Source organism: Qipengyuania soli (assembly GCF_015529805.1).
GTDB lineage: Bacteria > Pseudomonadota > Alphaproteobacteria > Sphingomonadales > Sphingomonadaceae > Qipengyuania > Qipengyuania soli.
Genome location: NZ_CP064654.1, coordinates 2,641,828 through 2,755,467, shown reverse-complemented (window position 1 = coordinate 2,755,467; position 113,640 = coordinate 2,641,828). Strand labels below are relative to the sequence as shown.

Sequence of the window (113,640 nt, the reverse complement as noted above, 5' to 3'; positions counted from 1 at the left end):
TGGAGGTCGACAGTCGCAACCCGCTGCTGATCCAGACCGTGCGCGGCGGCGGATACCGCCTCGCCGCCGATGTGACCCGTATCGCCAAGGACCCTGTGTGATGCGCGTCGCCCCTCGTAGCCTGCTCGGCCAGGTGTTGCTGGCCACCGCCGTCGCGCTGCTCGTGGCGCAGGCGATATCCTCCGCCCTCCTTTACCGCGCAGCCGAACAGCGGCGCGAGCTGGGTCTTCTGCATGCGGTCGCCTTCCAGCTGCTGACCGGGCCTGCCCGGATGGACCGCGAGGAAGCCCGTGACCGGCGTGGTCGTGGCGCACGCGAAGAGGCCTTCCGCCGCGGCCCGCGCGAGGACGATCCGCTTTCTCCCAGGCTCCCCCGGCGCCTGCGCTACAGCGAGGGCGGATCCAATCCCCTCGCCGCCAACGACAACCGCTCGACGCAGCGTGAGGATACGCTGCAGGCCATGCTTGAATCGCAAGGCATCGAAGTTGCCGACCTCGTCGTGGTCGAGCGCACATTCATGTCCGACCCCGAGGTGAAACAGGCAGCCGAAAACTACCCGCTGATCCACCGCCGCCTGCGCGACCTGCCGCACGCGCTGCTGGTAGTGGGCCTGCGCCAGCAAGGCAGCGACACTTGGCAGGTCGCGCGCATTCCCGTGCCGCAACAGGAACGGGCCATGGTTCGCACGCTGATACTCCAGACGGTGATCATGTTCGTCGTGCTCGTCGGCTTGTTGTACCTGGTCCTGCGGCGCATTACCGGGCCGCTTGCCGCGCTTGCCGAGAGTACTCGCCGGTTCGCCGGGTCCGGCTCACCCGAGCCTGCCCTGGAGCCAACCGGCCCCGATGACGTTCGCCACCTGATCGAAGCTCACAATGCGATGCAGAGCCGCATCGGCTCGATGCTCGACGAGAAGGACGTCATGCTCGGCGCTATCGGCCACGACCTCAAGACCCCTCTCGCAGCCCTGCGCGTGCGTATCGAAGGCGTCGAGGACGAGGGCGCCCGGACGAAGATGGCGCAGACTATCGAGGAGATCACTCTCACGCTCGACGAGATCCTTTCGCTCGCCCGCATCGGCCGCAATCACTCGGAAGCCGAAAGCGTCGAGCTTGGCGCTCTCGCGGCCTCGGTGGTTGAAGAATTCGAGGACATGGGCGAGCCCGTGACCCTCGAAACCGGCGGTCGGATCGTTGCGCCGGTGCACCTCACATGGCTGAAGCGCGGCCTGCGCAACCTCGTTACCAATGCCCTGCGCTACGCAGGCACAGCGCGGGTTTCCGTCACGCGTGATGCAGGACAGGTGATACTGCGCGTCGACGATGACGGTCCCGGCATACCCGGAGACCGCATCTCATCAATGCTGGAGCCATTCACCCGTGGCGAGACCAGCCGGAACCGAGAGACCGGCGGGGCCGGCCTTGGCCTGACCATCGCCCGCGCGGTGGCCGAGCAGCATGGTGGCACTCTGGTCCTGACCAACCGCCCGGAAGGCGGGCTGAGGGCAGAGTTCCGACTGCCGGGCTAACGCATCAATCCGCCCACGATATTCCGGACGAACGCATTTAGCCCGGTGCGAACTGGGTCGGCGCTCGACTTCTTGCCCAGCACCGCCGCGACAGCGATCGAACTGAGCGACCCGGCAGCCGCAGTGGCGGCAGCCTTGCCCGCCTTGCCCCACATGGAGGTGGTCGTACGGCTGCGCTTGCCGACTTCCTCGCGCCCTTTCTCCTCGACCTCGGCTGCGGTCGCCGCGGCATCGGCGGCCTTGGCGGCGAGCACTTCCTCGGCGGACTCCCGGTCGACCCGCGTGTCGTACTTTCCGTCGAGATTGCTCACCGAATTGATGATCGCCAGTTCCTTGTCGGTCACCGTGCCGAGGCGCGAATGCGGCGGCTTTATCAGCGTGCGCTGGACCAATGTCGGCGCGCCATCCTCGTCGAGCGTGGAGACCAGCGCCTCGCCCACTTTCAGTTCCGTAATGGCCTGCGCGACGTCGAGGTCGGGATTGATGCGGAAAGTTTCGGCCGCCGCCTTGATCGCCCTCTGGTCGCGCGGGGTGAAGGCGCGCAGTGCGTGCTGGATGCGATTACCCAGCTGGCCGGCGATCTTTTCCGGGATGTCGATCGGGTTCTGGGTGACGAAATAGACGCCGACGCCCTTGGAGCGGATGAGGCGCACCACCTGTTCGACCTTGTCCTGCAGCGCATCGGGCGCTTCGTCGAACAACAGGTGGGCTTCATCGAAGAAGAAAACCAGCTTCGGTTTCTCGGGGTCGCCCACTTCGGGCAAGGTCTCGAAAAGCTCCGAAAGCAACCACAGCAGGAAGGTCGCGTAGAGCTTCGGTCCCTGCATCAGCTTCTGCGCCGAGAGGATGTTGATCACCCCGCGACCCTGATCGTCGACCTGCAGGAAATCGTCGATCTCCAGCGCGGGCTCGCCGAAGAACAGGTCCGCGCCTTGCGATTCGAAGCTCAGCAGCTGGCGCTGGATCGTGCCGACACTTGCCTTGGTGACATTGCCGTACTTGGCCGAGAGCTCGGAGGCGTTTTCTGCCGTATAGGCGAGCATCGATTGCAGGTCGCCAAGGTCGAGGAGCAGCAGGTTCTGTTCGTCGGCAAAGCGGAAGACGATGTTGAGCACACCTTCCTGCGTCTCGTTCAGATCGAGCAGGCGGGCGAGCAGCAGCGGGCCCATTTCCGAAACCGTAGTGCGGATCGGGAAACCCTTCTCGCCATACAGGTCCCAGAACACCGCTGCGTTGTCGGCATAGACATAATCGGTCATGCCGAGCTGCTTGGCGCGTCCTTCCAGCTTGTCGGCATGTTTGAACTGCGGCGATCCCGACATGGAGATGCCCGACAGGTCGCCCTTCACATCGGCAAGGAACACCGGAACGCCATTGGCAGAGAAGCTCTCGGCAAGTCCCTGGAGCGTGACGGTCTTGCCTGTACCTGTCGCCCCCGCGACGAGCCCGTGCCGGTTGGCCTGGCCGAGCAGCAATACCTGCCGTTCGCCGCTTTCGGTTGCTCCGAGGAAAATCTCGCTCATATTTGCGCCCGCTCCCGTGAAAATGAGGCTGCGGTTTGGCGCAGGCGTGCGCTCCGGGTCAAGCTATCCCTCGACAGGCGCGTCGCATCGGCTAAAGGCAGTGGGACCGATGGCCGACCGGCATCCCTTCGTACTCCTCGATGATGCGCGCGAAAGCGGTGCGGCAGACGCGCTGCTGTTTGCAAACCCGCGCGAGACCTTTGTCGCGCGCCACGCTGACGAGGTCGAGGATGTACTCGCGCGCGCAGAAGAAGCGCGGATAGGCGGCGGGCACCTTGCCGGTTACATCGCCTACGAGGCGGGGCTGGCACTCGAACCCAGGCTCAAGTCGCTGGCCGACAGCCGCACGGGCGGGGCAGGGCCACTCGTCTGGCTCGGCCTGTTCGACGAACCCGAGCATATCGCTGCCGACGCGATGCCCGAATGGCTCTCTACCCATGCGCAGGGTGGCGGCAGTGTCGGGCCGCTCGATCCGCAGCTTTCGCCCGGCGGTCACGAGCAATCCTTCGCGCGGCTTCAGGAGGCGATCCGCGCCGGCGACATCTACCAGGCGAACCTGACCTTCCCGCTTGCGGGCAATTTCACCGGCGATCCATTGGGCCTCTATGCGGCGCTGCGCCCTGCCGCGCAGGCAGGCTATGGCGGGGTCATCTTCGACGGATCGCACTGGCTGCTCAGCCTCAGTCCCGAACTGTTTGTGTCCTTGAAAGGCCGCGAGGCCAAAGCCAAGCCGATGAAGGGCACGCGCCCGCGCGGGGCGGACGAGGCCAGCGACCGCGCGCTCGCCGAGGAGCTCGCCGGATCGGTCAAGGACAAGGCCGAGAATTTGATGATCGTCGACCTGATGCGCAACGACCTCAGCCGGGTGGCCGAGGCGGGCAGCGTCCGGGTGGACGATCCCTTCGCCATCGAAAGCTATCCCACCGTCCACCAGATGGTCAGCGTCGTGCGGGCCAGGCTGAAAGAGGGTGAAGGCGCCATCGACCTCGTCCGCGCGCTCTTCCCCTGCGGCTCGATAACGGGGGCACCGAAGATTCGCGCGATGGAACTGATCGGCGAAGTCGAGCGCGAACCGCGCGGGCCCTATTGCGGGGCGATCGGCAGGATCGATGCCGACGGGGATGCGGCTTTCAACGTCGCCATCCGCACCCTGCGCCTGACCGAGATCGAGAACGGACGCGGCAAGGCCGTGCTTGGCGTTGGCGGTGCCATCGTCGCCGACAGCGAGCCACGGGCAGAGTGGCGCGAGGCGCTGCTGAAGGGTGCCTTCGTCCGCAAGTCCTCGTCCGACCACCGCGCCGCGCAATTCGACCTCATCGAAACGATGCGTTTTACGCCGGAGGCGGGAATCCCATTCCTCGAGACACATCTCGAACGGATGAAGGCGAGCGCTGCCGAACTTGGCATCTCCTTCGACCGGCACGAGGCGCGCAACCAGCTTCATGCACTGTGTTTCGTCCTTGAGGCACCAAGCCGCGTGCGCCTGCTCGCCGGGCGATCGGGCGCGATTGCACTCGAGGCGCAGGACATGCCCGAGGCCTGGCCAGAGCCGGCCAGCGCGATCATCATGCCCCTTCCGGTCGATCCGGGCGACTGGCGCCTGCGCCACAAGACCACCGACCGCGGCTTCTACGAGGATGCCCAGGCCATTGCGCGTGCCAATGGGGCGCAGGAGACCATTTTCGTGCGCGAAGACGGGCTCCTTACCGAAGGCTGCGTCACCAATATCTTCGTGCGCGGCGCCGATGGCGTGCTGCTGACTCCGCCCGCCAGCCTCGGCCTCCTGCCCGGCGTGTTGCGCCGCACGCTGATCGACAATGGCGAAGCGCGCGAGGCCGAATTGCGGGTCGAGGACCTCGATGAAGGTTTCTTCCTCGGCAATGCACTACGGCTGATGATGCCAGCGAAACTCAAGACATGAGCAACATCCCCATTCTCTTCGAAGACGGCGAGGCGCTTGTCATCGACAAGCCCGGCGGCCTTCCCATCGAACGTCCACGCAAGGGCGGACCGAGCCTAGAGGATCATCTTGAGCAGCTGCGCCTCGGCTTCCAGCGCGATCCCGTGCCGGTCCATCGTATCGACACCGACACCAGCGGTTGCCTGCTGCTGGCGCGCAATCCCAAGGCGCTGAAGCGCTTCGCCAAGGCCTTCGAGGACCGGCTGGTGGGCAAGCGCTACCTCGGCATCCTCGCAGGGGTTCCGGCAGAGCAGGAAGGCACGATCGAACTGTCGCTGTCGAAGATCAGCAGCGCCGAGAAGGGCTGGCGGATGATTGCCGCGAAGAAGGGCAAGCCGTCGATTACCCACTGGCGCGTGCTGGCCGAGACCGAGGGGCTGGCACTCGTCGAGTTCCGGCCCGAGACCGGCCGCACCCACCAGATCCGCGTGCATTGCCAGGCAGGCCTCGGCATCCCCTTGCTCGGCGACCCCGTCTATGGGGAGGGGAAGGGTGCAAGGCGCACCATGCTCCACGCAGCCGCGATCGTCATTCCGCGCGATGGCAAGCCGCCGGTCGAGGCGAGCGCGCCACTGCCAGCCGATTTCGCCGCGCTCGGCTTCGGCGATGGGTAAAATCGCCGACAAGGCGCTCGAAATCGCGGAGGAGAAGTTCATCGCCTCCTCCGGCCCGGGCGGGCAGAACGTCAACAAGGTCGCCACCGCCGTCCAGCTGCGCGTCAATGTCTTCGAACTCGGCCTTTCTCCCGACACCTTCGAGCGGCTGAAGGAGATTGCCGGCAGCCGCTTGACCAAGGGTGGGGAGATCGTCCTCACCGCCAACGAATACCGCACGCAGGAAGCCAATCGCGAGGCCGCGCGCGAACGCCTTCTGGCATTGCTGGCGGAGGCACTCACGCCGCCCAAGAAACGCGCCAAGAGCCGCGTCAACCGCGTCGGCAAGGCGCAGCGGCTGAAGGCCAAGAAAGTGCGCGGCGAGGTCAAGGCCAACCGCGGCAAGGTCGACTGGTAGGCGGCCCCTGCGCACCGCTTGACTTTTCCCCCGGAATCACCCAATGGGCGCGCCGGAACGGCGGTGCTGCTCGCGCCGCCCTTATTTTTTCGGCCCCGTTTCCCGTTTCGGGCGGGCCTCACAGGATCTTTAGGAACACGCCATGGCGAAGCCCGCAACCGTCAAGATCAAGCTCGTCTCGACCGCCGACACGGGCTTCTACTACGTGACGAAGAAGAACCCCCGGAACCACACCGAGAAGTTCACCTTCCGCAAGTACGACCCGATCGCGCGCAAGCACGTCGAGTTCAAGGAAGCGAAGATCAAGTAAGCCGGTCCAAGCTGAACATCGGGAACGAGCCGGGTTCAGTGAGGGTTCAATGCTCCGAACCTAGTTCCAGGAGCATGAGCAACTTGTCTTTCAAAGCAAAACCGATCCGCGCCGCGCTGGCCCTCTCGCTGGCCGCGGCGCTTCCTGCGTCCGCCATGTTCGCCACACCGCCGGCCGAAGCCGCCGCGGGCGATCTCGACAAGGCGGTTGGCGCGCTGCGCGCCATCTCCACCATGAAGGCGGATTTCATCCAGACCGACCGCAACGGCCAGTCCGTCGCAGGCGTGATGACGCTGAAGCGCCCCGGCAAGATCCGCTTCGAATACGACAAGAGCGTGCCCATGCTCGTCGTGTCGAACGGCAAGTCGATGTACCTCGTCGATTACGAGGTGAAGCAGGTCCAGCGCTGGCCGATTTCGAACTCGCCGCTCGGTGCGCTGCTCGACCCCAGCCGCGACGTGAAGAAGTACGGTAAACTGCTGCCCACCAGTCACCCCGATGTGATCAGCGTGGAAGTGCGCGACACCAAGCATCCCGAGTATGGCGTGATCACGCTGATCTTCAGCCGCGACGGTGCCGCGCCGGGCGGTTTGCAGCTCACGCACTGGGTGGCGCTCGATTCACAGAACAATCGCACCACGGTGCGCCTGCGCAACCAGCGTTATGGTGTCGCGGTTGCCGACAGCGCGTTCACCTTCAAGGATCCGCGCAAAACGTCTCGTCGCCCACGGTAAACGGATGGACGGCGGGCGGTTGTAAATTTGCGACATCCCGCCGCCGTTTGTTCATTGAAGAGCAAGCGGGCGAGGCCTAGTTTGTAATTCACGAGACGAAGCGAGCGGGTTTTCCCCCCTGTTGAACCCCTCGCCCTGGTTCGCCTCGTTCCAAGCGTGACGAACGCTCACAAGGAACCCTCGTGCCAATGCCCCCGGCACGAGGGTTTTTTGCATCCTGCCTACATCGACATCCAGCCGAAGGCGGCGCGGATCACGTTGTAGATCAGGTTCTGTTCCATGACCCCCTTCACCCGTTCCGCACCCGGCCCGTTGGCATAAAGCGCGACGTCCTCGCCGCCATGCGTCTCGGCGCCCGTCGGAACCAGCGATTGCTGGTGCGCATGGACGCCGGTCTCGGGCATCGGGCGGCCACCCTCGGTATTCATCGGCACGGCACCGGGCCCATTGGCATAGCCTAGCGTGGTGTAAGGCTTGCCGTCCGAGGCCAGCGTCGGGCCGTCGCCCGAACCGCCGTCCTCGCCCCCGCCCTCGGGCGGGACGACCATGCCGAGGATGTCGTTGCCGCGCCGGGGATAGCCCGACATGGTGAAGACATGGCTGTGATCCGCAGTGACCAGGATCAGCGTCTCTTCAGGGTCGGTATTGTCGATGGCCCACTCGATCGCATGGGCGAATTCGACCGCTTCCTCCAGCGCATAGCCGGCCTGGCCGGCATGGTGGCCGTGATCGATGCGGCCGCTTTCGACCATGAGGTAATACCCGTCCGGGTCTGTGCCGAGGCGCGAAACCGCCGCCTGCGTCATCTCGGTCAGCGTCGGCTCGCTGGTCGTCGCGGTCCGATCGACTGTGTACGTCATGTGGCTGGGCGAGAAGAGGCCGAAGACCGGCTTGCCCTTGGGCGCGGCGGCAAGCGCGGCAGTGCTCTCCACATAGGTGCCGCCCGTGGCCTTGACCCATGCCGCGGGCAGGTTTGCCGCCGGATCGAGGCGCTGACCGCCACCAGCCTTGCCATAGAATGCCGCACGCCCCCCGCCCAGCGCCACGTCGAAGGGTGTCGCCATGAGCTGTTCGGCGATGTCGCGACAGCCAAGGCCACGCTGTGCCTCGGGGATGGCAGCATCGGCTTCCCAGTCGCGGTTGACGCTGCGGGCATAGACGGCAGCGGGGGTCGCATGGGTAATGCGCGCCGTGGAAACGATGCCAAGCGCCAGACCGTGCTTCCTCGCCTCTTCGCTCACCAGCGGGAGTTCATGACCCGCGCCCGAGCGGCAATCGCCATTCTTCGTTTCGGGGCCGTAGCCTAGCATGCCGATGTTGGTCTTTACGCCCGTGTTCATCGCAGAAGCCGTGCCGGCGCTATCGGGCACCTGCGCGTTGCTGTTGTAGGTCTTTACCAGCGCGACGTGATCGAAGGTTTCAAAGGGCAGGACGTATTCTTCGCCCGTGTGGCCTAGTTTCTGTCCCGCATAGATGCGCGCAGCGGTGACCGTGGAAATACCCATGCCGTCGCCGATGAAGAGAATGACGTTCTTGGCCTTCTTGGGCGCCGGTGCGGTCATCGCCGCCTGCGGTGCCTCGCGCGCCACGGTGGCGGTGCAGCCACCCAACGCCAGCGCGGCGACGGTGGTGGTGGCGAGGAAAATCGTGCGAATGCTCATCAATGCTCTCCCGGGGCAATCCGTGACCCGCCCTATATCAGCCGGTCGTAAGACGGAAGCGTGACCGGTTTGCTGGGTGCGCCATCGACATTCATCGATAACTTGCCTCACCAACCCACTCCCCCGCCCGGCCACCCATAGAATACCGTGCCGTGGGTGGCCGGGCGGGGGAGTGGGCTGGTACCGTGCGAGGAGGCAGCTTGCTGCCTCCGATCAACGCACCTAAAGCCCCTGCATGGTCACTGTCGCTACCTGGAATATCAATTCGGTCCGCCTGCGGATGCCGATCGTCCAACGCTTCCTGACGGAGCAGTCACCCGACGTGCTCTGCCTGCAGGAGATCAAGTGCCAGGAGGACCAGTTCCCCTACGAGGCGTTCCACGCTCTGGGCTACGAGCATTTCGCCGTGCACGGGCAGAAGGGCTATCACGGCGTCGCCACGGTCAGCCGCGTGCCGATCCGCGAATTCTCGCGCCACGACTGGCAGGACAATGGCGAGGCGCGCCACGTCGGCGTCGAGTTGCCCGATCACCAGGGGATGATTGTCGAGAACGTCTACGTTCCCGCTGGCGGCGACGAGCCCGACCGCGAGATCAACGTGAAGTTCGGCCAGAAGCTCGACTTCCTCGAACGCATGACCCGCTGGGCCGACAAGGTCGACCGTCCAACGCTGATCGTGGGTGATTTCAACATCGCCCCGCTCGAAAGCGACGTGTGGAACCACAAGCAGCTGCTCAAGGTCGTCAGCCATACGCCGATCGAGGTCGAGAGCCTGCAGCGTTTCATGGACGCGCATGGCTGGGCCGACATCGGACGCCAGCACATTCCCGATCCCCAGCGCTACTACAGTTGGTGGAGCTATCGCGCGAAGGACTGGCAGGCGAACGACCGCGGGCGGCGGCTCGACCACATGTGGGCCAGCCCCGAGCTCGCGAAACAGGCAACCGGCCATCGGGTGCACGAGGATGCACGCGGCTGGACCCAGCCTTCCGACCACGTGCCGCTGGTGACGGAGTTCACCCTCTGAGCGAGAGTTCGCCCTCTCGCCGGGCGGCGCAGGCGGTCGACGCGCTGCGCCACGGCTGGCCGCTGGCAATCGCCGGCGCGCCCCTGCTCCAGCCGGTGGAAACGGCATTCGGAGACATCACCGGTGAGGCCATGTTGTTGTCGGCGAGCCGCGCCGCGACATTGAAGCTCGCCAACCAGATCGAGGCCGCGGTGCCACGCCAGCCGGTGCTGATGCGCGCTGCCGATCCCTTCGACCTGCCGCACGCCCTTGCGGTGGCCGATCCCGCGCTGGACCTCAATGCGCCGCTGAAAGGTCCGTTCAAGGCGCTGCATTGCGAGTGGGAGGAGCAGGCGAAGGCCGCGCTCGAACTCGCGCGCATGGCTGGCGTGCTGCCCGCTTTCCTCGTCGATCCGCAGGGTGCGGGCGAGCCGGTGAGCCTCGAGGCATCCGACGTCGCTGCCTACGCCGATGCCTCGCGCCTCCAGATCGCTACCCGCGCCAAACTTCCCGTGGCTGCAGCCGAGGGTGCACGCATCGTCGCCTTCCGCAGCCCCGACGACACGCGCGAACATGTCGCGCTGGTCATCGGGCAGCAGCGCAGCGATGTCGCGCCGCTGGTCCGTCTCCATTCCGAATGCCTGACCGGCGATATTCTCGGTAGCCTCAAATGCGATTGCGGACCGCAACTCGACGCGGCGCTCCATGCCATCGCGGACGAGGCCGACAAGGGTGGTTGGGGTGTATTGCTCTACATGCGCCAAGAAGGGCGCGGCATTGGCCTCGTCAACAAGCTGCGCGCCTATCGCCTGCAGGACCAGGGCTTCGACACGGTCGATGCGAACACGCGGCTGGGCCTGCCCGACGAGGCGCGCGACTTCCCGACCGCCGCGCGCATGCTCGACCTTCTCGGCGTCGGTGAAATCCGGCTGATGACGAACAATCCGGCCAAGGTCGCCGCGCTCGAGGCTGAGGGGGTCAAGGTCGCCGAACGCGTGCCGCACTCGCTCCCCGACAATCCGCACAACGCCCGCTACCTTGCGACCAAGCGTGACCGCGCGGGCCACATCCTCCCGTGAGCGCCATCATCATCCGCCCCGAGCAGCCGGGCGATGAGGCTACCATCCACGCCCTGACCGAAGCCGCCTTCCGCGACATGCCCTTCAGCGACGGTGACGAGCAGGACCTAGTCGACCGGTTGCGAGCGGACGGCGATCTGACGCTTTCGCTGGTTGCGGAAGATGCCGGGAAAATTCTCGGCCATATCGCTTTCTCACCCGTGTCGATCTCCGATGGGAGCGAGGACTGGTTCGGGCTCGGCCCGGTGAGCGTGTGCCCCGAACTGCATGGACAGGGCATCGGATCATTGCTCATTCGGCGAGGCATTGCCGACCTCTCGGACATTGGCGCAAGAGGTATCGTCCTTCTCGGAAGCCCGGAATACTACGGCCGCTTCGGCTTCGGACACGATCCGCTGCTTGCCTATCCCGGACCCCCGCCCGAATATTTCCAGCGCCTTGTTCTAAACGGACCGCCGCCCGCAGGCGTTGTCACCTACGCCCCGGCTTTCGGCTAGCGCGCCTCGAAAGGCTTGAGGCCGGGTCCCAGCGTGTTGCGACCGATGGCGAGTTTGTCGCCGGTCCAGTCGCCGATGAAGGCGGGCTTGCGCGAAAGGCCGGGGACGAGGCGTGCATCGTTCCCCTCGATCACCAACCCGTCGGAACTGTACTGCGCATTCTCCGCACCGATGGCGATGAAGGTGCCCCAATTTTCCTTGTCCGCGCCCTGCACGAACCAGTTGCCCCGGATCGCGCCGCTGCCGCCATTGGGCAGGTCGATCATGTAATTGGTGCCGTGGCCGTGCGAATCGTCGAAGCTGCTGTTCTCGACCACGGTTCGCGCCGCGCGCGACTTGACGTAGTGCCCGCCGCGGCCCTGTTCGAAGCGGCTGCGGGTCACGACCACCCGGCCATAGTCCCCGGCATATATCGAATGCGCGCATCCGGCCGCGTTCTCGCATGTGCCGAGGCGGGTGAAGGTCGACTTGTCGATCATCATCTCGCTCGCGGTATCGTTGCCGGTGAGGATTCCCTGCTGGCTGTCGCGGAACCATGCCTGCGAGACGTTCAGCGTTCCCTGCTCCAGCCGGATGCCCGCGCCATTGCCGTCGGGCACGTTGACGTCGGCGAGGATGAGTCCCTCAACCCGAGCGGCCCGACCGCGCAGGACAAGCAAGGCCTTGCCCTCGCACGCTGTGCCCCCGAGCAGCGACTTGCCGGGGGTCGCCGCGCGGTAGGTGATGGTACCCGCGCTCTGCACGGCGCATTGGCGCCAGTTGCCCTCGGCGATTTCGATCGTCGCCTGCCGGTCGCCGATCGCATCGACGGCCTGCTGGAGAGTGGGATAGCCGCGGCCCGTTTCGACCACGGTGAAGGGAGCGGGCCGGACATCCTGCGCCAGAACGGCAGCCATGGGGATCGCGGCGAGGGCGAAGCCGACAACGACACCGAGCACCCATGTCGGCATGCGCGACGGAGGAAAGGGGGGCGGTGAAACCATGCCTCAATCCTAGGGTGTAATGGTTAATTCCGCGATAACCGGCACACCGGGGCGAACGCGGTCAGTCGTCCTTTCCGCCCCAGCGCCAGCGGATTCCCCCACGGGTCTTTGCCCCGGCAATGAGGATCAGGCCCAGCGTGGCGAACAGCATCATCGGAATGGCGAAAACCGCACCTTCTTCCTGGTACGATTCGATCAGGAGGCCGGCGAAGAGCATTGTCGCGAGATAGCCGCCCAGCACCGCCCAGCCCTGCCATGCCACCGGAAGACCCGCACCATAGCCATAGGTCTTGGCCGAAAACCACGCGCCGTCGTCTTGCTTGTCGGTCATCTCAATCCTCCTTCGCCGGTCGCCCGCGCTTTGGCGGCATGCTTGCCTGCACCTCGATTCCGCGCTTCGACAGCGCCTCGCGCAGGAGCATCTCGATCTGCGCATTGGCACTGCGCAATTCGGCCGCCGCCAACCGTTCGATCGCGGCATGGACTGCCGGATCGAGACGGAGAGCGAAGGCCTTTTTCTGCATGGTCGCGAACCCGTATTCTTTGCCTCAGTAGAGCGAACCGGCGTTGACCACGGGGCTCGCCTCGCGGTCGCCGCAGAGCACGACCATGAGGTTCGAGACCATCGCGGCCTTGCGCTCGTCGTCGAGCTCGACAATGCCGTCCGCGGCCAGCTTGGCAAGCGCGTCCTCGACCATGCCGACGGCCCCGATAACTACCTTCTGCCGCGCGGCAATGACCGCATCGGCCTGCTGGCGGCGGAGCATCGCACCGGCAATTTCCGGAGCATAGGCGAGGTGGGTCAGGCCCGCCTCGTCTACGATGATGCCGGCGACCTTCAGCCGGTCGTTGAGTTCGACCAGCAGCTCGTGATTCACCACTTCGCCGCTGCCGCGCAGCGTGACTTCCTCGTTCTCGAAGTCGTCATAGGGGTGGCGCGAACCCACGGTGCGCAGACCCGCTTCGATCTGGATTTCGACGAACTTCTTGTAGTCATCGACGTCGAAGCTCGCCTGCGCGCTGTCGGCGACACGCCACACGACGTTGCAGGCGATCTCGATCGGGTTGCCGCGCTTGTCGTTGATTTTCACGCGTTCGGAATGGATGTTGTGCGCGCGGACCGAGACCTTGTTCTTGCCCATCCACGGCCACACCCAGCGCAGCCCCTCGCGCCGTTCCGTTCCGCGGTATTCGCCAAACAGTGTCAGCACTGCGGCCTGGTTCGGCTGGATCATGAAGAAGCCGGCCGACAAGAAAGCAAGGACGAGAATGGGCAGGACAAGGAGGCCGACGAATGTCAGCTTTGCCGCCTTGGCCGCATCACCCGGGGGCAGGCCGCCGATGACGTTCCATGCACTCAGAACCAGCAGGAGCAGGATGGCGATCAGGATCGGATAACCGCTGAAGCTGGCTCCCGCCTGCTCTGTGCTGGTCTTCATCCCCTTGAGTTCAACCGACATGACGAATCACTCCTTCGATATAATTATGATATCATATTTATATCGCCTAACGGCGGAGTCAATGACGATCGATCACGCGCAGGAACTGCTCGCCATAGGCTTCCAACTTCTTCGCCCCTACACCGGGCAAGCGACCCAGTTCGGCAAGGCTGCCAGGGCGTCGCGCAGTCATCTCGCGCAACGTGGCATCGTGGAAGATGACGTAGGGCGGGACCTGTCCTTCGATGGCCAGTTCGCGACGCAGTTCGCGCAGGGCGTCGAACAGCGGGTCGCCGACGGGGTTGGGTGCCGCATCCCCGCGCCTGCGCCCCTTCTCGCGCCTGGGCGGCACCACGATGGCGACTGCGCGCTCGCCCTTGAGGATGGCGCGCGCACCCTCGCCCAGCGCCAGGCCGCCGTGCTCGGTGGTCAACAGGTCGCCGCGCGCCTGCAGCGCACGGGCGAGCGGCTGGATCATCGCCGCTTCCTCTCCGTCGACGATACCGAACACCGAGAGGGCGTCATGACCCCGCTGGCGCACGCGGTCATCCTCCACCCCTGTCAGGACCTTCTGCAGGTGGCCGAGGCCGAAGCTCTGGCCGGTGCGATAGACTGCGGAGAGCAGCTTCTGCGCCAGTTCGGTCGTGTCGCTGACTTTGGGCGGGCTGAGGCAATTGTCGCAATTCCCGCAGGTCGGCGCGGGGTCCTCGCCGAAATGGCGCAGCAGGACCGCGCGGCGGCAGGCGGCGGTTTCCACCAGCCCCGCAAGCGCATCGAGCCGCGCGCGCTCCGCATTGCGGCGGACGTCATCGATTTCGGCCAAACGCTGGCGAGCCGTGGCGAAATCGCCAGCACCCCAGAACATTACCGCCTGCGAGGGATCGCCGTCGCGCCCGGCGCGTCCGGTTTCCTGGTAATAGGCCTCGATCGACTTGGGCACGCCGACATGCGCGACAAAGCGAACGTCGGGCTTGTCGATGCCCATGCCGAAGGCGATCGTGGCGACGATCACCATGTCCTCGCTCGCGACGAAGGCGGACTGGTTCGCGGCGCGCGCCTCCGCATCGAGCCCTGCGTGGTAGGGCAGAACTTTCCGTCCGCTCGCGGCGGCCAGCTTGGCAGCCAGTTCCTCGACCTTCTTGCGGGTCGGGGCATAGACGATGCCGGGCCCCGGCTCCTCAGCCATCAGCGTCTCTATCTGGCGCACCGGGTTGTCGCGGTGGCGGATGGCGTAGCGGATGTTGGGCCGGTCGAACCCGGCAAGCACCAGCCCGTCGTCCGGAATACCCAGCTGCGCCATGACATCCGCCCGCGTCTGACGGTCGGCAGTCGCCGTCAGCGCAAGGCGCGGGACATCCGGAAAAGCGTCCATGAGCGGTCGCAGAAGGCGGTAGTCGGGGCGGAAATCATGGCCCCATTCGGACACGCAATGCGCCTCGTCTACGGCGAAGAGGCAGATTGGGGACGAGGCGAGGAAGTCGCGGAAGGCGGGCTGGCTAGCCCGCTCGGGCGCGACATAGAGAAGTTCGAGCTGACCGCTGCGATAGGCATCCTGCGTCTCGCGCCAGTCGGCATCGGCGCTGGTCAGAGTGGCGGCCCGGATCCCGTTCGCCCGCGCGCTGCGCAGCTGATCGTGCATCAGCGCGATCAGCGGGCTGATGACGACGCAGGTCCCCTCCAGCATGTTCGCTGGAAGCTGGTAGGTCAGCGACTTGCCCGCCCCCGTCGGCATGACCGCCAGCGTCGAGAGCCCGTCGAGCACGCGCGCGACCACGTCGGCCTGACGTCCGCGAAATGCGTCGAAGCCGAAGACGGACTTCAGCTGCGCGCGGGCGCGGTCGGGAAGTGGGGTGGCGATGTCGGGCATTGGCCCCTGATCGCGGGCGCAGGGCCTGCTGGCAACCAGCTGCGGCGCATTTTCCCCTTGCCCCTTGCCCGTCACTCGCGCTTTAGAACGCCAGCACGTCGCGGCATGCTGTCGCGCACATCACAGGAGAGTTCGCAATGAAGTTCCGTATCGCCCTCGCCATCGCCGCAACCGTTGCGCTCGCCGCCTGCGGCAGCACCGAGGACGCCTCGACCGCAGCCGAAGCCGACACTGTCGAGATCCCGGCCGACGAAGCCCTGACCGGCGTCGATGCGACCCCGGTGGCCGACGAGGCCGCCACCGCCACGGAAGAAGCCGACGATGCAGCGACCACCGAAGAAGCCGCCATCCAGGAAGCCGGCGACAAGGCCGCCGACACCGCTGCCGAGGCGATGGACGCCATGGCCGAAGACACCGAAAACTAAGCATTCCGGGGCCGGCGCATGACGCGCCGGCCCCATTCCCCCTTGCGTTCCGTAGCGTCCTTCCCGTTGCGGCCTACCAGCGATAGCTTGCCCGCATGAAGCGACTCGCAATCCCCCTCGCCGCGCTTGCCGCGCTCGCCGCCTGCTCCAGTGAAGAGGAGCCGGTCGACGCCGTTTCGCCCTCCGAGGCGAAGGCCCTCGACGAGGCGGCCGAGATGCTCGAGGAACAGCGCCTGCCGGCGGATGCGGTCGAACAGGATACGAGCAAAACCCAAGCGGTCGAGGGAGAGGACCAGCAATGAGCAGCGCGCCCAACCCGGGCATGGACCCGGAAATTTTCGACCAGTTCCTCGAACAGCTCGAACGCTACGTCCGGGAACGGCTGATCCCGGCCGAGAAGCAGGTCATCGCCGACGATCGCATCCCGGACGAGATTGTCACCGAGATGAAGGACATGGGCCTGTTCGGCCTGACCGTGCCCGAAGAATACGGCGGCGCGGGCCTCAACACCTCGCAATACGCCAAGGTCGTGAAGACCATGGCCTATGCCGCACCGGCCTTCCGCTCGATCTTCTCCATCAACGTCGGCATGTTCAATTCCGCGATCAAGAACGGCGGCACCGAGGCGCAGAAGGCCGAATGGTGGCCGAAAGTCGCAGCGGGGTCGATCACCTGCTTCGGCCTGACTGAACCGGGTTCAGGCAGCGATAGCGCCGCGATGGCGACAACTGCGCGCCCCGACCCCGACGGCAATGGCTGGATCCTCAACGGGACCAAGCGCTACATCACCAATGCCCCCCATGCCGAGGTCGGCCTGATCATGGCCCGTACCGAGAAGGAAGCGCTGCCCAAGAACGCGCATGTCTCCGCCTTCATCGTGCCGATGGACACGCCCGGTATCACTGTCGGCAGCCCGGACCACAAGATGGGCCAGTCGGGCAGCCATATCGCCGACATCATCCTGGAGGACGTGCACGTGCCGGGCGAGGCATTGCTTGGCGGAGAAACCGGCAAGGGTTTCCGTTTCGCCATGATGAGCCTCGACAATGGCCGCATCTCGGTCGGTGCGGCCTCGACCGGCTATGCCCGCCGCGCGCTCGACAGCGCGCTGCGTTACGCCACCGAGCGCAAGGCCTTCGGTGAGCCAATTGCGAACTTCCAGCTGATCCAGCAGATGCTCGCCGAGAGCGAGACCGAGATCTACGCCGCAGAGGCGATGATGGCCGATGTCACCGCGCGCGCCGACCGGGGCGAGAACATCCTCAGGAAGGCCGCTGCCTTCAAGGTCTTCGCCTCCGAAATGTGCGGCCGCGTGGTCGACCGGGTGGTGCAGATCTACGGCGGTGCGGGCTACCTCGCCGAATACGATGCGGAGCGCTTCTTCCGCGATGCGCGCATCTATCGCATCTACGAAGGCACGACGCAGATCCTCCAGCTCCAGATCGCAAAGCACATGCTGCGCGAATTTGCCGAGCAGGCCTGAGGTGTACGATTTCCTCTCCGGGCTGAGCATCCTCGAAGTTTCGAGCTTCGTCGCTTCGCCTACCGTCGGCCTCTATTGCGGCCAGTTCGGGGCCGAGGTTATCCGCGTCGACGACAAGCGCGGGGGGCTCGACTACGACCGTTTCATGCTGGCGGACAACGGCCGCTCGCTCTCGTGGGAGAACCTCAACCGCACCAAGAAGTCGGTCGCGCTAGACCTGCGCAGCGGCGAAGGGCGCGAACTGTGCGTCGAACTCGCCGGCCGGATCGGCCAGTGCGTGACCAATTTGCCGGAAAAGAGCTTCCTCAGCCACGCGGCCATGGCCAGGGGGCGCGAGGACATGGTCTCGGTCCGCATCATGGGCTGGCACGACGGCAGGCAGGCGATGGACTTCACTGTCAATGCCGCCGCCGGATACCCGATGATGACCGGCCCTGCCGACTGGGACCCGGCGACAGCCCCTCCGGTCAACCAGCTGATGCCCGCCTGGGACTTCCTCACAGGCGCCTATTGCGCCTTCAGCCTGCTTGCGGCGCTGCGCCACCGTGACGCCACCGGCGAGGGTGCCGAAATCCGCGTGCCGCTGGGCGATGTCGCGATCGGAACGCTGGCGAACTCGGGCACGATGGCCGAAATGCTGTTCCGCGGCGCCGACCGCGAGCGGCTCGGCAATGCCATCTGGGGCGCATTCGGCAGCGACATGATCACCCGCGATGGCGTGCGCTTCATGGTCGCAGCGCTGACGCCGAAGCAGTGGGACGGCATTGTCGAGGCTTTCGGCCTGTCAGGCAAAATCGCCGCGCTCGAAAGCGAACTCGGCGTTCGTTTCGCCGACGGCGACACACCGCGCTTCCAGCATCGCGACCGACTGCTCGGCCTGTTCCAGTCGGTCGCCAGCCAGCACGATTATGCCGAGCTTGAAAGGCGCATGGCCGCGGCGGGTACGACATACGAACGCTATCGCACGCCTTACCAAGCATCGAAGGATCCCGCCTTGGTGGGCACCAACCCCATGTTCGGGCGCACGCCCGACAACCCCAGCGGGGTCGACTATCCTGTGGCGCGCAGCTTTGCCAACATGCCCGACAAGCCGCGCGGCGAGCCGCGCCGCGCACCCTATCTCGGCGAACACACCGAGGAAGTGCTGGCCGAAAAGCTCGGCCTGTCCTCGGGCCAGATCGGCAAGCTCGTCGATAGCGGCATCGCCGCCCCGAGCGACCAGGGCCACGACTACTCCAAGACCAGGATCATGCCATGACGTCACTTCGTCGAGTAGCCATCTGCAAGCCCCTGAGGACGCCGGTCGGCAAATACCTCGGCAGCCTCGCCTCGCTCGAGGCAGGGCAGCTTGGCGCCATCATCATCAAGGCGCTGGTCGAACGCAGCGGGATCGATCCGGCCCGCGTCGACGACGTTGTCTTCAGCCAGGGCTATGGCAGCGGGGAGGCCCCTGCAATCGGACACTGGAGCTGGCTTGCCGCCGGCTACCCCGAGGAAGTCCCCGGCTTCCAGCTCGACCGGCGCTGCGGTTCGGGCCTCCAGGCCGTCGCGACGGCAGCGATGATGGTCCAGACCGGCGTTGCCGACTGCGTGGTCGCGGGCGGCGTCGAGAGCATGTCGAATGTCGAACATTACACCACTGCCGTGCGCAACGGCGTGCGCATGGGCGACATGCAATTGTGGGACCGCCTGACGCGCGGCCGCCTGATGAGCCAACCGATCGCACGCTACGGCATCATCACCGGCATGATCGAGACGGCGGAGAACCTCGCCAAGGATTACGGCATCAGCCGCGAAGAGGCCGACGCCTTTGCCGTGCGCAGCCACCAAAACGCGACGCGCGCCTGGGACCAGGGCAAGTTCGATGAACAGCTTGTCCCTGTCGAGATCCCCACGCGCAAGGGTGATCCGGTCGTCTTCGCAAAGGATGAGGGTTTTCGCCCCGATGCAAGCATGGAGACGCTCGGGGCATTGCGCGCCATCGACCTGAAGCGCGATCCACAAGCCATCGTGACGGCAGGCAATGCCAGCCAGCAGAACGACGCCGCGGCGGCCTGCCTCGTCGTTGCCGAGGACAAGGTCGCCGAACTTGGTCTCGAACCGATGCTGTGGTTCCATTCGTGGAGTGCCGCCGGCTGCGATCCCAGCCGAATGGGCATCGGCCCGGTCCCGGCGGTCGAGCGCCTGCTCGCGAGGAATGGCCTCGGCTGGGACGACATCGATCTTATCGAACTGAACGAGGCCTTCGCCCCGCAGGCGCTCGCCGTGCTCAAGGGCTGGGGCTTCTCCGGTGACGACAGCCGCCGCGACATCGTCAACGTCAACGGCTCGGGCATCTCGCTCGGCCATCCCATCGGCGCGACTGGCATCCGCATTCTCGCTGACATGGCGCACGAAATGCACCGGCGCGGCTCGCGCTACGGGCTCGAGACCATGTGCATCGGCGGCGGGCAAGGCATGGCCGCCGTGTTCGAGCGCGCCGCTTGATGGGCGAGTGGGACAGTTGGCTCGGGCGCAATGAAATGCGCGAGGACCGGCTGGACGAGGCACTGGCAAAGCGCTGGCTCGCCACCTTTGACCTGCAGGCAGGAGCGGACACCACGATGCCGCAGGGCATCCATTTCTGCCTCTGCACGCCCGACGCTGCGACAAGTGCCTTGGGTGAAGACGGCCATCCCGCCCGCTCGGACAATCGCGACAGCTTCATGCCGCCCATCCCCATGCCGCGCCGGATGTGGGCGAGCAGCGACATTACCTTCCTCTCGCCGATCCGGACCGGCGCACGCATCGACCGGATCAGCCGGATCGCCTCGATTTCGGAAAAGGACGGTTCGAGCGGCAAGCTCGCCTTCGTCGAGGTCGAGCACGTCACGACTTGCGAGAATGTCGAGGCAGTCCACGAGAAACAGACCCTCGTTTATCGCGACGCCGCGCCGGCCGATGCGGCGCTGGTCCCGCCGGAGACTGGCGAGAGCACCTTCGATCCTGCCGGTTGGGACGCCCACGGGGAGGTCGCGCCCGATCCGCGGCTGCTGTTCCGCTATTCCGCACTCACCTTCAACACGCACCGCATCCACTACGACACGCCCTATGCGCGCGATATCGAGCGTTATCGCGGCCTGGTGGTCCACGGTCCGCTGACCGCGAGCCTCTTGCTGCAACTTGCCGCATCGCGCTTCGGCGACAATCGTCTGGCGAGCTTCTCCTTTCGCGGAGTCAGCCCGGCCATAGCGGGCGAACCGCTCCACCTCGTCATTCGGGGCGACGGCGATGCCATCGAACTCGGCGCATTTGCTGCCGACGGACGGCAGGTCACGAAGGCAAAAGCCGCCCTCGCCTAGCTTTCGGGATAGGACTGGATCGGGCGGAGCGCCCCATAGGTTTCGACCGCAGGTACGCGCCCGAGCGGACCGAACTCGATCTCCGCCGGGTCGACTTTCGTATCCGGCAGTCTGTCGAGAAGGTCGCGTACCAGCGTCAGACGCCCGAGTTTCTGGTCATTGAAGTCGACCACCGTCCACGGAGCAGACGCGGTATGCGTCGCGGCGAACATCGCCTCGCGAGCCTCCGTGTAGGCGTCATACTTGTCGCGCGCAGCGAGGTCGACGGGCGACAACTTCCACCGCTTCATCGGATCTTCGAGCCGCTCACGCAAGCGCTCTTCCTGCTCGGCCTGGTCGGTCGCCAGCCAGTATTTGAAGAGCAGGATCCCGTCATCGACCAGCATCTTCTCGAACACCGGGACCTGTTCGAGAAAGGCCGCCACCTGTTCGCCCGTGGCATAGCCCATGACCTTTTCGACGCCTGCGCGATTGTACCAGCTGCGGTCGAAGAGGACGATTTCGCCCGCGGTCGGCAGGTGCTCGACATAGCGCTGGAAATACCATTGGCCCTGCTCCGCCTCGGTCGGCTTGGAGAGGGCGACGGTGCGGCATTGGCGCGGGTTGAGGCTTTCACGCACGGCACCGATCGCGCCGCCCTTGCCCGCCGTGTCGCGACCCTCGAAGATCACCAGGATGCGCTGCCCGGTGGCCTTGGCCCAACGTGCCATGCCGACCAGTTCGGCCTGCATAGGCTCCATCGCAGCCTCGTATTCCTCGCGTTTCATGCCAGGCTTCTCCCCGTTTGTGCCGCGCGGCCAATAGTAGTATCATCGGCAACGATATGGCCAGCATCGCAGAACCCGAACAGGACTTTAGCCGCCTTCCGGACCTTCCGGCAGAGGTTTTCACCGCGCCGCTCAAGAAACCGGCTCATGTCGGCGACGATTGGCTGGAACCTGCGCAGACCGTCTATTCGTCCGACGACGATGCAATCTGGAACGACCTCTTCGCCCGCCAGATGGACGTCCTTCCGGGTCGCGCGGCAAGTGCCTTCATGGCCGGACTGCAAAAGCTCAATCTCAATCGCGGTGGCGTGCCGGAGTTCGGCAAGCTATCCGAAGACCTGAACGCGCTCACGGGATGGAGCGTGGTGCCGGTGCCCATGCTGATCCCGGACCACGTATTCTTCTGGCACCTTGCGAACCGGCGCTTCCCGGCGGGCAATTTCATCCGCACGCGCGAAACCTTCGACTACATCCAGGAACCCGACGTATTCCACGATGTCTTCGGCCACGTCCCCATGCTGACCGATCCGGTCTATGCCGACTACATGCAGGAATACGGCCGCGCCGGGTGGAAGGCGATGCGCTATAACCGGCTGAAGGCGCTTGGCGCGCTCTACTGGTACACGGTGGAATTCGGGCTGATTCAGGAGAAAGACGGGATCAAGGCCTATGGTGCGGGCATTCTTTCCGGACCGACCGAAGTGGTCTATGCGACGGAAGCAAAGAGCCCCAACCGCATCATGCTGAACGTCGATCGCGTCATGCGCACCGATTACGTCATCAGTGATCTGCAGCCGACCTATTTCGTGATCGAGAGTTTCGAAGACCTCTACCGCCAGACGGTCGAGCGCGATTTCGACAAGCTGTATCGCCACCTCGGGCCAGGCTTCACCTACGCCAACACAGCGGTAATCGACGTCGATTACGTCGTGAACGAGGGCACGCTCGAATACACCTTGCGCGGCGGGCGTGGGAGCGGCGCCACCCCGGTCTAGCGCAAACAAAAACCGGCCCGGGATCGCTCCCGGACCGGCTTTCGATTGCCTTGCGGCTAAGGCTTAGTTGCCGTCGGCGTTGTCGGCTGCTTCGCCGGCTTCTTCCATCGCGTCGGCCTTGTCTTCGGCGGCGTCGGTGATGGCGTCTTCCTGGGCGTCGGTGATCTGGCCGGCGTCTTCCATGGCTTCTGCCTGCTCGTTCACGACTTCAGCCTGCTGCTCGCCGGCGTCTTCAGCAGCGTTTTCCTTCGGGCCGTCGCAAGCGACAACGCCGAGGCTGAGGGCTGCGGCCGAAAAAGCGATCATGGCTTTGTTGAACTTCATTTGTCTTCCCCTTGGTTGGCGGGGCGCCCCAGGAATTGAAGGCTAACCCCAAGTGATTGTGATTAAAGCTTAAATCTGTCTAGCGGAAAGCGCGCTGCTTGGCCACATTGAATGCGGCAAGGGCAAGGATTGCTCCAAGCACCGACCACATGAGTGCGGAACCGGTCAGGGCGCCGAGAAACAGGCCATTACCGGCCACGAACCCAGCAACCAGCGCACCAAAGATGCCCACCAGGGCATTTGTCAAAATGCCGCGGCCATCCTCGATCCGGAGGACGATAGTCGCAAGCCATCCAAGAATGGCTCCGACGACGACGAGAATGAGAAGGCCCATAGGCTCCTTCCGCTATTGCACATTAGCCTCAATAAAGCCGCAATTCGGAAAAGGTTCCGATCGGTTCGTCGCTTTTTCAAGTTGCTCAGGCGAGGCCGAGCCAGAGGATAGCCGCTACGCCGGCAACGATGCGGTACCAGGCAAACGGAGCGAAGCCGCTACGACTGACGAACGCAACGAAAGCCCTGATGACAACCAGCGCGACGATGAAGCTGACCACGAATCCGACAGCGATGTCACCCCAACCTACCCTGGTCGCTCCGCTCATAAGGCTGTCGTACTTACCCAGAACTTCCAGCGTAGATGCGCCAATCATGGTCGGTACGGCGAGGAAGAAGGAGAACTCCGCCGCGGTCTTGCGATTGATGCCCATGGCCAGCGCCCCCATGATCGTTGCACCCGAGCGGCTCACGCCGGGGATCATCGCGAGGCACTGGGCGAAGCCGACCCCGAGCACCTTGCTCACCGGCAGGTCCGCAACGCTGGTATCGCCCTGCGGGTTGGCAACCTTCTCGATCACGAGGATGGCGATGCCGCCGACAATGAGCGCCCATGGCACGATTGCCGGATTGCCGAGCATGGCCTCGATCGTGTCGTAGATTGCGAGGCCGATCACCGCGCTTGGAAGGAAGCCCAGGATGATGTTCCGGGCAAACATCAGTCCCTCGCGCTCGCGCTTCAGCACGCCCATGAAGGCGCCCCAGAAGGTGCCCCAGTACTGGTAGACCACGGCGAGGATCGCACCGAGCTGGATGACCACGTTGAACATGGCCCATTCCTCGGGGTCCGCGCCGCTCAATTCGGTGGCGAGGATGAGGTGCCCGGTGGAGGATACGGGAATGAATTCGGTCAGGCCCTCGACGATGCCGAGGAAGACTGCAGTGAGGATGTCGTTCATCGCCGCAGGGAAATGAAGCAAGGGCGGGACAAGTCAAGCGACCTGTCCCGCCCCGGCGAAGTTTTGCGACGCAGTGAAGCGCTTACCAGATGCGGATGCGCTTTTCCGGCGGCAGGTACATCTTGTCGCCCGGCTTGACGTCGAATGCCTTGTACCATTCGTCGAAGTTGCGGACGATGCCGTTGGTGCGGAAGTAGGTGGGGCTGTGCGGATCGGTGCGCAGCTGGTTGCGCAGCGCATCCTCGCGCTGGGTCGCCCGCCACACCTGTGCCCAGGCGAGGAAGAAGCGCTGGTCGCCGGTGAAACCGTCGATCACCGGCACTTCCTTGCCCGCGGTGGCGAGCTTGTAGGCGCGATAGGCCATCGACAGGCCACCAAGGTCACCGATGTTCTCGCCCAGCGTGAGGCGGCCGTTGACGCAGGTCTTGCCGTCGTCGAGCGGGCAGAAGGCATCGTACTGGGCGACCAGGGCATTGGTCAGCGCATCGAAGTTCTTGCGATCCGCATCGGTCCACCAGTTGCGCAGCGCGCCGGTGGCATCGAACTTCGAACCCTGGTCGTCGAAGCCGTGGCCCATTTCGTGGCCGATCACACCGCCGATGGCGCCGTAATTCACCGCGATATCAGCAGTGGGGCCGAAGAACGGCTGCTGCAGGATGCCGGCGGGGAAGACGATCTCGTTCTTCAGCGGGTTGTAATAGGCGTTCACCGTCTGCGGCAGCATGCCCCATTCAGTGCGGTCGATCGGCTTGCCGAGCTTGTCGAGATTGTCCTGCCAGTTCCAATGGGCGGCAGCCATGCGGTTGGCGAGCGGATCGCCAGCCGCCACGACGAGGCCTTCATAGGTCTCGAGATTGTCGCGATAGCCGATCTTCGGGTCGAAGCTGTCGAGCTTGGCCATAGCCTGTTCCTTCGACGCCGCGCTCATCCAGGTGATCTCGGCGAGCGAGGCAGCCATCGACTTGCGCAGGTTGGCAACCAGTTCCTCCATCTCGGCCTTGCTCGAAGCCGGGAAGTAGCGCGCGGCATAGGACTTGCCGAGCAGTTCGCCGAACAGGCTCTCGGTCTCGCCGATGGCGCGCTTCCAGCGCGGACGCTGTTCGGGCGTGCCGTTCAACACGGTGCCGTTGAAGGCGAAGTCCGCAGCGTCGATATCCGAGCCGAGGATGGCCGAATTGGCGTCGAGGAATTCCTTGATCGTCCAGGCCTGGAGCGTCGCGACGGGGGTCTTGCCGAGCAGTTCGAGCATGCCTTCGAAGCCGTTGCCCAGCTTTGCCATCATTTCGGGCGTGAGGCCGAGTTCCTTGGCGCGCTCTTCACTCGGACGCAGGTTGGTCACGATGTACCGATCGGTTTCGCCGAAGCCCGAGGCATCGAGCATGATGTCGATCGGGAAGTCACCGGCCAGTGCAGTCAGCTCGGCAGGGCTGAACTTGCTGTAGAAGAGGTCGGCATTGCGGCTCGCTGCGCGGTCGGAATCGATCTTGCGGGCGATCTGGTCCTCGAAAGCATAGACTGCCGCGGTGGCGCCTGCGGGGTCGGCGTATCCGCCCTTGCCGAACAGGAAGGTGAGGTACTCCTTGTACTTCGCCTTGACGTTCTCGCCCTTCTCCGAGGTGTCGGTGTAGTAATCGCGATCGGGCAGGCCGAGGCCGCCGGTGCCGAGATAGACCGAGTAGCGATCGGTTTCCTTGGCGTCGACCTCGACCCCGCCCCCCAGCGGCGAGGGGAAGCCCGGCGTCGCCCACAGCTTCAGAAGCTTCTCGAGCGTGTCGGCGGCGATGATCTGGTTGAGATAGGGTTGGGCGGCAGCCATGCCGTTGGCATCGATTGCGGCAGTGTCGAGATAGGACGCATAGACATCGACGATGCGCTTCTCGTCGGCGGTGAGCTCTGCCGGATCCTTGGCGGTCAGTTCGTCGACCAGGGCCTTGACGTCGCTGGTCGACTTTTCGCGAAGCAGGTTGAACGCGCCGAAGCGGCTGAATTCGGGCGGCAGCGGGTTGGCATCGAGCCACTTCTGGTTGGCATAGGCGAAAAAGTCGTCGCCCGGCTTGATGTCCTGCGAGATATATTCGGGATCGAAGCCCCAGGTGCCGAAGCTCATCGTCGGCAGGGTGCTGGTTTCTTCAGCCTTGGGCGTAGCCGCGGTCTCGTCGGCCAGGGCCGGCGCGGACAGCGCGAGTGCGAGCGCGCTGGTGCCGATGGCAAGTGCTTTGCGGATCATTGGTTGCAGTCTCCCGGAAAGGCGCCAGCCCGGGACCGGGCGGCGGATAGTGGCACGCCCGATAGCAGTCGCGCGCGCGTGCGCGAAGACGTTCGTCGTCCGCCGCGCACGTTTTGTAGAAGAATCAGCCGTTCTCGAGCACGAACTGCAGCGAAGCGAGCCTTGCATAGAGCCCGCCATTGGCCGCGAGCTGATCGTGCGTGCCCTGCTCGACGATGCGTCCCTCCTCCATCACCACGATCCGGTCGGCGGCGCGCACGGTCGACAGGCGGTGCGCAATGACCAGCGTGGTGCGGTCTTCCATGAGGTGCTCGAGAGCTTCCTGCACCAGCCGCTCGCTCTCGGCGTCGAGTGCGCTCGTCGCCTCGTCGAGAAGCAGGATGGGAGAATCGCGCAACAGCGCGCGGGCGATGGCGATGCGCTGGCGCTGGCCGCCCGAAAGCTGTGTGCCGCTTTCGCCAAGATAGGTGTCGAGCCCGTCAGGCAGACGCTTCAGGAAGTCCTCCGCGTTAGCCGCGCGCGCTGCGGCCCAGATATCCTCATCGCTCGCATCCCAGCGACCGTAACGAAGATTGTCACGGGCATTGGCGCTGAAGAGCACGCCTTCCTGCGGGACATAGGCCATCCTGCGGCGGATTTCGGCCGGGTCTGCACTGGTCAGCGGCACGCCGTCGAGCCTGATCGAGCCCGCCTGCGGATCGTAGAAGCGCTCTGCAAGCTGGAAGATCGTCGACTTGCCCGCGCCCGATGGGCCGACGATCGCGACCGTTTCGCCCGGCTCCACCTCGAGGTTGAAGTCGAGGATCGCGGGAGCATCGAGCCGCGTCGGATAGCGGAAAGTGACATTGCGGAACGACAAGCCGCCGCGCGGCGGCTGCGGCAGGGCCTGCGGACGTTCCGGAGCGGTGATGCCAGGCTTTTCGTCGAGCAGTTCGGCAAGCCGACTGGCCGCACCGGCGCCGCGCAGAAGGTCGCCATAGACCTCGGTCAATGCACCGAAGGCGCCTGCGACAAGGCCTGCGGTCAGGACGAATGCGGCGATGGTACCACCGGAAATCGTGCCCTCTCCGACAGCCTCGGCCCCTCGCCAGACGAGCAGGGTGATGCCCCCGAAGACGCACAGGATGATGACCGCAGTCATGGCCGCGCGGATGATGATGCGCCGCTTTGCGGTCGAGAATGTCCGTTCTACCGCCTGCGTGAAGCGGCCGTGCTCGCGCTCCTCCTGGTTGAAGCCCTGGACGATTTTCATCGCCGACAGGACTTCGGTGACCATGGCACCGATGTCGGCGACCCGGTCCTGGCTGGTGCGGCTGACATTGCGCAAGCGGCGACCGAAGACGGTGATCGGGACCACGATTGCCGGAATTATGAGCACGAGGCCCAGGGTAAGGCTGGGGACGAGCCAGAAGAGATAGGCTGTTCCGCCGATAGCCATAAGGACATTGCGAAGGGCGACCGAAACGGTCGTCCCAACCACCGTTTCGATCAGCGCGGTGTCGCTGGTCATGCGGCTGGAAATTTCCTTGGGGCTGTTCTCTTCGTAGAAACCCGGAGCGAGGCGCAGGAGGTTCTCCTGCACTTTCAGGCGGATGTCGGCGACGACGCGCTCACCGAGCCAGCTTACGAAGTAGAACCGCATGGCCGTACCCATTGCGAGTACGCAGACGATCATCAGCAGGTACCGGAACCAGCGAGCCATTTCACCCGGATCGGCACCTTGGGCAAAGCCCTTGTCGATCACCATCTTGAAGCCCGCCGGGATGGCGAGCGTGGCCGACGCGGTTATCAGCAGGGCGATCAGCGCCAGTGCGACGTGGCCGGGATAGCGGGCGCCAGACTGCCAAACCATGCGCAGCGGCTTGAGCGAGCGCTCCCTGGGTTCGCCATCGGCCTTGCTGCGCCCGAAAATGCGCCGCCTTGGCGCCTGTTCTTCCGTTTCCACGTCCATCGGCCCCAACTAGGTGCGCCAAGAGTGAAAATCCACAGGCGTGCCTCGACTTGGGCACAATTGCACTGATTGTGCATTGCACAACGCAGTGATCGGCGGCAGGATACCCTCTTTTCAGGACCGGTCACAGAAAAGAACAGGCCGGCCAGCAGGGGACACGCATTGCTATACCATGCCTACGAATTGCAGCGCAGCTGGCTTAACTCGGCCAGCGCATGGGCCTCTATCGGGGCCGAGATGCTGTCCAATCCTGCCAATCCGATGAACTATGTCGGCCCGATGGGATACATGGGCATAGGCCCGATGGCAGCCAGCGCACTGGAAGTCTTCGCACACGCCACGGCTCCTTATGGCAAACCTGCATGGAACATCGATGCCGTCGACGTCGACGGAACGCTCGACCCGGTGATCGAGGCAACCGTGGTCAACCGCCCGTTCGGCGACCTCAAGTGCTTCCATCGTACCGGTCTTCCCGAAAATGCTCCGCGCCTGCTGATCGTTGCGCCGATGAGCGGTCACTACGCCACTCTCCTGCGCGGCACGGTCGAGCGGATGCTGCAGAATTATCGCGTCTTCGTGACCGACTGGGCCGACGCCAAGACCGTGTCGATGCATCACGGCACCTTCGATCTCGACGACTACATGGACTACGTCATCGGCTTCCTCGAGCATATCGGGCCCGGCGCACATGCCATGGCAGTGTGCCAGCCTTCAGTGCCGGTTTTCGCTGCCACGGCTATCATGAACCGTGACGATCATCCCTGCGCACCCATGACGCTTACCATGATGGGCGGGCCGATCGACACGCGCTGTTCACCGACATCGGTCAACGACCTTGCCATGGAACGCCCGATCGAGTGGTTCCGCCACAACGTCATCGCTACCGTCCCGATGCAGTATCGCGGCGCCGGTCGACAGGTGTATCCGGGCTTCATGCAGCTTGCCGGCTTCATGAGCATGAACCTCGGCAATCACATGATGAGCCACTACGAGATGTTCAAACACCTCACCATCGGCGACGACGAGAGCGCGCAGGCGACCAAGGATTTCTACGACGAATACCGCAGCGTATGTGACATGACCGCCGAATTCTACCTGCAGACGGTGGAAGAGGTGTTCCAGACCCATGCCCTGCCCAACGGAACCTTCTTCCATCGCGGCAAGCGCGTCGATCTCGGCGACATCACGAAAACGGCGCTCCTCGCCATCGAGGGAGAGCGCGACGACATTTCGGGTCTCGGTCAGACCAAGGCCGCGCTCGACCTGACGCCCAGGCTCGCTTCATCGAAGAAGCGGTATTACATGGCGGAAGGCGCCGGACATTACGGGATCTTCAACGGCAGCCGCTGGCGCGAGAAGATTGCGCCTGTGGTCGAGGACTTCATCGCCAAGCACGGCTAGGCCGGCGGCAGCGGCTCCTGTGGCGCGCGAACGCTAGCGACCAGCCGTCCGAGGACGCGGCGCGCCAGCACCAGCAGCCAGATGACCAGCACCAGCAGGATGACGGCGATCACTCCTGCTGCGACCGGGTACTGGTAGGCCAGGTACAGCAAGCCCATTGTCGCAATGTCCTCGGCGGTCGATACGGCCACGTTGCTCACCGGCTCGGGACTGACGTTGACAACGCCGCGTGCGCCGGCCTTGCCGGCATGGGCCATGAAGCTCGCCCCGCCACCCAGGATGAAGGCGATGACCTGCGTCGCAGGGTCCGACGGATCGACGATTGCGAGGGCCAAGAGCGCCCCGCCGACCGGCCGGATCAGCGTGTGGACCGTGTCCCAGATGGAATCGAGCCACATGACCTTGTCGGCAAGGAACTCCGCCGTGGCACCCAGTGCGGCGATCCCCATGACCCAGGGGTTGGCGAGCACGTCTAGCGAGGCGAGGTGGTCGGGCAAAGGCAGTGCCCCTAACCGCATGGCGAGGCCCGTCGCAAAGATGCACAGGTAAAGTCGCCAGCCGGAAAGGATGCTGACGCTGGCTGCGACGCCGATTATTTCCATGATGCCCATCGCGAACCCTTCGCCATTGACGCTGCCTGAGCATGCGCCCGCCGACAGACTATAGCAAGATCAGGGTGTAAGGTCGGGATCCGCAGCGTCGCCGTCTTCCAGCTGCACGCCGAAGCTGTTGAGCAGCATCGACACCTGCGTGTACTGGCCCACCGTGAAGACGAGGTCCATGCGGCCCTTGTCGCCCAGTTCTTCGAGTGCCTTCCAGGTCTGGTCAGAGACGAAGTGATCGGCGACGAGTTCATCCGCAGCGCGCAGCATGGCCGACTCAATGGGTGTCCAGCCAGGCGCATCCGGCCCCGCCTTGATACGCTCGATTTCCTCCGGCGTCAGGCTGCAGTCGATGCCGATGCGCCGGTGCTGGGCGAACTCGTAGCCCGAGCGGCACAACCAGCCGGTCCGCAGGATGACGATTTCCCGCTCGCGTGGTGGCAGGCTGTTGCGGCGGGACAGGATGTAATTGCCCCACGCCAGGAAACCCGTCAGCGCCTTGGGCGCGCGGGCCAGCGTGCGGAAGATATTGAGGACCCGCCCCCCGCCGACCTTGTTGGAAGGATCGGCGAAGGGGGCGAGAACTTCGCGCTGCTCCTCGTCGAGCCGCTCCATGTCGAGCGGCTCGATGCGAGGGGCAGAAAGGCGCATCAGAAGACCTCGAAGAGGCCCGCTGCGCCCTGGCCGCCACCGATGCACATGGTGACGACGGCGTACTTCACGCCGCGGCGCTTGCCTTCGATCAGCGCGTGGCCGGTGCAGCGCGCGCCGGTCATGCCGAAGGGGTGGCCGATCGAGATCGAGCCGCCGTTGACGTTGAGCAGTTCGTCAGGAATGCCGAGCTTGTCGCGGCAGTAGAGCACCTGCACCGCGAAAGCCTCGTTAAGCTCCCACAGGCCGATGTCGTCCATCTTGAGGTTGAAGCGTTCGAGCAGCTTCGGAATTGCGAAGACCGGGCCGATGCCCATCTCGTCGGGCTCCGTGCCGGCAACCGCCATGCCGACATAGCGGCCCAGCGGTTCGAGGCCGCGCTTTTCGGCGACCTTGGCTTCCATCACCACGCAGGAGGACGAACCGTCCGACAGCTGGCTGGCGTTGCCTGCCGTGATCGTGTGGCCTTCGCCCATCACCGGCTTGAGGCTGGCGAGGCCTTCGAGCGTGGTATCGGGGCGGTTGCAGTCGTCGCGATCGGCAGTGACTTCGTGGAAAGAGACTTCCTTCGTTTCCTTGTCCATCACCGCCATGGTTGCGGTGCAGGCGACGATTTCGTCATCGAACTTGCCGGCGGCCTGCGCTGCGGCAGTGCGCTGCTGCGACTGGAGCGAATATTCGTCCTGGTACTCGCGGCTGATGTTGTAGCGCTTGGCGACGACTTCGGCCGTGCCGATCATCGGCATGTAGATGTGCGGGTGCATCTCGAGCAGCTGGCGGTCGGGCTCGACGAACATTTTGCCGCTGCCCACGACCTTGGAAATGCTTTCGAGGCCACCGGCAACGCAGATGTCCATGTTGTCGACGATGACCTGCTTGGCTGCCGTCGCCACGGTCATCAGGCCCGAGGAGCACTGGCGATCGATGGTCATGGCCGGGACCGTCACCGGAAGGCCAGCACGCAGTGCGGCGAGGCGCGCGACGTTGCCGCCGGTCGAACCCTGCTGCGCGGCGCAGCCCATCACCACGTCGTCGATCTCGCCGCCTTCGAGGCCGGCTCTTTCGACCGCGGCCTTGATCGACCACGAACCCAGCGTCGCGCCGGTTGTGTTGTTGAAGGCGCCGCGCGCCGCCTTGGTAAGCGGGGTTCGGGCGGTGGAGACGATGACTGCGTCACGCATGGGTAATTCCTTGGATTGCTAAGATTGTCCGATCCTCGCCGGGGAGGAGGGGGAAATCAGACGAAGAACTGCATGATCCATTCGGTGATCAGGGCGGGCTTGTCCTCGCCTTCAATCTCGATGGTGATTTCGTGCGTCTGCTGCCACTGGCCGGGACGCTTCTCGACCAGTTCGAGCAGCTTCCAATGGCCGCGAATACGCTTGCCCGAGCGGACCGGGGCAATGAAGCGCGTCTTGTTGCCGCCGTAGTTGACGCCCATTTTCACGCCGTCGACCTTGGGCAGGCTCGAATTGGCGCTGAGGTAGGGGATCATCGAAAGGGTCAGGAAGCCATGGGCAATGGTGCCGCCGAACGGCGTCATCTTGGCCGCTTCCTCGTTGATGTGGATGAACTGGTGGTCACCGGTCGCATCGGCGAACATGTTGATGCGGTCTTGGTCCATGGCCACCCATTCGCTGGTGCCGATGTTTTCGCCGACCTTGGTTGCGAGTTCCTGCGGGGTCATGAGCCTCTCCTCTAACAAGCCGAATTTGACGGTTTCGCGCGACTCCGGCCGCGCGTTGCGGGGGGACTCTTGGCGCATGGAGAGGGGCCGCGCAACCCGCGCGAATCCTGCCGTTACGGCATAGCGGGCTTGGCCGATGCGGCAGCGCGCCGTGCATCGCGCGCTGCCTTGCGAACCGACTCCTGCTTGGCTGATTCGCGTTTCTTGCAATAGGTCCACAGGCCGATCTGCATTCCGACCAGCATCAGCACGAAGGGCTGGAAGGCAATGCCCTGGAAGGTCGCGCCGACAAGGTAGATGATTTGCGCAAACTGAAGCGCACTTGCCAAGGGTGATTGCCACTGCTCGGTAGGCGCCCGTCGATCACGCCACCGCCTGCGGATGACCTCCATCTGCCAGATCCCGATCGCATGCAGTGCCAGCCAGGCGAGCAGGCCGGGCCAGCCCTGCTCGCCCAGCATCTCGAAGATCGATGAATGGTAGGCACGGCCGCCGTCGGTCACTTGCTCGTACCTGACCGAGACGGTCGAACCGTTCCGTTCGACCACCGGCATCTGGTAGGTGAAGCTGTTGCCGCGAAAGGCATCGAAACCGCCCCCGAGAGGATGCTCTGCGGCATAGTCGATGGTCCACGCCCAGACCTGCATGCGGGTTGAGGCCGACTGGTCCTCTTCCACCGAGTTCAACGTAGACATGCGCTCGTAAAAGCTCGCCGGGAGGAACGGCAGCGCGGCAAGGCCGAGGGCTGCCGCACCGGTGACATAAAGCATGCGCTTTTTCACGTCGCGCAGCATCAGCAGGCCGAGGACGCCGATGCAGATGAGCCCCGTACGCGCCTCGGTCCCGACCGGGATCATCAGGCAGGCGAAGATCAGCAGCCCGGCAAATGCCTTCACCCGCCAGTCGGTCGGGAAGACGGTCGAGTTCTTCACCAGCCAGAGGATGAGGGGGATGATCGCGATGGCGATCGTGGCGAGGGTAGAGCTTTCGTAGACGTTCGAATTGTCGTTCACGAACAGCGATAGATTGCCGTAACCGCCACCGCCCAGCACGGTCTTCATGCTGGCCGAAATAATGATCGCGCCGGCAGTCAGGACCATGATGAGCGAGGTCATCTCGAACCGCAGGCGGGTCGTCAGGGTCACGGGAAGGAAGATCGCGAAGACCAGCGCCTTCCATACCCAGTTCCACTTTTCCTGCGCGAACTCGGGGTAGTCGGCCCATTGCAGGGTCATGAAACACCAGCACAGCAGCGCGAGCAGCAGTCCCTGTCGCAAGGTGAATTGCGTGTTCGCCTTGGTGTCCCCGATGATCCATCCGGCAAAGGCCAGAATGAAGGCGATCAGCGAAATCGGGACCGATGCGAGCAGGGCCCAGCTGATCTTCTGCGGTGCCAGGATATCGATATAGAGATAGGTCAGCACCCAGATGAAGGGCCGCCGCAGTCCCATCGCGAAAAGCAGCATCACGGTCAGGAAGAGGGCGAGGTCAAGCACCGGCATCATCCCGGCGCCGTCGTGCGCCACGGCGGTTGGACCGTTCGGCCGGCTCGTCTGCGACCTGCGGCTCGTCGGCCATCGCGTCCTCGCGATCGAGATCGGGCCGCACCAGCGTGCGGGCGAGTGCGATCATGATCAAGGCATGAGTCAGGCCAAGGGCGAAATAGTCGATCAAGCGTGCGGTCTTCCTTGCGCCCCGCCTAGCAGCTTACGGTTGACGCGGTGTTAAGCCTGTTGTGTCACATGGCGCAGGAAATGACACGCGTCCTCCACATCCTCGACCATTCGCTGCCGCTCCATTCGGGCTATACCTTTCGCACGCGCGCAATCCTCAAGAGCCTGCAGGCAAAGGGCGTCGAGGTGCGCGGCATCACCGGCGCGCGCCACGTCGCCGAAGGGCCGGCCACCGAGACCGTCGAGGACCTGACCTTTCACCGGGTTGGCGACGCTCCGGGAGGGCCGCCCGTCCTGCGAGAATGGCGCGAGATCGAACAGCTGCGGCACGGGATCGAGCAGCTAGCCAGAGAGTGGCGCCCCGACGTTATCCATGCCCATTCGCCCGCCCTGTGCGGCATGGCCGGGCTGCGCGCCGCGCGGCGGCTCGACATCCCTTTCGTCTATGAGATCCGGGCGTTCTGGGAAGATGCGGCTGTCGGCAACGGCACCGGGACCGAGGGATCGCTGAAGTATCGCCTGACCCGCGCGCTCGAGAACCGGGTTGTTGCAGGCGCGGACGCGGTCTTCACGATCTGCCGCGGCCTGCGCGACGACCTTGTCGCCCGCGGCCACGATGGCGCCAAGATCGGGCTTTCTCCGAACGGCGTCGACCTCACCCTGTTCGGCGATCCGCCGCCGCGCGACGATGCACTGGCCGGGAAAATCGGTATCGGGAAGGGGCCCGTCATTGGCTTCATCGGCAGTTTCTACGACTACGAGGGGCTCGACGACCTCATCGCCGCCATGCCCCTGCTGCGCGAGCGGCATCCAGGTGCCCAGCTGCTGCTCGTCGGGGGCGGTCCGATGGACGATTCGCTGCGGCGACAGGCCGTCCCTCTCGCAGACGCGGTCGTCTTCACCGGCCGCGTCCCCCATTCCGAGGTCGAGCGCTATTATTCGCTCGTCGATGTCCTCGCCTACCCGCGCAAGAAGTCGCGCCTGACCGACCTGGTCACGCCCCTCAAACCGCTTGAAGCCATGGCCGAGCGCAAGATCGTCGCGGCGAGCGATGTCGGGGGGCATCGCGAATTGATTGAGGACGGCGTGACAGGGAAACTCTTCCCTCCCGACGACCCGGCCGCCATCGCCGCAGCCCTCGCCGATTTCATCGACGCGCGTGCCGAATGGCCAGCCATGCGCGATCGCGGCCGTGCGCATGTCGCCGCCAGCCACGACTGGGGGCGGAACGTGGAACGTTATCTCGGTGTTTACCAAGAACTGCTAGGACGCGAGCGAGTGGAAGGCCTACCTGCCCCGTTCCGGACGGCAGAAACCGAAGGATAGCACCCGCCCATGAACGGCACCGCGAGCAAACGACCGATCAGCAGCCACCCGGCATTCCGCTGGGCCGTGGGCCTGTGGTTTGCCGCCCTGCTCGGCGCGGGTCTCTTTGTGATGCCTGAGGGTATTCACACCTCGATCCGCCAGGCACTCGGCATCGATGCGCTGATCCCTGTAGGTGTAGTCGGCAAGGCCATCCTTGCTGGCGCTGCAGCGCTCTTCGGCCTCGCCCTTGGTATCGTGCTCGCGATGCGCGTCGCCGCGCTCAACAGCGCGAGCGAGTTCGACGACGAGGACGAATATGATGAGGTCGCCTGGCAGGATGGCGATGCCGTCGAAGTCGTCGAAACTCCTTCCGAGATGGAAGAACCGCGCCGCCCCTTCAGCCCGCGCGAGTACTTCGGGGACGAGCCGCAAGATCGCGATCCGGCGCCCGTCGAGGAACTCTTCGACGAGGACTTCGCCGAATTCGACGAAGTCGATGACGAAGCCGGGGCAGAGGTCGAGCCGGTGGTAATCGCCGCCGAAGAAGTCGCGCTCGCGGAAGCTCGAGAGCCGGCACCTGTCATGCCTGAGGTGGCCGAAGAAACGGAAGCGCTGGGCGACCTGCCTCTTGCGGTGCTTACCCAACGGCTCAAGCGCGCTCTCGATGCGAGCCGGGCTGCGTCAACGCAGCCCGCGCCAGTCGATGATGGCGAACTCGATCCGGTGATCGCCTTCCTGCGCCGAGAGGCGGACCGAACCGCCCCGGCAAGCGCGCCGGAAGCCAACGAGGATGCGCAGGCTGCCCTGCGCAGCGCGCTCGACCGCCTGTCGCAGGTCGGCAAGCCCCGGTAATCCGACCAAAGCGCCATGGCGCGGCGGATACGAATTCAGCGATAACCCCTCCCCGGAAGTCGGCAAAAATCTTTGGCCGACTGAAATTTTGCTTCAGCCTTCGCAGTTGCAAAATCACAATCGTGCAGCCATGACGGTGGCTCGCGCAATTTTACCGGTGCCTGTGGTACCAAGTGACTTGCCCCTGACACCTCCCGAAGCGGGACGAGTCGGCGGGCATGGAGGAGGACGCTTCGCTTATGGGACGCACGCCGCCCCTGGGGAATGAGGGTCTCTACGACCCCCGCAACGAGCATGACGCCTGCGGCGTCGGCATGGTCGCGCATATCAAGGGCGCGAAGAGCCACGGCATCGTCACCCAGGCGCTCGAGATTCTGGCCAATCTCGACCATCGCGGCGCGGTCGGCGCGGACCCGCTGCTGGGCGATGGCGCAGGCATACTGATCCAGATCCCCGATCCCCTGATCCGCAAGTGGGCCGAGGCGGGCGGACACGACCTGCCCCAGCCGGGTCACTACGCGGTGGCCATGTGCTTCCTCCCGCAACAAGCGGAAGCGCGCGATTTCGTGCAGGGCCAGCTCGAACGCTTCGCGGCCAAGGAAGGCCAGCGCGTGGTCGGTTGGCGCGATGTCCCGACGACACTCGACGGGCTTGGCAAGGCGGTGGTCGATTCCATGCCGGTGATCCGCCAGTGCGTGATTGCCCGCGGTGAAAACTGTGCCGACCAGGATGCGTTCGAGCGCAAGCTCGTCGTCATCCGCAAGCAGACCCTCAACCCGCTCAAAGCGCTCGAGGCCAAGCACGGCATCGAAGGTCTTGCGACCGCCTATATCCCGAGCTTCTCGAGCCGCACGGTGGTCTACAAGGGCCTGCTACTGGCAACCCAAGTGGGCAGCTTCTACGACGACCTGCGCGACCCCGATTGCGTCTCCGCGCTCGGCCTCGTCCACCAGCGCTTCAGCACCAACACCTTCCCCAGCTGGCGCCTTGCCCACCCCTATCGCTTCATGGCCCACAACGGCGAGATCAACACGGTTCGCGGCAATGTGAACTGGATGGAAGCCCGCCGCCGTACGATGGAAAGCGAACTGCTCGGCGCCGACCTCGACAAGATGTGGCCGCTGATCCCGCACGGCCAGTCGGACACTGCATGCCTCGACAATGCGCTCGAGCTGCTGCTGACCGGCGGATACAGCCTCGCCCATTCGATGATGATGCTGATGCCCGAAGCCTGGGCGAAAGATCCGCTCATCGACCCGGCCCGCCGCGCCTTCTACGAATACCACGCCGCGCTGATGGAACCGTGGGACGGCCCTGCTGCCGTCTGCTTCACCGACGGCCGCCAGATTGGTGCCTGCCTCGATCGCAACGGCCTGCGTCCGGCGCGCTGGTGCACGACCAAGGACGACCTCGTCGTCCTCGCGTCCGAAAGCGGCGTGCTGCCGTTCAGGGACGAGGACATCACCCGCAAGTGGCGCCTGCAACCGGGCCGCATGCTGCTGATCGACCTCGAACAGGGCCGCATCGTCGAGGACGAGGAACTGAAGGCCGACCTCGCAGCCGCACAGCCTTACGAAGCGTGGCTGGAGAAGGCCCAGTACAAGCTCGAGGATCTCGACCACATCGAGCCCGATCTGTCGGAAATCCCGCAGTCGGAGCAGTCGCTCCTCGATCGCCAGCAGGCCTTCGGTTACACGCAGGAAGACGTCGCGAAATTCCTCGAGCCGATGGCGACCGGGGGCGAAGACCCGATCGGTTCGATGGGTACGGACACGCCCATCGCGGTGCTGAGCGACCGAAGCCGCCTGCTCTACGACTATTTCAAGCAGAACTTCGCGCAGGTCACCAATCCGCCGATCGACCCGATCCGCGAAGAACTGGTGATGAGCCTGCTGTCGATGATCGGACCGCGTCCGAACCTGCTCGGTCGCGACGGCGGTACGCACAAGCGTCTCGAGATCAGCCAGCCGATCCTGACCAACACCGACCTTGCCAAGATCCGCTCGGTCGAGGTCGCGCTCGACGGCGCATTCCGCACCGCCACCATCGACATAACCTGGGATGCCAGCACCGGTGCCGACGGGCTCGCCATGGCGCTGAAGGAAATGTGCTGGGCGGCGACCGAGGCAGTGCTCGGCGATGCCAACATCCTTATCCTATCCGACCGCGGGCAGGGCCCCGACCGCATTCCGATGCCGGCGCTGCTGGCAACGAGCGCGGTCCACCACCAGCTCGTCCGCCAGGGCCTGCGCATGCAGACCGGCCTCGTCATCGAGACCGGCGAAGCACGCGAAGTGCATCATTTCTGCGCGCTGGCAGGCTATGGCGCGGAAGGCATCAACCCCTACCTCGCCTTCGAGACGCTCGAAGCTCTGCGAGCCGAACGCTTTCCCGAAATGGACGCCGCCAAGGTGCAGGCGAATTACGTCAAGGCTGTCGGCAAGGGCATCCTCAAGGTCATGTCCAAGATGGGCATCTCGACCTACCAGTCGTATTGCGGTGCGCAGATCTTCGACGCCGTCGGCCTGTCGAGCGAGTTCATCGACACCTATTTCACCGGCACCGCGACGACGATCGAGGGCATCGGCCTCAAGGAAGTCGCCGAGGAAGCAGTACTGCGCCACGCGCAGGCCTATGGCGACAACCCGCTCTATGCCGGGATGCTCGATGTCGGCGGCATCTACCAGTACCGCATCCGCGGCGAGGCGCATGCCTGGACCCCGCATTCGGTCGCCCAGCTGCAGCACGCGGTGCGTGGCAACAACCCCAAGAACTATGCCGAGTTCGCGGAAGCCATCAACGAGCAGTCCGAACGCCTGCTGACCATCCGCGGCCTCATGGAATTGAAGCCCGCCGACCAGCCGCTGAGCCTTGACGAGGTCGAACCGGCGGTCGAGATTGTCAAGCGCTTCAGCACTGGCGCGATGAGCTTCGGCTCGATCAGCCGCGAGGCGCACACAACGCTGGCCATCGCCATGAACCGCATCGGCGGGCGCTCGAACACGGGCGAGGGCGGCGAGGAGCCGGACCGCTTCCTGCCGATGGACAATGGCGATTCGATGCGCAGCCGGATCAAGCAGGTTGCCTCGGGGCGCTTCGGCGTCACAGCCGAATACCTCGTCAATTCGGACGACATCCAGATCAAGATGGCGCAGGGCGCGAAGCCCGGCGAAGGCGGCCAGCTGCCCGGCCACAAGGTCGACAAGGTCATCGGCAAGACACGCCACTCGACCCCGGGCGTGGGCCTGATCTCGCCCCCGCCGCACCATGACATCTACTCGATCGAGGACCTCGCCCAGCTGATCCACGACCTCAAGAACGTGCAGCCCAAGGCGCGCATCTCGGTCAAGCTGGTCAGCGAAGTCGGCGTTGGCACGGTCGCTGCGGGCGTGTCCAAGTGTAAGGCCGACCACGTCACCATCTCGGGTTATGAAGGCGGGACCGGCGCATCGCCGCTGACCTCGCTCACCCATGCCGGAAGCCCATGGGAAATCGGCCTTGCCGAAACCCAGCAGACGCTGCTCCTCAACGATCTGCGCAGCCGCATCGCGGTGCAGGTCGATGGTGGCTTGCGCACGGGCCGCGACGTCGCCATCGGCGCACTGCTCGGCGCGGACGAGTTCGGCTTTGCCACCGCCCCGCTGATCGCGGCAGGCTGCATCATGATGCGCAAGTGCCACCTCAACACCTGCCCTGTCGGCGTCGCCACGCAGGACCCGGTGCTGCGCAAGCGCTTTACCGGCACGCCCGAGCACGTGATCAACTACTTCTTCTTCGTCGCCGAGGAACTGCGCCAGATCATGGCGCAGATGGGCTTCCGCACGGTCGAGGAGATGGTCGGTCGCGTCGACCGCATCGACATGCGCCGGGTGGAGCGCCACTGGAAAGCGCATGGCGTCGACCTGAAGCGCATCCTCCACGCGGTTCCGCTCGAGGAAGGCAAGCCGCTCCACCAGACCGAAGGCCAGGACCACGGACTCGGCGGGGCGATGGACGTCGAACTGATCGAAGCCTGCAAGCCGGCCATCGAAAGCGGACAGGCCGTCCAGCTCACCCGCCCCATCCGCAACGTCAACCGAACCGTTGGCGCCATGCTGTCGGGCCGGATTGCCGAGGCCTATGGCCATGCGGGGCTGCCGCAGGACACCATTCGCATCGACCTGACCGGCGTTGCCGGACAGAGCTTCGGTGCCTGGCTCGCCCATGGCGTGACGCTGAGCCTGACCGGCGACGCCAACGACTATGTCGGCAAGGGCCTGTCGGGCGGTCGCATCGCCGTGCGCCCGCCGGAGAATGCTCCGCGCAAGCCGGGCGAGAACATCATCGTCGGGAACACCGTGCTCTATGGCGCAATCGCGGGCGAAGCCTATTTCGCCGGTGTCGCGGGCGAGCGCTTCGCGGTTCGCAACTCCGGAGCCGTCGCGGTGGTCGAGGGTACGGGCGATCATGGGTGCGAATACATGACCGGCGGCACGGTCTGCGTGCTCGGCAAGACCGGACGCAACTTCGCCGCAGGCATGAGCGGGGGCGTGGCCTATGTCTACGATCCCGAAGGCAAGTTCGCCCAGCTATGCAACCCGGCGCAGGTCGACGTGCTCGATGTTGCCCCGGGCGATGGGCCGGGCGCCGAGAAGAGCTGGGGCAAGCCGCAGCAGCGCGCCGTCTCGGTCGAGAATGCCGGTATGGGCGACCCGCTCTACCACGACGCCGAACGACTGAAGGTCCTGGTCGAACGGCACCTGCTGCACACCGGATCGGCCCGGGCCAAGGCTCTGCTCGACAACTGGGCGAGCGAACTCAAGAACTTCCGCAAGGTGATGCCGCGCGATTACGCCAAGGCATTGAAGCTGCTCGAGGAAGAGCGCGAACAGGCTGTGATGGAGGCGGCTGAATAATGGGCAAGGAAACCGGCTTCCTCGAGTTCGAGCGCAAGGATCGCACTTACGAAGATCCCGCCGAACGGCTGAAGAACTACAAGGAGTTCGTCGTTCCGCTGAGCGGCAATGAACTGCGTACGCAGGCCAGCCGCTGCATGAACTGCGGGATTCCCTACTGTCACAACGGCTGCCCGGTGAACAACATTATCCCGGACTGGAACCACCTCGTCTACGAGGATGACTGGAAGAACGCGCTCGAGGTCCTGCACTCGACCAACAACTTCCCCGAGTTCACCGGCCGCATCTGCCCCGCCCCTTGCGAGGCGGCGTGCACGCTGAACATCATCGACTCACCGGTGACGATCAAGTCGATCGAATGCGCCATCGTCGACAAGGGCTGGCAGGAAGGCTGGATCAAGCCGCAGCTTCCCGAAAAGCGCACCGGAAAGTCGGTCGCGGTGATCGGCAGCGGCCCGGCGGGACTCGCCTGCGCGCAGCAGCTTGCCCGCGCCGGCCATGCGGTGACCGTGTTCGAGAAGTCCGACCGCATCGGCGGGCTGCTCCGCTACGGCATTCCCGACTTCAAGATGGAGAAGCACCTCATCAACCGCCGCGCCGTGCAGATGGAGGCCGAGGGCGTCCAGTTCCGCACCAGCAGCGAAGTCGGTGTCGAGGTCAGCTTCCAGGCACTGCAGGAGAATTTCGACGCGGTTGTCCTCGCGGGCGGTGCGGAAGAAGCGCGGATGCTCGACGTGCCGGGCGCGGAACTTCCCGGCGTGCGGCTGGCGATGGAATTCCTCACCCAGCAGAATAAGCGCAATGCGGGCGACGACGAGGTGCGCGCCGCGCCGCGCGGTTCGCTCACCGCGACGGGCAAGCACGTCATCGTGATCGGTGGCGGCGATACCGGATCGGACTGCGTCGGCACATCGAACCGCCAGGGTGCGGCCAGCGTGACCCAGCTCGAGATCATGCCCAAGCCGCCGGAAAAGGAAGACAAGGCGCTGACCTGGCCCGACTGGCCGCTGAAGCTGCGCACCTCGTCCAGCCACGAGGAAGGCGTCGAGCGCGACTGGGCCGTGCTGGCCAAGCGCGTGACCGAAGAGAACGGCGATGTCGCCGGGCTCGAATGCGTGCGTGTCGAGTGGAAGGACGGGCGGATGCAGGAGGTCGCCGGGAGCGAGTTCACGCTCAAGGCCGACCTCATCCTGCTGGCGATGGGCTTCACCGGCCCGAAGCGCCGCGGCCTGCTCGACCGCGCCGGGGTAGACCTCGATGCGCGCGGCAACGTCGCGGCCGATACCGAGTGGTACCTCACCAGCGAGGCGAACGTCTTTTCCTGCGGCGACATGCGCCGCGGGCAGAGCCTCGTCGTCTGGGCCATCCGCGAAGGCCGCCAGTGCGCCCGCGCGGTCGACCTGGCGCTGATGGGCGCAACCGAACTGCCGCGCTAGCCCTCGCGCCCGGTCGGGCGTAACCTCTACCGCGTCTGGGGCGGACAGGGGATAATGGAAGAGGCAATCGGGACATCGACGCTGTCCTTGCTGGCGATACCGCTCGCCTTCATCGTCGGCTTCGCCCTGCGCCGCGGCAGTGTCTGCATGGTCGAAGGAACGCGGCAGGCCGTCATCCTCGGCCGCACGCTGCGATTGCGGGCCTTTGTCGTTGCCGCTGGAGCCGCAGGCTGCGTGGTCCTGCCGCTGTCCTGGGCTTTCCCGACGCAGGGAATGCTCGCGTCCGGTTTCCCGATCACCCTGGCGACACTTGTCGGCGGGGCGCTGTTCGGGCTGGGCGCACGCATCAACGGGGGCTGCCAGTTCGGCACGCTGGGTCGCCTTGCGAGCGGCGAACTCGATTTCCTTATCACCTGCGTTGCGGCGGTTGGCGGCGCGACCCTTGCCTTGCGGACGACCATGCTCTCCGGCCCCGCCGAGTCGTTGCTCATGCGGCCAACTGTGCCGGGCGGGATTGTCCTCGCCCTGTTCGTGGTGCTTGCAGCTCCCGCACTGAGGCCCCGTTACTGGCGCAACTTCATCCGCGCGCTCCACCGCCGCGAAGTGCAGCTCAGTCCGATCCCGGCCATGCTGGTCGTCGGCATGGTCGGCGGGGTACTGTACACGCTTGCAGGTAGCTGGACGGTCGGCTCGCTGCTCAATCGCGAGGGCGCCTGGCTGCTGGGAGATGCCGCAAACCACGCCGATGGCAAGGCGATAGCAGGTGCGTTCGCGCTGCTGGCGGGTGCGCTTTATGCCGCCGTGTGGACGCGCAAGTTCCACCTCAGCCCTCCGACCATGCGGGTATTGACCGCAAATGCGCCCGGCGGCTTCCTGATGGGCGCCGGCGCCGCGCTGGTCCCGGGCGGAAACGGAACGCTGCTACTCTATTCGATGCCCTCGGCCTCGCCCAACGGGTGGGTGGCGTTTGCCGCGATGACTGCGGTGATCGCGCTTACTTTCCTGCCCCATCGCAGCGGGCGGCGAGCGCCTCGTTAAAGGCTGCGCTATCGTCGATCCGCATCGCCACGGCGCTGACTTCGCGCGCACGCCCGATCAGCGGCTTCACGCGAAGCGGATGGTCGAGCGCCAGCATCACGTTGGGCCACGAGAGCACCGCCTGGTTGAAGGTCCCGCCGTCTTTCACCTGCTCCCGAGCAAAGCCCGAGACCTGGGCACCAATCGCCGCATAGGGGACCAGGACATCGATCATGATCCCGCTGCGCACACGCAGCCCCTCTTCGGTCAGCAGCACCGGATAGATGCGGAAACTCTGTGCCAGCCCCATGATCCACAACCCGCCTGCCATGCCGAGCGCGAACCAGATCCACGCCACGGTCGGGTTCCATTGCAGCAGCAGGAAATGCATCACCGCCAGTTCGATCCCCTGCAAAACCAGCAAGGTCCAGATCATCGGCAGGAGGTAGCAGTGATAGGAGAACCCGACCGCGCCGGCCGGTATGTCCTGCGCACGCCGCCATCCGAATAGCGCCAGTCGCATAACTCGGGATTCAGCGCTGGCAAAGCGGACCACGGGCGCCATCGACTCCGGCAATGCCTCCATCGCTGCAGCATCAATTGGCTGGCCCTGTCGGACCGCGGCCAGGAAGCGCAAGGCGCTCCAGCCAAGGAACAAAGCGATGGTCAGCGCCGCGGCGGCTACCAGCGGCGGCAAGGCGTGGATGGTCGAACGCACCGGTCCCGCAGCGCCGGCGAGAACAACCACCGCCGCGATTGCCAGCGCCCCGAGGCTGGCATGAAGGCCCGGCCTCCTGTCCTTTGCCTTGGCGATGGTACCCAGCATCAGGCTGTCGGTCACCAGCCATGCAAATAGCAGTGCGGCCCAGAAGGTGTTGGCGACCGCCCAGTCGGTAAAGGTCATGGCGCGGGCGAGCGCGACAACTGCAAGGGGAAGGACGATCGGCGCGAGGCCGGTCAGGCGGGCGGGGAGCTGCCGTTCCATGGCCCGGTCATAGGCGAAACCTCACGAAGTCCGAAGTGTGCTTTCGACACCGGTTCTTGCAATCCGCGCACTACCCTTGCGTGCGCCCTCGCGCCTGTACGGCAGCACGACGCGCCTCGACTTCTTCCGGGCTGACTGCGGAGTTAGCAGCGGTAGAGCGCGCGTGTTCCAGCTTCATTCCTTCGCCGAAGCTCGCGGCATAACCTTCGTCGATGAGCTTCTTGTAGGTGGCGAGGAAACCGGGATCGATCCCGGCCATGTCGGCAGCGAGCTTGCGTGCGGTGGGCAGCAGTTCCTCCGGCGCGACCACGCGATTGACGAGGCCCCATTTCTCGGCCGTGGCGGCGTCAAGGAAGTTGCCGGTGAAGCTCAGTTCCTTGGCGCGGCTGATGCCGATCATCCGGCTGAGTTTTTGTGACAGGCCCCAGCCCGGCACGATGCCTACCCGCGCATGGGTATCGGCGAAGCGCGCGTTGGTGCTGGCGATGAGCACGTCGCAGGCCAGCGCCACCTCGAACCCACCGGTAATGGCAACGCCATTGATCGCGCCGATCACCGGCTTGCGGCAGACCTCGATAGCCTTGACCGGATTCTCGTCGGCACCCTCGGCATTGGCGGCACCCAATGCGCCTTCCTGCGAGCCCAATTCCTTGAGGTCGAGACCTGCAGTAAAGGCCCGCTCGCCTGCCCCCGTGAGCACCACCGCGCGGACGCTGTCGTCGGCATCGAGCGCGGTCATGACCTCGTAGAGCCGGTGGCGCAGCGCCTTGGACAGCGCGTTCATCGCCTCGGGGCGGTTGAGGGTGACGGTGGCGATACCGTCGGCGATCTCGGTCAGGATGAGGTCGGTCATGGATTCGCAGCCTAGCCATTCGGTTGCTGCTTGCAATCCATCCTTGGGTGCCCTTCATTGCGAATTCGAGAGAGGAGACACGCGACATGGCATTCAAACCCTTCGACCTCACCGGCAAGGTGGCAGTGGTAACTGGCGGCAATTCGGGCATCGGGCTCGGCATGGCGGAGGGATTGGCCGCCGCGGGGGCCGACGTCGCGATCTGGGGTCGCAAACCCGACAAGAACGCGGAAGCGGCCGAGAAGCTCAAGGCTTACGGAACGCGGATCGAAGCACTCGAAGTCGACGTCTCTGACGAGAGCGAGGTGGTCGGTGCCATGGCCGAGTGCCTCTCGCGCCTCGGGCGGATCGATACCTGCATCGCCAATGCCGGGGTCGGGGGAGGCGCTCCGCTGGTCGACCAGACCACCGAGCAATGGCGCAAGGTGACCACGGTCAATCTCGACGCCGTATTCTGGACCTTCCGCGAGGCTGCGCGACACATGGTCGAGCGTGCCGGTGCGGGCGATCCGGGCGGATCGCTGCTGGTCACATCGAGCGTTTCTGCCATCCATGGCGCCCCCGCCAACCAGGCCTATGCCTCGACCAAGGCGGGAGTACTGGCGATGGTCCGGGGTACGGCAGTCGAACTGGCGCGCTACGGCATCCGCGCCAATGCGGTGTTGCCCGGCTGGATTGCCACCCCGATGACCGAGCGCCTCCAATCCTGGGACGCATTCAACGAGAAGGCCATCGGCCGCGTGCCCATGCGCCGCTGGGGCGAGGGCGAGGATTTCAGCGGCATCGCCGTCTATTTCGCCTCCGACGCCAGCCGCTTCCACACCGGAGATTCGGTGGTCATCGACGGCGGATATTCGATCTTCTGAGCTAGAGCCCGCGCACCCTGCGGTAACGGTTGGAGTGCTGGAGCAGCGCCACGACCTTGCCCGAGGCGTCACGCTCGAACGTCACCGTTTCGCGCAGTTCGCCCTTGTCAGAAACGACCTGGAAGCGGTCCCTTGCCAGCGGCTTCATGCGGTAAATGCGATCGGCCGGCTCGGTGCTGTCGCGGTCGATCTGGATCAGGCCACCCGCCCAGGGGATAGCCATGAATTCGGCCGTCCACGGCTGCGCATCGTAAACCCCTTCATAATCCTCGAGGGTGACACCCTCGACCGGGTCGTAGTTCGCCGCAGCTCCGCGGGCCTGGATCAGCGCTGCGATGTTGCCCGCAATGATGTCGGGATTGTCCATGGCGTTCATGGCCACGGCAACGGCCATCTCTTCGGACGGGGCCATGCGCAGCGCGCTGCGATAACCCGGGCAGCTGCCGCCGTGCCCGACCACCGTGGTCCCGTTCTGGTTGCGGACCGAGAAGCCGAGGCCCCAGCTGGTGTTCCAGTCGGGCGAGACATAATGCACCCGCTCCATTTCGCGCAGGGTCGAGGGGCGCAGGACCTCCGCCTTGCCGCTCTTGGCGAGACGGAAGGTCCAGCTGGCGAAGCGGGCGAGGTCGTTGACGCTCGAGGTAAAGCCGGCTGCCGGAGTGATGCCAGCGGTATCGAACAGCCCGACCTCGGGCCGCGTACCGTCGGGCTTCAGCGCACCCCAGCCCACTGCCATCTGCTTGCCGTAGAGGTCCTTCGGCAGGTTCGGGCGCGTGTCCTTGAGCCCGAGCGGCGCAAGGATGTTGGCGCGGACATAGTCGGCGTAGGGAGTGCCGCTGACGGCTTCCACCGTCTCGCCGACCAGGGTGAGCCCGAGGTTGGAGTACTGCCAGGTGGTCTCGGCCGGGTAGAGCGGCGACTGGCTACCGATTTTCGCGCGCATCTCTGCCTGCGTGGGAAAGCGGTAGTCGGGAGCGGTCCAGTAGGGAAAGTCGGATTCGCGCGGCAGGCCGGCCGAGTGGGTCAATGCGCCGCGCAGGGTGATCGGAACGCTTTCGCGCGGATCGGCAGCAAGCTTGGCCCAAGGTAGGTAATCGGTGATCGGCGCATCGAGCGCGACCTTGCCCTGCTCCCACTGCTGCATCAGCGCGACCGAGGTGAACAGCTTGGAGATCGAACAGATCGAATAGATCGTGTCGGCAGTGGCAGCTTGCCTGCCCGCACGGTCGGTGGTGCCGAAGCCCTTGGCCCAGACCGTCTTGTCGCCCTGCGCCACGGCCACGGAGACCGCCGGGATCTTGAGGTACTGGCGCTGGCTTTCGACCCACAGGTCAGCAGCCCTCAGGGCTTCGGCCAGAGCCGCGGCCTTCTGCGCTTCGGCGGCGTTGGTCTGCCCATTTTCCTCGTGCGCCTTGGCGAGCACCGGAGTTGCCATTGACAAGAGGGCCAGCGACGCCCCCGCCTTGAGCCAGTTCTTCATGCCCTTGTCCCTCCCCTGCGAATCTCCTCGCGGAAGACTGCCACAGAGGTCGCTGGGTGGAAAGGCGACGGGATTCAGGGCGTCCAGTCGATCGTTCCGCGCCCGTTTGAGGCAAGGAACTCGTTGGTCCTGCTGAAGGGGCGCGAGCCGAAGAAGCCGCGGTGTGCGGACAGCGGGCTGGGGTGCGGGCTTTCGATCAGGCAGTGCCTGCCGTTGCGCAAGGCGGCGATGCGCTTCGCCTTGGCCTGGGCATGGCTGCCCCAGAGGATAAAGACCGACGGCTCAGCTTGCTCGGCCACCGCCGCAACGCAGGCGTCGGTGATCGCATCCCACCCTCGGCCCGCATGGCTGCCGGCATTGCCCGCCTCGACCGTCAGCGTGTTGTTCAGCAGAAGCACGCCCTGCCGTGCCCAGCGCGTGAGGTCGCCGTGGTCCGGGCGCGAGATGTCGCAATCGGCCTCCAGCTCCTTGTAGATGTTGACGAGGCTGGGTGGCACACGCTCACCCTGCGGGACCGAAAAGCACAGCCCCATGGCCTGGCCCGGTCCGTGGTAGGGGTCCTGTCCCAGGATCACGACGCGCACTGCCTCCAGCGGAGTCAGCTCGAGCGCGCGCAAGCGGCATCCGCGCGGAGGGTAGATCGACTTGCCTGCCTCTTCTTCGGCATGCAGCCAGCCGCCCAGCCGCCGCGCTTCTGCGGTGGCCAGGACCGGGTCGAGCACCGGCTTCCAGCTGTCAGGAACCATCTCCGCCATCGTCCCTTCCCTCTAGAGCGCAATCCGCCTAAGGCCCACCCCATGGCAGTGCATTACCACGAAGAAGACTTGCCGGCCGGCGTGCTGGCGGACGGGCCGGTAGCGGTCGACACCGAAACCATGGGTCTTGTCACCAAGCGCGACAGGCTGTGCGTCGTCCAGATCAGCGACGGCAACGGCGACGAGCATCTCGTCCGCTTCGGTCCGAACAGCACTTACGATGCGCCCAACCTCAAGGCGGTGCTCGGCGATCCCGACCGGCTCAAGCTGTTCCACTTCGCCCGCTTCGACCTCGCCGCGATCGAGTACTATCTCGGGGTCATGGCAGCGCCCTGCTATTGCACCAAGATCGCCAGCAAGCTGGTGCGCACCTACACCGACCGCCACGGCCTCAAGAACCTGATCGAGGAAGTGCTGAGCGGGACTATCTCAAAGGCCCAGCAGTCGTCCGACTGGGGCGGCCCCGAACTTTCCGAAGCACAGCGCGAATATGCCGCCTCGGACGTGCGTTATCTCCACCGCTTGAAGGACGAACTCGACCGCAGGCTGGAACGCGAAGGCCGGACTGCCATCGCGCAGGCGTGCTTCGATTTCCTCCCCACCCGTGCCCGCCTCGACATCGCCGGCTGGGCCGAACACGACATCTTCAGCCACGCGTAAGGAGCGCCGGAGCAGGCAAACGCCATGGCCAGGAAGCAACGCCGGATCGAGACGCAGGAAGCCGCGGAGCTGCGCAACGAGCGCCAGCACTGGGCCGAACCCGGCGGCTCGCATGACCGGCTCGTCGCTTTCCTTGCTCGTGCGCTGCCGATGGGCGTCGGCGTCCTTGCCGCGCTGATGATCATCTCGCCGCTCAGTCCGCGCGGGGAAATCAGCTTCCTGCTCGACCGCAACAAGGTGGCGGTGATCAGCGAGCGCCTGCGCGTCGACAACGCGCTCTATCGCGGCGAGGACAAGGACGGTCGTCCCTTCTCGCTCACTGCCGGAGAGGCCGTGCAGCGTTCAAGTGCCGAAGGGATCGTTCGCATGAACGACCTTGTCGCGCGGATCCTGCTCAATGATGGCCCCGCACGACTGACCGCGGGGGCCGGCCAGTACGATATCGACGAATCGGTCGTCTCGGTGATCGGCCCCGTCCAGATGCAGGCGGCTGACGGCTATCGCATGATGGCGCGTGACGTTTCGCTCGATCTCGAGGCCAAGACACTGGTCGGCGCCGGCGGGGTCGAGGGCGCGATTCCTGCGGGAACTTTCAGCGCCAACCGCCTTACTGCCGATATGTCGGCCCGCACGATTACCCTTTCCGGCAATGCGCGCCTGCGCATGGCGCCGGGCAAGCTGAGGATGCCCTGATGAAGCAGCATTTCCCGACCATGGCGCGCTGGGGCGCAGCCGGTTTCCTCGCCACGCTGGCCGCTCTTGGCGGCGTGCAGCTAAGCGCGCAGGCCATAGCCGGGCACAATTCCAATGCGCCCGTGTCCTACGCCGCCGACCGCATCGAGCTTCAGGACCGCCAGAACCGCGTGGTGCTGTCGGGCAATGTCCAGATCACGCAAGCCGGACTCAGCCTCAACGCGGCGCGAACGATCGTGAACTATTCCGACGCCGGATCGCTCAAGATCCAGCGCATCATGGCAACCGGCGGCGTCGACGTCAGCCGCGGCGACGAGCGCGCACGGGGCGACACGGCAGTCTACGACTTCAACCGTCGCATCATCACCATGGCAGGCAACGTCCGTCTCAATCGCGGCGGCGACACGCTCAACGGCGGGCGGTTGGTCATCGACCTCGCGAGCGGCGTCTCCAGCGTCGACGGCAAGGCCAGCGGCTCCTCCTCGGTCACCGGCCAGACGTCGACCTCCGGCGGCCGCGTGAGCGGGACCTTCTCCGTTCCGCAGAACTGATTGCGCGGTGGCGGACGCGCCGCTCGAATACGTCCTCGTCGAACTTGCGGGCGGGAAGCGGCCCGACGCCGCTTTCGGGGAATGGGACGCGCTCGACTTGCGCGCGGCAGAGCACCGGGTTCAGCCCCTGCTGCACCGTCTGCATGGCCAGGATGAGGCGATACCGGTCCAAGTCCGCGATAACTGGGCTCAGGCCTATCGCGCCAGCGCCGTTGAGGCATTGCTCCAGCGCCGCGAATTGCTGGGTATCGCCGGCCTCTTCGCGCAGCACGACGTGCCTTTCCTCGCCCTCAAGGGCTCGTGGCTGGCGTGGCATGCATGGCCTGAGCCGGCCCTGCGTCCGCTGCGCGACCTGGACCTCTTCCTGCCCGGCACGAGCGCACTGGATGCCTATGCCTTGTTGCTCGCGGAAGGTTGGCGCCACGATGCGGACGATGGGCCGGGGCCGCTTGGGGCAAAAGGTTGGCTGGCGCGCTTCAAGGCGCTGCCCCCGCCAACCTCGCCCGGAGGCGTGGTTGTGGACCTGCACGCGCGGCTGTGGGACGATGATGGCCGGACCCCTCCCCAACCCGCGGACCTTTTCGTGCACGCGGCATGTGATCCAGATCACCCTGCGCTTCGCTATCCGGGTCCCGTCGACCAGCTGATGCACCTTGCCGTGCACGCCGGCTTCCATCGCTTTGACGGCGGACCACTGATGCTGGTCGATTTCGCCCATCTCGTCTCCCGACATCGCTTCGATTGGCAAACCGTATGGGCCCGCGCGGGGACGGAAGGCTGGCTGGCGCACCTCGCTCTGTGTCTTGCGGGCGCGCGGCGATGGGCGGGTATCGACGCGCCCTGGCCCGATTTGCCCGTCGAGATTCCCGGCGACCTCGTCGAGCACCTGCCGCTGCTCCTGGCCAAGCCGCTCGAGGCGCGCGAAGACGATATCGCTTCGGCCAAGGCAGCCCGCTCCTCCCTGACCCTAGGCGCGAAGATCCGGCGCGCGCTGGCACGGCGGGAGCGGCATGAAAGCCTCGGCGACTATCTCGGCTGGGCTGGTCGCCAGGCGGCTGGCGTCCTGCGATCGACTTTCGGCGCAAGCGACCGCATGGCCGCCATTGCCGCGATAGATGATTTCCTGGAGAGTTAGCGTCCCGCCCCGGCGACGCGGGCAATGCCGGTGAGGCCCTGGGCCAGCAGCAGTTCGGCCGCCTGGCTGTTGGTCAGCAGTTCGCGGTGCATTTCGACCAGCCGCAAGGTCAGGCGGTCGAGATTGTTGCGCTGGCGCCAGCGGGCGAGCTGGTTGCCGATCTCGCGATCTTCCTTGAAGAAAATACCGAGCCGCGCCTTCGCCCCTTTGTCGAGATCGGTGTAGGGCCGCGAGCCAAGTTCCGCCGCGATGCGGGCAAGCTGTGCCGCGCGCCGCTCGAACGCCAGCAACACGCCAACGGGGTTGAGGCCGAGCTGCTTCATGCGCGCGATTTCCGGCGCAATGCGATTGGTCTGCCCGCCCATCACCGCATTGACGAGAGGCATGAAGCCATCCTCGTCGCTGGCGGCGCCGATCGCGTCGAGATCCTCCGCCGTGGCATTGACCGGGCTTTGCGGGCTGGCGTCGAGATAGAGCGCCAGTTTGGTCACCTCGCTCTGAGCAAGGCGGACATCGAGATTTGCCCCGCGTGCGATCCGCTCCGCGAGATCGCCGCCCAGACGCACGCCCGCAGCATCGGCCATCGCGCGGACGGCGGGAACGACGCTGCGCAAGTCGGGAGGATAGAACAGCGCCACCAGCGCGTCCTTGCGCTTCTCGAGCAGCTTGGCGGTGCGCGACTTGTCGGTAGCGGACGTGGCGACGACGATCACCGGACAAGCCTCGCCCGCGCCCATGTCGCCCGTCTCGGTCAGCACCTTGAGCGCATCGTGCGCATCGTCGCCGGTGGCGCGCACCCAGATGTGGCGCTTGTCACCGAAAAGCGAGGTCGAGCGCGCCTCGTCACCCAGGCGGGCAGGATCGCCGCGCAATTCCGCACCGCTCAGTTCCACGCGTTCGCCGGGTTCGGGAAGCCAGGTCGCAAGATCGTTGGCGGCCGCGCTGGCCCCGGCTTCGTCCTGGCCGCAGAAGAAGAAGATCGAGCAGGAGCCGGCTGCGCCGCGCCCCTTGGCCGCAAAGTCGCGGTTGGTGAGCTTCACTGCCCGGCGCTGGCGCCACGGCGCAGGGTCAGCGCCACGCGCGTCACGATGCGTTCGGCAACCTGTTCTGCGAGGTTTTCGAGGGCAGTCTGCTCAGCGGCGATGGTTGCATATTCGCTCGACACCACGTCGATGCCCGCGTCCGACCCGGCGGTCGCGTCGAGCAGGATCTCGCCGGTCGAAAGCTCGATCAGCTGGTAACGGGCGCGCAGCGTCCGCCGTTCGCGACTGATGGTATCGTCACGCAACACGCCGAGGCCTTCGAGTTCGTCGTCGAGCCGCACTTCGAGCCGGTATTCGGGGGTCGCGGCCCCCGCCGCGCCGAGCCGATCGTTGAGCGCGTTGCGCACCAGCCATCCCGCCTGTCCCTCGATCGCCGGAACCTCAACTGCGGCGAGACCCTGCGCGACCGCGCCGCTGCCGCCACCGGCATACATGGGCGCAAGGCCACAGGCGGAAAGCGCGAGGCTGGCGAGAAGGATGAGGGCGCGACGCATCAGGTGACGATATTCACCAATCTGTCGGGCACGACAATGACCTTGCGCACCTGTGCACCGTCGATCGAGCGTTGCACCTTCTCCGACGCGAGGGCCATTGCCTCGAGGTCTTCCTTCGAAGCGCCCTTGGGCGCGGTCAAAGTATCGCGCAGCTTGCCCATGTGTTGGACGGCGATGGTGACCTCATCCTCGACCAGCAGCGCCGGATCGACTGCCGGCCAGTCGGCATCGGCGACCATGCCTTCCATGCCCATTCCCGCCCATGCTTCTTCGGCGAGGTGCGGCATCATCGGCGCGACAAGCTGGACCAGCGTGCGGATGGCGGTGGAGCGGCTGGCCGAGGTGCCGGCCTTCTCGACCGCGCCGGTCAGTTCGTAAATCCGCGCCACGGCCTTGTTGAAGCCAAGCGATTCGATGTCCCTCGCCACCGCATCGACCGTCTGGTGGGTTTTGCGATCGAGCGTCTTGTCCTCGCCTTCGGCCCCGCCCTCGTAAGCCGAGAACAGGCGCCACAGGCGATGGACGAAGCGGCTGCAGCCTTCGATTCCCGCCTCGGACCACGGCAGGTCGCGTTCGGGCGGGCTGTCCGACAACATGAACCAGCGCACGGCATCGGCGCCAAAGCGGTCGATGATCGTGTCGGGATCGACGACGTTCTTCTTCGACTTCGACATCTTGATGACGCGACCGATCTGGACCGGCTCGCCACCCTCTTTCAGCGTCGCGCCGTCGCCGGTGCGGATGACCTCGTCGGGGCTGTAGAAGACCTCACGCTCGCCTTCGCGGCGCGAATAAGTCTCATGCGTCACCATCCCCTGCGTGAACAGCGAAGCGAAAGGCTCCTTCACGTCGAGCATGCCAATGTGGGCCAGCGCACGGGTCCAGAAGCGGGCGTAGAGCAGGTGCAGGATCGCATGCTCGATGCCGCCGATGTACTGGTCGACCGGCAGCCACTTGGCGACCTCGTCGCGGTCGAAGGGCTTGTCCGCCGGCTGGCTGGCGAAGCGCAGGAAATACCACGAGCTGTTGGTGAAGGTATCGAGCGTATCGGTCTCGCGCTCCGCCTTGCCGTCGCATTTGGGGCAATCGACGTGCTTCCAGGTCGGGTGGCGCAGCAGCGGGTTGCCGGGGATCTGGAAATCGACGTCTTCGGGAAGGGTGACGGGCAGCTGCTCCTTGGGCACCGGAACCACACCGCAGGTGCCGCAGTGTATGAACGGGATCGGCGTGCCCCAGTAGCGCTGGCGGGAAACACCCCAGTCGCGCAGGCGCCATACCGTCTTGCCCTGCCCGCGGCCCTCGGCCTCGATTCGGCGGATGATCTCGCGCTTGGCATCATCGACACTCATGCCGTCGAGGAAGTCCGAATTGACGAGCACGCCTTCGCCCGCCTCTGCTTCGCCCTCAAAGGGCTTGTCGGCATCCTCGGCGCTCGCAGCGACAACGCGAGGAATTGGCAAGCCGTACTTGGTGGCGAATTCGAAGTCGCGCTGGTCGTGGCCCGGGACCGCCATGATCGCGCCGGTGCCATATTCCATCAGCACGAAATTCGCGATGTAGACGGGCAGATCGGCGCCGGTGAACGGATGCTTCGCCGTGATGCCGGTGTCGAAGCCCAGCTTCTCCGCGGTTTCGAGCTCGGCAGCAGTGGTCCCGCCCTTCTTGCACAGCGCGATGAACTCGCGCGCCGCCTCGCTGTCGAGCGATTGCGCAACCGGGTGGTCGGCCGCAACCGCGACGAAGCTTGCGCCGAAAATCGTGTCCGGCCGCGTGGTGTAGACCGGCAGCTTGTCGCCGTTCGACAGGTCGAAGCTGAATTCGAGGCCCTGCGACTTTCCGATCCAGTTTTCCTGCATCAATCGAACCTTGTCGGGCCAGTCGTCGAGCGCGCCGAGCCCGTCGAGCAGGTCTTCGGCGAAGTCAGTGATCTTGAGGAACCACTGGTTGAGCTTGCGCTTCTCGACCTCGGCGCCCGAGCGCCAGCCCTTGCCGTCGATCACCTGCTCGTTGGCGAGCACGGTCATGTCGACCGGGTCCCAGTTGACCTCGCTCTCCTTGCGATAGACGAGGCCCGCCTCGTACATGTCGAGGAACAGCGCCTGCTCGTGGCCGTAATATTCGGGATCGCAGGTGGCGAATTCGCGGCTCCAGTCGAGCGCGAAGCCGAGGCGCTTCAGCTGCGCTTTCATGTGCTCGATGTTGGCGCGGGTCCAGCCGCCCGGGTGGACGCCCTTTTCCATCGCCGCATTCTCGGCTGGCATGCCGAAGGCGTCCCAGCCCATCGGGTGCAGCACCTCGTGCCCCGTCGCCTTCTTGTAGCGCGCCAGCACGTCGCCCATCGTGTAGTTGCGCACGTGGCCGATGTGGATGCGCCCGCTGGGATAGGGGAACATCTCGAGCACATAGCTCTTGGGCTTGTTCGAATTGCTGTCCGCGCGGAACGTCTGCGCGGCATCCCACGCCTGTTGCCAGCGCGTGTCGGCTTTCGAAGGATCGAAACGGGTGTCGGTCATGCGCACGCCCTTAAGGAAATCGTACGCAATTGGAACCCGCTATACGCGGGTTCGCAGCTTAGCCCTTGATCGCCTGACGGCGCAGTTCGCGTGCCTTGGTAAGGATGATGTCTTCCAGCTTTTGCACGGTGGCAGCCTGTACCGGCGCGTCGACCCAGGCACCGCCCTGGGCGACCTGTCGGCTGGCGGCGACACGCAGTGCGTCGGCGCGAAGGTCCTGGTCGAGGATCGTCACCGTCAGCTTGACGCGCTCACCCGGGTTGGACGGATTGGCATACCAATCGGTTACGATCACGCCGCCATTGCTGTCTTCGTTGAGCAGCGGGGCGAAGCTGACCGTCTCCAGCGCAGCACGCCAGAGATAGGAGTTCACGCCGATGGTGGTGACACGCGAAGCGGCAAGGTCCGCCTTGGGACGATCGCCTCCGCCGCAGGCCGCAAGGCTGGCAGTTGCAGCAACGGCCACTGCGAGGATGGCGGGACGGCGAAGATTGGCGAAAGCGCTCATGTCGATCCTTGGTAACAAGCGGTGTTTCCGGCTCTATAAAGCCTGCACACGTGCGGGCAAGGCATAGCGCCGCGAACCCCCAATTGCGCGTCTCTGGCGTGAACCGGTGATGAATTCTTGCGTTGAGGCGAAACGAGACAGTCGAGTCATGTGGAAACTGCGCAACACTTTCGACTAATCGCCTGAATAGCCCTGTTGAAAAGCTGGCCAAAAAGGAACCGGCACCCTAGCTTGGGAATAGGGAGTCGAGTCTCCCGCGCATTGGTGGAGCAAGGCGAGGTTAATCGCCGATCTGCTTAGAGCGGGGACGGATTGAAAGGACACACGGGGCCACTATGGCAACCAGGGCAAACAGCAAGGGCACGAAGCGGGCGATTCCCGCGGCGCTCGCGGCTGCCGGCCTTGCGTTTGCAGTGCCCGGCACCGTCATGGCCGTGGACAGCGGTCGTCCGGCCATCGCTGCTCCTGCAACCCTGGGCTCATTGCCTTTCACGCCCGCTCGCGTCGATCCTGCCCTGGCACGCCAGGTGGCGAAGATCCTCGGCGAAGATGGCTTGCGCTTCACGCCCGCGACCAAGGTTCTCGGCGGCAAGGAACGCACCGTGACTGTTGCGGTCCGCGTCGATGCCGCCAGTGCCCGCGCCATTTCGGTGCGCAACACCATCGCTTCGGCCAGCGCCGAACAGGGTCGCGAACGCGCGCTCGAGATCGCGCCGACCAGCTACAACCTTGGCGTCGCCCGCGGTTACCAGAGCTTCGCCCAGCCGACCAAGCAGGTCGAGGTGCCGGCAGGTCTCCGCGACATCGCCATGCCCGACCTCGCCGAATTCCGGCCCGAGGAAAAGCGTACCGGCAAGCCAAGCCGCTTCCAGTCGCGCATCGCGCTGGCCAACGAATCGGCTACCGGCCGCGCCCCGCGCACCTACGAATCGGCTGGCGAGCAGAGCGTCGACCTGCGCGGTTCCTATCGCCTCGGCCGCAATCTCGATGTGACCGCAGGTGTGCGCGTCTCGCAGGATCGCAACCGCTTGGCCCCGCTGACCGATGGGGTCGAGGACGATCAGGCCGTCTACGTCGGAACCCAGATCCGCTTCTGATCTGGCTCGCTACGGCGCGCCCCTTCCCAATATTGCATCTGCCAAGAATACGATTGAACGCCTCGTGCGAAGGTCGGATTGCCTTTGCACCGTAACACTTGCACGCCTAGGACCTTAGCTAACGCTACGGAAAGCTTGGGAGACTGCATTATGGGACGTGTTGCCATCGTAACCGGCGGTTCGCGCGGTATCGGCCGCGCCATCTGCGAACGCCTGCGCGACGAGCGCGGCTGCACCGTCATCGCCAATTACGCGGGCAATGATGAAGCCGCCAAGCGCTTTACCGAGGAAACCGGCATCCCGACCGTCAAGTTCGACGTCGGCGACTTCCAGGCGGTACAGGAAGGCTGCGCCAAGGTTGCCGAAGAATACGGCCCGATCGATATCGTCGTGAACAATGCCGGCATCACGCGCGACGGCACGCTGCTCAAGATGAGCTACGACGACTGGGACGCCGTCATGCGCACCAACCTCGGCGGCTGTTTCAACATGGCGAAAGCCACCTTCCCCGGCATGAAGGATCGCGGCTGGGGCCGGATCGTCAACATCGGCTCGATCAACGGCCAGGCAGGCCAGTACGGGCAGGTGAACTATGCCGCAGCCAAGAGCGGCATCCACGGCTTTACCAAGGCGCTGGCGCAGGAAGGCGCGCGCTTCGGCATCACCGTCAACGCGATTGCACCGGGCTACATCGATACCGACATGGTGGCTGCCGTACCCGAACCCGTGCTGGAAAAGATCGTCGCCAAGATCCCGGTCGGCCGTCTCGGCAAGGCGAGCGAGATCGCCCGTGGCGTAAGCTTCCTGTGCTCCGAACACGCCGAGTTCGTCACCGGCTCGACCATGAGCATCAACGGCGGCCAGCACATGTACTGAATTCTGGCGGGCGCCCGAATGGACCGGGCGCCCCGTCAGGTCAGTCGACCAAAATGCCGACGACCTTCCATGCGCCGTCTTCCTCCTGGAGGGTGACGGTCTCGATCACCTTGGAATTCTCGTAACGCGTCGCGAAGGTGACCTCCTCGTAGCCGTGCGGCGGCGCGTTGAGATAGCGGACGGTGAGCAATTCGCGCGACACGAACGCGCCTTGGGACCCGCGCACCTGCTTCGCCGCATTCGTCCAACCGGCGAGAGTATTGGCCTCGCGGAAAGTCTTCCCGGTGGCGTCGAAACTCGCCTCCCAATCGCTCGCATCGGTGAGCGCCAGCCAATCGCGAGCGGCGGCGACGACAGCGGCATCGCTGGCAGAAACCTCGACCGGTGCAGCATTCTGAGCTGGTTCGGCGAGGTATGAGGTAAGAATTAGCCCGGCCGCAAACATGGTCATCATGACAAGAACTCCTGGAAGGATACGGCGGGCGGGTTTGCCTGCCGCGACCCGACCGACTTCCCCGGATTCGGTGCTCCCGACCTCCCCGAAATCCTTGTCTCCAAGATTTTGGTGGTCTCCGCCCTCGCTCTCCAGCAGCAGGCGACCGGCCTCGCGACTGCTGGTCACGCCCAGCTTGCGACGCGCCTCGCGCAAGCGTTCGTTGATCGTGTGAACCGAGAGCGAAAGCTCGTTCGCCATCGATTTCGCGTCGTGCCCGCGAACGATCAGGCGGAGAGTCTCCTTCTCCTTGTCCGTCAGCTCTTCAAGGCCGTCCATCCGGGATATCGTCGCGCAGCTTGCCACAATGGGCAATGGATTATCGGCAGCCCCGAGCGCCTGCCACCCCAAAAAATTAGTGTGTCGCGAGGGTGCGGTGTGTAGGGCGGCGCCGATGATTCCCCCCTACCACCCCCCGAAAAAGTATTCCGTCCGCATCGCCGGACACCGCACCTCGATCAGTCTCGAACCGATGTTCTGGGATATGCTGGGCGAAGCAGCGGCCCAGCGCGGCAAGTCGATCAATGCACTCGTGGGCGAGATCGACGCGGAACGCATAAAGGCGGACAATCCCCCGGGCCTTGCCGGGGCGATCCGCATCTGGCTGGTGACACAGCAAAGGGGCGAACGGACTGCTCCGCTCGCCCCTTCGGCTTTCGGTTTCGACCGTCAGTAGTTGGCGGGCGGATCGCTCGCCGGAAAGCTCTGGTCGCTTTCCTCGTCGGTCTTGGTCCAGTTGTGGCCATTGTCGTCGCGCATGGCATCGGGGCCGGCGTCGCGGATGGCGACATTGCCCTGGTTGCCCGCAAAAGCCGGCTTGGACTGATTCTTTTCGTAATACTTGTACCCGGCGTATCCGAGGCCGCCGAGCGCCAATAGCTTGAGTAGCATGATGCAGACTCCTTCCTTTGCGACCCAACGCTTGGGACGAGAGAAAGGTCCGTCAGCCTGGCTCAGTCGTCGCCGACGCGTTCGATATCCGCGCCGACAAGTTGGAGCTTCTCTTCAAGGCGCTCGTAGCCGCGGTCGAGATGGTAGAGGCGACGCACGGTCGTCTCGCCCTCTGCCGCGAGCCCTGCGATCACTAGGCTCATCGATGCGCGCAGGTCTGTCGCCATGACTTCGGCGCCGGTGAGCTGCACCGGACCGCGCACGATGGCGGTACGACCTTCGGTCTCGATGTTCGCACCCATGCGCGCCAGTTCGGGCACGTGCATGAAGCGGTTCTCGAAGATGGTTTCCTTGAGGACGCTGGTTCCTTCCGCCTTGCACAGCAGGCTCATCAGCTGCGCCTGCATGTCGGTGGCGAGGCCGGGGAAGGGCGCGGTGGTGAGGTTGTGCGCCTTGAGCGGACCGTTGGCAGCGACATGGACGCCGCCCTTCACCTGCTCGACCTCGACGCCGATGTTGCGCAGCGCGTGGATGGTCGAGGCCATGTCGTCGAAATTCGCGCCCTCCAGCAGCACCTCGCCACCAGTGATCGCCGCGGCGCAGGCGTAGGAGCCTGCCTCGATACGGTCCGGCATCACGCGATAGGTCGCGCCATGGAGGCGCTTCACGCCATGGATGGTGAGTTCCGACGTACCGATGCCTTCGATTTCCGCTCCCATAGCAACGAGGAGATTGCAGAGGTCGACGATCTCGGGCTCGCGCGCGGCGTTGATGAGACGGCTTGTGCCCTTGCACAGCACCGCGGCCATGACCGCATTCTCGGTCGCACCGACCGAGACCACGGGGAAGTCGTACTCGCCTCCGGGCAGGCCACCATCGGGGGCCGAGGCTTTCACATAACCCTGAGCCAGTTCGATATGCGCGCCGAAGGCCTCCAGCGCCTTCAGGTGCAGGTCGATGGGACGGTTGCCGATGGCGCAGCCGCCGGGCAGCGACACGGTCGCCTCGCCCATCCGCGCCAGCATCGGTCCGAGCACCAGGATCGATGCGCGCATCTTGCGCACGAGATCGTAGGGCGCGACGGTCGAAGTGATGCGCGGCGCCTCCATGGTCATGACCCGACCGAAGTCTTCCGGACGATGCCCCGCGATCGTGTGGGCGACACCGAACTGTCCCATCAGGTGCTGGAACCCGTCGATATCGGCGAGGCGCGGCAGATTGCGCAGCGTCACCGGCTCGTCGGTCAGCAGGGCACAGGGGAGGAGCGTGAGAGCGGCGTTCTTGGCGCCCGAGATCGGGATCGTGCCCGAAAGGCGATTCCCGCCACGGATGATGAGCTTGTCCATGGGGGCAACTCCATAAACCCGCCTGCGCCGCTGGCAAGCGTCACGCTGCTGTCGCGGTTCGGCAATAGCCATGCGCGCTACCACCGGATGGCGATTGACCGACCGCCGCCGCGAACCTACCCCTGCGCCCGATGACCCACAAACCCATCAAGAAAGCCGTCTTTCCCGTCGCCGGCCTCGGCACGCGGTTCCTGCCCGCGACCAAGGCGATCCCGAAGGAATTGCTCCCGATCGTCGATCGGCCGCTGATCCAGTACGCGGTGGACGAGGCGCGCGAGGCGGGGATCGAGCAGATCATCTTCGTCACCGGTCGCGGCAAGACCGCCATCGTCGAGCATTTCGACGTCGCTTACGAACTCGAGCACACGATGAGCGAACGGGGCAAAGACCTCTCGGCACTCGACCCGACCCGCGCGACGCCGGGCGACATCATAACCGTGCGCCAGCAGGTCCCGCTCGGCCTCGGCCATGCGATCTGGTGCGCCCGCGCGATCGTCGGGAACGAGCCTTTCGCGATCTTCCTGCCCGACGAGCTGATGATCGCCAACAAGGGCGGGACCGGCTGCATGAAGCAGATGGTCGAGGCCTATGACGAAGTCGGCGGGAACCTGATTTCGGTGCTCGAAGTCCCGCGCGAGGACGTGTCGAGCTATGGCGTGATCGCGCCCGGCGCGAACGTGTCGGACACACTTACCGAGGTTACCGGACTGGTCGAGAAGCCGCCGGTCGAACAGGCGCCTTCCAACAAGATCATTTCCGGCCGCTACATTCTCCAGCCCGAGGTCATGCGCGTGCTCGAGGCGCAGGAGAAGGGTGCTGGCGGCGAGATCCAGCTGACCGATGCCATGGCCAAGATGATCGGCGAACAGCCCTTCCACGCAGTGACCTTTGCCGGACGCCGCTTCGACTGCGGCAGCAAGACCGGTTTCGTCGAGGCGACGCTGGCGCTGGCGCTTGAACGCGAGGACATGGGCGCCGAGGTGCGCGCGATCGCAGAGCGGTTGCTGGCGAACTAGGCTTCACAAGAAAAAGGGGACGCCGAAGCGCCCCCTTTTCCGTGTCAGTCCGGAAGGTCAGGCAGAGGGTTTTTCGCCTCCGCCATTCTTCGCAGGCTTGGCAGCAGCTTTCGCTTCCACTTCCTCGACCTGCGCGGCGACGTCTTCCATCACCTCGGCAAGACGCGGAGTAGTTTCGGCCCTGGCCGGGCCTTTGACCAGGCCGTCGAGCGACGACCCGTCTAGACCCAGCTCCTTCATCAGCCCATCGAGCACCGGTGCCTGCGCGCGGTAGGCGAGTGCGGCGCTGACTGCATCGCTGGCGAGGTTGCCGCTACCGCCGACGCCGGCTGCGCCGCCAGACGCCTTGCCGCCGCCATTGGTGAGGCCGTCGACCTGGACGATCTTGATGCTCTCGATCGCTTCCATCGGCTTGGCGCTCTCGCGCACCAGGTCGGGCAGGACCTTGAGCAGCGCCATCTTGGTCTGCAGGCTGATCTGGTCGGACGAGAGGATGTTCGCCGCCTCGTTGATCGCCCGCTGGCCCGCCGCCTCGACTTCGAAGCGCACGCGCGCAGCTTCGGCACGCAGCTTCTCGGCCTCGGCCTCGCCTTCCGCCTCGCGGCGCATGGCCTCGGCACGGTTGGTGGCGGCATCCTTCTCGGCTTCCGCCTCGACCTTGATCTTGATCGCATCGCGTTCGGCGATCTTGGCCGCCTCGATCAGCTCGATCTTCTTGTTACGCTCGGCAACCTCGCTTTCGCGGCTGGTGACGACCTGTTCTTCCGCCTGCACCGCCTTGGCACGAGCCTCGTCGGCTTCGGCCTTGGCCTGGCTTTCCTCGCGGCTCTTGTTCTGCACCGCGATCTGCTGTTCCTGCCGGGCAATCTCAAGTGCACGGGTCTGGTCGATCCGGGCTTCCTCGACCAGCCGGTCGGCCTCGATCTGCTGGGCGTCGACCTGCTTCTTGGCCTCGATCCGCGCGGCATCGGCCTCGCGAGTGCGCTCGGCCTGTTCGCGGGCGATCTCGGAAGCCTGCGCAGCGCGCCGCACCTCGACCTCGCGTTCCTGTTCCAGCCGCGCATATTCCTTGTCGCGGGCAATCTGGAAGCTGCGCGCATCGGCTTCGAGGTTCTTCGTCTCCATCTGCACGCGCGTGTCCTGCTCGATGTCGTTGCGCAGTTTCTTGCGCGCCTCGATCTGCTCGGTCAGCTTGGTCAGGCCCTCGGCGTCGAAGGCATTGTTGGCGTTGAAGTGCTCGATACTGGTCTGGTCGAGGCCGGTCAGCGAGACCGACTCCAGCTCGAGCCCGTTCATGGCGAGGTCGTTGGACGACACCTGCTGCACCTTCTGGACGAAATCCGCGCGCTGTTCGTGCAGCTCGTTCATGCTCATGCCCGCAGCGACCGAGCGCAACGCGTCGACAAACTTGCCTTCGACGAGATCCTTCAGGAGCTCGGGCTGCATGGTCCGCTGGCCCAGCGTCTGCGCCGCCATGGCGATGGCCGAGGCATCGGGACGGACGCGGACATAGAATTCCGCCTTCACGTCGATGCGCAGGCGATCGAGCGTGATCAGCGCCTCGCTGTCGCGGCGCACCACCGGCAGCACCAGCGTGTTCATGTTGACGGGCATGGTTTCGTGGAACACCGGCAGCACCAGCGCGCCGCCGTTCATCACCACCTTTTCGCCGCCCACACCGGTGCGCACGAAAGCAACTTCCTTCGATGCGCGACGATAGAGCTTGGCCAGGAACAGGCCGATGATGAGGATGCCGACTACGACGGATCCTGCGATAATTCCCCAATCGATCAGGTTTTGCATTTCCACTCCTTGGATGAAACTCAGTTCGGCGACAGGCTGCGCTCGGCGAGCGCGGTCGCGAAGAATTGATTGCCCTCACGCCGGACGAGGAGGACCTCGTCGCCGGCGTGGAGCTCGGATGACTGTTCGTGCGGTTCGACCATCACGTGATGCGCCTGGCCATGGATGTCCTGCACTCGCGCGCGGGCGGGCGAACCGCTGCGCGCGATGCCGTCGGTGATCGTGGCCCTGCGGCCGACGAGCGTGCCGACGTCGACCGCCGTGGTCTCGTCCTGCGGCAGGATGCGGCCAAGCGGGCGGGCGATCGCCGAAGTCGCCGGGATCGCCCCGCCTGCGGCAAGCACTGCAGCGAGGACGCGGTCGAGCGGCGCACCGGTAAAGCTTTCCGCCAGCTGCTGGATGCCCACGCCGACCCCAGCGAAGAGGAGCAGGAACACCACCAGCCAAATCGCCAGCGGGACGCGGCCCAGCCCCAGCAGGGTGAGCAGTCCGTCGACCGGCCCGGCATGCAAGGCACCATCGCCGTCGGCGTCCACATCGATGTCGATGTCGAGAACGCCGAACAACTGGATGACGAGCAGGGCCAGCATCAAGACAAGCGCCGCCGCAAACGGCGCATTGTATGGTTCGAGTAATGTCATTCCCCCTCCTTTCTTTTCGTTATCGAGGGTGAAGGACTACGACTTCGGGACCGAAGTCCAGAAGTGTTCGTCCGTCGTCTTATTCCATGCCCACAATCTAGCGATTGGGGGGATCAGCCGGTAGGAATATGCGACGAACCGAGTTCGATTTTGGAGTTGATTAGGCGGACTTGAAGCGCAGGGGCAGGGTCTTCAATCCACCCACGAAGGTGGACTTCGACCGCGCCGGTTCGCCCGCGAGTTCGATACTCTCGATCCTGTCGAGCAGCACCTCGAAGAGGATGCGCATTTCGAGCCGGGCAAGGTGCAGGCCAAGGCATTGGTGTGCCCCTGCCCCGAAGGCGAGATGCCGGTTGGGGCTGCGCGCCGCATCGAACTTGCGCGGGTCGTCGAACACTGCCGGGTCATGGTTGGCCGCCACATAGTTCATCATCAGCCAGTCGCCCTTGGCGATCTTCTGCCCGCCGACTTCGGTGTCTTCAGCCGCAGTGCGCATGAAATGCTGCACCGGCGTGGTCCAGCGGATCGCTTCCTCTACAATCCCGCCAAGCAGCGAGCGGTCGGCCTTTACCTTGGCCCACTGGTCCGGGTCCTGCGCAAGGGCAAGCATCGCGCCTGCCGTGCTGGCGCTGGTGGTGTCGTGGCCAGCGGCTGCGACGATAATGTAATAGCCCATCATGTCGCGATCGTTGAGCGGCTCGCCATCGACCACGGCATTGGCGATCGTGCTCGCGACATCGCCAGTGGGATTGGCACGCTTCTCTGCCGTCAGCTTGGCGAAGTAGGCCTCGAAGTCCTTCACCGCTCCGGCGACGATCTGGGTGATCACATCGGGCGGCAGATCCTTCATGCCGGACTGATTGAGGTCTTCGTCGCTGCCGCCGAACATCTGCTGCGTCAGCGTGAGCATCCGCGGCTCGTCATCTTCTGGAACGCCGAGGATCTGCATCACCACGTGAAGCGGATAAGGGGCCGAGACGAGCTTGCAGAAATCCACTTCGGGACCTGCATCGATCATCCTCTGAACTGTCGCCTGGGCTATGTGACGGATTTCATCCTCTATGCCACGCAGGTTCTTCGGCATGAACCATTCCTGCGTCAGCTTGCGGTACTTCATGTGGATGGGCGCATCGAAAGTGACGAGGCTGGCCACCATGTGCTCGCTGCCACCACTGAAAGCCTTGGCGAATTCAATGCCCTCGGTAAGGCTGAACACCACGGTGTGCGGATTGTTAAGGAAGGTCGCATTGTCCTTCGACATGCGCATCACGTCGTCATAGCGCGTGACCAGCCAGAAGGGCGGATGGATCGCATCGTCATTGGCTTCGACCCAGGCCACCGGTGTTTCCTCGCGCAGCCGGTCGAAGGTGTCGAGCAGGGGGTCCCAAGCGGCATAGCTAGCGGGATCGATCACAGCACGGGCAGTGACGGGATCAAGACGGGGCTTCTCCTGCGTCGCCATCACGCCTGCTCCGTCTCGGCTTCAGCCATGGCCTTGTACTCGTCGCGCAGCTCTCGCTTGTAGAGTTTGCCGTTGGCCTCGCGCGGCAGCTGCGCGCGGAAGTCGAACAGCTTTGGCATCTTGATCTTGGCCAGGTTGGGAGCGAGGAAATCGCGGAGTTCGGCCTCGAGTTGGGGACCCGCGTCGGCCATGTCGATGGGCTGGACCACCGCGACGACCTTCTCGCCGAAGTCGGGGCAGGGTGCACCGATCACCGCTGCGTCCATCACCTTGTCGTGGGTAACCAGCAGGTTTTCGATCTCCTGCGGATAGATGTTGACCCCGCCCGAAATGATCATGTGGCTCTTGCGATCGGTCAGGTAGAGATAGCCGTCGGGATCGAGATGGCCGATATCGCCGAGCGTCATCCACCCCTTCGGATGCATCGCCTCGGCGGTCTTTTCCGGATCGTTGTGATAGGTCGGGACGATGTCGTTCTCGAAGAACAGCAGGCCGTCGGTCTCCGGCGGGAGCTCGTTGCCCTCGGGATCGCAAACGTGGATCTGGCCGTAGATCGCCTTGCCGACACTGCCAGGATGGGCGAGCCAGTCTTCCGACTTGATCATGGTCATGCCGATGCCTTCCGAACCGGCATAATATTCGATGATGATGGGACCCCACCATTCGATCATCTCGCGCTTGACCGGGACCGGACAGGGTGCGGCAGCATGGATGGCGCGCTGGTGGCTCGACAGGTCGTAGCGAGTGCGCACCTCGGGATCGAGCTTGAGCATGCGCACGAAATGGGTCGGCACCCACTGGCTGTCGGTTACCTTGTACTTCTCGATCGTGGCGAGCGCGAATTCGGGATCGAATTTTTCCATGACGACCACTGTCGCGCCAAGGCGATGGGCGGTGGTGCACCAGCCAAGCGGTGCGGCGTGATAGAGCGGCGCAGGCGAGAGGTAGACCATCGAGCCGTCGGACGGCCAGCCAGCCCCCATGACCGCCAGCCCCATGAGCGGGGTGACGGCCTGGATATCCTCGTCTGCCGGAGGGGCGGGACGCACACCTTTCGGGCGCCCGGTGGTGCCGCTGGAATACAGCATGTACTGGCCAGGCTGCTGGTCCGCGATCGGCCCTGCTTCCTGGGAGGCGAGCGCGGCTTCGAGGCTCTCGTCACCCTGGCCGCCGACGAGCAACATCGGAAGGTCGGGACATTCCTGCCGGATCGCAGGCAGAACACTGTCGAAGTAGGTCGAGGTGATGAGCAGCTTCGTGTCGCTGTCCTGCAGGATGTAGCAAATCTCGGGCGCCGTCAGTCGCGTCGAGATCGGCACCATCATGATGCCGCAGCGCTGGGCACCCCAGACCAGCTGGAGGTAGTGCTTGTTGTTCTCCATCAGGATCGCAACGTGGTCACCCCGCCCCAATCCGCGCGATCGCATCAGCTGGGCGAAGCGATTGGCGTAATCATCCATCTCGGCGAAGCTGACGGTTTCGCCGCTCGAGGCCATCACCAGCGCGGGATGGTCGGGACGGGCTGCGGCGTGGGCAATCGGATGCATAATGTTTCTCTCCCATCCGGAGGTCGCCTTTGCGGGACTCGTCCGGTTGCAGGAAGAAACCTACCCAAGCCTCTGTCGCGGGCAAGAAAAAAGGGGCAACGGTTTCCCGTCACCCCTTTTTCGTCACGTCCCTCGGGACGCAGACAACTCAGTTGTCGTCGCCGTCACCCTGGCCGCCCTTGCCCATGGCAAGCGCATAGGCGCGCTGGGCTTCCGATTCGACCATGTAAGGAATGGGATTGACGGCTTCACCGCCGATGCGGACTTCATAGTGCAGGTGCGGACCGGTCGAACGGCCGGTCGAACCGACGTAACCGATGATCTCGCCCTTCTTCACCCGGGTGCCCGGAGCGACCGCGATACGCGACATGTGGGCATAACGGGTCTGGAGTTCGGCGCCATGTTCGATGGAAACGTAATTGCCGTAGCTCGAATACCATTCGGCCTTGCTGACGAAACCGTCGGCAGTGGCGTAGATCGGGGTGCCGCTCGGCGCCGAGAGATCGACGCCCTTGTGATTGCGGCGACCGCCCAGAACGGGGTGCGTACGCATGCCGAAATCGCTGGTCAGGCGGGTATCTTCAAGCGGCATGCGCGAAGGGACAGCAACACGAAGCTTGGCCGGACCGACGCTGGTCGGCTCTTCCCACTTGGCGAACAGCTGCTGGAACTGGGCATCGTCGCCGTCCTGCGCAGTGCCGGAAATCTTGCTGGTGTCGATCGCGCCAACGACGGCCGCGGTGTTGGTATCACCTGCGTGGGCCGGAGCGGCAGCGATGCCGAAAGTGGCAGCGACCATCGTAAGGGCAAGCGTGAAGCGCTTGGAGAACATTGCAAACCCGTCCATTTCGGCGCTTTGTCGCGCCTTTCGATCCCAGACCGGAGGAGCGCCCCAACGCTCATTCCGATCCTTTAAAAACTCGCCGGAACCCCCCGGCAACTCGTGAGTTTGGGTTATCGGTGAAAAAGTTAATCAGGCAATAGCGCCATAGAACTCGCGCGGCAGGCCGCCTGCCAAACGCGCTGAGTCGTTGAATGGTGGCCTCAACACCCCAGAAAAGTGCGTCCGGACGAGATTCTGCCATGTTTCTCTTGGGTTTTCGCCTCGAACCCCGCAGATCGCATGAAAATGCTTTGAGCCGAAAGCGACGTGGCGGATTTCGTCGTCAAGGATTCGTTTCAAAATTTTTGCCCCGTTTTCATCACCTTGTGATCGCACCCTTTCGAGCGTCGCCGGAGTGACGTCGAGGCCGCGTGCTTCCAGAACCATGGGTACTATGGCCAGCCGCGCAATGACGTCATGGGACGTCTCTGTAGCGGAATTCCACAGCCCGTCGTGCACAGGCAACGCCCCGTAGCGCGAATCGAGCGAATCGAGTTTCCGGGCCAGCAACGCGAAGTGCATCGCCTCGTCCGCGGCGACAGAAAGGAAATCGGAAACAAAGACTTGACCCATCGATTCGCCGAATCGCCCGGCCATGTCGAGCGCCAGGTCGATCGCCACGAATTCGATGTGGGCCAGCGAATGCCATAGGGCGATGCGGTTGCGGTGATTGCCCATCTTGCCGCGCTTGGGCATCCGGCCCGGCGGCAGGAGTTCGAGCTCATCCGGCCAGGCTGGCCGGTCTGGCATCGTGACGTCGAAGGCGAATTCCAGCCGCCCCAAGCGCCAATCGCGCGCGACCTGTCTCGTGGCAAAAACCTTTGCCGTCGGATCGGGAGTCAGGAGCGCTTCGCGAATTGCACGGGCAACGCTGCGACGTTGTGACGTCATCCTTCGCGCGCAGTCGCCAGCACTTCCTCGGCGTGGCCCTTGACCTTCACTTTTGGCCAGATGTGGGTGATCCGTCCATCTGTACCCAGCAGGTATGTCGAGCGGACCATGCCCATATAGGTCTTGCCGTACATCTGCTTTTCGGCCCAGGCGCCAAGCGCATCGGACAACCCGCCCTCTTCGGCATCCGACGCAAGGTCGACTGTCAGGCCCTGCTTGGCGATGAACTTCGCATGCTTCTTGGGCGGATCCTTGCTCACGCCCAGAAGGGCGATGCCCGCCTTGTCGAATTCGCTCTTGAGCGTCGAGAAGTCCTTGGCTTCGGTCGTGCAGCCCGGCGTGTCGTCCTTGGGATAGAAGAAGAGCACTGCCTTGCGACCCTTGAAGTCGGATGGCCGTACCATGCCGCCATCGGGCGTTTCCATCGCGATGTCGGGCATGGCGTCACCGACGCCGGGAAACGTTTTGCTCATCAATCGATCTCCAGTTTTTCGCCGAACACGGTCTTCCACGCGCCCGCAACCTCTCTTCGCCCACGATCGAGAGCGGCTTCCAGCGCGGCATAGTCGTCGCACTCGCTGAGTTTTGCGAGCAGGGCGGCAGCAGCATCGTTCGGCCTTGCAAGATCGGGCGCGAGCAGCCGGGTACCGACCAGCAAGCGGCCCATCAAGCCATGCGCCTCGACGATCGCATGCGGCAGCAGGCCAGCCCCAACCAATGCATCGATGGCCACGCCCAAGTCCGGCGACATTCCCTTGCCATCGCGGAGCTGGAGGAAGTGGACAAGGAACTCGATGTCGACCAACCCGCCACGCAGGAGTTTTGCATCGAGCGGACCCTTTGGCGGCTTGTGCGCCGCCATCTCGCCGCGCATCTCCAGAATGTCGGCCTGCAACTTCTCGGGGTCGCGGGGTCGCCGCAGGATCGAGGTCACGACATCCTGCAGTTTCGCGCTGGCCTCCTCGCTCCCCGCAATGACGCGCGCGCGGGTCAGCGCCATGTGCTCCCAGGTCCAGGCGTCTTCGCACTGGTAGCGCTCGAAACTCTCGATGCTCACGGCGAGCGGCCCCTGATTCCCCTGTGGTCGCAATCGTGTGTCGACCTCGTAGAGCGCGCCTTGCGCAGTCGGGACGCTTAACGCGGCGGTCACCCGCTGGGCGAGACGATTGTAGTACAGTGTCGCGCCGAGCGGTCGCGCACCGTCGGACTCGCCTTCATGGGTTCCGGTGAAAAGATAGATGAGGTCGAGGTCCGAGGCATGGGTGAGCATGCCCCCGCCGAGCCTCCCGAGGCCTAGAACGAGCATTTCGCTGCCTTCGATCCGGCCATGCTTGGTCGCGAACTCCTCACTTGCAGCATCGAGAGCCACACGCAGCGCCGCCTCGGCCGTGCGCGAGAGGGCGGCGGCGATGTCGAGAGGGTCCTGCGCTCCCTCGATCAGCTGCATGCCGAGGGCGAAGCGCGTTTCGCCGGTCACTATGCGGATGCGGTCGAGGCGCTTTTCGTAGTCGTCCCCCCGCTCGCTCCTCTGCATCGCTTCGACCAGTTGCGAAACGCTGCCGGGCAGGTCGAGCGCGGTCCGATCGATCAGGGCGTCGAGCAGGTCGGGTCGCCGGGAAAGCTCATCGGCGAGCGGCGGAGCGAGAGTCAGGCAGTCGGCCACGAGGTCGAACAGGCCGGGCCGGGCCTCGAGCAGGCGAAACAGGTTGATTGCCGTCGGCAAGCGCGCGAGCATGAATTCCCAGCGTGCCAGCACTGCCTGCGGATCGTCGGATGAGGCCACCGACGCGAGGAGGGCCGGTCGTATGACGTCGAAGGCTTCCAGCGCCGCAGGGCTGCGAAGCGAAGGATAGCGGCCATCGCTCCATTGGCTCAGCCGTTCGGCAATATCCGGATCGACCTCACGCACCGGCGCTTCCGCCACCTCGATGTGGGGTGCATTGCGCGGGATCGATATCCTCTCCTCGTCGAGCAATGCGTCGAACCGATCGCCCACAGCCTCTGTATGCCCGTGCAGGTAATCGAGAAGTTCATCGCCATGACCCAGGCCGTGCAACCGGGCGACATTATCCAGTGCATCGCCCGCCGGCAGCGAATGCGTCTGCTGGTCCTGCACCATCTGCAACCGGTGTTCGATGATGCGCAGTGCATCATAGGCCTCGCCGAGAATGCGCGCATCGTCCGCGCCTATCCTGCCCGTCGCCGCAAGCGCATCGAGCGCCGCCCTCGTTCCGCGAACGCGCAGCGAAGGATCGCGCCCGCCGTGGATCAGCTGGTGGGTCTGGGCGAAGAACTCCACTTCGCGAATGCCGCCGCGTCCAAGCTTGAGGTTGTATCCTGGTGCCGTTGCGATCGGGCCACTCTGCTTGTCGCGGATCCGGCGGGTGAGGCGGCGAATCTCGTCGATCGCTCCGAAATCGAGACTCCGTCGCCAGACGAAGGGGCGGATGTGGTCGAGGAATGCCTCGCCCGCGGCGATGTCTCCTGCACAGGCGCGCGCACGAATGAAGGCCGCGCGCTCCCACGCCAGTGCGGAACTTTCGTAATGCGAAGTCGCCGCATTGATCGAGAGCGCCAGGGGGCTGACCTCGGACGCGGGGCGCAGTCGCAGGTCGACCCTGAAGACATAGCCCTCGTGCGTCACTTCCGAGAGCAGGCGTACTATCTCGCGGGCATAACGCTGCGCCGCCTCGCCCGGTTCGTCGCGCTCGCGGCGTGGCAGTTTTTCGGGGTCGAACAGCAGGATCGGGTCGATGTCTGAGGAATAGTTGAGTTCGCCCGCACCATGCTTGCCGAGGGCAAGACCAATCATGCCCGCAGGTTCCGTGCCCTCCACACGCCGTGCGATCGCATCGCCAATGGCAGCATGCAGGGCCCGATCAGCGAAGGTCGAGAGTTCGCGCACGACCTTGGGCAGGTCGAATGCACCGGCGAGGTCACCGATTGCGAGGACAAGGGCGAGCGCGAGCCGCTCGCGACGCAGGGCCACCGCGACGTCACCCTCGCTGACAGCCTTGGCGGCAAGCAAGGCATCGTCCCCGCGTCCCTCGGCCAGCATGGCGGCAAGATCGGGCCGCCGCTCCAGCGCGCGCGCCAGGAACGGCGCGTGGTTGCGCGCGCGATCCAGTGCCGATGTCCAGTCCGCTTCCATTGCCACACCCCTGCCGCCGCAACCTTCGCCGCGCAAGCTTGCCCTTGTGCCGCCATGCTGACACAAGCCCCCGCAATCGAAGGATTCATGCAAGAGGACCTCCCCAGATGAAACGCCTCACCCTTGCCGCCACGGCTGCGCTGCTGCTCTCTGCCTGCTCGATGGGCGCCGATACAGATACCAAGGCCGCGACCGGTTTCGACGTCCCCGATGTCCCCGCCGGCGAATTGTCGGAAGACACGATGAAACGCGTTGTCGAGAAGCTGTCCTCCGACGAATTCGAGGGCCGCGCGCCGGGCACGCCGGGAGAGGAAAAGACCGTCGCCTATCTGATCGAGGAGTTCCAGAAGGCCGGGCTCGAGCCGGGCAATAACGGCAGCTGGGTGCAGAAGGTACCCCTGGTCGAGATTACCGGGGAGGATTTCGCTCCGCTCGCGGTCACGGGCAAGGACGGCAAGGCAATGAGCTTTGCCTACGGCACCGACTGGGTCGGCGCGACCTATCGCGAGAACGGGCGGATCGACCTCAAGGACAGCGAACTCGTCTTCGTCGGCTTCGGCATCAACGCGCCCGAGAAGGGCTGGAACGACTATGCCGGCCTCGACATGAAGGGCAAGACGGCGGTCATCCTGGTCAATGATCCGGACTACGAGACCGAAGGGCTGAAGGGCGAGTTCAACGGCCGAGCCATGACCTACTATGGTCGCTGGACCTACAAGTACGAGGAAGCGGCAAGGCAGGGCGCGGCAGCCGCAATCATCATACACGATACTTTCCCCGCCGCCTATGGCTGGAACGTGGTCGAATCTTCCTGGACCGGGCCGCAGGTTCACGCCCAGCGTGGCGACAAGGGTGCGGACCAGACGCTCATCAATGGCTGGGTGCAGAAGCCGGTAGCGGAGAAAATCTTCACTGCCGCCGGACAGGATCTCACCAAGCTGACCGCCGCTGCCAAGCAGAAGGGCTTCAAACCGGTTTCGCTCGGCGTGAAGGCCTCAACCGGCTTTGGCAATGCGATCCGAACCTTTGAATCGCAGAACGTCGTCGGCATGCTGAAGGGCAGCGAGGCACCGGAGGATTACGTCCTCTATTCGGCGCACTGGGACCATCTGGGCCGATGCAAACCCGATGCATCGGGCGACGACATCTGCAATGGCGCAGTCGACAATGCTACCGGCGCGGCAGCCCTCGTGGCGCTGGCCGAGGCAAGCGTAAAGGCCGGCCCCGCGCGCCGCAGCCAGGTGTTCCTGGCGGTCACAGCCGAGGAATCGGGCCTGCTCGGCAGCGAATACTATGCCGCGAACCCGGTCTTCCCGCTGGCGCAGACGGTGGGCGGCCTCAACATCGACGGCCTGATCCCCGGCGGCCGTTCGAACGACGTGACCATCGTCGGCGGCGGCAAAAGCGAACTCGACAAGTTCCTCGACTGGGCGCTGGGTGCGGAAAAGCGCACCGGCACCCCCGAACCCACGCCGGAGAAGGGCTATTACTACCGTTCCGATCACTTCAGCATGGCCAAGCGCGGCGTGCCGATGCTCTATATCGACGCGGGCGAGGACCTGGAGAACGGCGGCAAGGAAGCAGGCGCGAAGCTGTCGGAAGACTACACCGTCAACCGCTATCACCAGCCGAGCGACGAATTCGACGCCGGCTGGGACCTCTCGGGCCTGATGCAGCAGCTCCAGCTCTATTACCGGATCGGCCGCAGCATGGCGATGTCGCAGGGCTGGCCCAACTGGGTCGAAGGCGACGAGTTCAAGGCCACGCGTGACGAGACCTGCGCTGCCGACGACAAAGGCTGCTGAGAACCACGATGGCTGCGATGATGCCGCCCGAATGGGCGAAGCAGGACTGGCTGTGGATCGGCTTCCCGCATGACGCCGACGAATGGCCTGAAGTGCTCCCGCGCGCGCAGGAGCAGATTGCGGCTTTCGCCAGTGCGGTGGCCGAAAGCGGGCAGGAGGTGCGCCTTCTGGTTCGCGATGCGGTCAACGAAGCGCGGGCGCGTTCGCTGGTCACCGGCGGAGTGAAGCTGGAGCGACGCCGCTACGGCGACGTCTGGCTGCGCGACACCGGGCCGCTGGTGCTCGGCGACGGCAGTGCCCGACGCTTCGGGTTCAACGGCTGGGGTGGCAAGTATCTGATGGACGGAGACCAGACGATCGGTGCCGAACTCGCGCGCGATGCCGGCCTGCCGGTCACGACTTGCGACTGGATCCTTGAGGGCGGCGCGATCGACGGAGACGGTACGGGGCTCGTCGCGACGACCGAGCAGTGCCTGCTCAATCCCAACCGCAACCCGCAACTGTCGCGCGAGGAGATCGAGGCGCGGCTGAAATCAAACCTCGGCTTCGACCGAGTGTTGTGGCTCGGCGAAGGCCTGATCAACGACCACACCGACGGCCATGTCGACAACCTCGCCCGCTTCGTGGCGCCAAACACGCTGTGCCTGCCGAGAGCGACGGGCAGCGATGACCCGAATGCCGCGATCTATGCCGACGCCAGGCAGCGGGCCGAGGAGGCGGGCGTGATCGCGAAGGAAATTCCCTCGCCCGGCCTCATCACCAGCGGCGACCGGATCGAACCCGCCAGCTATGCCAATTTTGCGATCACGAGCCATCTCGTGGTGGTGCCGACCTTTGGCAGCCCGCACGACGGAGACGGCGTGGCAGCAATCGCGGAGCTGTTTCCGGACCGGGCGACCATCGGTCTGCCAGGGGACGCAGTGCTGGCTGGAGGCGGCGGATTCCATTGCGCCAGCCAACAAATGCCGTCAGTCTGATTTGTGCGGGAACCGACGCGTTAACTTTTCGTTAGCATAATCGGTCGAGAATGGGTCCATGGCCCAGGCAATCGCCCTCGCTCGCACCCATTTCGCTCCCGCTCGCCTGGCGGAAGAAATGGCACGTGTTGCGATCGTGTGCGGTTCGGCCCTCGCGCTGGTGGCTGCAGGACCTTTCCTGCCGCTCTAGCCCGCTGGAATACAAATACCCTAGTTCAAGCCGTTCCCTGTCATGAGGGGACGGCTTTTTTCTTGGGCACGTCAGATAAGCTTGAGAAGCGCCGCGAACGACGCGGCACCCAGTACAACGGCCGCGAAAATGCGCCAGGCCCGGTCGCTGATCTTGCCGAGTGCGCGACGTCCCAGTGCATTGCCGACCAGAACAACCGGAAACAGCGCCAGAGCGAGCAGCAGCAGGCGCCAGTGCATCGTGCCCAAGGCTACGCCGGAAGCGATGCCTGCGCTCGATGCGGCAGTGAAAACCAGCACCATCGACGCCTTGGCGACTTCGCGCGGGATGGCTCGGCCGACGTAATAGGGCACCACCGGCGGGCCGGGCATTCCTGCAAAGCCGGTCAGCAATCCGCTCGCGACGCCGGTCAGCAGCGTGTTTATCCTGCCCGGCATCTCCGGTGCCCGCGGAGGTAGAAGAACCGCGATGAATGCGGAAAGCGCGACCAGCGCGATGAGGAAACGTGCAACAGGCGCAGGCGTGATCGCGAGCACTGCCATGCCCGGAGCCGTGGTCAGGATCACGATACCCGCAATGTGGAACGCCGACTTCTCTGCCGTCCTGATGAGGTGGCGGATTTCGGTGAGACCGATGGTCAGGCCAAGCACATTGGCGATCAGAACCGCCTCGACCGGCTTCAGCGCCAGCGCGAGGACCGGTACCAGCAGGATGGCCAGCCCGAAGCCCGCGAGGCCGCGCACATAGGCGGAGGCGAAGGTTGCGACGAGTGCAATCCCCACCTGCCACAATGCGAAGCCCGCGATTTCCACCTGCCGCTACGCCGCGTGTCAGCGCAGGTCGGGCGGGGTCGCCTCGGCCTTGAGCATGGCGATCGCCTCGTCGAGGCTCATCACCTTCTGGTGCTGTTCGCCGAGCGTGCGGACCGCGACCGTGCCCTCCTCTGCCTCGCGCATGCCGACGACCAGCATGTGCGGGACCTTGGCGAGCGAATGTTCGCGAACCTTGTAGTTGATCTTCTCGTTGCGCAGGTCGGCGGCGACGCGGATACCCGCCGCTTCGAGCTTGGCCTCGACCTCCTTCGCGTAGCCGTCCGCGTCCGAGACGATCGTCGCCACCACAGCCTGCGTCGGAGCGAGCCAGGTCGGCAGGCGACCGGCGAAATGCTCGATCAGGATGCCTATGAAGCGCTCATAAGAGCCGAAAATCGCCCTGTGCAGCATCACCGGACGGTGGCGTTCACCGTCCTCGCCGATGTAACTCGCATCGAGACGCTCGGGCAGGACGCGGTCCGACTGGATCGTGCCGACCTGCCAGGTACGGCCGATGGCATCGGTCAGGTGCCATTCGAGCTTCGGCGCATAGAAAGCGCCTTCGCCCGGCAGTTCCTCCCAGCCGTATTCCTCGGTCGCGAGGCCGGCGTCGATCACTGCTTGCCGCAGTTCGTTCTCGGCCTTGTCCCAGTCCTCGTCCGAACCGAAACGCTGTTCGGGGCGCAGGGCAAGCTTCACCGCGTAGGTGAAACCGAAGTCCTTGTAGACCTTGTCGGCCAGTTCACAGAAGTTGCGTACCTCTTCGACGATCTGGTCCTCGCGGCAGAATATGTGGCCGTCGTCCTGCGTGAACTGGCGCACGCGCATGAGGCCGTGAAGCGCTCCATGTGGTTCGTTGCGGTGGCAGCAGCCATTCTCGACAAGGCGCAGCGGCAGGTCGCGGTAGGACTTGATGCCCTGCTTGAAGATGAGGACGTGCGCGGGGCAGTTCATTGGCTTCAGCGCCATCCATTCGGCGGCGTCGGAGACGATCGGACCTTCGTCCTCGGTGTTGGGCACCTCGTCGGGGATGACGAACATGTTCTCGCGATACTTGCCCCAGTGGCCGGACTTCTCCCACTGGCGCGCGTCCATCACCTGCGGCGTCTTGACCTCGCGACAATCGGCGCCCTGCACCGCACGGCGGATATAGTCCTCCAGCATGCGGTAGATGACGTAGCCTTGCGGGTGCCAGAAGACCGAGCCGTGCGCCTCTTCCTGCAAATGGAACAGGTTCATCTCGCGGCCCAGCTTGCGGTGGTCGCGCTTGGCGGCCTCTTCCAGTCGGTGGAGGTGGGCGTCGAGCTGCTTCTTGTTGAGCCAGCCCGTACCGTAGATGCGCGTCAGCTGCGGGTTGCGCTGGTCGCCGCGCCAATAGGCACCGGCGACGCGCATCAGCTTGAAGGCCTGCGGGTCGAGCTTGCCCGTGCTCGCGAGGTGCGGCCCGCGGCACATGTCGAGCCAGTCGTCGCCCGAGCGGTAGACCGTCAGTTCCTCGCCCTCGGGCAGTTCGCGCGCCCACTCGGCCTTGAAGACCTCGCCGTCGGCTTCCCACTTGTCGATGAGCTGCTGGCGGCTCCAGACCTCGCGCGTCAGCGGCTTGTCGGCGCGGATGATCTCGCGCATCTTTTCCTCGATCGCGGGCAAATCATCCATGCCGAACGGCTCGCGGCCCTCGGGCGCCTTCACGTCGTAATAGAAGCCGTCGTCGGTCGCCGGACCGAAGGTGATCTGCGTTCCGGGCCACAGCGCCTGCACTGCTTCGGCGAGGACATGGGCGAAGTCGTGACGCGCCAGTTCAAGCGCGTCTTCCTCGTCACGGCTGGTGACGAGCGCGAGTTCGGCATCGCCTTCAAAGGGGCGGTTGATGTCGCGCAGTTCGCCGTCCACGCGCGCCGCGATGGCCGCCTTGGCGAGGCCCGGCCCGATGGCCGCGGCGACGTCCGCGGGCGTGCTGCCGCGTTCCATTTCGCGCACCGAACCGTCGGGCAGGCTGATCTTGAGTAGTTCCGTCATGTTACTCGTCGTCCGTTTGCTTGGCGCGAAGCCTAGACCCTCGCCCGTTGCCGCGCGCCATGGCACAAGGGAGCGCGCGCTTGAAGCGGCGTTTGCGAGAAAATCAGGTTTCGGGAGGAAACGCCCACCGCCCGAAACCGGGCGGCGGCGGTTCGCTTAGCGCGCGACCGACCGCCCCCGGGTGACCGGGGTAGTGGTGGTAGTGGTAGTGATGCGCTCTTGCGTCATGCGGGGCGAGATAGCGCGCGCGGGTTAATTTCTCAACCCACGTCGAGCACGCGGGTGCCGTGCGGGCTCGATATCCGCTTTGTCGCGTTGACCCCTGCGCCCCGTTCCTTGACGCTCGAGACGAAGCGGTATTCGCTCGTCGCGGAATCGGGCGTGAGTTCGACCGCCATGTAGCCGCGGCGCGAGGAATCCATCCAGCGCAGCTGCTTGTTGCGTTCCACCGTCGCACTCTCGACCGTGTCCGCCTTGAGGAACGGCAGGTAGCTCTCGAAACCCGGAGAGGTCACCGAATGGCCGCCGAATTCGACGCCCACCGGTTCCCCGTCGAGGTCGAGGTCGAAGGCCCAGGCATTGTGCGTGTCGCCGGCGAGACTGACGAGATTGGCATTGGCGTTGAGCGCCGCTGCCAACACCTTCTCCCGCGCCATCGGATAACCGTCCCATGCGTCCATGTTGAGCGGGAGGCCCGCCTCGGAAGCGAGCGCGCCCGAAAGGATGCGCTGGCGGATATAGCCGGGCAGGTCGTCGGGCAGGGCATCGATGAGGCTGGTCGCAGTCGCCACGCTGCCCATCAGCACCTGCTGCACCAGCACCTGCCAGCGCTTGCCCGCCCCTGCCGACTGTCGCATTCCGTCGGCGAGCCAGCCCTGCTGAGCCATTCCGAGCAGTTCGCGCGAGGGATCGCGCCAGGCACCGTCCTTGAACGCCGACAGCGCGGCCATCGCTTCCTCGGGCTTGGTCGTTCCGGCCAGGATTTTGCCATAGGAGAATTGTTCGGCCCGTGCGGTCAGGCGCGTTTCGAGGCGGAACAGCGTCGCCAGGTCGCCGATCTCGTAGCTCGCCCAGGATTCGTCCGACACCGGCATCCATTCGCGATAGGCCTTGATGGCGGCGGCCTTGCGCACGCTCCATTCGCCTTCGCTGGCGGGCTGGTGGTTTTCCGCGCCGCCTTCCCATGAATCGTTGGCAGTCTCGTGATCGTCCCAAACGCTGATCAGCGGATAGACCTGATGCAGGCGGCGCAGGTCCGGATCGCTGCGATAGGCGGCAAAGCGCGCGCGGTAATCGGCAAGGTGGACGAGCTCCTGCGGCGGCCACACCGTGCGACCCGGCGCGACCTCGTTCGCCGAGGGATAGGTGCCGGGGGCGTATTCGTAGAAATAGTCGCCGAGGTGGAAAGCGCAGTCGAACTCGTTGGCAGCTGCCGCATGGGCATAAGCGTTGAACCAGCCGAAGCCGATGTTCGAGCAGGAGAACACCGCCATCCTGAATTTCTCGGTCGGGCCCTCGGGCAGCGTCTTGGTGCGGCCGATATCGGACATCGAGCCATCGGGCGCGACGAAGCGGTAATAGTACCATGTTCCTGCGCGCAAGCCGTCGGCCCAGGCCTTGGCACACCAGTCGTTTTCCGGCTGGGCGATCGCGCTGCCGCCGGAAACGGGAGTGGCGAAATCGAGCGTTTCGGAGAGCTGGAACTCCAGCGCAGTCGACTGGTCGCCGACGAAGCGCGTCCACAGCAGCACCTTGTCGACCCCGGGTTCGCCACTGGCGACACCGTGGCTGAAGCCCCGGCTTGCCGCGTGGAGGGTGCCTTGGAGACCTACCAGGCCGATGCCGAAGGCGCCCGCCTTGAACAGGGTACGGCGATCGAGTGCGGCCAGGGGTGCAGACTGCGGCGGTTCGGTGGCGATCATGGGGTCTCCTCTCTCCGTCCACTGCCTTCTCGCGATGACCGCCCGATGACAAGAACAATCCATTGGTTGGAAAGGTTCATGGTCATAATGACAAGGAACATTGACATCATCACGAATCTATGTAAAACAACCTTTACACCATAGAAAGGGAACTTGACCAATGAACCGGTTGATCCTCGTCTGCGCCATCGCAGTCAGCATGATCTTCGTCGCCTTCGGAGTCTCACAGGGCACCGTCAGCGGCGACTCGGGCGATGCGATGCTCGTCCTCCTCCCCGGCATCGCGCTGGCAATCCTCAAGCCCGGAAAGGGCTGCGCCTTGCGGGGTTGCAAGGGATGACCGGGGAAGAGGAGACAGGCTTGCCTCGCTTCCAGAAGCTCGGGATCTCCGCAGTCGCGACAGGTCTCGCGATACTGGCGCTGCGGGCCAGTGGGGCCATCGACCCCGCGACCGCCCGGGTGCTCGGCATCGTTCCGCTTGGCCTGCTAGTCATCGGCCTCGTGATGAAACTCCGCAGCGCGAAGTCCTCCAAGCGTCACCCGGCCTACAATGCCTATATGCGGCGCATGGGAGTGGCGGCCGCAGCCTATATTTCGGCAATCCTGCTGGCCGTGGGACTGCTCCCCGACGATGCTCCGCCGACGCTCGCCCCGATCACGGTTGCGCTCGTTCCCGGCGCGGCGGTGCTGGCGATGATCTGGGCATTGGGCAGGCTGCTGGTCGAACTCGACGACGAGTATTTGCGCCTCCTCGAAGTCCGCAAGTTCATCGTCGCCACGGGCTTCCTGCTTGCCGTGGCGAGTGTGTGGGGCATGCTCGAACTGCTCACGCAAGTCCCGCGCTTGCCGATCTTCTACGTTTTCCCGATCTGGTGCCTCGGCCTGGTGGCGGGGACGATCTACAACCGCTTCACGATGGACGGCGACGGGGGCTGCGCATGAAGAACCGCCTCAAGGTGCTCCGGGCCGAACGCAACTGGAGCCAGCAGGATCTTGCCGACCGGCTCGAGGTCAGCCGCCAGAGCGTCAATGCCATCGAGACCGGTCGCTACGACCCCTCGCTACCGCTCGCCTTCCGCATCGCCGATGTATTCGGCCTCGCCATCGAAGAAATTTTCATTCGCGAACAATAATCGCGGCACGATTGACAAAACCCCCGAGTTCCCGAAGCTGTATTGCAGGGTTCGAGGGGGTTTTTACATGCAGGAATCTGGCGATTACGAGGAGGCGCAGAGCGCCTTCGTCTTCGAGGGCAACTGGCGCGAGTTTGCGCCCATTGCATTGACCAACCTGCTCCTGACCATTGTCACGCTGGGGATCTATCGTTTCTGGGCGACCGCGCGGGAGCGTCGCTACCTGTGGTCGCGCAGCCGCTTCGTCGATGAGAACCTTGAATGGGCGGGCACGGGAATGGAGCTGTTCCTCGGCTTCCTCATTGTGCTCGCGCTGTTCGGCGTCCCTTATTTCATCGTCAGCTTCGGCGCGCAGGCGCTGATCGCGCGCGGATACGAGATCGCAGGCCTCCTGCTCCTGTTCGGGTCGATGATCGCGATCTTCTACCTCATCGGCGTCGCCCGATTCCGCGGCCTGCGTTACCGCCTTTCGCGCACGCGCTGGCGCGGCATCCGTGGCGGCAGCGACGACAACGGCATGTTCTACGGCCTCTCTTACATGTGGAAGACCATGGCGGGCTGGATCCCGGCAGGACTCCTCATCCCATGGTCGATGACCAGCCTGTGGAACGAGCGCTGGAACAGGATGAGCTTCGGCCCCTACGAATTCGAAGCGGATTCGGAAGCCGGCAATGTCTTCGGCCGCTTCCTGCTGTTCTACCTTGCGCCCTTCGTGCTGTTCGTCGGCGGCGTCGCCATGGCAGGCATGGGCATGCTCGCGGGCTATGGCGTGGGGGGCGAGGACGGAATGGCCGTCGGCGGAGTGCTGGGCATCATTGGCCTTGCCCTGTTCTTCTACCTCGGCCTCGGCCTGATCGCCGTCGCCTTCTATGCGAAATACTACCGTGAGGTTGTGGGATCGACGCGCTGGCGGAATCTGCAATTCAGCTTCGAGGCTTCGACCATGGACTGGGTCAAATTGCTCGTCGGCGATGCGTTGCTGGTTGTATTCACCTTCGGCCTGGGATTCGTCTTCCTCACCTATCGCCACTGGAAGTTCTTCATGACCCACATGGAGGCGGGCGGCGAGATTCTGCTCGACGAACTGACCCAGTCGACGACCGCGACGTCAAGGCATGGCGAGGGTCTGCTCGACGCCTTCGACATGGGGGCCATCTGATCCCATGGAAGACAGCTTTCGCAGCGCAGCAGAATGGTATGACGGCACCAACGCGCTGCGCCACGAAGGTCATCTCGAATGGGACGGGCGCGGGGGCTTCGTGGTCGATGGATCGACGTCGCGCATGGAGTTCGCGGCGGCCGACCTGCACTTCCTCGAAGCCCGACCCGGCCGCATTCTCTACCGCCGCGAGAGTGCGCCCGATTTCCGCCTGATCCTGCCTGCAGACCTCCCACCCGGACTTGCCGCGCACCTGCCCGCGAAAAGCGAATACGGGGCCTGGGTCGACCGGCTCGGCATCGGCCGCGCAGTCGCCATCTTCGCCGTAGCGAGCGCCGCCGCGGTGGCCCTGTTCATGACCGCGCCCGACTGGCTCGGCCCGCGTATCCCTGACAGCTGGGAGCGCAATCTGGGACAGGCCATGATCGGCGATTTCGGTGGTCGCATCTGCCACACGCCGCAGGGTGACGCCGCATTGAAGAAACTCCTCGACGCAGTCGATCCGGCAGCGACGCAGGTCAACGCCGGAGTGGCGAACATCGGCATGGTCAACGCCGTCGCCCTGCCGGGCGGACAGGTGCTGCTGTTCGACGGCATCGTCCAGCAGGCCGAAAGCCCTGAAGAGCTCGCCGGCGTACTCGGGCACGAGGTCGGCCACGTGCGCGAGCGCCACGTCATGACCGCGCTGATGCGCCAGTTCGGCTTATCGGTCCTCCTCGCCGGAGCCAATACAGGCGTGGGTGACACCATGGCAGGGGTCGCTTCGATGGGATACAGCCGCGAGGCCGAGCGCGAGGCCGACCAGTATGCCCGCGCACGTCTGGCGGAAAGCGACATCTCGCCTCTCGGAGCCGCAGACTTCTTCGAACGTGTCGCCGAGGAAAGCGGCGAGGGCAAGGACCAGAACGCCGTGGTCGGCTGGCTGGCGAGCCACCCTGCAGCAGGCGAACGGGCCCGCGAGTTCAAGGCCGCAGCAAAGAAGGGCAAGACCTATCACCCTGTCCTGACCGGGGCCGAGTTCGAAGCACTCAAGTCGATGTGCAAGGACGATCCCGAGGTGGAGGAATTCGAGCTCTTCTGACACCGGCCTTGCAAAGGCAGGCGTCAGGCTCGACAGGACACCGTCATGAGCGAAGTGCAATTCCACGAGCTTCCCGAAGGGCGCCGGATCGCTTTCCGTCACACGCCGGGTTCGGGCCCCACGCTGGTCTTCCTGCCCGGCTACATGTCCGACATGGCCGGGGGGAAGGCGACCGCGCTGTTCGACTGGGCACAGGCGAACGGGAATGCATGCCTGCTCCTCGACTACTCGGGCTGCGGGGTCAGCGACGGCGATTTCGCCGACGGCACGCTGTCGCGCTGGCGCGACGAGGTGCTCGCGCTGGTCGAGGCGAGCACGACTGGCCCGATCATCGTTATCGGCTCGTCCATGGGCGGATGGCTGATGCTGCTCGTCGGGCAGGCGCTGGGCGATCGCCTCGCCGGCCTCGTCGGCATTGCCTCGGCGCCAGATTTCACCGAATGGGGCCGCAGCGCGAGCGACAAGGCCAGGCTCGCGGCGGGTGAGCCGGTCTACGACGATAACCCCTACGGACCCGAGCCCACGCCCATGCATCCCGGTTTCTTCGCCGACGGGCAGGCGCAGCTGCAACTGGGCAGCATTATCCCCATCGACGCGCCCTGCCACCTGATCCACGGCCAACGCGATGCGGACGTGCCGTGGGACATTTCCATGCAACTGGCGCGCGCCCTGCGTTCGGAAGCCGTACAGGTGACGTTGGTAAAGGATGGCGACCACCGGCTTTCGCGGGAACAGGACATCACCCTGCTCTTGCGCACGGTCGCGGCCCTTTTGGAGACAGTTTCTTGATCGCCGGCATCCTTTCGCTCGTCCTGCTGCAGGTCGGCCCCAATCCCACCCTCGATGCGTTTCCGGGCACTCCGCCAGAACTGCGCGATCGCAAGACCGTACCCGCGCCCGCAGTGACTGTCAGCCTGCCTGAAGAGAGCCAGAAGCAGTTCGCCGACTGCCTCGCGAGCGCGCAAAGCGATCCCGAGGCCGCGCTCGACATCGCCAATGCCTGGCGCATGTCCGCCAAGAACGACCTCGACCTCGTCCGCTCGGCACATTGCCTCGGGATCGCGCTCGTGCGCCTCGAGCGGTTCGACGAGGCCCGCCAGATCTTCGAGGTCGCCAGCGCCGAGGCTGCCGACAGGTTTGCTGCCTATAGTGCGCGCCTCAAGGCGATGGCAGGCAATGCCGCCCTTTCCGAAGGCAAGCCTGCGGTTGCCGAGCCCCTTTTCGCCAGCGCGATCGAGGCGGCGCTTGCCATCAAGAACGCTGAACTGGCTTCGGACCTGTACGTCGATCGCGCCACTTCGCTTGGTGCGAGCGAGCGGATGGATGAAGCGGTCGAAGCCTTGAGGCTGGCGCGGGAAAGCAATCCCGCAAATACTCGCGCGTGGCTGGTGTCGGCGCTGCTGGATCGGCGTCTTGAACGCCTTGATGATGCGCAAAAAATGATCGAGGAGGCCGCCAAGCTCGACCCGCGAAATCCCGCCATCGGTCTTGAGGCGGGGATCATCGCCGCCCTCGCCGGGCGGCGTGAGGATGCGCGCCGCAGTTTCGAATCGGTATTGATCGTTGCACCCGACAGCGAATTGGCCAATCGTGCTACGGCCTATCTGGAGCAGCTGAAACAGTGACCGAATTTTCCGTCCTCGACCTCGTCCCGGTCCGCGAAGGCGGCACGGTGGGCGAGGCGCTGGACGCGGCGGTATCGTTGGCAAGGGCAGCCGAGAACGCGGGCTGCAAGCGCTTCTGGGTGGCCGAACACCATGCGATGGAAGGTATCGCCGGCGGCGCGACATCGGTCGTGCTGGCGCATATCGGCAATGCCACCAGCTCCATCCGCATCGGGTCCGGCGGCATCATGCTGCCCAACCACACGCCGTTCCAGATTGCCGAGCAGTTCGGAACGCTCGATGCGCTGTTTCCGGGTCGCGTGGACCTCGGCCTTGGGCGGGCACCCGGTGCCGGACCCGAACTCCAGCGCGCGCTGCGGAAAGACCTCCATCGCGCGGCGGAGATGTTCCCGCAGGACGTCGTCGAACTTATGGCGCTGATGCGTGGCGAAACCACCATCCATCCCACTCCCGGCCTCGGCGCGAATCCGGAATTCTGGATGCTCGGGTCGAGCCTTTTCGGCGCGCAGCTGGCAGCGCAACTGGGCCTGCCCTATGCCTTCGCCAGCCATTTCGCACCGGACCATCTCGATGCCGCGCTCGAATTGTACCGGCGACAGTTCCGGCCGTCGGATGCCTGTCCCGAACCGCACGTCATGGCCGCCATGAACCTTTTCGTTGCTGACACTGCGGAAGAGGCCGAGCTTCTCGCCAGCTCGCAATTGCAGAGCTTCGTCGCCCTGCGCACCGGTCGCCCGGGCAAGCTGCCGCCGCCAGTCGCCGGATATCGCGAGAGCCTCCCCGCAAACGCGCAGGCCATGCTCGCCCATATCGGCCAGGCGAGCGTCATCGGCACTGCGGAGACGGCGCGCGAGTTGGTTGCTGCCTTCATCACGCGAACCCAGGCTGACGAGATCATTTTCGGGGGCAGCACCTTCGATCCTGCCGCACGCATCCGCTCGCTCGAACTGGCGATGGGCGCTCTACAAAGCTGAGAAGCCGTAGCGTCGCGTTCCGTGCTCGCAGAACGTGCATACGATTGCGCCTTGCCGTGCACGTCACCTTGCGGACCTGAGGCAAGAGGCCTAGGCGCGCCATCAGACCTCGCTGCCGCACGACTCGGAAGTTACGCGGTTGCGAAATGATCGTACGCCGAGAGACGAGAGGCCCCCGATGGGTTCGATGAGTGCCGAAAAGGCCAAGACGGGCAAGATTTCCAGGAAATTGCTGGCGGATATTACCGAGCGGATGCGGCAATCGCTGCTACGCGGCGACACGCCTTTCGAGAAGGCCAAGCTGGGCGATGCCGCCGGCTTCCTTTCGGCAACCGCCTGGCAGCGTGAGTTCGGCAAGTCAGCAATGACGGTCGAAAGCGCGACCGAGGACCGCCGCTTTACCCGCATCGCCATCGTCAACGATGACATGCCCTTCCTCGTCGACTCGGTCGCAGCGGCGATTGCCGCCATGGGGCTGTCGATCGACCGGCTGGTCCACCCGGTCGTCCCGGTCGAGCGCAAGAAGGACTTCACGCTCGCCAGGATTCCCGAGGGAGATCCCGAGGATGCCGACTGGGAATCGATGATCTACATCGAGACCGCCCGCGTCGATGCGAAGACCCGCCGCCTGCTCGAACAGACCCTGCGCGAAACGCTGGCCGACGTACGCGCTGCAGTGAACGACTGGCCCAAGCTGCAGAAGGCCATGGCAACCGATGCCAAGCGCATCGCCGACCTCGACAGCGAGGGAGCAGCCCTTCTCGAATGGCTGAATTCGGGCATGCTGACCCAGCTTGGCCACCTCGTCCGCCATCGCACGGGCGAGCAGGATCATGCTCTGGGCATTTGCCGCAAGAGCGCGGCGGACCTGCTTGCCGACGCCTCCTACGATCGCGCTTTCGCCTGGTTCGAGAACAAGGCGAACACGCGCGTGCCGCTGGTCATCAAGGCCAACCGCCTCAGCCACGTGCACCGCCGCGTACCGCTCGACCTCTTCCTCGTGCCGATCCGCGAGGGCGGCAAGCTCACTGCGCTGTCGATCCATGCCGGCGTGTGGACCAGTGCGGCGCTGGCGACCTCGCCGCGCAGCGTTCCGCGCCTGCGCCAGCAGCTTGAACAGCTGCACGACCGCTATGGCTTCGATGACACCGGCCATGCCGGCAAGGCGCTGGTGCACGCGCTGACCGCACTTCCGCACGACCTGCTCATCGGTTTCCAGGAAGAAGACGTCGAGCGTGTCGCGACCACCATGATGAGCCTGGTCGACCGGCCGCGCCCGCGCCTTGCGTTGGTCGAAGCGCCGCTCGCCCGCCACCTCTTCGCCTTCGTCTGGCTGCCGCGCGACATGCTCGCAACGCAGGTTCGCCTCGAAATCCAGGCCCTGCTCGAGGACGGTGCCTCGGCACGCCTGCTCGATTGGAGTCTCGAGGTCGAGGGCGGCAACCTTGCCATGCTGCGTTTCGTGCTCGACATCCGCGATGGCGCGGGCGTCCCCGACGAGCATGTGCTCGAGGAAAAGCTCCAGACCCTGCTGCGCGGTTGGAGCGAAGCGGTCGAAGCCGAACTCGCCCAGTTCGAGGAGCCCTCGCGTGCGGCTGCCCTCGCCCTGCGCTTTGCCGACAGTTTCCCGACTGCGTTTCGCGGCCGTTTCGGCGTGCGCGAGGCAGCACTCGACATTTCCCGCCTCCACCATCTCGGCGCCAGCCTCGAGAGCGAGGAAGTCGTGCGCGGCGCACGCATGTATTTCTGTGACCGCGAGACCGTGGGCTGCTTGCGCCTCAAGCTCTATCAGTCCGAAGGCAGCCTGCCGCTGTCCGAGGGCGTCCCTGCGCTCGAGAACTTCGGTTTTCACGTGCAATCGGAAATGCCGACCGTGCTCGACGACGGGCGCCTCGGCACGATCCACGATTTCAAGCTGCAGTCGAAGGACAGCAGCGATCCCAGGGACCTCATCGAACGCGATGCAGCGATCGAGGAAGCCATCTCTGCGGTGCTCAATGGCGAGGCCGAGAACGACCCGTTCAACCGCCTCGTGCCTGAAGCCGGACTGTCTGCGCGGGAGGCCAACTGGCTGCGCGCCTTCTACCGCTACCTGCGCCAGGCCGGGACCAGCTTCACGATCTATACCGTCGTCGATGCCCTGGCTGCCGCGCCAGATGTGACGCGCGCACTCGTCGCGCTCTTCACCGCGCGCCACGATCCCGCATTCGGCAAGGGACGCGAGGCCGCGATCGAGGAAGCGCGCGCCGCGATCAAGCGCGGGCTGGGCAAGGTCAAGGCGATCAACGACGATCGACTGCTGCGCCTCTACAATGCGCTTATCGACGCGATCCTGCGCACCAACGCGTTTGCCCCGGCGTCGCACGAAGCGCTGGCCTTCAAGATCGATTCCGCACTCGTTCCCGGCCTGCCCAAGCCCGTTCCCTGGCGCGAGATCTGGGTCTATTCGCGCCGCGTCGAGGGCATCCACCTGCGCTCCGGCCCGGTCGCCCGCGGCGGCCTGCGCTGGTCCGACCGGCGCGACGACTTCCGCACAGAGATCCTCGGCCTGATGAAAGCCCAGCGGGTCAAGAACGCGGTTATCGTGCCCACAGGGGCCAAGGGCGGCTTCTATCCCAAGCAGCTGCCGAGCCCGGTCACCGACCGCGAGGGTTGGGCCGCCGAAGGCCGGGCCAGCTACGAGATCTTCATTCGCACGCTGCTCTCGGTCACCGACAACATCGTCAACGACAAGGTCGTCCACCCGCAGGACGTCGTGATCACGGACGGTGATGACCCCTATTTCGTGGTCGCCGCCGACAAGGGCACCGCGACCTTCTCCGACATCGCCAACGGCATTGCTGAAGCCCGTGATTTCTGGCTCGACGATGCCTTCGCCAGCGGCGGCTCAAAGGGTTACGACCACAAGGCGATGGGCATCACCGCCAAGGGTGCCTGGGTCAGCGTCCAGCGCCACTTCCTGGAAATGGGCGTCGACGTGCAGACCGAGAGCGTCGAGGTCGTCGGCTGCGGCGACATGTCGGGCGACGTGTTCGGCAACGGCATGCTGCTGTCGAAGGCGATCAAGCTGGTCGCCGCCTACGACCACCGCCACATCTTCCTCGACCCCGATCCCGATCCGGCCGTCAGCTGGAAGGAGCGGAAGCGCATGTTCGCCCTGACGCGCTCGAGCTGGGAGGACTACAATGCCGAGCTGATCTCTCGCGGCGGCGGCGTGTTCCCGCGCGATGCGAAGTCGATCAAGCTTTCGAAGGCGATGCAAGCCAAGCTCGGTATCGCGCAGGACGAGATGGAGCCGGAAGCGCTCATCTCGGCCATCCTCAAGGCACCGGTCGACTTGATCTGGTTCGGCGGGATCGGCACCTATGTGAAAGCCAGCCACGAGAACAACGTGGCCGTGGGCGACCCTGCGAACGACGTGCTGCGCGTCGATGCGGCGGAATTGCGCGCCAAGGTCATCGGCGAAGGCGCCAACCTCGGCATCACCCAGGCCGGGCGCATCGAATTCGCGCAGAGCGGCGGCCGGATCAACACCGACTTCATCGACAATTCGGCCGGCGTCGACTGCTCGGACAACGAGGTCAACATCAAGATCGCGCTCGCCGCGGCCAAACGCTCGGGCAAGCTTTCCGAACCCAAGCGCGTCGAGCTGCTCGAAGCGATGACCGACGAAGTTGCCGCCATCGTGCTCGAAGACAACCGCCTGCAGGCGCTGGCCCTGTCCATCGCCAGCTTCGGCGGTGCACGGGCGATGAATTCGCAGCGCCACATCATCGAGACGCTGGAAGCCGGCGGCAACCTGGATCGCCGGACCGAAGGTCTTGCCGACGATCAGGTACTGCATCGCCGCGCTGCGGACGGTCAGGGTCTGACCCGCCCTGAACTCGCGGTCCTGCTGTCCTCCACCAAGCTGGTGCTTCAGGCCGCGATCGAGACGAGCGCACTGGCCGACGATGCCCTGCTCTCCGCCACATTGTTCGCGGCTTTCCCCGAACCCATGCGCGGCAAGTACAAGGCGCAAATCGCGGGTCACCGCCTGCGTCGCGAAATCATTGCCACCAAGCTCGCCAACCGCATGGTCAACCGCCTCGGCGTGATCCACCCGTTCGAGCTAGCGGAAGAAGAAGGCGTCGAACTTGCCGAAGTCGCTGCGGCATTCGTCGCGACCGAGAGCCTGTTCGATCTCCAGGACCTGTGGGCAGCAATCGACAGCGCCGCCATGCCCGAGAAGGCACGCCTGATGCTGTTCGACCGCTTGGCGGCGGCCGTCGGAAACCTCATGTCCGACGTGCTGCGCAGCGCGGCCGGCAAGGTCGTCCCCAGCGCGCTGGTTCATGATCTCGGCAAGGGTGTCCGTTTCCTTTCGCAGGCGACCGAGGACCTGCTCTCGAGCGAATCGCGCACCCAATCGTCGCGCCTGCTTGCCCAGTTGGTCGAGGCCGGAGCGCCGGAGAAACTGGCCGCGCGTGTGACGCACCTTTACGATCTCGACGGTTCGGTTGGCCTCGCGCGCCTTTCGAGCGAGACGGGCATCGAGCCAGGCAACCTCACCCGTGCCTTCACCGATATCGGTCATCGCCTTGGCCTTGACTGGGCCCAGTCGACCGCAGCTCTGATGAGCCCCTCGGACGTTTGGGAACGCCTGCTGGTTTCGGGACTGGCGCGCGATTTCCAGCAGATGCGGCTAGAGCTCCTGCGGCGCCTCGCACGGCGCAAGGACGCCAAGAAGGATATGCTCGCCATGGCCGGCAAGTGGGCCGACGAGCAGGACGCGACAGTGCGCAACTTCCGCAGCATGATCGCTCGGGCTCAGGCGCAGACCCCGGTCGCTCCGGCCATGCTGGCGCAGGTCGCAAGTATGGCACGCAACCTCCTGGCGCGGTGATCCACAGGCGCGCGAATGCTTGACCGCCGGCGATTTTGACGCCAGCCAGCGGCGCAATGGAGCATTTCGACGTCGTCATTGTCGGATCGGGGCATGGTGGTGCCCAGGCCGCGATCGCCCTGCGCCAGGCCGGTCACGAGGATTCGATCCTCATGGTCAGCCGCGACCGTAACCCGCCTTACGAGCGCCCGCCGCTGTCGAAGGAATACCTCGCTGGCGAAAAGCCGTTCGAGCGCATCCAGATTCGGCCCGAACAGTTCTGGGCCGATCGCAAGATCGAACTGCGCCTCGGTCGCAACGTCAACGAGGTCGATGCCAAGGCGCACGAGCTGCTGCTGTCGGACGATACGCGCGTCACCTACCGCAAGCTGATCTGGGCAGCGGGTGGGGATCCCCGGCGCCTGTCCTGCCCGGGAGCCGAGCTGACTGGCATCCACTATGTCCGCAATCGCCGGGACGTCGACGCCCTGCGCGACGAACTCGCCGCCGGCGCGAAGCGGGCAGTCATAGTCGGAGCAGGGTACATCGGGCTCGAGGCCGCTGCCGTCCTGCGCAAGCTCGGCTGCGAAGTAACGGTCATCGAAATGCAGGACCGGGTCCTCGCCCGTGTGGCAGGCCAGGAGCTTTCGGACTTCTACGCCGCGGAGCATCGCGGGCATGGCGTCGACCTGCGCCTGTCGACCGGCGTCGAGCGGATCGAGGGCGAGAACGGCCGGGTCACCGCAGTCGTTACCGATGCCAGCGAAACCATCCCGTGTGAGATCGTAATCGTCGGGATCGGTATTGTCCCCTCGGTCGGTCCCCTGATCGCGGCAGGGGCCTCGGGTTCCAACGGGGTCGACGTCGATACCTATTGCCGCACGCCGCTCGACGACGTCTACGCCATCGGTGACTGCGCCAGCCACGCCAATCCCTATGCTGGCAATGCCGTCATTCGCCTCGAATCGGTCCAGAACGCCAATGACATGGCGACGCTGGTGGCCAAGGCGATCATGGGCGAGAAGGAAGATTACGACGCGGTGCCGTGGTTCTGGTCCAACCAGTACGACCTGAAGCTCCAGACCGTCGGCATCTCGATGGGCTATGATGCCACCGTGCTGCGCGGCGATCCTGCGGCGCGCAAGTTCAGCGTAATCTACCTCAAGGAGGGCGCAGTGATCGCGCTCGACTGCGTCAACAACACCAAGGATTACGTGCAGGGTCGCAAGCTGGTGATGGACCGCGCGCAACTCGCGCCCGAACTCCTCGCAGATGCCGAAGTCCAGCTGAAGGAAATGCAATGATCGATCCTGCGGACGGTCGCGCGATGCTCGACGGTCTGCGGGTGGTCGACATGACTTCGGTGGTCTTCGGGCCCTATTGCACCCAGATCCTCGCCGACTTCGGAGCCGACGTCACCAAGGTCGAGGCACCCGGCGGCGACGGTTTCCGCTATGCCGCCAGTCCCGCGCAGACGCTGGGCATGGGCCCGGCCTTCATCGCGCTCAACCGCGGCAAGAAGTCGGTCATGCTCGACCTCAAGCTCGAAGCCGACCGCGAGGCCATGCGCGAAATGCTGCGCGAGGCTGACATCTTCATCCACAATGTCCGCGCCGAGGCGATCGGGCGGCTGGGCTTCGGCTACGAGGACGTGCGCGAACTCGCGCCGCACATCATCTATGTCCATTGCGTCGGCTTCGGGTCGGACGGACCCTATGCCGGCCTGCAGGCCTATGACGACGTTATCCAGGCCGGAACCGGGACGACCACCTTGCTGCCGCGCGTCGATGGCGATCCGCGTCCGCGCTACCTGCCCTCGCTCATCGCGGACAAGGTTGCCGGACTGCATGCCGCCTATGCGGTGATGGCCGCCGTGATCCACCGCCTGCGCACGGGCGAGGGCCAGCATGTCGAGGTCCCGATGTTCGAGGCCTTCAGCAGCTTCATGCTCAAGGAACATCTCGGCGGCATCACTTTCGATCCGCCGGTCGGACAGGCGTGCTATGCCCGCCAGATCGACCCGCATCGCCAGCCCTTCCCGACTTCCGACGGCTATGTCAGCGTCGTCCCCTATCGGCCGCAGCACTTCTGCGAGGTGATCGCAATCCTGGGTGACGAGGAATTTGCGAGGCAGGAGCGTTTCTCCACCCTTCCCGGAATCATTGCCGCGGTGCCTGAACTCTACGACCGGATCGCCGCCCTCACACCGAAGTTCACCACCGCGGAAGTCGTCGCGCTGATGCATGCCAATGACATGCCTGCCATGGCCGTGCGCGACATGGCCGACATGGCGAGCGAACCGCATCTCACCGCTACCGGCTTTATGACCCGGCGTGAGCATCCGAGCGAGGGCGCGCATCTGGAGATGCGAGAACCCTCCCGGTTTTCGGGCTGGGAGCAGGCCGAACCCGCCCCCGCGCCCTTATTGGGACAACACAACAAGCCCTAACCGATGCGGGCGAGTGCCCACGCGGCGGCTTCGGCGACGACGGGGTCCGGGTCACCACGCAGAGGATCGATTAGGGGGCGCAACGCCGCCAGTCGGCCGTTACCCGCGGCATAGAGGCAATTCCTGACAAAGCGGTCGCGGCCGATGCGCTTGATCGGCGAGCCCGAGAAATGCTGGCGAAAGCTGGCATCGTCGAAGCCAAGGTAGGTTGCGAGATCGGGTGCAATCAATTCCTCTCGCGGAGCGAGCTTGAGGTGGCGATGCGCGACATCGGCAAACTTGTTCCACGGGCAGACGGCAAGACAGTCGTCGCATCCGTAGATGCGGTTGCCCAGTTTCTCGCGCAATTCCTCCGGCACCGGTCCCTTGTGCTCGATGGTCAGGTAGGAAATGCAGCGCCGCGCATCGAGCTGGTAGGGTGCGGGGAAGGCGTCCGTGGGGCAGGCATCCTGACAGGCGCGGCACGATCCGCAGCGGTCCTTGCCCGGTGCATCTGGTTCGAATTCCAGCGTAGTATAGATCGCCCCGAGGAACAGCCAGCTGCCGTGCTCGCGACTGACCAGATTGGTGTGCTTGCCCTGCCAGCCGATCCCGGCTGCCTGCCCAAGCGGCTTCTCCATCACCGGCGCGGTGTCGACGAAGACCTTGAGCTTGCTTGTCGGCTCCCGTTCGATGAGCCAGCGAGCCAGCGCCTTGAGCGCCTTCTTCACGACATCATGGTAGTCGCGCCCCTGCGCATAGACCGAGATACGTGCCTTGTCCGGTCGGCCTTCCAGCGCCAGCGGGTCGATGTCGGGCGCATAGCTCATGCCGAGCGCGATCACGCTCCTAGCCTCGGGCCACAAGCCTTGTGGGCTGACGCGCTGTTCCTTGCGCGCCTCCATCCACTCCATCGAGCCATGGCGACCCTCGCCCAGCCACTCTTCCAGACGCGCGGCACGCACGTCATCGCGCCCCGCCACGGTGAAACCGCAGGCGACGAAGCCGAGCTTCCGGGCCTCTTCGATAAGGGCCTGACGCAGCGCGCCTGTTGAGGCCGGATTAACCAATCTTGCGGAGGCTCCCGTTCACTGGCAGCGGTTAATGATCCGGCATGCTTACCGAGACAGGCGCCATGACGCGACCCTTTGCTGACAGTCAACCAGGCCTCGCCATCGAGGCGCGTGGACTGGTCAAACGTTTCGACGACACGCTGGCGGTCGACGGCGTCGACATCTCGGTGCCGGAGGGCGCGATCTACGGCATCCTCGGCCCAAATGGCGCTGGCAAGACCACGACCCTGCGCATGCTCCTGGGCATCATCGATCCCGATGAGGGCGTGCGCCGCGTATTCGGCAACGATCGCCCGCACGAAGTCGCGAAGCTGATCGGCTACCTGCCGGAAGAACGCGGGCTCTATCCGGCGATGAAATGCGACGATGCCATCGCCTTCCTCGGCGCGCTGCGCGGCCTTCCGCTGGAAGTAGGCAAGGCACGCGGGCGCGAGTTGCTCGAGGCGCACGGCATGGGTCACGCGATCGACCGCCAGATCCGCCAGCTGTCGAAGGGCATGGCGCAGACCGTGCAGCTGCTCGGCACGCTGGTCCACCAGCCGAAGCTGGTGGTATTCGACGAGCCCTTCAGCGGGCTCGATGCGATCAACCAGGGCAAGCTCGAACAGATGATCCGCCGCCTCGCCAACGAAGGCACGACGGTGATCTTCTCGACTCATGTCATCCATCATGCCGAGCGGCTGTGCGACGAGGTCGCGATCATTGCCGGGGGCAAAGTGCCCTATGCCGGCTCGGTCGACGTGGCGCGCGATCGCATACCGGCGCAGGTACGGCTCGAAACCCGGGCCGAGAGCGGCGAATGGCGCAACGCCCTGCCAGAAGATGCCCGCCATGATGCCAAGGCCGGGGCCGGGCACTTCTGGTATTTCCCTGTTCCCGACACCGGGATCGAGGTGCTGCTCAAGCGCCTGATCGACGGCGGAGCGGGTATCCTGTCGCTCTCGATCGAACGCGCCGGCCTGCACGACGCCTTCGTCGAAATCGCTGGCGAGGCGGCTGCCCGTGCGCTTGCCGAGGACAATGCCGAGGAGGCTGCACGATGAGCGATACCACCCGCCTCTCTCGCTTCGAGGCCGCGCGCGTCATTGCCCGGCGCGATTTTCACGCGATCCTGTTCAGCCGCGCGTTCTTCTTCTTCCTGCTCGGCCCGCTCTTCCCGCTCCTTATTGGCGGGTTGGCCGGCGGAATCGGGGGACAGGTGCAGCGCGAATCGGTCAGCAATGCCGTGGCCATCGCCATGTCGCCTGCCGACAATGCGGCGATGATGGCAGCCCGCGATACGCTGGCACCCGAAGTCGGCTATGCCCTGCCCGGCCTTGTGGCCGAGGAGAGTGGCGATCCGCCGGGAGAGATACTCAAGCGGCCGGAGCAGAACTTCTCCGCCGTAGTGACGGGCACCATCGCAGCCCCCAGGCTGACTGCGCCAGAGGGACAGATCGAACGCTGGCGCGGATCGATAGCACTGATAGCCGCGACCGCTGCAGATTCGTCGCCCAGGGCATTCCCGAAGGTTGAACAGGACCCCGTCGCCACCAGCGCGGCAGCAGCGCGAACCGATCGCATCAGCACCGCACAGGCGGGACAGTTGCTGCTGTTCCTGCTGATGATGCTGCTGGCAGGCATGGTGCTTTCGAACCTCGTCGAAGAGAAGGCGAACAAGGTCATCGAAGTACTCGCCGCAGCCATTCCGATGGACGCAGTGTTTCTCGGCAAACTGTTCGCCATGCTTGGCGTGAGCTTCGTCGGAATCATCGTGTGGGCAAGCTTCGGCGGCCTGGTCGGGCTCGTCGCAGGCGAGAGCCTGCCGCAGCTGCCCGAACCGGCGCTGGGCTGGCCCGCCTTCATCGCCCTCGGCATCGCCTATTTCGCGATGGGCTATCTGCTGCTCGGTTCGATCTTCCTGACCATCGGGGGGATGGCGGCAACGGTGCGCGAGGTGCAGACGTTGTCGATGCCCGTGACCATGGCGCAACTCCTGGTGTTCTTCCTCGCCGCAGGGTCCATCACCCGGCCGGGATCGCCGATGGAGCTGTTCGCAGCGATCTTCCCCCTGTCTTCGCCCTTCGCCATGCTTGCCCGCGCCGCCCAGTCCGAGGCAGTCTGGCCCCATGCACTGGCCCTTGCATGGCAGGGACTTTGCGTGGCGCTGTTTGTCCGCTTCGGGGCGACGCTGTTCCGGCGCCGGGTGATGAAGTCAGGCAAGGCGGGTCGCGCCACGAAGGGACGTTCCGGCGCAGTTAGCGCCACTTGAACGGTCGCACCGGTGCAATTTCTCTCGTTGTGGGCCTGATAGATAGGTTCCAATTTGCAACGCACTATTGACACTCCTGTCAGTTGCGGCAGGATGCGTTTCGAGAGAAGGCCGGCACAAAGAGTCGGCGCGAGAGGAGAGAAGAATGGCAACCGCCGCCGTCGCCCGTCCCGAATGCCGCTCCGAGCCGAGCGCCTACCAGGCGCTGAAGAAGCATTTCGAAGAGCACCCCGAGGACAAGCTCGAGCATCCGCACAAGTGGGACGTCAGCCGGTCGGACATCTACGCCGAGAACACCTGGCACCCGATCTTCCGTGAAATGCGCGCGGCGGGGCCCCTCCATTACATCCCCGAAAGCCCGTTCGGGCCATATTGGGCGGTGGTCAGCCACAAGGCGATCCAGCACATCGAGGCCTTGCCCGACATTTTCTCGTCGAGCTGGGAGCATGGCGGCATCACCATCCTCAACCGGCTGACCGATGAGGAGCTGAAGGAGGCCGGGATCGAAGAACGGCGCGAGCTGCCGATGTTCATCGCCATGGACCGCCCGCAGCACACCGGCCAGCGCCGCACCGTCGCACCCAAGTTCACGCCCAGCGGCATGGCCGAAATGGAAGGCGAGATCCGCCAGCGTACCGGAGAACTTCTCGACACGCTGCCGCGCGGCGAAGTGTTCGACTGGGTCGACAAGGTCTCCATCGAACTGACCACGGGCATGCTTGCGATCCTGTTCGGCTTCCCCTGGGAAGACCGCCGCCTGCTGACCTTCTGGTCCGATTGGTCGGGCGATACCGAACTCGCCACCGTGCGCGAGCTCGACAACATGCGCTGGGGCTTCCTCCACGAGATGGCGGCCTATTTCCAGTCGCTGTGGATCGAGCGCACGCACGACAAGGAGCCGGGTGACGATCTCATCTCGATGATGATTCACTCCGAGGCGATGAACCAGATGAGCCCGCAGGAATTCATGGGCAACCTCATCCTATTGATCGTCGGCGGCAACGACACGACCCGCAATTCCATGAGCGGGTTCGTCTACCAGCTCGACAAGAACCCGGACCAGCGCAAGCTGTTCGAACAGAACCCCGAGGTAATCCCCAACGCGGTGCAGGAAATGCTCCGCATGCAGACGCCGCTTGCCCACATGCGGCGGACTTGTGTCGAGGACACCGAAGTGTTCGGCCAGCAAATCAAGAAAGGCGACAAGGTCGTCCTATGGTACCTGTCGGCCAACCGCGACGAAGAAGTGTTCGAGAACCCCGACAAGCTCGACCTCACGCGAGAGAATGCCCGCCGCCACATCGCTTTCGGCTACGGCATCCACCGCTGCGTGGGCGCACGACTTGCCGAACTGCAGCTACGCGTCCTTCTCGAGGAAATGCACAAGCGCCGCATGCGCGTGCATCTTGCGGGTGACGTCGAGCGGGTGAAGGCGAACTTCGTCCACGGCTTCCGCAAGCTCGAGGTCGAGATCACCAACTTCTGATCGGGCCGGCAGTAACCTTTCTGCCATTTCAAGCGTAGTTCAGGCGCGGGGTACTATCCCCGCGCCATGAGACGGATTGCCATGCACACGCCTTCGCTCGACCGCCGCGGCCTTCTCGGCTGGATAGGCGCATCCGCGAGTTTCATCGCCCTCACCGCCTGCGGCTCGGGACGCGCCGAGGCGAAGGGATTTCCGGTCACCCTGTCCGACGCCGAATGGCGCAAGCGGCTGACCAGGACCGAATACTGGGTACTGCGCGATGAAGGGACCGAACGCCCCTTCTCCTCACCACTCAACAAGGAGCACCGCGCCGGCACCTTCGCCTGCGCCGGCTGTGCAACGCCCGTCTATTCGTCGAAGGCCAAGTACGATTCGGGCACCGGCTGGCCGAGCTTCTGGCAGTCGCTGCCAAAAGCCGTCGGCACGTCGACAGACTACAAGCTCGGCTACGCACGTACCGAAGTGCATTGCGCGACCTGTGGCGGGCATCTCGGTCACATCTTCGACGATGGCCCGCGCCCGACCGGCAAGCGCCACTGCATCAACGGCGTGGCGCTGGACTTCCGTCCCGCCTAGCGAACCCGCCAGACGCGGAGCGCGCCGCTGTCGAACCCGGCAACCGGGGCGAGCGTGGCAGGCGCGCGATCGGCAAGCAGGGCGGCAGCAAGGCTGTCATCGCTCGCCGCGGCATAACTCGCGGTATCCGGTGTGCCCTGGCAGATCATCACATACTCGGCATCAAGGGCGGCAAGCCTTGCGGACGCCTCTTCGGCAGGGGAAGTGAAGGTTAGGATCGCGCCGCGCAAAGCCGCCTGGTTGCGGTGATACGGAGCGGCGACCGTGGAGTGCCCGGTTCGCAGCATGACTTGCGGCGCGATGTCGATCGAGGTGAGCATGCGTCCGGCAGGCAGGCCGGCGAGACGCGTCAGATCGCAATCGCTCGCGACGATGTCGGACGATCCGCGAACCTGTGAATTGGCATTGGCGACGATAGCCTTGCCTGCGAGCGATCCCGCTGTGGGGCTCAGAACGATCAGCGCGATGGCAATGCCGAAGACGCGCAAGACAGGGTTGTCGAAGCGCGAAGCGGTGCGCAGCGTGTCGTGGAGCATCGCCGCCAGCAGAGGCGTCATCAGCAGCTGCGCCAGGAGCGCGACGCGGAACACGACCAGCGAGAGCGCGAGCATCAGTCCGGCGAGCACAAAGGTGATGAACCAGCCGCGCGGATTGTCGCTACCCAGCCGTTTACGCAGCTGCGTTGCGAGCGCTAGCAGGTAGAGCGCCACCATCCAGCCCAGCATGGCGGCGGCATCGGGCAAGAGCCGGAAGACAGGCTTCACCTCCTGAATCCCGTCGAGCCAGTACTCCTTCACGAGCGGGTCGATATTGCCGAATGGCGCGACGCCTTCGAGGCCGAACGTGGCAAGGACCGGCATGGCACCGGCGATGGCAACGAGTGAAAGCAAGGTGATCCGCACCGCCGGAAGCGCAGGCTTGCCACGGCGTGAGATTGCCCACGCAGCCAGTGCTGCCAGAGTGAAACCGGCGAGGTGCGGCCAACTTATCGCGTCAGGATGCGGATATGCCCAGAGCGCGGGAGGAATCGTTACGAGGAAGAGGAGGGCGGACGAAGCTGCCAGACCGGCGAGAAACAGTGCGAGCCCGCGATCGTGAGCGTCCATCAGATGGAGAAGCGCAAACACTGCACATGCCGCAGCGATGAAGGGCAGGCCCTCGACCGAAATCGTGACCAGCAGCCCGCCCAATGCGCCCGCGAACAGTGTCTGGCGCGTCATGGCGCGCCGGTCGACCATGAGCCGCAGGATTCCGATGGCACAGATGGCCTGCCAGGCATGGTGGTCGATCTTCATCGGCACCATATTGCCGACTACCAGCGAAAGCAGCGGTACTACCAGCAGGACGATATTCGCCGCGGCGTCACGGAAGCCGAGGCAGCGCAAAGTGCTGCGCAGGATGAAAAGTGCGATCAGCATCTGCAGCGGCGGGAGCAGGGCGATCGCGGCACGTTCGGCAGCCTCAGCCGGCAGAAAGAGGTCGAACAGCAGAACCAGTGCAGCAATCGGCACATCGACCAGCCGCGACCAGTGCATCGAGAAGCCCTCGGCCCCTCCGGCGCGGTAGTTGGTCACGTCCCACCAGCTCTGCCCGCCCAGCCAGTCGCGTACCTCGAGCAGGCGCATGGCATCGTCGGGATCGGCGATAGCGAGTGTCCCGATCTGGTTGCGCATGGTCCAGCCGATCAGCAACGTGAAGGCCAGCCAAGGCAAGACCAGTGCGGCGACACTGTGTGCGTCATGAAGCGCCCGCCACGGCAGGCGGTGCGCCGAATGCTCGGGCATCGGCACAGGCGCAAGCCTGCGACGTTCGGCAAAGCCGATCATGTCACCGTGCGCGCGCGGAACACGAAGCGACTGCGCACGATCCATGTGGCGATGAAGCTGACCCCGATTGCGGCGACCTTGGCGAGGCGCGGATCGATCCCCGCAGCATCACCCGCGCCCACGATCAACGTCGTCAGCAGCAGGCCGAGAAGCGCCGAACCGACGAACCCGGCTTTCTGCATGTGACGGGCATTGCCCCCTGCGGCAACGCTATCGGCGAAGACTGCACGGCTCGACAGCAACCAATGGGCAATGATGCCAAGGCTGTAACCCGCTGCGGAGGCGGGCGCGGCGGCCACATGGGCGGAAAGGAGCAGCAGGAAGCTGCCCATGTCGACTGCCAATGCGCCAACGCTGGCAAGCAGGTAGCGCAGGAACCTGATGTCGCGCAGCCTGTCGAAGTATGCCCCCATGATCCGTTCCCCCGCGCAGCCGTCAGGCGGCCCGTTTCGATCTGGCGACCCGCTCAGGCACATCGCGCACCGAAGCGAGCGCGGCCGCCTGGTCCTCGCTGACCGGCAGTGTCTCGCGAGCGGGCAGGACCTTCTCTGCGCCCTCGTCTCCGGCCTCGTGATACTCGGCGTCCTCGTTGACGCACCAGGTGTCGTAGATGCGCTTGCCGGCGAGGATGTTTTCGACCGTCAGCATGGCGGTCATCATCGCGTGGTCCTGGTTGTTGTAGCGGTGCATGCCGTTGCGGCCGACGAGGTGGAGCGTGGGGTGCTTGTCCTCGAGTTCGCGGCGCATCGCATCGACATTGGCAGAGTAATCCTCGTCATAGACGGGGTATGCCTTTTCCTGTCGCACGACAGTGCCGCCCCTTACTTTGCTCCGGTCGACGAGCCCGAGGATTTCCATTTCCTCGCTCGCCAGCGCGACAAGGTCTTCGTCCGCCATCGACCACAGGCCGTCACCCTCGAAACAGAAATATTCGAGGCCGACGCAAGCCATGTCGGGATCGGGAATCATTTCCGGCGACCAGCTGCGGAAGTTCTGCACGCGTCCGACCTTCACCTTGCTGTCGTGGATGTAGATCCAGTTGTCCGGGAACAGGTCCTCGCCCTCGACCATCAGCGCGACGGTGAGGAAGTCGCGGTACTTGAGCTCGTTCGCCTGGAGCGTCGAAGCCGGCAACGGGTGCAGGCGCTTCGAAAGCTCGCGCATCGGCGCGGAGCTGATTGCGTGCCTGGAGCTGACGACAACTTCACCTTCGGGTCCGCTCGCGCTCATGCGCCAGCCGCCTTGCGCGTCGGCGCTCAGCTGCTTCAAGCTGTGACCCATGAACAGGTTTCCCAGTCCGCTTGCGATCACCTTGTCCCGCGCAGCGTCCCACATCATCCCGGGGCCAAGGCGCGGATAGCGGAAGGTTTCGAGAAGCGTCTTGGTCGCCATGCCGTCATTGGGCTTCTTGTTGAGCCCGAGGCTGCGCTTGAGCCCGTCGATGACTGCGCTCCACAGCGACAGGCCCTTGATACGCTGCGCCGCCCAGTCCGCGCTCATCTCGTCGCAAGGCATGCCCCAAACCTTCTCGGTGTAGGTCTTGAAGAAGATGCCGTAGAGCTTCTTGCCGAACTGGTTGCTCGTCCAGTCCTCGAAGCTCTTCACGTCGCGGATAGGGAAGACCTTGGACCAGACATAGCTCGCCATGCAGGCGGTCGAGCGCAGAATGCCCAGGTTCCACAAAGCTTCGAACGCACGCAGCGGGTAGCTGTAGAACTTGCCCTCGTAATAGATGCGGCTCATGCGCGGCCGCTGGATGAAGTCGTCCGGCAGGATCTCGTTCCACAGGTCGACGACCTGCTGGCTCTTCGAGAAGAAGCGGTGGCCGCCGATATCGAAGCGATAGCCCTCGTGTTCCACCGTACGGCTGATGCCGCCGACGTAGGTATCGTCCTTTTCGATGATCGCGACTGTCTTGCCCTGCTTGGTCAGCAGGTACGCCGCTGTAAGTCCGGCAGGACCGGCGCCGATGATCGCTACGTCGACGCTGAGTTCACTCGCCTGCTTACCCATCAATTCCCCCGAATGGCTGTCTTCCCGGGGAATGAAGGAAATTGGTTAGGGCATGGTTAACGCGCGCAGTCTGCGTGCCTTGGAAGTGCCCTTACTGGTTCTCTTCGGTCAGCAGGATCGGACACTGCACGCGTGCAGCGAGCAGGGCGAATTCACGCAGCGTGAAGAAATTGTCGAATGCGAGACCGTAATTCGCGTCACGGCGCCAGCGGACCTTGCAGCGGATTTCCGGGACGAAGTCATTGTAGACACGCACGTTCTGGTCGATTGCGAACACCGCATCGCATTCCACCCTCGCCCCCTGCTGCGAGATATTGAGCGAGAGCGCATTGGCTTTCTGCGTGAGCGTCGAGATGGTGAGCGGCATTACGAGATTGAGCCGCAGCTGCCGCTTGGGGAAATTCCAGTTCTCATGGATCAGTCGTTCGACCGGCACCGGCTTCAGGAAGCGGTAGCTTGCTTCGAACCCGTTCCTTCTGACCTGGCGCAATTCATAGGTTTCGCCGTTCTGCAATTCCAACGCAATGGACACATCGGTAGGCAGTGCATGAAATGTTCGCAGGCTGACCCCTGTCGATGATACGTCGCGTATGACGCAGACGAACTCACCCTGTCCGCAAACCAGCTTTGCTGCGCGTATCAACGAGGTGTAACGCGGCGCCGACCTCTGGTCGCTCGCCGATGCCAACCCGAATTGATCGCTCACGTGTCCCGACGTGAAATCCATCAATTTCTCTTCCCTAGCCACCACGGCCCCAACCGGGCCGCGAAGTCAGGCTCTAGTTTCTTCCCGTTCCTTCGTGGCTAATAGGCACATAGGTGTTAACACCGGAATAAGGCGCTGGTTGTCGTTTGTTACCCATACGGGACCGGCTGGCAGGCGTCCGACCGACGGCTCGATGTAGTGGAGAGTGGTGCGGGTGGTGGGACTCGAACCCACACGTCCAAGGGACAGGGGATTTTAAGTCCCCGGCGTCTACCATTCCGCCACACCCGCAAGCGGGTCCGGCGTTAACGGCTGGAGCTTTGCGGCGCAATCGCGCGCCTTGCGGAAATCACGCGTCGTTGAGACGGCGGCGCATGTCCTTGCCCGGCTTGAAGTAGGGGACCTTCTTCGCCGGCACGTCGACCGTATCGCCGGTGCGCGGATTGCGGCCCTTGCGCGCTTCTCGCTCGCGGGTCGAGAAGGCACCGAAGCCGCGCAGTTCGACGCGTCCGCCTTCGGCCAGGCGCTGGGCGATTTCCTCGAAGAAAATGTCGACCACCCGTTCGACCTCTTCGACGCGCAAGTCGGGGTTGTCTTGGGCCATTGCCGCCAGCAATTCGGATCGGATCATACGCGCTCTCCCGGATGCCTGCGAGCAGGCACGACCCCGTCTGTTGTTTTTCGCGACCCGCCCCCCGCAGTCATCGACCGCGCCAAGGAATCCGTGCATTCTGGCAGATGGTCCCGCCGCGGGCAACCCGCGAAATCATCAAATGGAACAGTAGGTCAGGCGTCCGAGAGAAGGTCTGCCACGCTCACCCCGAGCCGTTCCATGCGCGCCCGGATCTCGGGCCACTCGCGCGACAGGAATTCGCGCCGTTCGCTGCTGAGAAGGCGGTCTGCAGCTCCGGAGACGACATACATGCCAACCCCGCGCTGCACCTCGACGAGGCCATCGTTCTGGAACTGCTGGTAGGCCTTGGCCACAGTCAGCGGGTTGGCGCCCTGTTCGGCGGCAAGCGCCCGTACCGACGGAAGCATCTCGCCCTCGGGATAGCGACCGTCGATGATGGCCGCCGCAATCATGTCGCGGAGCTTGAGGTAAACGGGCTTTGACTGGCTGGACATGGCGATTCCCCGAAGACTTGCTGCTACAGTGCCATAATACAGCGCGGCGCACAAGGTTCCCGCATTGTACTGTTCAGGGCAGCGCAAGGCGGTGACAGCTGTAACTAATGCTTCACATAGGCGTTTCAGCCGCTAGGGTGCCCGCCATTCTCGGCCCGGGGAGGGCCGAACCAAGATAATCTACGGGGAATTCGCATGAAAGACATGGCTTTGTGGCAGGAGGCGGACTGGATCGTCGCGATCGCGTCGGTCGTCCTCGCCTTCTTCCTGGTTATCGGTGCCTGGGCGGTTACTCGCCCGAAACCGGAAGTTCTCGGCCATCCCAAGGGACTGTTCGTCCTCTTCTTTGCCGAAATGTGGGAGCGCTTCTCCTATTACGGCATGCGCGCACTGCTGACGCTCTACCTCGTCAAGCACTGGCTCTATTCGGACGGCAACGCCAACCTCATCTATGGTGCGTACACCAGCCTCGTCTACATTACCCCGGTCCTCGGCGGCTGGCTGGCCGACCGTTATCTCGGTCAACGCAAGGCCGTGCTGTTCGGGGCGGTGCTGCTGACGCTGGGTCACTTCTGCATGGCCTTCGAAGGCGACGGCGGACAAAGCGATCCGGCGCTCAACATGTTCTGGCTTGCACTGTCGCTGATCATCGTCGGCTCGGGATTCCTCAAGGCGAACATCTCGGTGATCGTCGGCCAGCTCTATCCGCGCACCGACATCCGCCGCGATTCCGCCTACACCATCTTCTACATGGGGATTAACCTCGGCGCGGCTGCCGGTACGATCATCGCCGGCTACCTCGGCGAAACCATCGGCTGGGCCTATGGCTTCGGCGCTGCGGGCATCGGCATGCTGCTCGGCCTCGTCGTGTTCATCATCGGCAAGCCGCTGCTCATGGGCCGCGGCGAACCGCCTGTCCCGGCCAAGCTGCACGACCGCGTTGCCGGCCTGAAGCTCGAGCACTTCCTCTACCTCGTCGGCTTCGCCGGCGTGGCGGTCATCTGGATGCTGATCCAGTACCAGGAAGCCGTGGGCTGGATCCTGCTCCTGTCGGGCGCAGCGCTGCTGCTCTATGTCCTCAAGGAAGCTTTCAAGCTCGACAACGAAGCGCGCGACCGCGTCTTCGCGATGATCTTCCTCATCCTGCTGATGCCGGTCTTCTGGGGCCTGTTCGAGCAGGCGGGTGGTTCGATCAACCTGTTCACCGATCGCTTCGTCGATCGCCAAGGCGTACCGACGTCACTGTTCCAGTCGATCAACCCGATCTACATCATCCTGCTCGGCCCGCTTTTTGCCGGTCTTTGGCAGGTGCTGGCCAAGCGCGGGCTCGAACCCTCGACCCCGGCCAAGATGGGTCTCGGGATCGTCCAGATGGGTCTCGCCTTCGTGGTGCTGGTCTGGGGCGCGAACAATGCCGGCAACGCATTGGTGCCGGTGCTGTTCATTTTCCTCTTCTACCTGCTGTCGACCACCGGCGAGCTCTGCCTCAGCCCGGTCGGCCTTTCGGCGATGAACCGCCTGTCGGTGAAGCATATGGCATCGCTGATGATGGCGGCCTTCTTCTTCGGCACCGCGGGCGGCAACTATGTCGCCGGGTTCATGGGTTCGCTGATGGGTGAAGGCGAAGGCGGCGACATGACCCGCGAAGCGGCGCTCAACATCTACTGGACCATGGGTCTCGTGGCTGTCGGCATCGGCATCTTCGTCATCGTGGTCAGCCCGCTGGTCAAGAAGCTCATGCATCTCGAGACTCTGCGTGACGATGATGCTGGCGATGACCTGCTCGGACAGCAGGAAGGTCCGGGCGAACCGCAGGCAGCGGGCGTCCATCCGGAAACCCGCTGACGGGCTTCGGCACCAATCGGCGAAAGCCGCGCTGGCGCCGACGAATGCATTTGACGGTTCGGGCCGGGGCAGCAATGCTCCGGCCCGACTGCATTGGGGGTTCCATGAAAATTCACGCACTGCTCGCCTGCGCAGCGGCAATCGCCGTTGCGGGCTGCGCTACCACCGGTTCCGGCAACGATACGGCATCGGCTTCTTCCAAGGACTGGAACGCGCCGTCGGGAGAGGACGGCGAAGCGCCCTTCCCTTCGACCTACAAGCCCTATCCCGGTCGCCCTACCGCGCTAGTCGGCGCGACTGTTTATGACGGGAGGGGCGGCCGCATCGACAATGGCACCGTTCTCATTCGCGACGGGAAGGTCGTGGCGACCGGCGATGCCGGGCTATCGACCGAAGGCTACGACCGGATCGATGGCACCGGTAAGTTCGTGACCCCCGGCGTAATCGACATCCACTCGCACCTCGGCGACTACCCGACCCCAGCGGTCGAGGCGCATGAGGACGGCAACGAAGCCACTGGGCCGATGACACCGCAAGTCTGGGCAGAGCATTCGGTCTGGCCGCAGGACCCCGGCTTCACTCGTGCGCTTGCAAATGGCGGCGTGACCGCGCTGCAGATCCTGCCCGGTTCGGCCAACCTCATGGGCGGCCGCTCGGCTACGCTCAAGAACGTGCCCAGCCGCACCGTTCAGGGCATGAAGTTCCCCGGTGCGCCCTATGGCTTCAAGATGGCCTGCGGCGAGAACCCCAAGCGCGTCTATGGCGGCAAGGGGCGCATGCCCTCGACCCGCATGGGCAACTTCGCAGTCAACCGCCAGACCTGGCTCGAGGCGAAGGAGTATGACGGCAAGAAACGCGACCTCGCCAAGGAAACGTTGAAGGGCGTGCTCGAGGGGCAGATCCTCGTCCACAACCACTGCTACCGCGCGGACGAGATGGCGCTCGTCCTCGATATGGCCGACGAGATGGGCTACAAGGTTTCCGCCTTCCACCATGCGGTCGAAGCCTACAAGATCGGCGACCTGCTCAAGGAACACGACGTCTGCAGTGCCATCTGGGCCGACTGGTACGGCTTCAAGATGGAAAGCTACGACGGCATTCTCGAGAACGCCGCGCTGCTGGCCAAACAGGGTGCCTGCGTGGTCATCCACTCCGATGATGCCAATGGCATCCAGCGCCTGAACCAGGAAGCCGCCAAGGCGCAGGCCGCCGGCCACCGCATCGGCGTCGACATTCCCGATGCGGAAGTGGTCGGGTGGTTCACCTACAACGCAGCCAAGGCGATGGGCATCGAGAAGATGACCGGCAGTCTTGAGCCGGACAAAATGGCCGACGTGGTGCTGTGGAATGGCAATCCGCTGTCGGTCTATTCGCGACCCGAAAAGGTCTGGATCGATGGCGCACTGATGTTCGATGCGCTGGATCGCAAACGTCGACCGGTAAGCGATTTCGAGCTGGGCCAGCCCGGCGAAGGAGACGTGAAATGATCCGCCGCGCACTGCTCGCCGCTGCCGCTACGCTGGCTCTTGCCGTCCCTGCCGCAGCAGAGGATTTCGTCATCGTCAACGCCACCGTCGTCACTGGTGACGGCAGCGAGCCGATTCCGGACGGGGTCGTGATAGTCGCGGGCAATCGCGTCACCTATGCAGGCCCCCGGTCCGGCGTCAGTTCCTTCGAAACCGACTTGGTAATGGACGCGCAGGGCAAGTGGGTGACACCCGGGCTCGTCGCGACGATGACATCTCTCGGCTTGTCCGACGTGTCAGCGGTCAGTGAATCGAACGACAGCCGACCCGGCAAGTCCCGATGGGGCGCGGCGCTGGACGTTTCGCCCGCCATAAACCCCGCTTCGCAGCATATCCTTGTCCACCGCGGGGCCGGGATCACGCGCGCAGCTACCGTCACTTCGCCCAGCGGCTCGATCTTCGGCGGGCAGGGGGCGATCATCGACCTCGGCGCCGATGCACAGCCGGTGACCAAGGCGAGGGCGTTCCAGATTGTGGCGCTTGGCGAGCGCGGTGCGCGCATTTCCGGTGGTAGCAGGGCGGCCACATTCGTCGAGCTGGCCGAGGCCCTGCGCGAGGCCGTGGCCTATGCCAACGGACGCTGGGACGCCGAAAGCGCCATCCTGCCGCGCGCGGACGCAGAGGCACTCGGTGCCGTGGTCAACGGCAAGCAACCGCTCTACGTCGGTGTCGAGCGGGCGAGCGATATCCGCGCAGTGTTGGGCCTGAAGCGGGAAATGCCCAAGCTTGACCTCGTCCTCCTCGGAGCGAGCGAGGGCTGGCTGGCGGCCCGCGAAATCGCCGCAGCGGGCGTTCCCGTCATCGCAGACGGACTCGACGATCTGCCCGGCAGCTTCGAAGAGCTCGCCGCGACGCAATCTAACGTGGGCCGCATGGTCAAGGCGGGCGTGAAGGTGGCGATCAACGCCAATGCGATGGAAAATCCTCGCAACCTCAACCAGTATGCCGGAAACCTCGTCGCCCTGACGCGCATCCCGGGGGCGGACGGGCTGAGCTGGGGGCAGGCCTTTGCCACCATAAGTTCAATCCCTGCGCAGATAAGCGGGCTGGGCGCGAAGGGCGGGCAGCTGGCACCCGGAGCGGTAGCCGACGTGGTGATTTGGGACGGCGACCCGCTCGAGGTCGGCTCGGTCCCGACCGATGTCTATATCGACGGCGTCAAGCAACCGCTCGAGAGCCATCAGACCCGGCTCCGGGATCGCTACAAGGATCTCGACGAGAGCGACCAGCCCAAGGCCTATGACTGGTAAGGACAAGAAGGAAATGCGGACAACACTGATCGCGTTGGGCGCTGCTGCCCTGGCGGTAGGGTTCCATGCGCTCTCCGCGCAGGATTCCGGACCCGACCGGTCGCAGGACCTTGTCTGGATGAGCGCTCAGCAAGCCTATCTGGCCGGTCTCAAGCGCGAGGACGGCTGGCACTACATGGATGGCGGCCTGCGCTGGCGCTATATCGAGTATGCGGGCAGCGACAGGCATCCCACCGTGGCGGACACGGTGACCGTCCATTACGCCGGCACCTTCACCGACGGCTCTACGTTTGATTCATCCTTCGACCGCGGTGAACCTGCCACCTTCCCGCTCGGTCGCCTCATCAAGGCGTGGCAGGTAGCCATCCCGCAGATGGGCGTGGGTGACACGATCGAGATCGCGGCACCTGGCGACCTTGCCTACGGTGCGAAGGGCAAGGGCCCCATTCCCGGCGGCGCCACACTGCTGTTCAAGGTCAAGCTGCTCGACATCGAAGCTCGGGAATAGGCTGGCGCACGACAGACCTTGCCAATCGGCATTATCGTGCTACTCATGTTTACAACGTCAACATGGGGGTTTCGTTATGGACCAGCCTCTGCTTTCGCTAGTTGCCGCCGCGATTGCCTTCGTCGGCACGCACTTCGCCCTGTCGCATCCCCTTCGCGCGCCGCTCGTTGCTCGGCTCGGAGAGAACGGGTTCCGCGGCCTCTACTCGCTGGTATCGCTCGCCACATTCGTCTGGGCAGTCCTCGCATTTCGCGCAGTCGGCCCCGGCGGGCTTCCCTTGTGGGACGGAATGGGCGATGTCGCGTGGGTCATCGCCACATTGGTCATGCTGGTTGCATCTGTCCTGCTGGCAGGATCCTTCGTCCGCAATCCCGCCATGCCCGATCCGCGCGCCGCGGCCCATGCCGCGATGGGTCCGCATGGCGTATTCTATGTCACCCGCCACCCGATGATGTGGTCCTTCGCGCTGTGGGCAGCAGTTCATGTGATGCTCAGCCCAACCCCGCGCCAGCTAGTGCTTGCAGGCGCGCTCGGTTTTCTCTCGCTCGTCGGTGCGCACATGCAGGACCGCAAGAAGGAAGTCCTGATGGGCACCGCGTGGGCTGAATGGGAGGCGCAGACCAGCTATTGGCCGCGTTTCGGGCAGCTTGCCAAGGGCGGAGCCACGGCCTGGATCGGAGGGCTGCTGCTCTGGCTCGGCGCGACCTATGGCCACATTCACGCCAATGGCATCCCCGCAGGTATCTGGCGCTGGATCGGTTAGCCTATGTGCCTTTGAAGGCAGGCGCGCGTTTTTCGATCAGCGCGTCGACGCCTTCCATGTGATCATCGGTCAGGTGCATCAGCGCCTGCGTGTTTGCCGCGAGCTCGAGTGCGGTGTCGTAGCTCACCGACCGGCCCTGGCGCATCAGGTTCTTGGCATGGCGCAATGCGTGCGGGGGCATTGCCGCTACCTTGGCGGCAAGGGCTTCGGCTTCTGCCATCAACGCATTTCCGTCCACAACGCGACTGACGAGGCCCCAGTCGAGAGCAGTTGCCGCGTCGATCACGTCCCCGGTGTAGAACAGCTCCGCCGCCCGCGCCTCACCGATGATGCGCGGCAGGATCCAGGTTCCGCCATCGCCCGGGATGATGCCGAGCTTGAGGAAAGTGACGCCGAACTTGGCCCGGTCGCTGGCAATGCGAATATCGGCAAGGCACGCGAGGTCGCACCCCAGCCCGATCGCCGGCCCGTTGACTGCAGCGATCAGCGGAACCCGCAGGCCGTATAGCGCGCGCAGCACCTTGTGGATGTTGTTGCGATAGCCGTCGGAGATTTCCGGGGCGGTCCCGCCGAAGGTCCCTGTCCGCTCCTTCATCGCCTTGATGTCGCCACCCGCACTGAAGGCCCGTCCGGCACCGGTGAGGATCACGCAGCGCACGTCCATATCGGCATTGATCGCATCGCAGGCCGCGGCAAATGCGTCGCCATCGCCCTTCGCCCCGAGCGGATTCATCGTGTCGGGACGGTCGAGCGTCAGCGTGGTGACGTGGTTGGCAGACTTGATCTGGAGCAATGACATGGGCGGCGCATCCTTTCACCCTGCTCATGCCAGCCAGGGATCGGTTCGTCACCCCAGTCTCGCGCGCGCAAGTTCGCACATGGCGAACAGGACCCGGCAAGGCACGACCGTCGAGAGGCGATCGGAGCGACCAGGCATCAAGATCAGGCGCTCGCCCCCTGGAAGAGGGACAGTGCGGCGCGACCATGTCCGTCCGCTGTCATGCTAGCAAAGGAGTCACCAAGATGAACAAGCGCATAGTTGCATTGCCGGTCCTTGCTGCGATCGGCCTTGTCGGCCTCACCATTCCTGCCGCCGCGGAGGAACCGGAGATCGTGGTCACCGGCAAGAAGAAGGTCCCCGACGGTTTCGAGCCCGTAACCCAGGTCGTGACCATCGGCGACCTCGATCTCACGACGGCAAGCGGTGAACGCAAGCTCGAGAAGCGGGTCGCGAAGACGATCAAGAAGATGTGCTACATCTACACCAAGCCCGCCAGGTGGCAGGTGAAGGACAGCGAAGACTGCAGCGCCTATGCCTGGGAAGGGGCAAGGCCCCAGATGGACCAGGCGATCGCGCGGGCCAAGGGCGGCTAAGCGCGGGCCTCTTCCACGCCGGCACTGTTGTGCCGCAGGGCACTGAGAACCGTGTCAACGATGTGCGGTGCGTTGAGGCCTGCCTCGTCATACTGCTTCGCCGGGTCGTCGTGATCTTGGAAGGTATCGGGCAGGCGCATCGTGCGGACCTTGAGGCCGCCGTCGGTGAGGCCGCTGTCGCTGGCGAAGGTCAGGACATGCGCGCCAAGGCCGCCAATGGCGCCCTCTTCGACCGTCACGACGACTTCGTGCGTGCGCATCAGCTTCTCGATCAGCGCAGTGTCGAGCGGCTTGGCGAAGCGCAGGTCTGCGACGGTGGTCGAAAGGCCCTTGGCCTCGAGCTGGTCGGCGGCCTTGAGCGCTTCGGCGAGGCGCGCGCCCAGTGACAGGATCGCAACCTTGGAACCCTCGCGCACAATGCGACCCTTGCCGATCTCGAGCTTCTGCGGAACCTCGGGCAGTTCGACCCCCACGCCATTGCCACGCGGATAGCGGAAGGCGATCGGACCACTGTCGTGCTCGACGGCAGTATAGGTCATGTGGACCAGTTCGGCTTCGTCCGCAGCGGCCATGACCACCATGTTCGGCAGGGTCGCGAGATAGGTGATGTCGAAGCTGCCCGCATGGGTGCAACCGTCCGCGCCCACGAGCCCTGCGCGGTCGATTGCGAAGCGCACCGGCAGGTTCTGGATTGCGACGTCGTGGACCACCTGGTCGTAAGCGCGCTGGAGGAAGGTCGAATAAATCGCGCAGAACGGCCGCATGCCTTCGGCAGCAAGTCCTGCCGCGAAAGTCACCGCGTGCTGCTCCGCAATTCCGACATCGAAGCTCTTGTCGGGATGCGCCTTGGCGAATTTGTCGACGCCCGTGCCGCTCGGCATGGCCGCAGTGATGGCGCAAATGCGCGGATCCTTGTCCGCCAGCTTGGCCAGCGTTTCGCCAAAGACATTCTGGTAGGCGGGCGGACCGCCGGAAGACTTTTTCTGCTCGCCGGTAACGACATCGAACTTGGCGACGCCGTGGTACTTGTCGGCACTGTTTTCGGCCGGGGCGTAGCCCTTGCCCTTCTTGGTCACGACATGGATCAGCACCGGGCCCTGCTCGCTGTCGCGCACATTCTCCAGCACCGGGATGAGGTGATCGAGATTGTGCCCGTCGATCGGCCCGACATAGTAGAAGCCGAGCTCCTCGAACAGCGTACCCCCGGTGACCATGCCGCGAGTATATTCCTCGGCCTTTTCGAGCCCGCCCCAGACGCGGCGACCGAGCTTCTTGGCAATCTTCGAGGCCATTGAGCGCAGGCCGAGATATTCGCTCGATGACACCATGCGCGCAAGATAGGCGGACAGGCCACCGACGGGCGGGGCAATCGACATATCGTTGTCGTTGAGGATGACGATAAGGCGATTGCCCGCCTGTTCGGCATTGTTCATCGCCTCATAGGCCATGCCCGCGCTCATCGCGCCGTCACCGATCACCGCGATCCCGCGGCCGGGCCGTCCCTGCATCTTGTTGGCCATCGCAAAGCCGAGCGCTGCCGAGATCGAGGTCGAGCTGTGCGCCGCGCCGAAGGGATCGTATTCACTCTCCGCCCGCTTGGTGAAGCCGCTGAGGCCACCGCCCTGGCGCAAGGTCCGGATACGGTCGCGGCGACCGGTCAGGATCTTGTGCGGGTAGCACTGGTGGCCGACGTCCCAGACCAGCTTGTCGGTCGGCGTGTCGAAGACGTAGTGAATCGCGGTGGTCAGTTCGACCACACCCAGACCGGAGCCGAGGTGCCCACCGGTCGAACCTACGGCGTCGATCACTTCCGTGCGCAACTCGTCGGCCA

General features: G+C 64.7%; 106 protein-coding genes and 1 tRNA gene (2 of these 107 cut by a window edge). 56 read left to right on the top strand and 51 right to left on the bottom strand.

Features of this window, described 5'->3' with window-relative positions; all coding sequences use genetic code 11:
- Together IRL76_RS13790 and IRL76_RS13785 are read left to right on the top strand one after the other, a co-directional pair.
- Positions 1-101, top strand: the final stretch of a protein-coding gene (locus IRL76_RS13790; RefSeq protein WP_200981885.1) for a response regulator. It extends 634 nt beyond the left edge of the window; the window shows 101 of its 735 coding nt (coding positions 635-735); its start codon lies beyond the left edge, outside the window; its stop codon occupies positions 99-101.
- A complete protein-coding gene (locus IRL76_RS13785) occupies positions 101-1,528 on the top strand; it encodes a sensor histidine kinase (protein WP_200981884.1) in 1,428 nt (475 codons plus the stop codon). Before IRL76_RS13790 ends, IRL76_RS13785 begins: the two co-directional genes overlap by 1 nt.
- On the opposite strand, the gene IRL76_RS13780 is transcribed toward IRL76_RS13785, so the two are convergent.
- Positions 1,525-3,051 (bottom strand): helicase HerA-like domain-containing protein, encoded by a 1,527-nt coding sequence (locus IRL76_RS13780; protein ID WP_200981883.1) that lies wholly within the window; start codon positions 3,049-3,051, stop codon positions 1,525-1,527. The two genes, IRL76_RS13785 and IRL76_RS13780, sit on opposite strands and share 4 nt — an antisense overlap.
- Before the next feature lie 109 nt (positions 3,052-3,160).
- Between IRL76_RS13780 and pabB the strand changes: the two genes are divergently transcribed.
- The 5 genes from pabB (at position 3,161) to IRL76_RS13755 (ending at position 7,066) form a co-directional block, all read left to right on the top strand.
- On the top strand, positions 3,161-4,972 hold the full coding sequence (gene pabB / locus IRL76_RS13775) for an aminodeoxychorismate synthase component I (protein WP_200981882.1): 1,812 nt from the start codon (positions 3,161-3,163) through the stop codon (positions 4,970-4,972).
- Entirely contained in the window at positions 4,969-5,625 is a 657-nt protein-coding gene (locus tag IRL76_RS13770; protein WP_200981881.1) for an RluA family pseudouridine synthase, read from the top strand. Before pabB ends, IRL76_RS13770 begins: the two co-directional genes overlap by 4 nt.
- Positions 5,618-6,022 carry an alternative ribosome rescue aminoacyl-tRNA hydrolase ArfB gene (gene arfB / locus IRL76_RS13765; RefSeq protein WP_200981880.1) on the top strand — a complete coding sequence of 135 codons (405 nt, stop codon included), beginning with the start codon at positions 5,618-5,620 and terminating at the stop codon, positions 6,020-6,022. The genes IRL76_RS13770 and arfB overlap by 8 nt, the downstream gene beginning before the upstream one ends.
- A 142-nt stretch (positions 6,023-6,164) precedes the next feature.
- Positions 6,165-6,332 carry a 50S ribosomal protein L33 gene (gene rpmG / locus IRL76_RS13760; RefSeq protein ID WP_200981879.1) on the top strand — a complete coding sequence of 56 codons (168 nt, stop codon included), beginning with the start codon at positions 6,165-6,167 and terminating at the stop codon, positions 6,330-6,332.
- Between the two features lie 74 nt (positions 6,333-6,406).
- Positions 6,407-7,066: a LolA family protein gene (locus tag IRL76_RS13755; RefSeq protein ID WP_200981878.1), complete on the top strand. Its 660-nt coding sequence runs from the start codon at positions 6,407-6,409 to the stop codon at positions 7,064-7,066.
- 221 nt (positions 7,067-7,287) lie between these two features.
- On the opposite strand, the gene IRL76_RS13750 is transcribed toward IRL76_RS13755, so the two are convergent.
- The gene (locus tag IRL76_RS13750; protein ID WP_200981877.1) at positions 7,288-8,727 is read right to left on the bottom strand and encodes an alkaline phosphatase; all 1,440 of its coding nucleotides are present in this window, start codon (positions 8,725-8,727) and stop codon (positions 7,288-7,290) included.
- A gap of 235 nt (positions 8,728-8,962) precedes the next feature.
- On the opposite strand from IRL76_RS13750, the gene xth reads away from it, so the two are divergent.
- From xth to IRL76_RS13735, 3 genes are all read left to right on the top strand, one after another.
- Positions 8,963-9,754 (top strand): exodeoxyribonuclease III, encoded by a 792-nt coding sequence (gene xth / locus IRL76_RS13745; protein WP_200981876.1) that lies wholly within the window; start codon positions 8,963-8,965, stop codon positions 9,752-9,754.
- Between the two features lie 95 nt (positions 9,755-9,849).
- On the top strand, positions 9,850-10,812 hold the full coding sequence (gene ribA / locus IRL76_RS13740; protein WP_246449827.1) for a GTP cyclohydrolase II: 963 nt from the start codon (positions 9,850-9,852) through the stop codon (positions 10,810-10,812).
- Positions 10,809-11,309: a GNAT family N-acetyltransferase gene (locus IRL76_RS13735; protein WP_200981875.1), complete on the top strand. Its 501-nt coding sequence runs from the start codon at positions 10,809-10,811 to the stop codon at positions 11,307-11,309. The genes ribA and IRL76_RS13735 overlap by 4 nt, the downstream gene beginning before the upstream one ends.
- On the opposite strand, the gene IRL76_RS13730 is transcribed toward IRL76_RS13735, so the two are convergent.
- The 5 genes from IRL76_RS13730 to recQ form a co-directional block, all read right to left on the bottom strand.
- Entirely contained in the window at positions 11,306-12,292 is a 987-nt protein-coding gene (locus tag IRL76_RS13730; RefSeq protein WP_246449826.1) for a right-handed parallel beta-helix repeat-containing protein, read from the bottom strand. The two genes, IRL76_RS13735 and IRL76_RS13730, sit on opposite strands and share 4 nt — an antisense overlap.
- 61 nt (positions 12,293-12,353) lie before the next feature.
- Positions 12,354-12,623 (bottom strand): hypothetical protein, encoded by a 270-nt coding sequence (locus tag IRL76_RS13725; RefSeq protein ID WP_200981874.1) that lies wholly within the window; start codon positions 12,621-12,623, stop codon positions 12,354-12,356.
- Between the two features lies 1 nt (position 12,624).
- Positions 12,625-12,816 (bottom strand): type II toxin-antitoxin system antitoxin, encoded by a 192-nt coding sequence (locus IRL76_RS13720; RefSeq protein WP_200981873.1) that lies wholly within the window; start codon positions 12,814-12,816, stop codon positions 12,625-12,627.
- A gap of 24 nt (positions 12,817-12,840) precedes the next feature.
- Positions 12,841-13,752, bottom strand: a complete 912-nt coding sequence (locus IRL76_RS13715) for an SPFH domain-containing protein (protein ID WP_246449824.1) — start codon at positions 13,750-13,752, stop codon at positions 12,841-12,843.
- A 58-nt stretch (positions 13,753-13,810) separates the two neighbouring features.
- Entirely contained in the window at positions 13,811-15,598 is a 1,788-nt protein-coding gene (recQ, locus tag IRL76_RS13710) for a DNA helicase RecQ (RefSeq protein ID WP_200981872.1), read from the bottom strand.
- A gap of 137 nt (positions 15,599-15,735) precedes the next feature.
- Here recQ and IRL76_RS13705 point away from each other — a divergent pair, with 137 nt between their 5' ends.
- The 6 genes from IRL76_RS13705 (at position 15,736) to IRL76_RS13680 (ending at position 20,847) form a co-directional block, all read left to right on the top strand.
- Positions 15,736-16,023: a hypothetical protein gene (locus IRL76_RS13705; RefSeq protein ID WP_200981871.1), complete on the top strand. Its 288-nt coding sequence runs from the start codon at positions 15,736-15,738 to the stop codon at positions 16,021-16,023.
- Between the two features lie 95 nt (positions 16,024-16,118).
- Positions 16,119-16,325, top strand: coding sequence for a hypothetical protein (locus IRL76_RS13700; RefSeq protein WP_200981870.1), 207 nt, complete (start codon positions 16,119-16,121; stop codon positions 16,323-16,325).
- Positions 16,322-17,506, top strand: a complete 1,185-nt coding sequence (locus IRL76_RS13695) for an acyl-CoA dehydrogenase family protein (RefSeq protein ID WP_246449822.1) — start codon at positions 16,322-16,324, stop codon at positions 17,504-17,506. Before IRL76_RS13700 ends, IRL76_RS13695 begins: the two co-directional genes overlap by 4 nt.
- 1 nt (position 17,507) lies before the next feature.
- Positions 17,508-18,764 (top strand): CoA transferase, encoded by a 1,257-nt coding sequence (locus tag IRL76_RS13690; protein ID WP_200981869.1) that lies wholly within the window; start codon positions 17,508-17,510, stop codon positions 18,762-18,764.
- Positions 18,761-19,993 carry an acetyl-CoA C-acetyltransferase gene (locus IRL76_RS13685; protein WP_200981868.1) on the top strand — a complete coding sequence of 411 codons (1,233 nt, stop codon included), beginning with the start codon at positions 18,761-18,763 and terminating at the stop codon, positions 19,991-19,993. The genes IRL76_RS13690 and IRL76_RS13685 overlap by 4 nt, the downstream gene beginning before the upstream one ends.
- Positions 19,993-20,847, top strand: coding sequence for an HTD2 family dehydratase (locus IRL76_RS13680; protein WP_200981867.1), 855 nt, complete (start codon positions 19,993-19,995; stop codon positions 20,845-20,847). Before IRL76_RS13685 ends, IRL76_RS13680 begins: the two co-directional genes overlap by 1 nt.
- On the opposite strand, the gene ppk2 is transcribed toward IRL76_RS13680, so the two are convergent.
- Entirely contained in the window at positions 20,844-21,614 is a 771-nt protein-coding gene (gene ppk2 / locus IRL76_RS13675; RefSeq protein ID WP_200981866.1) for a polyphosphate kinase 2, read from the bottom strand. The genes IRL76_RS13680 and ppk2 overlap by 4 nt on opposite strands.
- A 56-nt stretch (positions 21,615-21,670) precedes the next feature.
- Between ppk2 and phhA the strand changes: the two genes are divergently transcribed.
- Positions 21,671-22,609, top strand: a complete 939-nt coding sequence (gene phhA, locus IRL76_RS13670) for a phenylalanine 4-monooxygenase (RefSeq protein WP_200981865.1) — start codon at positions 21,671-21,673, stop codon at positions 22,607-22,609.
- A 63-nt stretch (positions 22,610-22,672) separates the two neighbouring features.
- Here phhA and IRL76_RS13665 read toward each other — a convergent pair whose 3' ends face one another.
- The 5 genes from IRL76_RS13665 to IRL76_RS13645 form a co-directional block, all read right to left on the bottom strand.
- Entirely contained in the window at positions 22,673-22,933 is a 261-nt protein-coding gene (locus IRL76_RS13665) for a hypothetical protein (RefSeq protein ID WP_200981864.1), read from the bottom strand.
- 79 nt (positions 22,934-23,012) lie between these two features.
- Positions 23,013-23,267: a GlsB/YeaQ/YmgE family stress response membrane protein gene (locus tag IRL76_RS13660; RefSeq protein WP_200981863.1), complete on the bottom strand. Its 255-nt coding sequence runs from the start codon at positions 23,265-23,267 to the stop codon at positions 23,013-23,015.
- 85 nt (positions 23,268-23,352) lie between these two features.
- Positions 23,353-24,165 carry an undecaprenyl-diphosphate phosphatase gene (locus tag IRL76_RS13655; RefSeq protein WP_200981862.1) on the bottom strand — a complete coding sequence of 271 codons (813 nt, stop codon included), beginning with the start codon at positions 24,163-24,165 and terminating at the stop codon, positions 23,353-23,355.
- Positions 24,166-24,247: 82 nt separating this feature from the next.
- Complete coding sequence (locus tag IRL76_RS13650; protein ID WP_200981861.1) at positions 24,248-26,392, bottom strand: M13 family metallopeptidase; 2,145 nt, start codon at positions 26,390-26,392, stop codon at positions 24,248-24,250.
- 124 nt (positions 26,393-26,516) lie between these two features.
- Entirely contained in the window at positions 26,517-28,343 is a 1,827-nt protein-coding gene (locus IRL76_RS13645; RefSeq protein WP_200981860.1) for an ABC transporter transmembrane domain-containing protein, read from the bottom strand.
- A gap of 162 nt (positions 28,344-28,505) precedes the next feature.
- Between IRL76_RS13645 and IRL76_RS13640 the strand changes: the two genes are divergently transcribed.
- Entirely contained in the window at positions 28,506-29,744 is a 1,239-nt protein-coding gene (locus IRL76_RS13640; RefSeq protein WP_200981859.1) for a polyhydroxyalkanoate depolymerase, read from the top strand.
- Here IRL76_RS13640 and IRL76_RS13635 read toward each other — a convergent pair.
- The 6 genes from IRL76_RS13635 to IRL76_RS13610 form a co-directional block, all read right to left on the bottom strand.
- Complete coding sequence (locus tag IRL76_RS13635) at positions 29,741-30,355, bottom strand: DUF4126 domain-containing protein (protein WP_200981858.1); 615 nt, start codon at positions 30,353-30,355, stop codon at positions 29,741-29,743. The two genes, IRL76_RS13640 and IRL76_RS13635, sit on opposite strands and share 4 nt — an antisense overlap.
- A gap of 60 nt (positions 30,356-30,415) precedes the next feature.
- Entirely contained in the window at positions 30,416-30,997 is a 582-nt protein-coding gene (locus IRL76_RS13630; protein WP_200981857.1) for a carboxymuconolactone decarboxylase family protein, read from the bottom strand.
- Positions 30,997-32,178 carry an acetyl-CoA C-acyltransferase gene (locus tag IRL76_RS13625; RefSeq protein WP_200981856.1) on the bottom strand — a complete coding sequence of 394 codons (1,182 nt, stop codon included), beginning with the start codon at positions 32,176-32,178 and terminating at the stop codon, positions 30,997-30,999. The genes IRL76_RS13630 and IRL76_RS13625 overlap by 1 nt, the downstream gene beginning before the upstream one ends.
- Positions 32,179-32,234: 56 nt before the next feature.
- Complete coding sequence (locus IRL76_RS13620; RefSeq protein WP_200981855.1) at positions 32,235-32,684, bottom strand: MaoC family dehydratase; 450 nt, start codon at positions 32,682-32,684, stop codon at positions 32,235-32,237.
- Between the two features lie 113 nt (positions 32,685-32,797).
- Positions 32,798-34,180: a DUF5935 domain-containing protein gene (locus tag IRL76_RS13615; protein WP_246449820.1), complete on the bottom strand. Its 1,383-nt coding sequence runs from the start codon at positions 34,178-34,180 to the stop codon at positions 32,798-32,800.
- Entirely contained in the window at positions 34,173-34,358 is a 186-nt protein-coding gene (locus IRL76_RS13610; protein ID WP_200981854.1) for a hypothetical protein, read from the bottom strand. The genes IRL76_RS13615 and IRL76_RS13610 overlap by 8 nt, the downstream gene beginning before the upstream one ends.
- A gap of 80 nt (positions 34,359-34,438) precedes the next feature.
- Here IRL76_RS13610 and IRL76_RS13605 point away from each other — a divergent pair, with 80 nt between their 5' ends.
- The 5 genes from IRL76_RS13605 (at position 34,439) to IRL76_RS13585 (ending at position 43,886) form a co-directional block, all read left to right on the top strand.
- Positions 34,439-35,683 (top strand): TIGR04063 family PEP-CTERM/XrtA system glycosyltransferase, encoded by a 1,245-nt coding sequence (locus IRL76_RS13605; protein WP_200981853.1) that lies wholly within the window; start codon positions 34,439-34,441, stop codon positions 35,681-35,683.
- A 9-nt stretch (positions 35,684-35,692) separates the two neighbouring features.
- The gene (locus tag IRL76_RS13600) at positions 35,693-36,517 is read left to right on the top strand and encodes a hypothetical protein (protein ID WP_200981852.1); all 825 of its coding nucleotides are present in this window, start codon (positions 35,693-35,695) and stop codon (positions 36,515-36,517) included.
- 239 nt (positions 36,518-36,756) lie between these two features.
- Entirely contained in the window at positions 36,757-41,412 is a 4,656-nt protein-coding gene (gene gltB, locus IRL76_RS13595; RefSeq protein ID WP_200981851.1) for a glutamate synthase large subunit, read from the top strand.
- The gene (locus tag IRL76_RS13590) at positions 41,412-42,848 is read left to right on the top strand and encodes a glutamate synthase subunit beta (protein ID WP_200981850.1); all 1,437 of its coding nucleotides are present in this window, start codon (positions 41,412-41,414) and stop codon (positions 42,846-42,848) included. The genes gltB and IRL76_RS13590 overlap by 1 nt, the downstream gene beginning before the upstream one ends.
- A 54-nt stretch (positions 42,849-42,902) precedes the next feature.
- Positions 42,903-43,886, top strand: a complete 984-nt coding sequence (locus IRL76_RS13585) for a YeeE/YedE thiosulfate transporter family protein (protein WP_200981849.1) — start codon at positions 42,903-42,905, stop codon at positions 43,884-43,886.
- Here IRL76_RS13585 and IRL76_RS13580 read toward each other — a convergent pair.
- Both IRL76_RS13580 and IRL76_RS13575 read right to left on the bottom strand, forming a co-directional pair.
- Positions 43,843-44,850: a hypothetical protein gene (locus tag IRL76_RS13580; RefSeq protein WP_200981848.1), complete on the bottom strand. Its 1,008-nt coding sequence runs from the start codon at positions 44,848-44,850 to the stop codon at positions 43,843-43,845. The genes IRL76_RS13585 and IRL76_RS13580 overlap by 44 nt on opposite strands.
- A gap of 70 nt (positions 44,851-44,920) precedes the next feature.
- Positions 44,921-45,703, bottom strand: coding sequence for an enoyl-CoA hydratase (locus tag IRL76_RS13575; protein WP_200981847.1), 783 nt, complete (start codon positions 45,701-45,703; stop codon positions 44,921-44,923).
- A gap of 86 nt (positions 45,704-45,789) precedes the next feature.
- On the opposite strand from IRL76_RS13575, the gene IRL76_RS13570 reads away from it, so the two are divergent.
- Positions 45,790-46,569, top strand: a complete 780-nt coding sequence (locus IRL76_RS13570; protein WP_200981846.1) for an SDR family NAD(P)-dependent oxidoreductase — start codon at positions 45,790-45,792, stop codon at positions 46,567-46,569.
- 1 nt (position 46,570) lies between these two features.
- Here IRL76_RS13570 and IRL76_RS13565 read toward each other — a convergent pair whose 3' ends face one another.
- Positions 46,571-48,049: a serine hydrolase domain-containing protein gene (locus tag IRL76_RS13565; protein ID WP_200981845.1), complete on the bottom strand. Its 1,479-nt coding sequence runs from the start codon at positions 48,047-48,049 to the stop codon at positions 46,571-46,573.
- A gap of 74 nt (positions 48,050-48,123) precedes the next feature.
- Entirely contained in the window at positions 48,124-48,804 is a 681-nt protein-coding gene (gene ung / locus IRL76_RS13560; RefSeq protein ID WP_200981844.1) for a uracil-DNA glycosylase, read from the bottom strand.
- 42 nt (positions 48,805-48,846) lie between these two features.
- Here ung and IRL76_RS13555 point away from each other — a divergent pair, with 42 nt between their 5' ends.
- Genes IRL76_RS13555 through IRL76_RS13540 form a run of 4 tightly spaced genes read left to right on the top strand, consistent with a single transcriptional unit; the run spans position 48,847 to position 51,843 of the window.
- Positions 48,847-49,464: a ribonuclease D gene (locus IRL76_RS13555; RefSeq protein ID WP_200981843.1), complete on the top strand. Its 618-nt coding sequence runs from the start codon at positions 48,847-48,849 to the stop codon at positions 49,462-49,464.
- A gap of 24 nt (positions 49,465-49,488) precedes the next feature.
- Positions 49,489-50,157 carry an LPS export ABC transporter periplasmic protein LptC gene (lptC, locus tag IRL76_RS13550; protein ID WP_200981842.1) on the top strand — a complete coding sequence of 223 codons (669 nt, stop codon included), beginning with the start codon at positions 49,489-49,491 and terminating at the stop codon, positions 50,155-50,157.
- On the top strand, positions 50,157-50,708 hold the full coding sequence (locus tag IRL76_RS13545; protein WP_200981841.1) for an LptA/OstA family protein: 552 nt from the start codon (positions 50,157-50,159) through the stop codon (positions 50,706-50,708). The genes lptC and IRL76_RS13545 overlap by 1 nt, the downstream gene beginning before the upstream one ends.
- A gap of 7 nt (positions 50,709-50,715) precedes the next feature.
- The gene (locus tag IRL76_RS13540) at positions 50,716-51,843 is read left to right on the top strand and encodes a nucleotidyltransferase domain-containing protein (protein ID WP_200981840.1); all 1,128 of its coding nucleotides are present in this window, start codon (positions 50,716-50,718) and stop codon (positions 51,841-51,843) included.
- Here the strand turns inward: IRL76_RS13540 and holA are convergent.
- The 4 genes from holA to IRL76_RS13520 are packed head-to-tail and all read right to left on the bottom strand — an operon-like array spanning position 51,840 to position 56,401.
- Positions 51,840-52,883 carry a DNA polymerase III subunit delta gene (holA, locus tag IRL76_RS13535; protein WP_200981839.1) on the bottom strand — a complete coding sequence of 348 codons (1,044 nt, stop codon included), beginning with the start codon at positions 52,881-52,883 and terminating at the stop codon, positions 51,840-51,842. The two genes, IRL76_RS13540 and holA, sit on opposite strands and share 4 nt — an antisense overlap.
- Positions 52,880-53,380, bottom strand: coding sequence for an LPS assembly lipoprotein LptE (gene lptE / locus IRL76_RS13530; RefSeq protein WP_200981838.1), 501 nt, complete (start codon positions 53,378-53,380; stop codon positions 52,880-52,882). The genes holA and lptE overlap by 4 nt, the downstream gene beginning before the upstream one ends.
- Positions 53,380-55,893 carry a leucine--tRNA ligase gene (gene leuS / locus IRL76_RS13525; RefSeq protein WP_200981837.1) on the bottom strand — a complete coding sequence of 838 codons (2,514 nt, stop codon included), beginning with the start codon at positions 55,891-55,893 and terminating at the stop codon, positions 53,380-53,382. Before leuS ends, lptE begins: the two co-directional genes overlap by 1 nt.
- 58 nt (positions 55,894-55,951) lie before the next feature.
- The gene (locus tag IRL76_RS13520; protein WP_200981836.1) at positions 55,952-56,401 is read right to left on the bottom strand and encodes a DUF3576 domain-containing protein; all 450 of its coding nucleotides are present in this window, start codon (positions 56,399-56,401) and stop codon (positions 55,952-55,954) included.
- 335 nt (positions 56,402-56,736) lie between these two features.
- Here IRL76_RS13520 and IRL76_RS13515 point away from each other — a divergent pair, with 335 nt between their 5' ends.
- The gene (locus IRL76_RS13515; protein WP_246449819.1) at positions 56,737-57,498 is read left to right on the top strand and encodes a hypothetical protein; all 762 of its coding nucleotides are present in this window, start codon (positions 56,737-56,739) and stop codon (positions 57,496-57,498) included.
- 150 nt (positions 57,499-57,648) lie between these two features.
- Positions 57,649-58,374, top strand: coding sequence for an acetoacetyl-CoA reductase (gene phbB, locus IRL76_RS13510; RefSeq protein WP_200981835.1), 726 nt, complete (start codon positions 57,649-57,651; stop codon positions 58,372-58,374).
- 40 nt (positions 58,375-58,414) lie between these two features.
- On the opposite strand, the gene IRL76_RS13505 is transcribed toward phbB, so the two are convergent.
- Positions 58,415-59,146 (bottom strand): helix-turn-helix domain-containing protein, encoded by a 732-nt coding sequence (locus tag IRL76_RS13505; RefSeq protein WP_200981834.1) that lies wholly within the window; start codon positions 59,144-59,146, stop codon positions 58,415-58,417.
- A 115-nt stretch (positions 59,147-59,261) separates the two neighbouring features.
- Here IRL76_RS13505 and IRL76_RS13500 point away from each other — a divergent pair, with 115 nt between their 5' ends.
- Positions 59,262-59,543: a ribbon-helix-helix domain-containing protein gene (locus IRL76_RS13500; protein WP_200981833.1), complete on the top strand. Its 282-nt coding sequence runs from the start codon at positions 59,262-59,264 to the stop codon at positions 59,541-59,543.
- Here IRL76_RS13500 and IRL76_RS13495 read toward each other — a convergent pair.
- Both IRL76_RS13495 and murA read right to left on the bottom strand, forming a co-directional pair.
- Positions 59,537-59,758 (bottom strand): hypothetical protein, encoded by a 222-nt coding sequence (locus IRL76_RS13495; protein ID WP_246449816.1) that lies wholly within the window; start codon positions 59,756-59,758, stop codon positions 59,537-59,539. The two genes, IRL76_RS13500 and IRL76_RS13495, sit on opposite strands and share 7 nt — an antisense overlap.
- Positions 59,759-59,820: 62 nt before the next feature.
- A complete protein-coding gene (murA, locus tag IRL76_RS13490) occupies positions 59,821-61,104 on the bottom strand; it encodes a UDP-N-acetylglucosamine 1-carboxyvinyltransferase (RefSeq protein WP_200981832.1) in 1,284 nt (427 codons plus the stop codon).
- A 131-nt stretch (positions 61,105-61,235) separates the two neighbouring features.
- On the opposite strand from murA, the gene galU reads away from it, so the two are divergent.
- Positions 61,236-62,120, top strand: a complete 885-nt coding sequence (gene galU, locus IRL76_RS13485) for a UTP--glucose-1-phosphate uridylyltransferase GalU (RefSeq protein WP_200981831.1) — start codon at positions 61,236-61,238, stop codon at positions 62,118-62,120.
- 57 nt (positions 62,121-62,177) lie between these two features.
- On the opposite strand, the gene IRL76_RS13480 is transcribed toward galU, so the two are convergent.
- From IRL76_RS13480 to IRL76_RS13445, 8 genes are all read right to left on the bottom strand, one after another.
- The gene (locus IRL76_RS13480; protein ID WP_200981830.1) at positions 62,178-63,923 is read right to left on the bottom strand and encodes a flotillin family protein; all 1,746 of its coding nucleotides are present in this window, start codon (positions 63,921-63,923) and stop codon (positions 62,178-62,180) included.
- A gap of 20 nt (positions 63,924-63,943) precedes the next feature.
- Positions 63,944-64,564, bottom strand: coding sequence for an OB-fold-containig protein (locus IRL76_RS13475; RefSeq protein ID WP_200981829.1), 621 nt, complete (start codon positions 64,562-64,564; stop codon positions 63,944-63,946).
- 160 nt (positions 64,565-64,724) lie between these two features.
- Positions 64,725-66,026 carry a cytochrome P450 gene (locus IRL76_RS13470; RefSeq protein ID WP_200981828.1) on the bottom strand — a complete coding sequence of 434 codons (1,302 nt, stop codon included), beginning with the start codon at positions 66,024-66,026 and terminating at the stop codon, positions 64,725-64,727.
- Complete coding sequence (locus tag IRL76_RS13465) at positions 66,026-67,573, bottom strand: acyl-CoA synthetase (RefSeq protein WP_200981827.1); 1,548 nt, start codon at positions 67,571-67,573, stop codon at positions 66,026-66,028. The genes IRL76_RS13470 and IRL76_RS13465 overlap by 1 nt, the downstream gene beginning before the upstream one ends.
- A gap of 148 nt (positions 67,574-67,721) precedes the next feature.
- Positions 67,722-68,420, bottom strand: coding sequence for a M23 family metallopeptidase (locus tag IRL76_RS13460; RefSeq protein ID WP_200981826.1), 699 nt, complete (start codon positions 68,418-68,420; stop codon positions 67,722-67,724).
- Between the two features lie 126 nt (positions 68,421-68,546).
- The gene (locus tag IRL76_RS13455) at positions 68,547-69,347 is read right to left on the bottom strand and encodes a ferritin-like domain-containing protein (RefSeq protein WP_200981825.1); all 801 of its coding nucleotides are present in this window, start codon (positions 69,345-69,347) and stop codon (positions 68,547-68,549) included.
- Positions 69,344-69,820, bottom strand: a complete 477-nt coding sequence (locus tag IRL76_RS13450; RefSeq protein ID WP_200981824.1) for a peroxiredoxin — start codon at positions 69,818-69,820, stop codon at positions 69,344-69,346. Before IRL76_RS13450 ends, IRL76_RS13455 begins: the two co-directional genes overlap by 4 nt.
- A complete protein-coding gene (locus tag IRL76_RS13445) occupies positions 69,820-72,498 on the bottom strand; it encodes a bifunctional [glutamine synthetase] adenylyltransferase/[glutamine synthetase]-adenylyl-L-tyrosine phosphorylase (protein ID WP_200981823.1) in 2,679 nt (892 codons plus the stop codon). Before IRL76_RS13445 ends, IRL76_RS13450 begins: the two co-directional genes overlap by 1 nt.
- A gap of 107 nt (positions 72,499-72,605) precedes the next feature.
- Here IRL76_RS13445 and IRL76_RS13440 point away from each other — a divergent pair, with 107 nt between their 5' ends.
- From IRL76_RS13440 to IRL76_RS14670, 3 genes are read left to right on the top strand one after another with little or no spacing between them, the layout of a single operon-like run.
- On the top strand, positions 72,606-74,303 hold the full coding sequence (locus IRL76_RS13440) for a M28 family peptidase (protein ID WP_200981822.1): 1,698 nt from the start codon (positions 72,606-72,608) through the stop codon (positions 74,301-74,303).
- 8 nt (positions 74,304-74,311) lie between these two features.
- Positions 74,312-75,280: an agmatine deiminase family protein gene (locus tag IRL76_RS13435; protein ID WP_200981821.1), complete on the top strand. Its 969-nt coding sequence runs from the start codon at positions 74,312-74,314 to the stop codon at positions 75,278-75,280.
- Between the two features lie 58 nt (positions 75,281-75,338).
- Positions 75,339-75,470 (top strand): hypothetical protein, encoded by a 132-nt coding sequence (locus IRL76_RS14670; RefSeq protein WP_281388118.1) that lies wholly within the window; start codon positions 75,339-75,341, stop codon positions 75,468-75,470.
- A gap of 71 nt (positions 75,471-75,541) precedes the next feature.
- Here IRL76_RS14670 and IRL76_RS13430 read toward each other — a convergent pair whose 3' ends face one another.
- From IRL76_RS13430 to IRL76_RS13420, 3 genes are all read right to left on the bottom strand, one after another.
- On the bottom strand, positions 75,542-76,282 hold the full coding sequence (locus IRL76_RS13430) for a TSUP family transporter (protein WP_200981820.1): 741 nt from the start codon (positions 76,280-76,282) through the stop codon (positions 75,542-75,544).
- Between the two features lie 18 nt (positions 76,283-76,300).
- Positions 76,301-78,298, bottom strand: a complete 1,998-nt coding sequence (gene thrS, locus IRL76_RS13425; RefSeq protein WP_200981819.1) for a threonine--tRNA ligase — start codon at positions 78,296-78,298, stop codon at positions 76,301-76,303.
- Between the two features lie 260 nt (positions 78,299-78,558).
- Positions 78,559-80,220, bottom strand: a complete 1,662-nt coding sequence (locus tag IRL76_RS13420) for an alkaline phosphatase D family protein (protein WP_200981818.1) — start codon at positions 80,218-80,220, stop codon at positions 78,559-78,561.
- A gap of 160 nt (positions 80,221-80,380) precedes the next feature.
- Here IRL76_RS13420 and IRL76_RS13415 point away from each other — a divergent pair, with 160 nt between their 5' ends.
- The 11 genes from IRL76_RS13415 to IRL76_RS13365 all read left to right on the top strand — a co-directional run bounded on the left by IRL76_RS13415 (position 80,381) and on the right by IRL76_RS13365 (position 93,505).
- Positions 80,381-80,560: a hypothetical protein gene (locus tag IRL76_RS13415; RefSeq protein ID WP_200981817.1), complete on the top strand. Its 180-nt coding sequence runs from the start codon at positions 80,381-80,383 to the stop codon at positions 80,558-80,560.
- A gap of 20 nt (positions 80,561-80,580) precedes the next feature.
- Positions 80,581-81,162, top strand: coding sequence for a hypothetical protein (locus tag IRL76_RS13410; protein ID WP_246449814.1), 582 nt, complete (start codon positions 80,581-80,583; stop codon positions 81,160-81,162).
- Entirely contained in the window at positions 81,159-81,353 is a 195-nt protein-coding gene (locus tag IRL76_RS13405; protein WP_200981816.1) for a helix-turn-helix transcriptional regulator, read from the top strand. The genes IRL76_RS13410 and IRL76_RS13405 overlap by 4 nt, the downstream gene beginning before the upstream one ends.
- A 67-nt stretch (positions 81,354-81,420) precedes the next feature.
- Positions 81,421-82,512 carry a YjgN family protein gene (locus IRL76_RS13400; protein WP_200981815.1) on the top strand — a complete coding sequence of 364 codons (1,092 nt, stop codon included), beginning with the start codon at positions 81,421-81,423 and terminating at the stop codon, positions 82,510-82,512.
- A 4-nt stretch (positions 82,513-82,516) separates the two neighbouring features.
- A complete protein-coding gene (locus tag IRL76_RS13395; RefSeq protein WP_200981814.1) occupies positions 82,517-83,593 on the top strand; it encodes a M48 family metallopeptidase in 1,077 nt (358 codons plus the stop codon).
- A 45-nt stretch (positions 83,594-83,638) separates the two neighbouring features.
- Positions 83,639-84,382 (top strand): alpha/beta hydrolase, encoded by a 744-nt coding sequence (locus IRL76_RS13390; protein WP_200981813.1) that lies wholly within the window; start codon positions 83,639-83,641, stop codon positions 84,380-84,382.
- Positions 84,379-85,218, top strand: coding sequence for a tetratricopeptide repeat protein (locus IRL76_RS13385; protein WP_200981812.1), 840 nt, complete (start codon positions 84,379-84,381; stop codon positions 85,216-85,218). Before IRL76_RS13390 ends, IRL76_RS13385 begins: the two co-directional genes overlap by 4 nt.
- Positions 85,215-86,192 (top strand): LLM class flavin-dependent oxidoreductase, encoded by a 978-nt coding sequence (locus tag IRL76_RS13380; protein WP_200981811.1) that lies wholly within the window; start codon positions 85,215-85,217, stop codon positions 86,190-86,192. Before IRL76_RS13385 ends, IRL76_RS13380 begins: the two co-directional genes overlap by 4 nt.
- Before the next feature lie 178 nt (positions 86,193-86,370).
- On the top strand, positions 86,371-91,077 hold the full coding sequence (locus IRL76_RS13375; RefSeq protein WP_425504497.1) for an NAD-glutamate dehydrogenase domain-containing protein: 4,707 nt from the start codon (positions 86,371-86,373) through the stop codon (positions 91,075-91,077).
- A 56-nt stretch (positions 91,078-91,133) separates the two neighbouring features.
- Positions 91,134-92,360, top strand: a complete 1,227-nt coding sequence (locus tag IRL76_RS13370; RefSeq protein WP_200981809.1) for an NAD(P)/FAD-dependent oxidoreductase — start codon at positions 91,134-91,136, stop codon at positions 92,358-92,360.
- Complete coding sequence (locus IRL76_RS13365) at positions 92,357-93,505, top strand: CaiB/BaiF CoA transferase family protein (protein ID WP_200981808.1); 1,149 nt, start codon at positions 92,357-92,359, stop codon at positions 93,503-93,505. The genes IRL76_RS13370 and IRL76_RS13365 overlap by 4 nt, the downstream gene beginning before the upstream one ends.
- Here the strand turns inward: IRL76_RS13365 and queG are convergent.
- Entirely contained in the window at positions 93,502-94,554 is a 1,053-nt protein-coding gene (gene queG / locus IRL76_RS13360; RefSeq protein ID WP_246449811.1) for a tRNA epoxyqueuosine(34) reductase QueG, read from the bottom strand. The genes IRL76_RS13365 and queG overlap by 4 nt on opposite strands.
- A gap of 44 nt (positions 94,555-94,598) precedes the next feature.
- Between queG and IRL76_RS13355 the strand changes: the two genes are divergently transcribed.
- From IRL76_RS13355 to msrB, 4 genes are all read left to right on the top strand, one after another.
- Positions 94,599-95,600, top strand: coding sequence for an ABC transporter ATP-binding protein (locus IRL76_RS13355; RefSeq protein ID WP_200981807.1), 1,002 nt, complete (start codon positions 94,599-94,601; stop codon positions 95,598-95,600).
- Entirely contained in the window at positions 95,597-96,808 is a 1,212-nt protein-coding gene (locus tag IRL76_RS13350) for an ABC transporter permease (protein ID WP_200981806.1), read from the top strand. The genes IRL76_RS13355 and IRL76_RS13350 overlap by 4 nt, the downstream gene beginning before the upstream one ends.
- 145 nt (positions 96,809-96,953) lie before the next feature.
- Positions 96,954-98,294: a cytochrome P450 gene (locus tag IRL76_RS13345; RefSeq protein ID WP_200981805.1), complete on the top strand. Its 1,341-nt coding sequence runs from the start codon at positions 96,954-96,956 to the stop codon at positions 98,292-98,294.
- Between the two features lie 66 nt (positions 98,295-98,360).
- Positions 98,361-98,870: a peptide-methionine (R)-S-oxide reductase MsrB gene (gene msrB, locus IRL76_RS13340; RefSeq protein WP_246449808.1), complete on the top strand. Its 510-nt coding sequence runs from the start codon at positions 98,361-98,363 to the stop codon at positions 98,868-98,870.
- Here msrB and IRL76_RS13335 read toward each other — a convergent pair.
- From IRL76_RS13335 to IRL76_RS13305, 7 genes are all read right to left on the bottom strand, one after another.
- Positions 98,867-100,696 (bottom strand): hypothetical protein, encoded by a 1,830-nt coding sequence (locus IRL76_RS13335; protein WP_216629297.1) that lies wholly within the window; start codon positions 100,694-100,696, stop codon positions 98,867-98,869. The genes msrB and IRL76_RS13335 overlap by 4 nt on opposite strands.
- On the bottom strand, positions 100,693-101,109 hold the full coding sequence (locus IRL76_RS13330) for a GtrA family protein (RefSeq protein ID WP_200981803.1): 417 nt from the start codon (positions 101,107-101,109) through the stop codon (positions 100,693-100,695). The genes IRL76_RS13335 and IRL76_RS13330 overlap by 4 nt, the downstream gene beginning before the upstream one ends.
- Positions 101,110-101,131: 22 nt before the next feature.
- Complete coding sequence (locus IRL76_RS13325; protein WP_200981802.1) at positions 101,132-102,709, bottom strand: NAD(P)/FAD-dependent oxidoreductase; 1,578 nt, start codon at positions 102,707-102,709, stop codon at positions 101,132-101,134.
- Positions 102,710-102,800: 91 nt separating this feature from the next.
- Positions 102,801-103,415, bottom strand: a complete 615-nt coding sequence (locus IRL76_RS13320; protein WP_246449805.1) for a PilZ domain-containing protein — start codon at positions 103,413-103,415, stop codon at positions 102,801-102,803.
- Between the two features lie 206 nt (positions 103,416-103,621).
- Positions 103,622-103,706 (bottom strand) — tRNA-Leu (locus IRL76_RS13315).
- A 58-nt stretch (positions 103,707-103,764) separates the two neighbouring features.
- Positions 103,765-104,046 carry an integration host factor subunit beta gene (locus IRL76_RS13310; RefSeq protein WP_200981800.1) on the bottom strand — a complete coding sequence of 94 codons (282 nt, stop codon included), beginning with the start codon at positions 104,044-104,046 and terminating at the stop codon, positions 103,765-103,767.
- A gap of 155 nt (positions 104,047-104,201) precedes the next feature.
- Positions 104,202-104,543 carry a GntR family transcriptional regulator gene (locus IRL76_RS13305; RefSeq protein ID WP_200981799.1) on the bottom strand — a complete coding sequence of 114 codons (342 nt, stop codon included), beginning with the start codon at positions 104,541-104,543 and terminating at the stop codon, positions 104,202-104,204.
- Between the two features lie 195 nt (positions 104,544-104,738).
- Between IRL76_RS13305 and IRL76_RS13300 the strand changes: the two genes are divergently transcribed.
- The 5 genes from IRL76_RS13300 to IRL76_RS13280 all read left to right on the top strand — a co-directional run bounded on the left by IRL76_RS13300 (position 104,739) and on the right by IRL76_RS13280 (position 110,435).
- The gene (locus tag IRL76_RS13300) at positions 104,739-106,388 is read left to right on the top strand and encodes a peptide MFS transporter (protein ID WP_200981798.1); all 1,650 of its coding nucleotides are present in this window, start codon (positions 104,739-104,741) and stop codon (positions 106,386-106,388) included.
- A 104-nt stretch (positions 106,389-106,492) separates the two neighbouring features.
- A complete protein-coding gene (locus tag IRL76_RS13295; RefSeq protein ID WP_200981797.1) occupies positions 106,493-107,875 on the top strand; it encodes an amidohydrolase in 1,383 nt (460 codons plus the stop codon).
- Entirely contained in the window at positions 107,872-109,164 is a 1,293-nt protein-coding gene (locus IRL76_RS13290) for an amidohydrolase family protein (protein ID WP_200981796.1), read from the top strand. Before IRL76_RS13295 ends, IRL76_RS13290 begins: the two co-directional genes overlap by 4 nt.
- A gap of 13 nt (positions 109,165-109,177) precedes the next feature.
- Positions 109,178-109,672, top strand: coding sequence for an FKBP-type peptidyl-prolyl cis-trans isomerase (locus IRL76_RS13285; protein WP_246449802.1), 495 nt, complete (start codon positions 109,178-109,180; stop codon positions 109,670-109,672).
- 76 nt (positions 109,673-109,748) lie between these two features.
- The gene (locus tag IRL76_RS13280; RefSeq protein WP_200981794.1) at positions 109,749-110,435 is read left to right on the top strand and encodes an NnrU family protein; all 687 of its coding nucleotides are present in this window, start codon (positions 109,749-109,751) and stop codon (positions 110,433-110,435) included.
- Between the two features lies 1 nt (position 110,436).
- Here the strand turns inward: IRL76_RS13280 and IRL76_RS13275 are convergent, their stop codons facing one another.
- Complete coding sequence (locus IRL76_RS13275) at positions 110,437-111,234, bottom strand: crotonase/enoyl-CoA hydratase family protein (RefSeq protein ID WP_200981793.1); 798 nt, start codon at positions 111,232-111,234, stop codon at positions 110,437-110,439.
- A gap of 224 nt (positions 111,235-111,458) precedes the next feature.
- On the opposite strand from IRL76_RS13275, the gene IRL76_RS13270 reads away from it, so the two are divergent.
- A complete protein-coding gene (locus tag IRL76_RS13270) occupies positions 111,459-111,809 on the top strand; it encodes a UrcA family protein (protein WP_200981792.1) in 351 nt (116 codons plus the stop codon).
- Here IRL76_RS13270 and dxs read toward each other — a convergent pair.
- Positions 111,806-113,640 carry the 3' portion of a 1-deoxy-D-xylulose-5-phosphate synthase gene (dxs, locus tag IRL76_RS13265; RefSeq protein ID WP_200981791.1) on the bottom strand. The gene runs 88 nt beyond the window's last position, so the window shows 1,835 of its 1,923 coding nt (coding positions 89-1,923); its start codon lies beyond the right edge, outside the window — the gene reads right to left on this strand; its stop codon occupies positions 111,806-111,808. The genes IRL76_RS13270 and dxs overlap by 4 nt on opposite strands.

Bases quoted from the DNA above. Each gene is read 5' to 3' on its own strand.
- IRL76_RS13785 (WP_200981884.1), top strand. From the start codon at position 101: ATGCGCGTCGCCCCTCGTAGCCTGCTCGGCCAGGTGTTGCTGGCCACC.
- IRL76_RS13780 (WP_200981883.1), bottom strand. From the start codon at position 3,051: ATGAGCGAGATTTTCCTCGGAGCAACCGAAAGCGGCGAACGGCAGGTA.
- pabB (WP_200981882.1), top strand. From the start codon at position 3,161: ATGGCCGACCGGCATCCCTTCGTACTCCTCGATGATGCGCGCGAAAGC.
- IRL76_RS13770 (WP_200981881.1), top strand. From the start codon at position 4,969: ATGAGCAACATCCCCATTCTCTTCGAAGACGGCGAGGCGCTTGTCATC.
- arfB (WP_200981880.1), top strand. From the start codon at position 5,618: ATGGGTAAAATCGCCGACAAGGCGCTCGAAATCGCGGAGGAGAAGTTC.
- rpmG (WP_200981879.1), top strand. From the start codon at position 6,165: ATGGCGAAGCCCGCAACCGTCAAGATCAAGCTCGTCTCGACCGCCGAC.
- IRL76_RS13755 (WP_200981878.1), top strand. From the start codon at position 6,407: ATGAGCAACTTGTCTTTCAAAGCAAAACCGATCCGCGCCGCGCTGGCC.
- IRL76_RS13750 (WP_200981877.1), bottom strand. From the start codon at position 8,727: ATGAGCATTCGCACGATTTTCCTCGCCACCACCACCGTCGCCGCGCTG.
- xth (WP_200981876.1), top strand. From the start codon at position 8,963: ATGGTCACTGTCGCTACCTGGAATATCAATTCGGTCCGCCTGCGGATG.
- IRL76_RS13730 (WP_246449826.1), bottom strand. From the start codon at position 12,292: ATGGTTTCACCGCCCCCCTTTCCTCCGTCGCGCATGCCGACATGGGTG.
- IRL76_RS13725 (WP_200981874.1), bottom strand. From the start codon at position 12,623: ATGACCGACAAGCAAGACGACGGCGCGTGGTTTTCGGCCAAGACCTAT.
- IRL76_RS13720 (WP_200981873.1), bottom strand. From the start codon at position 12,816: ATGCAGAAAAAGGCCTTCGCTCTCCGTCTCGATCCGGCAGTCCATGCC.
- IRL76_RS13715 (WP_246449824.1), bottom strand. From the start codon at position 13,752: ATGTCGGTTGAACTCAAGGGGATGAAGACCAGCACAGAGCAGGCGGGA.
- recQ (WP_200981872.1), bottom strand. From the start codon at position 15,598: ATGCCCGACATCGCCACCCCACTTCCCGACCGCGCCCGCGCGCAGCTG.
- IRL76_RS13705 (WP_200981871.1), top strand. From the start codon at position 15,736: ATGAAGTTCCGTATCGCCCTCGCCATCGCCGCAACCGTTGCGCTCGCC.
- IRL76_RS13700 (WP_200981870.1), top strand. From the start codon at position 16,119: ATGAAGCGACTCGCAATCCCCCTCGCCGCGCTTGCCGCGCTCGCCGCC.
- IRL76_RS13695 (WP_246449822.1), top strand. From the start codon at position 16,322: ATGAGCAGCGCGCCCAACCCGGGCATGGACCCGGAAATTTTCGACCAG.
- IRL76_RS13685 (WP_200981868.1), top strand. From the start codon at position 18,761: ATGACGTCACTTCGTCGAGTAGCCATCTGCAAGCCCCTGAGGACGCCG.
- IRL76_RS13680 (WP_200981867.1), top strand. From the start codon at position 19,993: ATGGGCGAGTGGGACAGTTGGCTCGGGCGCAATGAAATGCGCGAGGAC.
- ppk2 (WP_200981866.1), bottom strand. From the start codon at position 21,614: ATGAAACGCGAGGAATACGAGGCTGCGATGGAGCCTATGCAGGCCGAA.
- phhA (WP_200981865.1), top strand. From the start codon at position 21,671: ATGGCCAGCATCGCAGAACCCGAACAGGACTTTAGCCGCCTTCCGGAC.
- IRL76_RS13665 (WP_200981864.1), bottom strand. From the start codon at position 22,933: ATGAAGTTCAACAAAGCCATGATCGCTTTTTCGGCCGCAGCCCTCAGC.
- IRL76_RS13660 (WP_200981863.1), bottom strand. From the start codon at position 23,267: ATGGGCCTTCTCATTCTCGTCGTCGTCGGAGCCATTCTTGGATGGCTT.
- IRL76_RS13655 (WP_200981862.1), bottom strand. From the start codon at position 24,165: ATGAACGACATCCTCACTGCAGTCTTCCTCGGCATCGTCGAGGGCCTG.
- IRL76_RS13650 (WP_200981861.1), bottom strand. From the start codon at position 26,392: ATGATCCGCAAAGCACTTGCCATCGGCACCAGCGCGCTCGCACTCGCG.
- IRL76_RS13645 (WP_200981860.1), bottom strand. From the start codon at position 28,343: ATGGACGTGGAAACGGAAGAACAGGCGCCAAGGCGGCGCATTTTCGGG.
- IRL76_RS13635 (WP_200981858.1), bottom strand. From the start codon at position 30,355: ATGGGCATCATGGAAATAATCGGCGTCGCAGCCAGCGTCAGCATCCTT.
- IRL76_RS13630 (WP_200981857.1), bottom strand. From the start codon at position 30,997: ATGCGCCTTTCTGCCCCTCGCATCGAGCCGCTCGACATGGAGCGGCTC.
- IRL76_RS13625 (WP_200981856.1), bottom strand. From the start codon at position 32,178: ATGCGTGACGCAGTCATCGTCTCCACCGCCCGAACCCCGCTTACCAAG.
- IRL76_RS13620 (WP_200981855.1), bottom strand. From the start codon at position 32,684: ATGACCCCGCAGGAACTCGCAACCAAGGTCGGCGAAAACATCGGCACC.
- IRL76_RS13605 (WP_200981853.1), top strand. From the start codon at position 34,439: ATGACACGCGTCCTCCACATCCTCGACCATTCGCTGCCGCTCCATTCG.
- IRL76_RS13600 (WP_200981852.1), top strand. From the start codon at position 35,693: ATGAACGGCACCGCGAGCAAACGACCGATCAGCAGCCACCCGGCATTC.
- gltB (WP_200981851.1), top strand. From the start codon at position 36,757: ATGGGACGCACGCCGCCCCTGGGGAATGAGGGTCTCTACGACCCCCGC.
- IRL76_RS13590 (WP_200981850.1), top strand. From the start codon at position 41,412: ATGGGCAAGGAAACCGGCTTCCTCGAGTTCGAGCGCAAGGATCGCACT.
- IRL76_RS13585 (WP_200981849.1), top strand. From the start codon at position 42,903: ATGGAAGAGGCAATCGGGACATCGACGCTGTCCTTGCTGGCGATACCG.
- IRL76_RS13580 (WP_200981848.1), bottom strand. From the start codon at position 44,850: ATGGAACGGCAGCTCCCCGCCCGCCTGACCGGCCTCGCGCCGATCGTC.
- IRL76_RS13575 (WP_200981847.1), bottom strand. From the start codon at position 45,703: ATGACCGACCTCATCCTGACCGAGATCGCCGACGGTATCGCCACCGTC.
- IRL76_RS13570 (WP_200981846.1), top strand. From the start codon at position 45,790: ATGGCATTCAAACCCTTCGACCTCACCGGCAAGGTGGCAGTGGTAACT.
- IRL76_RS13565 (WP_200981845.1), bottom strand. From the start codon at position 48,049: ATGAAGAACTGGCTCAAGGCGGGGGCGTCGCTGGCCCTCTTGTCAATG.
- ung (WP_200981844.1), bottom strand. From the start codon at position 48,804: ATGGCGGAGATGGTTCCTGACAGCTGGAAGCCGGTGCTCGACCCGGTC.
- IRL76_RS13555 (WP_200981843.1), top strand. From the start codon at position 48,847: ATGGCAGTGCATTACCACGAAGAAGACTTGCCGGCCGGCGTGCTGGCG.
- lptC (WP_200981842.1), top strand. From the start codon at position 49,489: ATGGCCAGGAAGCAACGCCGGATCGAGACGCAGGAAGCCGCGGAGCTG.
- IRL76_RS13545 (WP_200981841.1), top strand. From the start codon at position 50,157: ATGAAGCAGCATTTCCCGACCATGGCGCGCTGGGGCGCAGCCGGTTTC.
- lptE (WP_200981838.1), bottom strand. From the start codon at position 53,380: ATGCGTCGCGCCCTCATCCTTCTCGCCAGCCTCGCGCTTTCCGCCTGT.
- leuS (WP_200981837.1), bottom strand. From the start codon at position 55,893: ATGACCGACACCCGTTTCGATCCTTCGAAAGCCGACACGCGCTGGCAA.
- IRL76_RS13520 (WP_200981836.1), bottom strand. From the start codon at position 56,401: ATGAGCGCTTTCGCCAATCTTCGCCGTCCCGCCATCCTCGCAGTGGCC.
- IRL76_RS13515 (WP_246449819.1), top strand. From the start codon at position 56,737: ATGGCAACCAGGGCAAACAGCAAGGGCACGAAGCGGGCGATTCCCGCG.
- phbB (WP_200981835.1), top strand. From the start codon at position 57,649: ATGGGACGTGTTGCCATCGTAACCGGCGGTTCGCGCGGTATCGGCCGC.
- IRL76_RS13505 (WP_200981834.1), bottom strand. From the start codon at position 59,146: ATGGACGGCCTTGAAGAGCTGACGGACAAGGAGAAGGAGACTCTCCGC.
- IRL76_RS13500 (WP_200981833.1), top strand. From the start codon at position 59,262: ATGATTCCCCCCTACCACCCCCCGAAAAAGTATTCCGTCCGCATCGCC.
- IRL76_RS13495 (WP_246449816.1), bottom strand. From the start codon at position 59,758: ATGCTACTCAAGCTATTGGCGCTCGGCGGCCTCGGATACGCCGGGTAC.
- murA (WP_200981832.1), bottom strand. From the start codon at position 61,104: ATGGACAAGCTCATCATCCGTGGCGGGAATCGCCTTTCGGGCACGATC.
- galU (WP_200981831.1), top strand. From the start codon at position 61,236: ATGACCCACAAACCCATCAAGAAAGCCGTCTTTCCCGTCGCCGGCCTC.
- IRL76_RS13480 (WP_200981830.1), bottom strand. From the start codon at position 63,923: ATGCAAAACCTGATCGATTGGGGAATTATCGCAGGATCCGTCGTAGTC.
- IRL76_RS13475 (WP_200981829.1), bottom strand. From the start codon at position 64,564: ATGACATTACTCGAACCATACAATGCGCCGTTTGCGGCGGCGCTTGTC.
- IRL76_RS13470 (WP_200981828.1), bottom strand. From the start codon at position 66,026: ATGGCGACGCAGGAGAAGCCCCGTCTTGATCCCGTCACTGCCCGTGCT.
- IRL76_RS13465 (WP_200981827.1), bottom strand. From the start codon at position 67,573: ATGCATCCGATTGCCCACGCCGCAGCCCGTCCCGACCATCCCGCGCTG.
- IRL76_RS13460 (WP_200981826.1), bottom strand. From the start codon at position 68,420: ATGGACGGGTTTGCAATGTTCTCCAAGCGCTTCACGCTTGCCCTTACG.
- IRL76_RS13455 (WP_200981825.1), bottom strand. From the start codon at position 69,347: ATGACGTCACAACGTCGCAGCGTTGCCCGTGCAATTCGCGAAGCGCTC.
- IRL76_RS13450 (WP_200981824.1), bottom strand. From the start codon at position 69,820: ATGAGCAAAACGTTTCCCGGCGTCGGTGACGCCATGCCCGACATCGCG.
- IRL76_RS13445 (WP_200981823.1), bottom strand. From the start codon at position 72,498: ATGGAAGCGGACTGGACATCGGCACTGGATCGCGCGCGCAACCACGCG.
- IRL76_RS13440 (WP_200981822.1), top strand. From the start codon at position 72,606: ATGAAACGCCTCACCCTTGCCGCCACGGCTGCGCTGCTGCTCTCTGCC.
- IRL76_RS13435 (WP_200981821.1), top strand. From the start codon at position 74,312: ATGGCTGCGATGATGCCGCCCGAATGGGCGAAGCAGGACTGGCTGTGG.
- IRL76_RS14670 (WP_281388118.1), top strand. From the start codon at position 75,339: ATGGCCCAGGCAATCGCCCTCGCTCGCACCCATTTCGCTCCCGCTCGC.
- thrS (WP_200981819.1), bottom strand. From the start codon at position 78,298: ATGACGGAACTACTCAAGATCAGCCTGCCCGACGGTTCGGTGCGCGAA.
- IRL76_RS13420 (WP_200981818.1), bottom strand. From the start codon at position 80,220: ATGATCGCCACCGAACCGCCGCAGTCTGCACCCCTGGCCGCACTCGAT.
- IRL76_RS13415 (WP_200981817.1), top strand. From the start codon at position 80,381: ATGAACCGGTTGATCCTCGTCTGCGCCATCGCAGTCAGCATGATCTTC.
- IRL76_RS13405 (WP_200981816.1), top strand. From the start codon at position 81,159: ATGAAGAACCGCCTCAAGGTGCTCCGGGCCGAACGCAACTGGAGCCAG.
- IRL76_RS13400 (WP_200981815.1), top strand. From the start codon at position 81,421: ATGCAGGAATCTGGCGATTACGAGGAGGCGCAGAGCGCCTTCGTCTTC.
- IRL76_RS13395 (WP_200981814.1), top strand. From the start codon at position 82,517: ATGGAAGACAGCTTTCGCAGCGCAGCAGAATGGTATGACGGCACCAAC.
- IRL76_RS13390 (WP_200981813.1), top strand. From the start codon at position 83,639: ATGAGCGAAGTGCAATTCCACGAGCTTCCCGAAGGGCGCCGGATCGCT.
- IRL76_RS13375 (WP_425504497.1), top strand. From the start codon at position 86,371: ATGGGTTCGATGAGTGCCGAAAAGGCCAAGACGGGCAAGATTTCCAGG.
- IRL76_RS13370 (WP_200981809.1), top strand. From the start codon at position 91,134: ATGGAGCATTTCGACGTCGTCATTGTCGGATCGGGGCATGGTGGTGCC.
- IRL76_RS13365 (WP_200981808.1), top strand. From the start codon at position 92,357: ATGATCGATCCTGCGGACGGTCGCGCGATGCTCGACGGTCTGCGGGTG.
- IRL76_RS13355 (WP_200981807.1), top strand. From the start codon at position 94,599: ATGCTTACCGAGACAGGCGCCATGACGCGACCCTTTGCTGACAGTCAA.
- IRL76_RS13350 (WP_200981806.1), top strand. From the start codon at position 95,597: ATGAGCGATACCACCCGCCTCTCTCGCTTCGAGGCCGCGCGCGTCATT.
- IRL76_RS13345 (WP_200981805.1), top strand. From the start codon at position 96,954: ATGGCAACCGCCGCCGTCGCCCGTCCCGAATGCCGCTCCGAGCCGAGC.
- msrB (WP_246449808.1), top strand. From the start codon at position 98,361: ATGAGACGGATTGCCATGCACACGCCTTCGCTCGACCGCCGCGGCCTT.
- IRL76_RS13335 (WP_216629297.1), bottom strand. From the start codon at position 100,696: ATGATCGGCTTTGCCGAACGTCGCAGGCTTGCGCCTGTGCCGATGCCC.
- IRL76_RS13330 (WP_200981803.1), bottom strand. From the start codon at position 101,109: ATGGGGGCATACTTCGACAGGCTGCGCGACATCAGGTTCCTGCGCTAC.
- IRL76_RS13325 (WP_200981802.1), bottom strand. From the start codon at position 102,709: ATGGGTAAGCAGGCGAGTGAACTCAGCGTCGACGTAGCGATCATCGGC.
- IRL76_RS13310 (WP_200981800.1), bottom strand. From the start codon at position 104,046: ATGATCCGATCCGAATTGCTGGCGGCAATGGCCCAAGACAACCCCGAC.
- IRL76_RS13305 (WP_200981799.1), bottom strand. From the start codon at position 104,543: ATGTCCAGCCAGTCAAAGCCCGTTTACCTCAAGCTCCGCGACATGATT.
- IRL76_RS13300 (WP_200981798.1), top strand. From the start codon at position 104,739: ATGAAAGACATGGCTTTGTGGCAGGAGGCGGACTGGATCGTCGCGATC.
- IRL76_RS13295 (WP_200981797.1), top strand. From the start codon at position 106,493: ATGAAAATTCACGCACTGCTCGCCTGCGCAGCGGCAATCGCCGTTGCG.
- IRL76_RS13290 (WP_200981796.1), top strand. From the start codon at position 107,872: ATGATCCGCCGCGCACTGCTCGCCGCTGCCGCTACGCTGGCTCTTGCC.
- IRL76_RS13285 (WP_246449802.1), top strand. From the start codon at position 109,178: ATGCGGACAACACTGATCGCGTTGGGCGCTGCTGCCCTGGCGGTAGGG.
- IRL76_RS13280 (WP_200981794.1), top strand. From the start codon at position 109,749: ATGGACCAGCCTCTGCTTTCGCTAGTTGCCGCCGCGATTGCCTTCGTC.
- IRL76_RS13275 (WP_200981793.1), bottom strand. From the start codon at position 111,234: ATGTCATTGCTCCAGATCAAGTCTGCCAACCACGTCACCACGCTGACG.
- IRL76_RS13270 (WP_200981792.1), top strand. From the start codon at position 111,459: ATGAACAAGCGCATAGTTGCATTGCCGGTCCTTGCTGCGATCGGCCTT.